Origin of the sequence: Burkholderia sp. 22PA0099 (genome assembly GCF_047497165.1) — a bacterium.
Lineage (GTDB): Bacteria > Pseudomonadota > Gammaproteobacteria > Burkholderiales > Burkholderiaceae > Burkholderia.
The window spans coordinates 3,715,932-3,831,274 of the sequence record NZ_CP163165.1; the positions used below are offsets into that span (position 1 = coordinate 3,715,932).

Consider the following 115,343-nt stretch of genomic DNA (forward strand, 5'->3'; position numbering starts at 1 on the left):
GGCGTGCATCGCCGACAGGTTGTTGATCGTGTCGAGCAGCGATTCGCCCTTGCTGGTGGACGAGGCGTTGATGTTCAGGTTCAGCACGTCGGCCGACAGGCGCGTCGCGGCGATCTCGAAGGTGGTGCGGGTGCGCGTCGAGTTCTCGAAGAACAGGTTGAACACCGATTTGCCGCGCAGCAGCGGCACCTTCTTCACTTCGCGATCGGTCACGCTGACGAACCGCTCGGCCGTGTCGAGGATGTGCGTGACGATCGAGGTGGGCAAGCCCTCGATCGACAGCAGATGCTTGAGCTCGCCGTTTTTCGTGAGCTGCGGGTTGCCCTTCAGGAAGCCGTGGCGAAAGCGTTCGGCAGGTGCGGCCGCGGCGGGTGCGCCGGTGCGGCCGGAAGTGTCGCTCGTCATGATGTGCGTGATTCCAACGTGTTGCGGGCAGCGCCCGCGCGCTCTGGGGCGCGGGCGCCGGGTGAGGCTCGCTCAGTGCGTGCGCGCCTCGAGATCGAAAGTGAACTGCAGGGCGTCGTCGTGCGTGAGCACCAGCGTGGCGTCGGGCGCCACGTCCAGCGTGCCGCCCAGGAAGCGCGCCGCCACCGGCAGCTCGCGGCCGCCGCGGTCGGCCAGCACGGCCAGTTCGACGGCGGCCGGGCGGCCGTAATCGTACAGCTCGTTCAGCGCGGCGCGCACGGTGCGGCCCGTGGACAGCACGTCGTCGACCAGCAGGATCCGGCGGCCGTCCACGTCGAACGGCAGCGAGGTCGGGCTGGCCTGGCTGTGCAGGCCCTTTTTCGCGTAATCGTCGCGGTGCAGCGCGACATTGATCACGCCGAAGCCCGGCGCATTCAGATCGCGCGCGAGACGTTCGGCCAGCCACGCGCCGCCGCTGTGGATGCCGGCGAGCACGGGGCCGTCGGCCGCCGCGAACGCGGCCTCGCCGTAGGCACCGCGGATCTGGTCGAGCAGCGTGAGATAGAGCGCTTCGGCGTCAATGGAACTCATGATGATCGGGCAACTGGTCGAGGTAGTGTTGAAGGATCACGCGCGCGGCTTCGGCGTCGATGGCGTCGGCCTTCGCGCCGCGCGCGCGCAGGCTCGCACGGGCCTCGACCGACGAATAACGCTCGTCGATCCAGCTCACGGGCAGGTTGAAGCGGCCGTTCAGCTGATTGCCGAAGCGCTTCGCCTGCTGCGTCATCTCGTGGGGCGTGCCGTCGGGGTGCAGCGGCAGGCCGACCACGAGCGCGTCCGGCCGCCATTCGGCGAGCAGCTCGCCGACGGCCTGGAAACGATACTCGCGATTCAGGTTGGGAACGATGACAAGCGCACGCGCCGTGCGCGTCAGCGTATTGCCGACGGCCACGCCGATGCGCTTTTCGCCGTAATCGAACGCGAGCAGCGTGGCTTCACGCGCGGACGCACCGCTCATGCGTGGCCCGCCTCGCCCGAGAGCATCGTCGACGACACGCCGAGCAGGCCGAGCGCGGCCTCGAAGCGCTCCTCGGCGGGCGTATCGAACACGATGCGCGGATCGGCGTCCACGGTCAGCCAGCCGTTCTTCGAGATTTCGTCCTCGAGCTGGCCCGCGCCCCAGCCGGCATGGCCGAGCGTGAGCAGGAAACGCTTCGGGCCCTGGCCCGAGGCCACGGCTTCGAGCACGTCCTTCGAGGTGGTCATTTCCAGCCCGCCCTCGACCGACATGGACGAGCTGTAGCTGCTGCCTTCCACCGGCTCGTGCAGCACGAAGCCGCGCTCGGTCTGCACCGGGCCACCGAAATAGACGGGGATATGCAACAGCGGTTCGATTTCCAGCTTGAGGTCGATGCGTTTGAACAGCGCCTCGAGATCGATGTCGGTCGGACGATTGATGACCAGGCCGAGCGCGCCGCGCTCGCTGTGATCGCAAAGATAGACCACCGTGCCAGAGAACGTCGGATCGGACATGCTCGGCATCGCGATCAGGAACTGGTTGGTGAGATTGATGCGATCGGAACTCTTTGGCATGGTTTGAATTTTAGCAAAGACCTTGCCGCGCAACGGGCGCCGCAAGAATCGATATGACAGATCACGTCGCACTCTATCACGCGCGCGAGGCGGACCGGCGGGCGTGGCGTGGCGCGATGCAGGCGCATCGGGCGATCGTTCGCGATGGGCCAACAAACGGCGGCGACGGCGTGCCGGCGCGCGGCGCTGTGCGGCGAATCGGGCAATGGGGCCGGCGTTGCCGCTGCGTTTCCCCCACGCTCGCAACCGCGCACTCACCCGATACCGCAGATGGGGAACGATCGAAAACGCCCTGCCCGGCGCGCACGCTCAGGCCGATTCGAGCGCGGCGGCCAGCGCCTCGCGCGCCGCGAACAGGTCGGGCGGCGCAACCCCGGCGGCGATCTTGTAGAGCGCGGCGCGCAAACCGTCCGAGCCGGCCGACAAGGCCGCGCCGCCATCGGCCGGGGTGTGGCCGTGCATGATGCGGCGCCAGCCGAGCGCGAGCGCATCGGCCATCAGCGCCGTCTGGCCCAGGCCGAGCGCCGCGGCGGCCGCGCCGACGCGAAAGGCGGCGCCTGCTGCCCGCCAGGCCTGCGAGGCGTCGGCCGTGGCCGGCGTGACGGTCAGGTCGGCCATCGACGCGTCGGCCGTCTGCAGGAAATCCTCGTAGGCGTGTCCGTTGACCGTGACCAGGCCGAGTTGGCGAACCGCCGCCGCGTCACGCAGGGCGTCGGCCTCGGCGCGCGCCGCATCGACTTCCCAGAGCATCTCCGATGCCTGTGAGCCGGCCACATGCCAGTCGACCGTCAGCCCGTAATCATTGAGCAACTCGACCTCGGCGGCATCCTCGGCCGCCGCACCGTACAGCGCGAAATCGCGCCAGACGAGCGCCAGCGTTTCGCGCACCTGCGCCGGGCCGGCGACCTCCGCCCCATTCATCTGCTCGCGCAGCAGCAGGTTGCCGCGCGCCAGCCAGCGCCGCAGTACCGGCCCCGGCGCACCGCGCAAGGCGCGCAGGCAGGCACCGGCGAGCCGCCAATAGTCGTAGGCATCAGCGCCGGACAGCGCCGCGAAACAGGTATCGAGCGTATCGAGCGCCGCGGCCGGCGGTGCGTCGGGTTCGCGCAACACCACCAGCAAGGCGGCTTCGTAGCCGGCGCGCAGATGCGCGAGACGGTCGGCCGGGATCGCCGCCAGCCGCGCGGGCGGCACCGGCCGTCCGGCCAGCGCGAGCCAGTCGACCGGCGCGGCCGCAACCGGCGCCGCGCCTTCGACGGCGGCCAGCCGCCGCAAGGCATCGTGATGTGCGTGGAGCGCCGGCGAACAGGCCAGCTCGCGCAGGTTACGGCGGGCGATGGCCCAGCGGAAATCGCGCAAGGCCGACCGGAACCCGTCGTTCGGCAGCCCGCCAGCGGGCGGCGTCGCAACGGGCGCAGCCGCGACCAGCGCATCGGCATAGCGCGCCGCCGCCAGCCAGCCGGCATCGCGCAAGGCAGCCGCCACGGTGCGCAGTGCACGCAGCAGCGCCTCGCCCGAGGCCGTGCTGGCTTCCGCCAGCGTGGCCTCGGCAAGCAGCACCGCGCCGCCGCGGGGGTTCGGCAGCGCATCGGGCATCGGTATTACGGTCGGAGACAGTAGGCTCATGGGGCACGCAACCGTCGACGCTTGGGCTGAAGCGCCACGCGGGCCTGCCGCGCGGCCGGCCCGCGCTGCCGGCGCCGCGTCAGACGCGCCGGCAGTCGGGCCGAGACACCTGCTTCGCGAGATCGGTCAGATCTGGACCATCTCGAAATCTTCCTTGCGCGCGCCGCATTCCGGGCACGTCCAGTTGATCGGCACGTCCTCCCAACGCGTACCCGGGGCAATGCCCTCGTCGGGCAAGCCCGCTTCTTCGTCGTAGATCCAACCGCAGATCAGGCACATCCAGCTTTTGTATTCCATCGTTTGCCGCGCAGGGAAAAAACCAATTTTGGGGAGACGTGATGGTAACGTGCCGACGGCCGCCCTGCCTAGCATCGTGGTTTCCAGACGACCCGCGCCCAACCCGTTGCGCCTCGATCCCGGCACGCTCATCCGGGCAAAATCGTGCAGGCAAGCGCGATTCGCCGCAGCCGACGATATCGCGCGGCACCCATGCGCGCGCAGCCCGCCGCGACCCGAACCGATGCGCGGCAACCCGCCGCAAACGCCCGCCAGATATTGCATTCGGTTAAAAAAACCACGTCTTGCGCAAGTTTCCAACGCATAATGACCGGCAAGGCGCACCCGTGTGGTGCGCCGCCCGATCGTTCTCTCTTTCCCCGATTTTTCATGTCCAGCAACGCCCCTCCGATCGTCCTCACCTTCGGCTTGTTCGATCCCACCGGCGGCTCCGGCCTGCAGGCGGATTTGCTGACGCTGGCGAGCATGGGCTGTCACGGCACGTCGGTGCTGACCGGCTACACGGTCCGCGATTCGGCTTCCTGTGACGAGGTGACCGGCCTCGATCCGGACACCGTCGTCGCGCAGGCCCGGATGCTGCTCGAGGACATGCCCGTCGCCGCGTTCAAGATCGGCGCCACGGCCCGCGCCGAAGTGGTCAGCGCGATCGCCGAGGTCGTGGCCGACTACGACGGCGTGCCGCTCGTGCTGGCGCCCGACTTCACGCTCGACGACGAGCATGTGCTCGCCGCCGACGACCTGCGCGAATCGATTGCCGATCTGCTCGCCCCGCAAACCACGCTGCTGGTGGCCGATCACGCCACGCTGATCGCGCTCGCGCAGCCCGACGGCGACGCGGAAGCGCCGAACCTCGACACGGCGATCGCGCATCTGCTGTCGCAGGGCTGCGAGTACATCCTCGCCACCGAAACCGGCACGCACCGGCTCGTCAACACGTTGTACGGCGAGGAAGGCCAGATCCGGCAGGATCTCTGGGAACGCACGCCGAACCGGCTGATGGGCGTGACCGACACGCTCGCCTCGGCCATCGCGGCGCTGCTGGCCAATGGCCAGGAGCCGCCCGAAGCCGTGCGCGAGGCGCAGGAATACCTGTACCAGGCCGCGCGCGACGCGTTCCGGCCCGGCATGGGCGCCTGGGTGCCCGACCGTTTCTTCTGGGCGCGCAGCAACGAGGACGACACGCCGGCCGCCCCGGCGGCACCGGCCACGCCGCCTTACGGCGCATCGCGTCACTGAATGCATTGAACGCACGCCGGCGGGGCGCAGGCCGCCCCGGCTTTTCCGCGCTGTAAACGACAAAAAACCCGCATCGCTGCGGGTTTTTCGTTTTGCGGGGCGGGACGCGCATCGCTGCGCGCCCGTCGTGCAATCGACCGAAGTCGATTACATGTCCATGCCCATGCCGCCCATGCCGCCCGGCATGCCGCCAGCCATCGGGGCATCTTCCTTCGGCAGTTCGGCAACGGCAGCGTCCGTCGTCAGCAGCAGGCCGGCGACCGATGCTGCGTTTTGCAGCGCCGTACGCGTGACCTTGGTCGGGTCGACCACACCGGCTTCGACCATGTCGACGTATTCGCCCGTTGCGGCGTTGTAGCCGTAGTTGCCCGTACCGGCTGCAACGGCTGCCACCACGACGCTGGCTTCTTCACCACCGTTCGTGACGATCTGACGCAGCGGCTCTTCCATCGCGCGCAGCACGATCTTGATACCGGCGTTTTGATCGGCGTTCAGGCCGGTCAGTGCCGTGATCGCGGTGCGAGCGCGGATCAGCGCGACGCCGCCACCAGCCACGATGCCTTCTTCCACAGCTGCGCGCGTTGCGTGCAGTGCGTCTTCGACACGTGCCTTCTTTTCCTTCATTTCGACTTCGGTCGCAGCGCCGACCTTGATCACTGCCACGCCGCCTGCCAGCTTGGCAACGCGCTCTTGCAGCTTTTCACGGTCGTAGTCCGACGTCGCTTCTTCGATTTGCGCGCGCACTTGCTTCACGCGTGCTTCGATGTTCACGGCTTCGCCTGCGCCGTCGATGATCGTCGTGTTTTCCTTGCCCACTTCGATACGCTTGGCTTGGCCCAGTTCGGCCAGCGTTGCCTTCTCGAGCGTCAGGCCGGTTTCTTCCGCCACCACTTGACCGCCGGTCAGGATCGCGATGTCTTCCAGCATGGCCTTGCGACGGTCGCCGAAGCCCGGAGCCTTGACGGCGACGGTCTTCAGGATGCCGCGGATGTTGTTGACCACCAGCGTGGCGAGTGCTTCGCCTTCGACGTCTTCAGCGATGATCAGCAGCGGACGGCCAGCCTTCGCGACTTGTTCCAGGACCGGCAGCAGGTCACGGATGTTCGACACCTTCTTGTCGTGCAGCAGCACGAACGGGTTGTCGAGGACGGCGACTTGCTTGTCCGGGTTGTTGATGAAGTACGGCGACAGGTAGCCGCGGTCGAATTGCATGCCTTCGACGACGTCCAGCTCGTCGGCCAGCGACTTGCCGTCTTCGACGGTGATGACGCCTTCCTTGCCGACCTTGTCCATCGCTTCAGCGATGCGATCGCCGATCGACGAATCGCTGTTCGCCGAGATCGAGCCGACCTGTGCGATTTCCTTGTTCGTCGTGCAGGGCTTGCTGATCTTCTTCAGCTCTTCCACGGCTGCCGCGACGGCCTTGTCGATGCCGCGCTTCAGGTCCATCGGGTTCATGCCCGATGCGACGTACTTCATGCCTTCGCGAACGATCGATTGCGCGAGGACGGTTGCCGTCGTCGTGCCGTCGCCGGCGTTGTCGCTGGTCTTGGAAGCGACTTCCTTGACCATTTGCGCGCCCATGTTCTGGAGCTTGTCCTTCAGCTCGATTTCCTTGGCGACCGACACGCCGTCCTTCGTGACCGTCGGGCCGCCGAACGAACGCTCGAGCACCACGTTGCGGCCCTTCGGGCCCAGCGTGACCTTGACCGCGTTGGCCAGGATGTTCACGCCTTCAACCATTTTGGAACGGGCGGAATCGCCGAATACGACGTCTTTAGCTGCCATCTTTTACTCCTTGAATTCTCTGGAATGGGATCGCTGAGTAGCGTATTCGCAGGCTTACGCTGCGTTGACCACGGCCATGATGTCTTCTTCGCGCATCACGAGCACTTCCTTGCCGTCGACCTTGACGGCTTGGCCCGCGTACTTGCCGAACAGGACGCGATCGCCGACCTTCACGTCGAGCGCGATCGGAGCGCCCTTGTCGTCGCGCTTGCCCGGGCCGATCGCCAGCACTTCGCCTTGATCCGGCTTTTCAGCCGCTGCTTCGGGGATCACGATGCCCGAGGCCGTCTTGGTTTCTTGATCCAGGCGTTTGACGATCACGCGATCGTGCAAAGGACGAAGGTTCATTTTCACTCCTCTTTGAGAAACTGAAGTAACACTGAGGGATGCCGTCGGGCTGTCGCCCGGCGGCGAAGTTGTTAGCACTCTCGTGCAGCGAGTGCTAATTATATGGACGAGGTTTGACAAATTCAAGGACGGAAGGGAAAGGTTTTTTACCGGCTTCCGTTTACCCTCGATTCGATCTTTTCCTTTTAATTCAATCGCTTGATCGAATTTCCCTAGAAAACGGGTGCATAAAAAACAATCTGCCGTACCGTGCGCCCGCGCTTTTGGCACGCGTTGGCACCCTGGCAGCCGGCTGCGATCCGGCCCGCGACCGGCGATTCGTCGGCCCGGATCGCGCTCGGCGCGACGTGCTGCCCGCAGACGATAGGCCGCGCTCGCGACAGCGGCGTGAACCTCAACGTGACCGCGACGCCAGCATGGAGTCCGGGCGAGCGCCGGGAGTTCCCGGCAACGGTGCGCAACGGGTCACGGCTCAGGCCTCCCCCAGCTGCGCCAACAGGGCCTGCGCCTGGGCCGCCTGATCGGCCTCGTCCGCCATCGGCCGGAACGCGAACGCGGGGGCGCCGGCCAGTTGCCGGAACGAAGCGCGGCTGCTGCGCGCATAGGCGGGGTCGTAGTGCAGGTCGATCAGCGATTCGAACAGCACGTCGCGCGCGCCGGCCTCGGCCAGCGCCTGCCAGTCGCGGATGCGCGCGTGGCCGTGCAGCTCGGTCAGCCGCGCGAGCTGCTGCATGAACGCGGCGGGGTCGTCGAACAGATGGCCGTAATCGCGCAACAGCAGCGCCACGCGCGCGTCGCGCGCCGTTTCGACGGCCACGCAGCGCGCCGCGTGCATGCCGGCCAGCATCGTGTCGGGCAGCGTGATCTGCCCGATCTTGCGGCTCTCCGCCTCGACGAACACCGGCCGCGCCGGATCGAGCGCGCGCAGCGCCAGCACCAGCGCCGTATCGAAACCCTTCTGCGTGGGCTGCGCCGCCCCCGGCAGCGCACCGAGCAGCGAGCCCCGATGCACCGCCAGCCGCTCCAGATCGACGATTTGTGCGCCGGCCCGGCCGAGCGCGCCGAGCAATTGGGTCTTGCCGCTGCCGGTACGGCCCGTCAACACGATGTAGCGGAACCGCGCGGGCAGCACGTCGAGCTCGTCGACGACCCAGCGGCGATAGGTCTTGTAGCCGCCGTCGAGTTGCCGGGCGCGCCAGCCGATCAGGTTGAACCACGACGTCATCGAGCCGGAGCGCTTGCCGCCACGCCAGCAATAGATCAGCGGACGCCAGTTGAGCGGCCGGTCGGCGAAGGTGGTTTCGAGGTGCTCCGCGATGTTGCGCGCGACCCAGGCCGCGCCGAGGCGCGTCGCCTCGTGCGGCGACACCTGCTTGTACATCGTGCCGATCACCACGCGCTGATCGTTGCTGAGTACGGGCGCGTTCAACGCACCGGGGATGTGGTCTTCCGCGTATTCGAGCGGCGTACGCACGTCGATGATCTCGTCGAATTCGTCGACGCGGGACAGCGGAACAAGAAAGGGATTCACGGCAGGCGGGTGCGCGAGGCACAGGCGGGACAGACAGGCGCGGATTATCGCACGCGGGCCGGGGGCGGCCCGGGCAACGGCAAAGTGATCGTCCATCGCAGCGATGCGCTCGATCTCGAGCGGCGCTCGCGGCCCCGCCCGGCTTCGGGCGGGGCGCCGATGCGGCCAGCCGGTCGATTGACGGCGGCCGGCTCAGTCGCGCAGCGCGTCGCGGATCGCGGCCAGCCACAGCGCGACCGCATGCGCGCCCGGATCGGGATGGCCGAGCGCGCGCTCGCCGAGATAGCTCGACCGGCCGCGCCGCGGCATCAGCGTGGCGGTACCGGCCGCGCCTTCGGCGGCTGCAGCGGCCGATGCATCGAGCGCCTGGCGCAGATCGCCGCCGGTCGCGTCGAGCGCGGTACGCAACGCGCGCGCGGCCGGATCGAGCGCATCGATCATGGTGCGCTCGCCAGGCCGCGCGCCGCCGATCTCGCACACCCCGTCGACACCGGCCGCGAACGCCTCGGCCCAGGCCGACGCATCGGGCTTCGCCGCGCCATCGAGCGCCGCCGCCGCGCGCATCAGCATCGCCGCGTAGAGCGGGCCGGAGGTGCCGCCCACGGCGCGCCGGATGGTGGCCGACATCGCGCGCAGCACCGCGGCCGGCCGCGACGCGTCGGGCCAGCCGCCCGCCTCGGCTTCGATCGCCTGCGCGGCGCGCGACAGGCTGATGCCGAGATCGCCATCGCCGACGCGCTGATCCATCTCGGTCAGCGTCGCTTCCGATGCGTGCAGCCTGACGCAAACGGCGTCGATCACGCGCCGCAGCGTGGCGTCGGCGGCGAGCCGCGGGCCGTCGCCGCCGAGGTTGCGGCCCGCGCCGGGCGCGGCCGGCACCGGGCGGCTTTCCTGCGGCGCGACGCGGCCCGCGCGGGCGGGCCAGGCGGCCGCCTCGGTGGGCGCGTCGAGCCAGGCGAGGCGCGCATCGTCGACGCGCAGCAGCGTCAGCGAAATGCCGGCCATGTCGAGCGCGCTGAGGAACGTGCCGGCCCAGGCGCGTTCGGCCACGAGGCCGCGTGCGGCCAGCGCGCGCAGCGCCGCGTCGGCGACGATGTCGAGCTCGCCCGGCGGCGTGCCGCCGAGGTTGTTGACGAGCAGCGCGACGCGCGCGCCGGCGTCGAGCGCGAGATCGTCGGCGATGCGGGCGATCAGGCGCGACGCCACCGCATCGGCCGATTCGAGTTCGGCGCGCTCGACGCCGGCCTCGCCGTGGATGCCGAGCCCCCATTCGATCTCGCGCTCGCCGAGCGTGAAGCCGGGCGTGCCGGCGGCCGGCACCGTGCATGCCGACAAGGCCACGCCCATCGTGCCGAGCGCCTCGGCCGTCTCGCGGGCGTGCCGCGCGACCTCGGCAAGCGGCAGCCCGGCCGCCGCCGCCGCGCCGGCCACGCGGTGAACCAGCACCGTGCCGGCCAGGCCGCGCCGCCCGGCGTGGTCGCCGCGCGCGGCCAGCGCCACGTCGTCGGAGACGATCACCGTCTCGACCTCGATGCCCTCGGCGCGCGCGATCTCGGCGGCCAGCCCGAAGTTGAGCCGGTCGCCCGTGTAGTGCTTGACGATCAACAGCACGCCCGCCGGGCCGCCCACGGCGCGAATCGCATCGAGCACCGCGTCCACCGACGGCGACGTGAACACCTCGCCGGCCACCGCCGCACTGAGCATGCCGGCGCCCACGTAGCCCGCGTGCGCGGGCTCGTGCCCCGCGCCGCCGCCCGACACCAGCGCGACCTCGCCGCGCGACGCGGCCTCGGCCGCATCGGCGCGCACCACGATGGTCCGGCCGGCCAGCAAGGCCAGATGGGGATTCAGCGCGACCAGCCCGTTCAGCAGGTCGGGCACCACGCGTTCGACATCGTTGATCAGTTTTTTCATTCGGCAGGTCCTCTGTCTGGGAGCGGGGCTCCCGGTCGTCTCCGGAATCGGCGGCCGGTGGTCCGGCGCCACGCGTCGCCGGCATGGCGGGGCGCGGGTGGGCTTCACTATAAGACCTGGCCTGGGTGATTGCCTCGGCTGCCGACGTGCCCGTCGTGTACGGGATGCTGCAAGCCGGTTCGACCGCGCGTCGCGGGCGAGTTCCCGCGAGGATTCGATTCGGGGCAAGCGGGCCGGCGAAGGCGGCCGTGCCACAAAAAAAGGCGGTACGACACGAAGGTCGTACCGCCTGCGATCCGGCCCGGTTGGCCGGGGGCGCGGCCAGGCGCGCCGTTGCCGGACAGCCTGACCCGCCGATGCCGCGCGCCGCAGCGCGTCGGCTTACTTGCGCGGCAGCGCCGCGCCGGCCAGCGTCGTGACGAGCGAGGTCACCGGCGAGAGCAGCGTGCCCGCGCTCGCCGACGAGCCGGATGTGCCCGACGCGCCCGACGACGGCGTGATCGCCACACCCGGCAGCGCCGCGCCGACGGCGCCGACCGTCTGCGTCACCACGTTGCCCACCGCACCGACCGTCGTGACGCCGGTCGACGCCACCGTGCCGAGCGCCGTCGCGCCCGAGGTCGCCAGGTTGCCGAGCGTGGCGCCGGTGGTCGACGCGAGCGTCGAGCCGGCCGCGCCCAGCGCCGTGGTGGTGGCCAGGCCCGTCTGGGCAGCCGTCGACAGGCCGCCCGTGAGCGTGTTCGCGACCGTGGTGGCCGCACCCGTCACCGTGGACACCGGCAGCGCGCCCGACAGGTTGCCGACCAGCGACGTGATCGGCGCGATCGGGTTGCCGGCAACCACGCCGGTGACCGCGTTGACGACGCCCGTCACGGCGGCCGGGCCGGTGCTGGCGATCGAACTCGCCACCGTCCCGACGCCGTTGACCGTCGACGACAGGCCCGACGACGCGGCGTTGACCACGCCGGTCACGGCGGCCGTCGGCACCGACGAAAGCGCGCCCGTCAGCGTGCCGGCCGCGTTGCCCAGGCCCGAGGTCGCGGCGTTCAGGACGCCGGTGACCGCCGTGGCCGGATTGATGCTGCCGACCAGGCCCGTGACGGCGGTGGCACCGGTGCCGAGGCCGCTCGCCACGGCCTGCACGCCGCCCGACAGGGCATTCGCGCCCGAGCCGAGCGCGCCCGACAGGGCCGTTGCGCCGGTACCGAGGCCGCCGGCCAACGCGCCGGCTCCGCTCGACAGTGCGCCGGATGCCGTGCCGGCCACCGTCGACAGACCGCCTGCGGCCGAGCTCAAGCCGCCGGCCAGCGCGCCCGCGCCGTTCGACAGTGCGCCCGTGGCTGTGCCGAGGCCGGTCTGCAGGCCGCTTGCGACCGTGCCTGCCACCGTGTTCAAACCACCCGCCGCCGAACCAAGACCACCAGCCAGCGCACCCGCACCGCTCGACAACGCGCCCGAGGCCGCACCGAGGCCGTTCTGCAAACCGCTTGCAACCGTGCTGGCTGCACCGTTCAGGCCACCCGCCACCGAGCCGAGACCACCAGCCACCGAGCCCAGGCCGCCGGCCAGTGCACCCGCACCGCTCGACAGTGCGCCCGTGGCTGCGCCGAGGCCGTTTTGCAGGCCGCTCGCGACCGTGCCAGCCGCGCCGTTCAGGCCGCTCGCCGCCGAGCCGAGACCACCGGCCAGTGCACCCGCACCGCTCGACAATGCGCCCGTGGCTGCGCCGAGGCCGTTTTGCAGGCTGCTCGCGACCGTGCTGGCTGCACCGTTCAGGCCGCTCGCCGCCGAGCCGAGACCACCAGCCACCGAGCCCAGGCCGCCAGCCAGTGCTCCCGCACCGCTCGACAGTGCGCCCGTGGCTGCGCCGAGGCCGTTCTGCAAGCCGCTCGCGACCGTGCCAGCCGCGCCGTTCAGGCCGCCTGCCGCCGCACCGAGGCCGCCTGCCAGCGCACCCGCGCCCGAGGCCAACGCGCCCGACGCCGTGCCGAGGCCGTTCGCCAGGCCACTCGCGACCGTGCCGCCCACGGTGTTCAACCCGCCCGCCGCCGCACCGAGGCCGCCGGCCAATGCACCGGCTCCCGATGACAACGCACCCGACACCGTACCGAGACCACCTGCCAGTGCACCCGCGCCCGAGGCCAATGCACCCGACGCCGTGCCGAGGCCGCTCGATACGCCGCCCGCCAGGGCGCCTGCGCCGTTCGCCAGGCCACTCGCGACCGTGCCGCCCACGGTGTTCAACCCGCCCGCCGCCGCACCAAGGCCGCCGGCCAGCGCGCCCGCACCGTTCGACAACCCACCCGCAACCGTCCCGGCCACCGTATTCAAACCACCCGTCGCCGCACCAAGGCCGCCAGCCAACGCCCCCGCCCCGTTCGACAACCCGCCCGCAACCGTCCCGGCCACCGACTGCAACCCGCCAGCCGCTGCACCAAGCCCACCTGCCAGCGCACCCGCACCCGACGACAACGCACCCGTCGCCGCACCAAGGCCGCCGGCCAGCGCGCCCGCACCGTTCGACAACCCACCCGCGACCGTACCGGCCACCGTATTCAAACCACCCGTCGCCGCACCAAGGCCACCCGCCAACGCCCCTGCCCCGTTCGACAACCCGCCCGCGACCGTCCCTGCCACCGACTTCAGCCCGCCCGTCGCGGTGCCAAGCCCCGTCGACAGCCCCGTCACGACCGTGCCGCCCACCGCCTGCAAGCCGCCCGCCGCCGAGCCAAGTCCACCGGCCAGCACACCAGCGCCCGAAGCCAGCGCCCCCGATGCCTTGCCCAACCCGCTCGACACACCACCGGCCAGCGCACCCGCGCCCGACGACAACGCCCCCGACGCCGCGCCCAGCCCGTTCGACAGCGCACCGGCCGCCGTGCCCGCCGCCGAGTGGATGCCGGTCGCCAACGCGCCCGCGCCGTTGGCCAGCGCCGCGGCGCCGCTCGACAGCGCACCGCTCGCGGTGCCGACGATGCCGGACAACGCACCGGTCGGGTTCTGCAACGCCGTCTGCAAACCCGAGACGACGCCCGATAGCGGCGTGTTCTGCGCCAGCGCGCCGACCGTGCTGGCGAGCCCGCCGAGCGAAGTCTTGAGCGGCCCGACGACATTGCCGAGCGCCAGATCGATCACTTTCGCGCCGTTCGCCGTCACCGTCAGCGCGACGCCGTCGATCGCATTGATCGCCGCGCTCACGCCGAGCGACGAGCCCGCCAGGCTGCCGGTGCCGCCCAGCGTCGCCCCGCTCGCGTTCAGCGAGCTGCCCAGATTCAGATTGGCCCCCAGATCGCTGACGATCGTGCCGGCGTCGGCCATTGCGGGCTGCGCCGCTGCGATACCGAATGCCGTCAGCGCCGAAAGCGCGATGCTCGACAACTTGAAGTGTTGTTTCATTGTTGACCCCATGTCAGTTGGTCTTGCCGTCGGGTATGACGGCTGAGTCCATTGCAGGGTCCGTGCCAGTGCGGCAAGCCAATTGTCAACGGCGCGGTTCGTCGAACAAACATCCGACAAACCCCCGGGAATGGCGGGGTTCGTGCACGACGGCGCCGCAACACGCGATCGTGCGGGCCAGCCAGGAATTCGTCGCGATTCACCGGCGTAACGTAACAGTCGAATGGAACGTTACGCACGATCGCCGTAACGGCGCGAATATCGAATGCCGATCACCCTATTGGAAATGACAGGTCGGCTTTTCACCAATCCGGCGCCGAATCATTACGCAACGATGTCGTGCGATCGCACGCCGGACAAGCCTCCCGACGGGTCGATCGAAATCGCATCGAATTATTTTTTAAACATTTTCGATACGAGCGTTTCAATCGCTCGCGCGATTTTCTTTGCGCGGCAATCCCCGATTCATTCCGATTGCCCGTGCTCGCGCAGCAATCATTTTTCATGGTCTGACGAATGCCCTTGCCGGCCCGCTCGGCGACGTTCCGACGGAGATTCCCACGCCCGGACGCCAGTTTTGCGACAATGCCGGGTTTGGTCCCGCGCACACCCCTTCGAGCCTAGCCGATGTCGTTTCCTCATATCGATCTGCTGTACACCGCTTCCGGCCTGTTCGTCGGCTTCCTCGTAGGCCTGACCGGCGTCGGCGGCGGTTCGCTGATGACGCCGATCCTGGTGCTGCTGTTCAACGTCCACCCGGCCACGGCGGTCGGCACCGACCTGCTCTACGCGGCCGCCACCAAGGCCACCGGCACGCTGGTGCACGGCTCGAAAGGCTCGATCGACTGGCGCATCACGGGCCGCCTCGCGGCGGGCAGCGTGCCGGCCGCGGCGCTCACGCTCTGGCTGCTGCACGCGCACGGCTTCGGCTCGGCCTCCACCAACCGGCTGATCCAGATCGTGCTCGGCGCGGCGCTGCTGCTGACCTCGGTCGCGCTGGTGTTCCGCCCGCAACTGGCCGCGTTCGCCTCGCGCCATGCGTTCGCGCCGAACCCGGTGCGCACCGTCGCGCTGACCGTGCTGACCGGCGTCGTGCTCGGCGTGCTGGTGTCGCTGACCTCGGTCGGCGCGGGCGCGATCGGCGTCACGGTGCTGCTGTTGCTGTATCCCACGCTCTCGACCACGCGCATCGTCGGCTCGGACATCGCGCACGCGGTGCCGCTCACGCTGGTGGCCGGCATGGGCCACTGGCTGCTCGGCTCGGTGGATTGGTCGATGCTGGTGTCGCTGCTGCTCGGCTCGCTGCCGGGCATCGTGGTCGGCAGCCATCTGTCGACGCGCGCGCCGGAGCGCCTGCTGCGCAACGTGCTGGCCGCCACGCTGGTGGCGGTGGGGCTGAAGCTCGTCACCGTCTGAGGACGGACGGGCGGCGGGAAATAAAGGGAAAAACGAGGAAAAACCGGAGGGAAACGCGCGCAACGCGGCGAAACCGCCGCGCCGCGCGCTGCCAGCGCCTTACTGCTGCTGGACGGTCAGCTTGTTGTCGACCGACGTGACGCCCTTCACACCCTTGGCGGCATCGCCGGCCTTGTCGATCTGCGATGCGTCGGGCACCGAGCCCTGCAGCGAGATCGCGCCGCCCTTCGAGCGCACGGTGATGTTCGACACATCGACGCCGCCGGCCTTCGTGATGGCCTTGCGCACCGCGTAGCCGAGCTGGCGGTTCTGCTTGCGAGCCGTCTTGGCGCCAGCCTTCGACGTGCTCTTGGTCGCCGCCGGCGCGTCGGTGCTGGCCGCATCGCTCGCCTGCGCATACACATTGCCGCATACGAGCGCCGCCACTACCGCGCTGCCCAGTGCCTTCCACACGATCGACTTCATGTTTGCTCCTTGTCCTTGTATTGCCGGCGAGGTTCGTTCATTGACGAACCGTGGCCGGTGAACCCCCAGAAAACGGCCGACGGCATGAGCCGCCGGCCGACATTTCCACGAAGCAATCGAGAGGCGCTGCGTCCGCCCGGCAAGCGCTGGGCTGACCGGACTGCCGGGCCTCGTCCGTCTCGCGCCCGATCTGGAAGTGAAGCGCCGGGTCGCGCCGCGACGGACAAGGCGCGGCTGCGTCGCACAATGTAATCCAGCGGCACGCGAAGCGCAAAGCCTTTGCGTTACGGATCGCGAGTGTGGCGCGCAGCCATCCGGACCTTCCCGAATCCCCCGCCCCGCCTGCCTCGCCGCCGTCGAACTCGGTTACCATCGTCGCGATTCAGGATGCCTGAACGTCCTGCGCCGAACCGGCCTGCCCCGCCCCTCCCGCCCCGATGACCGATACGCCCCGCTCCCGTCGCCCGCACCCGATCCTCACCCGCTTCGTGACGGTGTCGTGGCGCGACCTGGCGATGTCGTTCGGCCCGGCGCTGCTGCTCGGCGGCGCGGCGATCTGGCTCGCGATCCGGCTGATCCAGCCCGCGCCGCCCACCCACCTGACGCTGTCGGCCGGGCCGCCGGGCAGCACCAACTGGTCGGCCGCGCAGAAGTACAAGCGCATCCTCGCCAAGAACGGCATCACGCTCGACGTGCTGCCGTCCGAGGGCTCGGCGCAGAACCTGCAGCGCCTGCTCGATCCGCATGCGGAGGTGGACGTCGCGTTCGTGCAGAGCGGGCTCGAACAGAAAACCCCGCCGGATCAACTGGTTTCGCTCGGCAGCGTGGGCTACGTGCCGATCGCGATCCTGTATCGCGGCGCGCCGGTGCAGCGGCTCTCGCAGTTTCGCGGCAAGCGCCTCGCACTCGGCCCGGACGGCAGCGGCTCGCGCGAGCTCGGCCTGGCGCTGCTGAAGCTGAACGGCATCCTGCCGGGCGGCGCCACCCAACTTCTGCCGCTGGCCGGCGAGGACGCCGCCCGCGCGCTGATCGACGGCAAGATCGACGCGGCGTTCCTGTCGGGCGATTCGACCCAGATTCCGGTGATGGCCAAGCTGTTCCGCGCGCCGGGCGTGCGCTTCTACTCGTTCCCGCAAGCCGACGCCTACGCGCGCCGCCTGCCCTACCTGACCGACATCACGCTGCCGATGGGCGTCTACGACCCCGGCACCAATCTGCCGGCCGAAGACATCCACACGCTGTCGCCCACCGTCGAGCTGATCGCGCGCGATTCGCTGCATCCGGCGCTGTCGGACCTGCTGATCGAGGCCGCGCGCGAGGTGCAGGGCCGCGCCACGATCCTGCAGCGCGCGGGCGAATTCCCGTCGCCGGTCACGCACAGCAGCATCGCGCTGTCCGACGACGCGGCGCGCTACTACAAGTCGGGCAAGACCTTCCTCTACCGCCAGTTGCCGTTCTGGGTGGCGAGCCTGGTCGACCGGCTGCTGGTGATCGTGGTGCCGCTGGTGGTGGTGCTGATCCCGGGGCTGCGCTTCGTGCCGCTGCTGTACGGCTGGCGCGTGCGCTCGCGAATCTACCGCTGGTACGGCGCGCTGATCACGCTCGAACGCAGTGCGCTCGGCGAGCTGTCGCCGCGCGAGCGCGCCGCGTTGCTCGACAAGCTCGACGACGTGGAAGACGCCGTCAACCGCATGAAGATGCCGCTTGCCTATGCGGGGCAGTTCTACGTGTTGCGCGAGCACATCGGCTTCGTGCGCGAGCGTTTGCTGACGCAGGACGACGCCACGCGCGGCGCGCGCGACGGGGCGGCGGGCGCCCGGCCTTCCCCGAATCCGGCCCCGCGTGACGCGGCCGATTCCGGCACGCCTGCCGCCGCCCACCCGCTCGCCACCGGCGCGGCGGCGCTGGCCGCGGCCGCTGCGCTCGACACGGCGCTGCCGCCCGCGCCGTCCGGCCCGCACCCCGGCGACGCGTGAACGGCCGATTCGCCGCGATTGCTGCACGCGGCTCCGCCATTGCGTACCATGACGGCTCGCGGGCCGCGCCGCCCCGCGCCATTCCACCGGAGATTCCCAGATGACCGTGGGCCACGACACCAGCCAGCCGCGCTGGTATTACGATTTCCTGTCGCCGTTCACGTACCTGCTGCTCGAGCAGCAAGACAAGTGGCCGAGCATGCCGTTCGAGCCGGTGCCGGTTTCGCTGCCGGTGCTTCAGCATCACTGGGGCCAGCGCCCGATGTACGACGTGCCGGCCAAGCGCGTCTTCACGTACCGCCACGCGCTGTTCCGCGCCGATCAGCTCGGCATCCCGTTCCGCATGCCGCCCGCGCACCCGTTCGATTCGTCGCGGATCATGCGGCTCGCGGTGGCCCTGTCGGCCGATTTCGCGACGGTGCGCGAGATCTTCCGCTTCATCTGGCGCGAAGGGCGTGACCCGACCACCGAGGAAGGCTTCGCGGCGCTGTGCGAGCGCGTCGGCATCGCCGCCGACGATCCGCGCATCGACGCCGACGCCACCCGCGAGCAGTTCGACCGCAACACGCAGGACGCGATCGCGCTCGGCGTGTTCGGCGTGCCGACGTTCTGGATGAACCGTCAGTTGTTCTGGGGCGAGGATGCGCTGTCGATGGTGCTGTATTGCGCACGCACGCCGAACTGGCTCGAATCGAAGGAAGTGAAGCGAATCAGCGCGCTGCCGCCCGGCCGCCGCTGATACCCCGGATAGCGCGCGCCGCGCCGCCTGCGCGACGCGCTCCGGTATCGTAGGCGCGATATGTGCCCGACCGGCTCCCGACCGCCGATGCTCCCCGATCCCACCCACCTCGACGCCACCGACGCCCGCACCGCCTCGCTCGATATCTGGCTGGTGCGGGTGCTGCGCACGCTGCTGCTGGAGCGCAGCGTCACGCAAGCCGCGCTGCGCCTGAACCAGACGCAGCCGGCCATCAGCACCGCGCTGCGGCGGCTGCGCGAAATTCTCAACGATCCGATCCTGGTGCGCGGCAAGTCGGGCATGGTGCCGACCGAATACGGCGCGTCGCTGCTCGATGCCGCACAACGCGCGCTGCGCGACGTCGATTTCATCGCCACGCCGCACGGCGATTTCGATCCGGCCCGCTCGCGCCGCACATTCCGGATCGCCGCGCCCGATTACCTCAACGATTTCTTCATGCCGACGCTGATCGCGCGCTTTCGCGAGGCCGCGCCGCTCGCGCATCTGGAGCTCGATTCGCTGAACCCGGCGCTCGATCACGCCGGCGCGCTCGATTCGGGCCAGCTCGATCTGGTGATCGCGAACTGGCCGAAGCCGGAGCCGCGCTTCACGCGCAGCGAGCTGTTCCGCGATGCGGTGGTGTGCCTGATGCGCGACACGCATCCGCTCGCGCACGCGCCGCTCACGCGCGAAGCCTACGCGGCGGCCGCGCATCTGGCGCCCACGCCGTATACGGGCGCGGCACGCAACGCGATCGAGATCGGCCTGGCGCGCGCCAGACTCGAACGCCGGGTGGTCGCCACGCTGCCGTATTTCGGCGTGGTGCCGCAGGTGCTGCTGCAATCGGACCTGATCTTCACCACCACGCGCCGCTTCGCGACACACTACGCGCAACTGCTGCCGCTCGTGATCGCCGAGCCGCCCGTGCCGTTTCCGCGCATCCTCTGCTACCAGCTTGCCCATCCGCAGCCTGACCGGCCGACCGACATCGCCTGGCTCGGCGCGTTCGTGAAATCGGTGTCCGACGGGCTGACCGGCACGCGAGCACGCAAAAAACGCTAAGGCATCCTGGGCAAGGGCGCGCTTACGCGCCGATCCACGTTTCCTGCAGATGGGTCCAGCGGATCGCGCCGCTCGCCGCCTCGCGTTCGAGCACGGCCGTCGAGCGGCGCGAGCGCAGCGCGCCCGTCGCGTCGTGCTGATGCTCGTCGTAGCCGATCGCCGCCCCGCCCGGGTAGCTCGCGATCGCGCGCATCGCGGAAAACGTGATGCGCAACCCCGGCTTGCCGCCGCCCAGCCGCGCGAACAACGTGCGCAGGCCGGCGTGATCGAACTGCGCGCCGTCGGTGCCGACCATCGTGAAGCACGGCGCGAACTGCGCGAGCAACGCATCGAGCGAGGCTGCATCGGTGGCGGTGCCGGCGAGCCAGGCCTCGATTGCGGCGCAGGTCGAGATGATCGTGTCGAAGTAGGCTTGCACGTCGGCGGTGCCGGTGGTGGTGGAGGTCGAATCGGTCATCGGGAATCCGGAATGAAAACGAACGGCCGCGCGAGGCGGCCGCAATCGTGGGTCAATGAAACGGCGCCAAGCGGCGCCTCGAATCAACGTGGCTGACGTCAGCGCCTCAATGCGCCGCGATCGGGTCGAGCCCGGTCGCTTCCACATCGGCGCGCGCCGCCGGCGAGGCCAGATAGTCGAGCAGCTTGCGCGCCGCTTCGGGATGCGGCGCGTTCACCGGAATGCCGGCCGCATAGCGCGTGATCGATTGCAGCGATTCGGGAATCCGCCCGGCGAACGTGACGCCCTTCACCGGCAGCAGTTCGGCCACCTGCTGGAAGCCGAGCGCATAGCTGCCGTCGGCCACCTTCGACGCCACCGGCACACGCGGCACCTTGGTCGCCTTCGGCTTCAGTTGCGCGCCGATGCCGAGCTTGTCGAACAGCTCGCGCTCGATATACACGCCGCTCGCGCTGTCCGAATAGGCCACCGACGGCGCGGCCAGCAGCGCGGCCTTCAGCGCCTCGGGCGTGCTGACGTCGGGCACCGGCGCGCCGGCCCGCACCACCGCGCCGATCCGCGAATCGGCCAGCTCGACGCGCGAATCGGCGCGCACCTTGCCTTCGGCGATCAGCTTGTCGAGCGCGTAGCCGACCATGATCACGACGTCGGCCGGCTCGCCGCGCGCGAGGCGGTTCGGGATCGCCTGCGGCGTCTCGCCCATCGACGGGCCGTAGATGATGTCGAGCGTGTCGCCCGAGGCGGCGGTGAATTTCGGCGCGAGGCGCTGATAGGCGGCCGTGAAGCCGCCCGAATTCATGACGTGCAGCTCGACGGCGTGGGCGACGGTGGTGAATGCGCCGGCCGCGAGGGCGGCGGCCAGCAGAATGGCGCGAGCGCAGGCGCGGCGCGATGAAGGAAGATGTCTCGGCATTGTTGTCGGTGCCGGCCCGCGAGGGCCGTCTCGTTGGGAAACAGTGCCGGCTATCTTCGCGAAAAGCGCCGCGTTTGAAAAGATCGAATTGCGCGGCGGCGCGCGCCATGTCATTCCACAGGGCCGTTCACGGCGCGAGCGCAGCCTCGGCCGCCGCCTGTTTGCGCCACGCGCACGGCGCGCCGGTGCGGGCCTGCAGCAACTCGGCACACACCGCCACCGCGATCGCGGCCGGCGCCTTGTCGACGATGCCGCCCACGCCGATCGGGCACACCATGTCGGCCAGGTGCGCGGCCGCAACGCCGCGCGCGACGAGCCGCCGCTCGAACCGCACGCGCTTGGTGCGCGAGCCGATCATGCCGAAATACGCGAAATCCTCGCGCCGCAGGATTCGCTCGGCCAGCGCGAAGTCGAGCGCGTGGTTGTGCGTCATGACGAGGAAATACGCACCGGGCGGCGCGGCGTCCACCAGCACGTCGGGCGTGTCGGTCGGCTCGGGCTGCACGTTCGGGGGCACCTCGTCGGGGAAGCATTCGTCGCGCGTATCGACCCACTGCACCACGCAGGGCAGATGCGCGAGCAACGCGACGAGCGCATGGCCGACATGCCCCGCGCCGAACAGCACGACATGCATCGGCGCCGGGCGTGACGCAATGGCCGGCTCGCGCCGGCGCCCGACCTGAATCGACGACGGAATCGGCCGCATCGCGTCATGCCTCCGGAGGTTGAGCCGCTTGCGTGGCTTGCGTGGCTTGCGTGGCTTGCGTGGCTTCAGCGGCTTGCGCCGAAGCGGCCGCCCGCACGGCCTGCACCGCCCGAAGGATCGATTCTCCGGTGGCCGGCGCTTCGAGCGGCGGCTGCACACGGTAGTCGCCCACCGCGGCCACCGCGTCGCGCACCGCGAAGAACACCGAGAACGGCAACAGCAGCGGCGGCTCGCCGACCGCCTTCGAGCGGTGGATGCTGTCTTCCACGTTGCGGTTGCGGAACAGGTTCACGTGGAATTCGGGCGGCGTGTCGTTGACGGTCGGGATCTTGTAGGTGGACGGCGCGTGCGTCATCAGCTTGCCGCCGTCGTTCCACCACAGCTCCTCGGTCGTGAGCCAGCCCATCCCCTGAATGAACGCGCCCTCCACCTGCCCCTTGTCGAGCGCGGGGTTCAGCGACGCACCCACGTCGTGCAGCGCATCGACGCGCAGCACGCGCATCTCGCCCGTCAGCGTATCGATCACCACCTCGCTGACAGCCGCGCCGTACGCGTAGTAGAAAAACGGCCGGCCCTGCAGCTTGGCCTGATCCCAATACAGCTTCGGCGTGGCGTAAAAACCGTCCGACCACAGCTGCACGCGCGCCAGGTATGCCTTCGCGACCACCTCGCCGAACGGCAGCGCCTGAGCGCCGACCCACACGCGATCGTCGGCGAAGCGCACCTCGGCGGCGCTCACGCTGCCCTCGCCGAGCTTCTCGGCCGCGAACGCCGCGAGCCGCTCGCGCAATTGCCGCGCCGCATCCTGCGCGGCCTTGCCGTTCAGGTCGGAGCCGGTGGAGGCCGCGGTGGCCGAGGTATTCGCCACCTTGCTCGTATCGGTGGCCGTCACGCGCACGCGGCCGAACGCGACGCCCAGCTCATGCGCCACCACCTGCGCCACCTTGGTGTTGAGCCCCTGCCCCATCTCGGTTCCGCCGTGGTTCACGAGGATCGAGCCGTCGGTGTAGATGTGCACGAGCGCGCCGGCCTGATTGAAGTGGGCGACGTTGAACGCGATGCCGAACTTGACCGGCGTGATCGCGATGCCCTTCTTCAGCACCGGGTTGGCCGCGTTGAATTCGCGCACGGCGCGGCGGCGCGCGCGGTAGCCGCTGGTCGCCTCCAACTCGCCGAGCAGCGCGTGCAGCACGTTGTCCTCGATGGTCTGGCCGTAGGGCGTGACGTTGTTGTCGTCCTTGCCGTAGAGATTGCGGTAGCGCACGTCGAGCGGGTCGAGCCCGAGCGAGCGCGCCACGTTGTCGACGATGTACTCGATCGCGAACGCGCCCTGCGGCCCGCCAAAGCCGCGAAACGCGGTGTTCGATTGCGTGTGGGTCTTGCCGCAATGGCCCGCGATCGATACGTCGGGCAGCCAGTACGCGTTGTCGAAATGGCAGACGGCACGCGTCATCACCGGGCCGGACAGGTCGGCCGAGAAGCCGCAGCGCGAGGTCATGTCGACCGACACGCCGTCGATCCGGCCGCTCGCGTCGTAGCCGACCTCGTAGCGGTAATGGAAATCGTGGCGCTTGCCGGTGATCATCATGTCGTCGTCGCGATCGGGGCGCAGCTTGACCGGACACAGCAGCTTCCACGCCGCGACAGCCGCGCAGCACGCGAAGATGCCCGACTGCGATTCCTTGCCGCCGAAGCCGCCGCCCATGCGCCGGCACTCGATCAGCACGTTGTGCGAGGCCACGCCGAGCGCGTGCGCCACCAGGTGCTGCATCTCGCTCGGGTGCTGCGTCGAGCAATAGACATGCATGCCGTCGTCGTCCTTCGGCACCGCGTAGGCGATCTGCCCTTCGAGATAGAACTGCTCCTGGCCGCCGAGCGTCATCTCGCCCGCGTCGCGGAACGCGGCGGCGGCGGCCTTGGCCGCCGCATCGCCGCGCGCCAGCCGCATCGGCGGCAGCACGTACGATTCGGCCGCGCGCGCGGCCTGGGCGGTCAGGATCGCGGGCAGCGGCGCGTAGTCGATCTTCGCGAGGCGCGCCGCGCGCCGCGCCGTGTCGTGAGAAGTCGCCACGACGATGAACACCGGCTGGCCGACGAACTGCACGAGGCCGTCGGCCAGGATCGGATCGTCGTGGATGATCGGGCCGCAATCGTTGACGCCGGGAATGTCCTCGGCGGTGAACACCGCGACCACGCCGGGCATGGCGCGCACGGCCTCGAAATCGGTGGCGACGATGCGCGCGTGCGCCTGCGTGCTCAGGCCCAGCGCGGCGTGCAGCGTGCCGGCCATGACCGGGATGTCGTCGGTATAGGTGGCGCGGCCGCTCACATGCAGATGCGCGGATTCGTGCGGCAGCGAGACATGGACCTGACGGAACTCGAGATCCTGGAGGAACGGTTCGGCTTGCTGATTCATGGTGAGGGCTCCGGATTCCAGGGTCAGCGGCCGGCCGATGCCGGCGAAGGTTCGGACGAAGGCGAAGGCGACGCCGCCGCCACGCAGCGCACGTTCAGCGCGGTGCTCGCGAGCGGCGCATCGGTGCGCGTTTCGAGCCAGAACCGGTAGAGCAGGTTGCGCGCGGCATCGAGCCGGTAGGCGCCGGTCGCGCGCATGTCGGACAGCGGCGCGTAATCGCGTTCGAGCGCCTGCATCGCGGCCTGCGCGGTGGCTTCGTGCCAGCGCGCGCCGTCGAGCGCGGCCTCGGTGTGCGCGCCGCGCTTGGGCGTGGCGGCCATGCCGCCGAACGCGATGCGCGGTTCGCGGATCGTGTCGCCGTCGGCGATGAACGAGAACGCCGCGCAAACCGCCGAGATATCCGAATCGAAGCGCTTCGAAAGTTTATAGGTGCGGAATTGCAGGTTCGCGCGCGCGCCGGTGCGCAGCGGCACGCGCAGCGCGGCGACGAATTCGTCGGGCGCCATGTCCTTCTTCTGATAGGCGAGGTAGAGCGCTTCGAGCGGCAGCTCGCGCGTGGCGTCGGGGCCGCGCAGCACCACATGCGCGCCGAGCGCGATCAGCCCCGGCATCGAATCGCCGATCGGCGAACCGTTCGCGACGTTGCCGCCGAGCGTGCCCGCGTTGCGGATCGGCAGCGAGGCGAAGCGCCGCCACATCTCGGTCAGTTCGGGGTAATGCACGGCCAGCGCCGCGTAGGCCCGCTCGACCGTCACGCCCGCGCCGATCTCCAGCCAGCCGTCGGCCTCGGCGATCTCGCGCAGCGCGGCAACCTGGCCCAGATAGATCACGTCGCCGAGGTCGCGCAACTGCTTGGTGACCCACAGGCCGACGTCGGTGCTGCCGGCCAGCAGGCGTGCCTGCGGCTTCGCGGCGCGCAGCGCGGCCAGCGCCTCGATGCTGCGCGGCGCATCGAAGCTGCGGCCGGCGTGTGCGTAGTGGAACGTGTCGTCGCGATGCAGTGCGGCGAGCGTGCGGGCCAGCGCGGCGCGATCGAGCGGCGCGGCCGGCGGCGGCATGCCGAACATCTGCTCGGCCGCATCGACGATCGGCCGGTAGCCGGTGCAGCGACACAGGTTGCCGGTCAGCGCGTCGGCGATCGCCTCGCGCGACGGCGCGGCGGGCGGCGTGCACGGGCCCGACGTACTGCTGTCCGGCACGATCGGAATCATGTTGCGCGCCGCCGTCTCGAAGCCGGCCTTCTCGTACAACGCCCACATCGACATCACGAAACCCGGCGTGCAGAACCCGCACTGCGAGCCGTGGCAATCGACCATCGCCTGCTGCACCGGATGCAGCGCGCCGCCGGGCTGGCGCAGGTCCTCCACGGTGAACAGCGCGCGGCCGTCGAGCGTCGGCAGGAACTGGATGCACGCGTTGACGGCCTTGAACTCGACGCCGCCGGACGGCGTCAGCTCGCCGAGCACCACGGTGCAGGCGCCGCAGTCGCCTTCGGCGCAGCCCTCCTTGGTGCCGGTGCAGTGCGCGTCCTCGCGCAGATACTGAAGAACGGTACGGGTCACGTCGGCGCCGCTGACTTCGCGGATCGCCTGACGGTGATGGAAACGGATCGGCTGGCTCATCGGGTGTCGCTGGTTGAATTCGCGGGGAACCCGGCGGCGCGGGCCTGGCCACAGCATACGGCCGGCCGGCGCTCGGGTCGGGTCGATGATTCGCAAGCTAACACCGCCGAAAATCGCAACCCATAGCCCGAATCGCATGCGGCTCATACTGGCTCGCCCATATCGGGACGCAGCAGACACGCCACAGCATTCGTCGGATGAACTAAACGGTACCTGCACGGAACGGCGTTCCATGCAACAATTCGGGTTTCTACTGACGCGCTGTTCCGTCCCCGCCGATTTCGCCCATGTCCTCCGATTCTGCTTCGACCCCGCGCAGCGGGTTCTCGACGACCCTGCAAATCCTGTCCGTCGTCTCGTTCACCTTTGTCTGTTATCTGACGATTGGCCTGCCGCTCGCGGTATTGCCGGGTTTCGTGCACGAGGAATTGGGGCTGTCGGCCGTGGTGGCCGGCGCGGCGATCAGCGTGCAATACCTGGCGACGCTGGCCTCGCGGCCGCTGGCCGGGCGCTGCGCCGACACGCTCGGCCCGAAGCGCACCGTGCTGCGCGGCTTGCTCGGCTGCGGCGCGAGCGGCGTGCTGCTGCTGGTGGCGCTGCTGTTCGTGCGCTGGCCGGCCGTCAGCCTGGTGCTGCTGCTGGCCAGCCGGCTGGTGCTCGGCGTGGGCGAAAGCCTGTGCGGCACGGGCGCGATCCTCTGGGGGATCGGCCGGGTCGGCGTGACCAACAATGCGCGCGTGATTTCGTGGAACGGCATCGCCACCTACGGCGCGCTGGCGATCGGCGCCCCGCTCGGCGTGGCGATCGCGCACTCGGTCAATGCGGCGCTGCTCGGCGTGCTGATGGTGGCGCTGGCGGCGATCGGCTACTGGTTCGCGCTGCGCCTCGCACCGGTGCCGCTCGTGCACGGTGAACGGATGTCGTACGCCAGCGTGTTCACGCGCGTGCTGCCGCACGGCATCGGCCTCGCGCTCGGCTCGGCCGGGTTCGGCTCGATCTCGACGTTCATCGCGCTCTATTACGCCGCGCGCCACTGGCCGAACGCGGCGCTGTCGCTGACGGTGTTCGGGGTGTTGTTCATCGGCTCGCGCCTGCTGTTCGCGAACACCATCAAGCATTACGGCGGGTTCCGCGTCGCGATCGTCTCGTTCGTGGTGGAGTGCCTGGGCCTGCTGCTGCTGTGGCTCGCGCCGGTACCGCACGTCGCGCTGGCCGGCGCCGCGCTGACCGGCTTCGGCTTCGCGCTGATCTTCCCGGCGCTCGGCGTGGAGGCCGTATCGCTGGTGCCGCCGGCCAGCCGCGGCGCGGCGCTGTCGGCCTATTCGGTGTTCCTGGATCTGTCGCTCGGCATCACCGGCCCGCTGGCCGGCTACGTGGCCGGGGAGTTCGGCTATCCGCAGGTGTTCCTGTTCGCGGCCGTGGCGGCCGCGGCGGGCGTGGTGATCTCGCTGATGCTCTATCAGCGTCAGAACCGCACCGGCGCGCAAACCGGCGCGGCGGCCTGAGGTTCAACTTCGCGCGCGGGCGCCCGCCCGCGCGGCAAGCGGCTGAATGACCTGGGCGGCAGACGCGGCCGCCCCTCCTTCCTACAACCGGTTCGACAGCGCCTGCTCCAGCGCGGCCACCCCGCCCGACAGGTCGACCGGCACCTTCAGATCCACCATCGTGCGGCCGAACGCGTGCAGCGTGCGGAACAAATTGTGTTCCCGGCATTGCTCGCCCATCTGGCCGATCCGCACGATCGGCAGCCCGAACGAACCCGAGATCTCGACCTGGTGATGCTGGGAGATGTGCCCGCAGATGAGGCCGGGCGTCAGCCCTTCCGGCACGCGGATGCCGACCACCGAATTGAGCCGGCATTCTTCCGGCGTATAGAGTTCGAGCCCCATTGCGGCGACGCCGGCCTGCAGCGCCACGGCGCAGCGCTGATGGCGCGCGTAGCGGCTTTCCAGCGTTTCCTGGCACACCAGCCGCAGCGCCTCGTGCAACGCCAGCACGCCCGACACCGGCGCCGTGTAGTGATAACCGGCGTTGTGCCAGAAATTCTCGGCCAGCGACATGTCGAGGCACCAGTGCGCGTTCGGCTCGGGGCGCTGCTTCATGCGCGTCCAGGCGGCGTCCGAGAACGCGATCAGCGACACGCCCGGAATCGACGACAAGCCTTTCTGCCCGCCCGTGATGACCGCATCGATACCCCAGGCATCCATGTCGAGCGGCATGGTGGACAGCGTGCACACGGCATCGACCACCACCAGCGCGCCGGCCGCCTTGGCCAGCGCCGCGATCTCCTTCAGGTGCCGGTTCCAGACCGTGTTCGAGGTTTCGCCGTGCACGATCGTGACGATCTCGGGCTGCTCGCGCGCGATCGCCTCGGCCACGGCTTCCAGGCTGGCGGCCTCGCGATCGGGCACGTCGAGATAACGCACGTCGGCACCGATCCGGATCGCCATCTCGGCCATCCGCGCGCTGAAGAAGCCGTTGCGGATCGACAGCACGCGCGTGCCGCGCCAGGCCAGGTTCGAGATCGCCATTTCCATGGCCGCCGAGCCGGGGCCGGCCACGCCGAGCACCCATTTCGTGCGGGTCTGGAACACATAACGCGCCATCTCCTTCACCTGCTCGATGATCTTCGCCATCGTCGCGCCGAGGTGGTTGATCACGATCGCATTCGCCTTGGCAACCGCGGCCGGGATCGGCACGGGGCCGGCCCCCATCATCAGCAGCGGTTCCTCGGGAAGGATCGCGTCGAGCGGAACCACGACGGGACAGGGGATCGGCGAATAGTCGTTATGGGGCATGGGCGGGCAGGAGCGGGAGCGTTGAGACAGGGTGCGGGCGCACCGGAACCGTCGATCATTCCGCGAACCGGCCCCGCACGCAAGCCCCCTGGCCAATCGGCCATACGGCGCAGCCGGTGCCGCGCGTCGTGCGGGATTAACCGAATGGATCGAAGCCGATTTATTTGCTCACCTGCCGCGCGACCGAGGCGGCAGATGGATCAGGCATTTTTTGTTCCGTGACATTCGGAATTTTCGATTCCGTGAATTCCAAAATACAGACAAAAAAGAAAATTTTTCAGGTCGCCAAAATTGGCCAAATAAAAAATAAAACTCATTGAATTCATCAACTTAACCAATTTATTCGATTGCATAGGTGACGCTTTATCGGCGCCAACCTGTTAAAAATACCGGCAAATTTGTCGAATTAATCGGTTGACTGACTTAACCACTTTATTGAACAATTTACCGAGCCGTGCGTATTAGATAATTCACCCGGGCTGATCCGACAGCGTTTGACGGGCACCACGACACGGCACACACAAGCACAATCATCGAACGGGCCGACAAAGCTATGAACCAGATCCAAACCATGAGGGTGTTCGTCTGCGTCGCCGAGCTACAAAGCTTTCGGCAAGCGGCGCGCAAGCTGGGCGTGTCCAATGCGCTCGTCACGCGTTCGATCGCGATGCTCGAGACGCACCTCGACACTCGGCTGATCCACCGCACCACGCGCAACCTCTCGCTGACCGAGGCCGGCACGCGCTATCTCGACGGCTGCCGCGCGCTGCTCGAGGAATTCGATCATCTCGAGGCATCGGTGGCGCACACCATCCGCGAGCCGGTCGGCACCTTGCGGATCGCCGTGTCCGGTTCGTTGTCGCCGCAACGGCTCACGCCGCTGATCGACGGGTTCCGCCGCCAGTATCCGAAGGTGCGCGTGCAACTGACCATCGCCGAAAGCCCGATCGACGGGCTCGACACGTCGTTCGACGCCGCGATCGTCGCGGGCCGCAAGGTGGACGACGGCGAGGCGCTGATCAGCCACGCCCTGGCGCCCGATCCGTTCATCGCGGTGGCCTCGCCCGGCTACCTCGAACAGCACGGCGAGCCGCACCGCCCCGACGAGCTGGCCCGCCATGCGGCCGTCGCGCTGCCGCTGGCGGCGCACGGCTTCACCTGGCGCTTCCTCGACGCCGGCCGCTTCGCGCACCTGGTCACGCTGCAGCCGGCCTACACGATCAACGACGCCTGGCTGGTGCGCGCCGCCGCGCTGGCCGGCTCGGGCATCGCGATGCTGCCCGAGAGCTTCGTGGCCGACGCGATCTCGCGCGGCGAGCTGGTGCGGCTGCTGGCCGATTACCGGATCGACGACACCGATGCGCAACTGGCCGTGGTCTATCCGAACCGCCAGTTCGTGCCGGCCCGCACGCGCAGCTTCGTCGAGCACGCGCTCTACCACTTCGGCCCGCGCTCGAACGGCCGCTACGGCTACGTCCACGATGCGGTGGATGAACGCGGCGACGTCGTCACCGGCCTGCAGTAAGCCCACGCGCCGCCGCCGGCCCTGCTCGGCCGGCCGGTGGCGCAGCCTTCCGCCCCCTCCCCCGTACGTCGCATTCCCGCCGCGCCCCTTGCGGCGCTGCATTGGCGCGGTATCTGTTATCGTGCCGGCTCCGGCCGCCGCCCCCGGCGGTCCAGCAGCCCCGACAGCCTCCCCATGCGTTTCGACGATTCCTCGATCGCCGCCGTCTACCGCGCGATTTTCGAGCGGCGCGACATGCGCCATTTCACCTCCGAACCCGTCGACCCGGCCGTGCTCGCGCGGCTGATCCGCGCCGCGCATCACGCGCCGAGCGTCGGCTTCATGCAGCCGTGGCGCTTCATCCGCATCACGAGCCGGCCGCTGCGCGAGCGCATCCACGCGCTGGTCGACACCGAACGACGCGCCACCGCCGACGCGCTCGGCGAGCGTCAGGACGAATTCATGCGGCTGAAGGTCGAGGGCATCCGCGAATGCGGCGAGATCCTGGTGGTCGCGCTCGGCGACGACCGCGAGCGCCACGTGTTCGGTCGCCGCACGCTGCCCGAGATGGATCTCGCCTCGGCCGCCTGCGCGATCCAGAACATGTGGCTCGCGGCGCGCGCCGAAGGGCTCGGCATGGGCTGGGTGTCGCTGTTCGACGTCGACGCGCTGCGCGAATTGCTCGGCATGCCCGACGGCGCCAAGCCGATCGCCGTGCTGTGTCTCGGCCATGTCGATGCGTTCTACACGCGGCCGATGCTGGAGGAAGCGCAATGGGCCGAGCGCGTGCCCGTGGAGGATTGCGTGTTCGAAAACGGCTGGGGCAGCGCGCCGGCCGCCTGACAGGCCGAACAGGGGCAGGATCGGCCGGCTCACGCAGCCTCGGCCGCCTTTGCGTCGCGCAGACGCCACAGCATTTCCAGCCCCATTTATCAGGGTTTTTACCAAGCTAGAATCGCGGCTATCCCTGCCCGATCGCCCGCGCGCCGCATCCCGCGACGCCAGAATCCGGCCCGTTAGCCCCGGACCTCTCCATGCCGTTGCCGCTCCTCGCCCTCGCCATCGCCGCGTTTGGAATCGGTACCACCGAATTCGTCATCATGGGCTTGCTGCCCAACGTCGCGCTCGATCTCGGCGTGTCGATCCCGGCCGCCGGCATGCTGGTGTCGGGTTATGCGCTCGGCGTCACGATCGGCGCGCCGATCCTCGCCGTCGTCACCGCGAAAATGCCGCGCCGCCAGGCGCTGCTCGGCCTGATCGGCGTGTTCATCGCCGGCAACCTGCTGTGCGCGATCGCCCCCAACTACGGCCTGCTGATGGCGGCGCGCGTGGTGACGGCGTTCTGCCATGGCGCGTTCTTCGGGATCGGCTCGGTGGTGGCCAGCAGCCTGGTCGCACCGAACCGCCGCGCGCAGGCGATCGCGCTGATGTTCACCGGCCTCACGCTGGCCAACGTGCTCGGCGTGCCGCTCGGCACCGCGCTGGGCCAGGCGTTCGGCTGGCGCTCGACGTTCTGGGCCGTGACGGCGATCGGCGTGGCCGCAGCCGGCGCGCTCGCGCTGTGCCTGCCGCGCCGGCTCGAGATGCCCTCCACCAGCATCGCGCGCGAATTCCGCGTGATGCGCAATCCGCAGGTGCTGATGGTGCTCGGCATCAGCGTGCTCGCCTCGGCCAGCCTGTTCTCGGTGTTCACCTACATCACGCCGATCCTCGAAGACGTCACGCACTTCTCGCCGCACGAAGTCACACTGGTGCTGCTGCTGTTCGGCCTCGGCCTGACGGTGGGCGGCACGATCGGCGGCAAGCTGGCCGACTGGCGCCGGATGCCGTCGCTGATCGTCACGCTCGCGCTGATCGGGCTCGTGCAGGTGGTGTTCGGCAGCACCATGCACCTGCCGATCCCCGCGCTCGTGACGATTTTCCTGTGGGGCGTGCTCGCATTCGCCATCGTGCCGATCGCGCAGATCCTGATCGTCGATCGCGCCAGCGAGGCGCCGAACCTCGCCTCGACGCTGAACCAGGGCGCCTTCAACCTCGGCAACGCCACCGGCGCCTGGCTCGGCGGCATGGCGATCGGCGCGGGCATGCCGCTCACGCAACTGCCCTGGGTGGGCGTAATGATGGCGCTCGGCGCGCTGGCGCTGACGCTTTGGTCGGCCTCGCTCGAACGCCGGCCGTTCGCGGGACCGTCGACGCTGGCCTGAGCAGCGCACCGGCGGCGGCATCCGCCGCACCTCCCCAACCTGCCTCACCTGCCGCTCCGGCCACACAGGCTTCACCGGCCTCACGCTCGCAACGCACCGGCCGACGGTAAGGATGGCGCCGACATCCCGCCCGGCAACGCCGCCGGCACGACCCGCATCATGGCCGTAAAGCCGCGCCCGGTGTAGCATCTCGGCCAATGAAAACCATCCTTACCCGCGATTTCCTGGCACTGATCCTCAGCGTCGCGGTGGTCGGCCTCGGCACCGGCGCGACCTTGCCGCTGACCGCGCTCGCGCTGACCGAATCGGGCCACGGCACCGGCGTGGTCGGCATGCTGACCGCCGCGCAAGCGGGGGGCGGCCTGGCGATCGTGCCGTTCGTCACCTGGCTCACGCGCCGCTTCGGCGCGCGCGAATCGATCGTCGTGTCGGTGCTGACAGTCGCCGCGGCCACCGCCGCGATGCAGGCCACCGCCGATCTCGTCATCTGGGCCGTGCTGCGCGCACTGTGCGGCGCGGCCTTGATGCTGTTGTTCACGATCGGCGAGGCCTGGGTCAACGAACTGGCCAACGACGCCACGCGCGGCCGCGTAGTCGCCATCTACGCCACCAACTTCACGCTGTTCCAGATGGCCGGCCCGGTGCTGGTCAGCCGGATCGCCGATCTCGACAGCACGCGCTTCGCGCTGTGCGGTGCGCTGTTCCTGCTGGCGCTGCCGGCCCTGGCCGCGATCCGCCGCCCGCCCGGCGCGAGCGAGCCGCATCACGGCGAGGCCGAGCACGATCATTGGCGGCGCGTGCTGCCGCTGATGCCGGCGCTGATCGTCGGCACCGCGTTCTTCGCGCTGTTCGACACGCTGGCGCTGTCGCTGCTGCCGATCTACGGGATCGAGCGCGGCGTGGCGAGCGGCGTGGCCGTGCTGCTGGCGTCCATCACACTGCTCGGCGATACCACCATGCAGTTCCCGATCGGCTGGCTGGCCGACAAGCTCGGACGCGCGCGCGTGCATCTCGGCGCGGGCATCGTCGTGACGCTGTTGTTGCCGCTGTTGCCGCTGGTCATCACGAACCCGTGGCTGTGCTGGCCGCTGCTGTTCGTGATCGGCGCGGCGGCGGGCAGCACCTATACGCTGTCGATCGTCGCGTGCGGCGAGCGCTTCCGCGGCGCGGCGCTCGTCACGGCCAGTTCGCTGGTGTCGGCGTCGTGGAGCGCGGCGAGCTTCGGCGGCCCGATCGTGGCCGGCTCGCTGATGAACGCCTGGGGCAGCGATGCACTGGTCGGCGTGATGGTGGCCGCGGCGCTCGCGTTCGTGATGGCCGCGTTGTGGGAGCGGCGGCGCGGCGTCTGAGGACGGCGGCGCTTGAGCCGGACGCCGTTGTCATGCGTCGCGGGCGAGCGCCTCGGCGAAGCTCATCGGCCAGGGCGGCTGGCCGATTGCCCTGCTTCGGGTAAAAGCGAGTGCTTCGCCTTGAACAACGTTCAACGGCGTCAACCCGCACGCCGAACCTCAGCTCGAACAGCGCCAAGCGCTTCGTCTCCAGCAAGCTCCGACAGCATGAATTGCCTGCGGCCAGCACCGGCACAAACGGCACCCGGAGCGCTTCACTTCAAGCCATCTCCAACCGCCTCAAGCCACCTGCCGCGCCTGCGGCCCACGCCCACGCGTGGCAACGCCGAGCCCCAGCACGAACAGCGCCGAGGCCAGCACCGGCAGCGCCGCGGCATGGAACAGCGACGCATTGCTCCAGTTCAGCGCGATCAGTTGCCCGCCGACCAGCGGCCCGAGCACCGAGCCGATCCGACCGATCCCGAGGCTCCAGCCGATGCCGGTCGAACGCAGCGCGGTCGGATAGAACTGCCCGGCCAGCGCATTGACGGCCGGCTGGCCGCCGACCACGCAGAATCCTCCCGCGAACACCACCGCAAGCAGCCACGGCAGCGCGCCCGCCACCGCGCCGATCGCGCCCACCGACACGGCCGCGCCGAGAAAGCAGACGAACAGCACGCGCACGAAGCCGAAGCGCTCGATCAGGCTGCCGAGCAGCAAGGTGCCGACCACACCGCCCGTCTGCAACGCCGTGCCGACGATCACGGCGGTCGACGACGCATAACCGGCGTCGCGCATCACGGTCGGCAGCCAGTTCGACAGGAAGTACAGATCGATCAGGTTCATGAAGCTGATCGCCCACAGCAGCAGCGTGACGGGCAGGCGGCCGGCACGGAACAGCTCGGCGACGGGCGCGCCGTCGGTGGCCGGCTCGCGCACCACCAGGCGCGTTTGCGCGTCGACCGCCAGGCTCGGCGCGAAGCCGGCCAGCCAGGCACGGGCGCGCTCGACACGGCCCTTCAGCACCAGGAACTGCAGCGATTCGGGCAGCCACGCGAGCATGGCCAGCGCCAGCACGAGCGGCACCGCGCCGCCCGTGAAGAACACCGCGCGCCAGCCGAACGCCGGGATCAGCGCGGCGCTGATGAAGCCGCCCAGCGCCGCACCGAGCGTGAAGCCGCACGACACGACCATCATCCGCTTGACGCGGTGCGCGGCCGGGCTGAACTCGCCGACCAGCGCCATCGCGTTCGGCATGATGCAGCCGAGGCCGAGCCCCGTGACGAAGCGCAGCGCGATCAGCGTCGGGATGGTGGAGACGAACGGCGTGGCGAGCATGGTCAGCGCGAAAAACAGCGTCGAGCCGATCAGCACCGGCCGGCGGCCGATCCGGTCGGCCAGCACCGACAGCCCCAGCGCACCGATCAGCATGCCGAACAAACTCGCGCTGAACACCGGGCCCAGCGCGGATTTCGCCCCCCATTCGGCGATCACGCTCGGCGCGACATAGCCCATCGCCTGCGCGTCGAAACCATCGATGACAAGGCAGGCGCCGCACAGCACCAGCAGCAGCGCGTGGAAGCCGGGCCGCCGCGTGTCCTCGATCACGCGATCGACTTCAAGCGTGCGCGCGGCGCTCATCGCGCGGCTCCGGCCAAGACGTGCAGCGATGCCGATATCGATTCAGCGACGGCGATCGTACGAGGCAGGCCACGGCTGGGCAGGGTGACGGGCTGAAATCGGGGCATCGGGCGTCTCCGGTGGTGTCGTCTCTCGGACATGCGGGGCATGCAGGGCATGCGATACGGCACAGGCGGCCACCGCCCGCGCGCAACGTTACGAATGGTAAAACCAATTTCCCATAACGTAACCGCTGTATACCCTGATCCCGCCCTCGCCCGCCGTGCCCGGTCGATATCCATATGACCAAAACGCCGAACTGCACCTTGCCGGCACTGCTACTATCCTTGAGGTACTCGGGCCGCTTCGCTCCGTTTGCCTATCCAATCCCACCATGATCCCGCTCACCATCCCCGAACTGGTCGAACGCGCCGGCGCCCGGCCTTATCTGCGCGAGCATCTCGCGCTGGCCCCGGGCGGCAACGCGGCCATCGCCACGCTGTCCGGCATCACGCTTGGCAGTACCTATCAACCGATCTACGACGTGACGATGCCCGGCGCGCCGCAATCCTCGTCGTTCGCCGATGCGATCGAGCGCTACGGCGACGAGCTCGGATTCCAGGCGGTGCTCAGTTCGGAAAGCGAAATACCGCTCGATCCGTTCGAGGCGATCGGCGAAGACACGCTGCTGGTCGAGTTCGACCGGCTCTCGCGCGCGCTCCACGCGATCAACTTCTTCGGCGCGCAGCGTCACGGCTTGCTGTTCCTGCGGGTGCACGAGCGGCTGCTCAAGAGCGTTAAGTACGATCACGGCAAGCATTTCGGCGCCGTGTTGCGCCAGTTCGGCATCAACCCCGAACGCGTCGTGATCGAGCTGCCGGCCGCCGCCGTCGCGCACAAGACGTTCGTCGGCTATCTGACCAAGAGCTATCAGCATCACGGCTTCAAGGTGGCCGACAAGCTGCCCGATCCGGGGCGCATTCTCGCGGTCGAATCGGAGCTGGCCCGCCCGGACTACATCAAGATGGATGCCACGGTCGCGTTGCGCGACGGCATGGTGAAGGCGCTGGTCGGCTATGCGCAGCGCATGAAGGTGCCGATCATCTTTGATCAGGTATCCGATGAAACGCAGTTCTCGCTGCTGCGCCAGTACGACGTGCGGCTCATGCAGGGGCCGGTGTTCGCGCAGCCCGCGCACGTCTGAGCGCTGCTGAGCGCCGCTTGCGCGCCGTGGCCGTGGCGGCCCGGCGCTTTCCGTTGTTTCGCGCTCAGCCCGGCTCGCCGAGCCGCTGCGCCAGCGCGCGCAGCTTCGGGCCGATGCGCTTGCGAAACACCTCCTCGCCCATCGACGACGCCGGCCCGCTGCAACTGAGGATCAGCCAGCGCCCTTCGCGCGGCTCGCGATACGGCACGGCCGCCGCGTTCACGTCGTCGTGCCAGTCGCGAAACGAATAGCAACACCCGTCGCTCGCGAAATCGGCCAGCGCGCGCTCGGCCGCCGCCACGCGTGACGCGCCCGCGCGCGCCGGCACCACGCCGCGCTTCAACTCCGCCAGCAGCGCCGCGCAGGCATCGGCCGGCTGCACGGCCAGATAGGCCCGCCCCATCGAACTCGTCAGCATCGACAGCCGCGAACCGGCGGCCAGCCCCAACGTGAGCGCCGTCTCGCTGCGGATCGTTTCGAGGTAGATCATGTCGAGGCCGTCGCGGCAGCCGAGCGAGACGGCCGCGCCGATCTCGCGCGCGAGCGCCTGCATGTGCGGACGCGCCACGTCGAGCGCGCTGGCGCCGGACAGCAACGCATAGCCGAGCGACAGCACGCCGGCGTCGAGCGCGTACTTGCCGAGCGCCTCGTCGAAGCGCAGATAGCCGAGCACGCTCAACGTGTAGGCGAGCCGGTTCACGGTCGCTTTCGGCAAACCGGTGCGCTCCACGAAATCGCGATTGCCGAGCATGGTTTCGCCGGGACGGAACGCACGCAGCAGATCGAGGCCGCGCGCAAGCGCCGTGACGAACCTGCGTTCGTCGAGCGGCGGATCAAGACGGGATGAATTCATACGGTGCTACACTGGACGTCAATTTGCAGAACATTGTTCCGCATAGCGGAACTCCAGTCAAGCAAGGAGATGAAACATGGCTGCCGCCACTTTCCATTGGGACGACCCTTTGCTGCTCGACCAGCAGCTCGCCGACGACGAACGGATGATCCGCGACGCCGCCCACGCTTACGCGCAGGGCAAGCTCATGCCGCGCGTGACCGACGCGTTCCGTCACGAAAAAACCGATGCGGCGATCTTCCGCGAGATGGGCGAAATCGGCCTGCTCGGCCCGACGATCCCCGAGGAATACGGCGGCCCCGGCCTGAACGCCGTCAGCTACGGGCTGATCGCGCGCGAGGTGGAGCGCGTCGATTCCGGCTATCGCTCGATGATGTCGGTGCAGTCGTCGCTCGTGATGGTGCCGATCTTCGAATTCGGTTCGGAGGCGCAGAAGCAGAAATATCTGCCGAAGCTCGTGAGCGGCGAATGGATCGGCTGCTTCGGCCTGACCGAGCCGAATCACGGCTCGGACCCGGGCAGCATGATCACGCGCGCGAAGAAGGTGGCGGGCGGCTACGCGCTGTCGGGCGCGAAGATGTGGATCACGAATTCGCCGATCGCCGACGTGTTCGTGGTGTGGGCGCAGCTCGACGAGGACGGCCGCGACACGATCCGCGGCTTCATCCTCGAAAAGGGCTGGAAGGGGCTGTCCGCCCCGGCGATCCACGGCAAGGTGGGCCTGCGCGCGTCGATCACCGGCGAGATCGTGCTCGACGAGGTGTTCGTGCCCGAGGAAAACCTGCTGCCGAACGTCAGTGGCCTGCGCGGCCCGTTCACCTGCCTGAATTCGGCGCGCTATGGCATCGCCTGGGGCGCGCTCGGTGCGGCCGAAGCGTGCTGGCACACGGCGCGCCAGTACGTGCTCGATCGTCATCAGTTCGGCCGCCCGCTGGCCGCCAACCAGTTGATCCAGAAGAAGCTGGCCGACATGCAGACCGAAATCACGCTCGCCCTGCAGGGCGTGCTGCGCCTCGGCCGCATGAAGGACGAAGGCACCGCGGCCGTCGAGATCACCTCGATCATGAAGCGCAATTCGTGCGGCAAGGCGCTCGACATCGCACGGCTCGCGCGCGACATGCTCGGCGGCAACGGTATCTCGGACGAATTCGGCGTGGCGCGCCACCTCGTCAATCTCGAGGTGGTTAATACCTACGAGGGCACGCACGACATCCATGCGCTGATCCTCGGCCGCGCGCAGACCGGCATTCAGGCGTTCTTCTGATCTGATCGACCGAGCGGGAGCGCACCGGCCCCGATCCTCGCACCGATGAAAAACGGGCATCGCAGCGTGGCTTGCGATGCCCGTTTTCAATGCCGTGTCGTGTGGCCGCGCGCGGCGGCCACGGCGATCACTTGTTCGGCTGCGGCGTGAGGCGCAGGTACGGACGCACGGCCTTGTAGCCCTTCGGGAAGCGCTGCTTCAGCTCTTCCTCGTCCTTCAGCGACGGCACGATCACGACATCGTCGCCATCCTTCCAGTTGCCCGGCGTGGCGACCTTGTAGTTGTCGGTCAGTTGCAGCGAATCGATGACGCGCAGCACTTCGTCGAAATTGCGGCCGGTGCTGGCCGGATAGGTGATGGTCAGGCGCACCTTCTTGTTCGGATCGATGACGAACAGCGAACGCACGGTCAGCGTTTCGTTCGCGTTCGGGTGGATCATGTCGTACAGCTGCGAGACCTTGCGGTCGGCATCGGCGAGGATCGGGAAATTGACGACCGTCGATTGCGTTTCGTTGATGTCGCCGATCCAGCCCTTGTGCGACTCGGCGCTGTCGACCGACAGCGCGATCGCCTTCACGTTGCGCTTCTCGAACTCGCCCTTGAGCTTCGCGGTCAGGCCCAGTTCGGTCGTGCACACCGGGGTGTAGTCGGCCGGATGCGAGAACAGAACGCCCCAGCTGTTGCCGAGCCACTCGTGAAACTTGATGTGGCCGAGGCTCGAATCCTGCTCGAAGTCGGGTGCGATATCGCCAAGACGTAGACTCATGTTGCTCCTCCAGGATGAATGAACCGGTGGTTGGCGGCCAGGCGCGGCACGCGCGCGGCCAAAGCTCAAGCTTACGTCAACAGGCTGTTCGGGCAACGATTATTCCGTCAGATCGACATGAGGTTTTGTCATTTTTTCCCGGCACATTGAAAGTTTGGGGAAACTTTTTCGCAAGCGATTCACTCCCTCCTTTTATCGCCAGTCGTTTACCATGGCCCGTCATGCCCCCTGGCGGGCCTCTGCCGCGATCCGGCACCCCTTGCTCGCCAGCGGGCACGGGTTTCGCTAGGATGTGTGCTATGTGGTACCTCTGCACAAAGGGAGTTGCAATGTCGGAAATCAACAAGGAGAAACTGATGTCGGATATCAAAACCGTTCTCGCGGATGCGGAAGACCTGCTGAAACAAGCGGCAGCCAGCACGGGTGATCGCGCGTCGGAACTTCGCGAAAAGGCGCTGTCGCGCCTCAAGCAGGCGAAGGAAAAGGCCGCCGACGTTCAGGTCGTGGTGGTCGAGAAGGGCAAGAAGGCCGCGCGCGCCACCGACGACTACGTTCACGAACATCCGTGGACCTCGATCGGCATTGCCGCAGGCGTGGGCGTGCTGATCGGCCTGCTGATCAACCGCAAGTAAGTTCCACCGCGGCGCCCGCGAGCGGCGCCGTGTCCCGCTGCCGGGCCGGCCGGCGCCCTTCGCGCCGGCCGGCCTCGGCTCGCCGCCTCCTGCACGCGCAAGCGCCTCATCCATGACGACAGATACGCCACCGCTCCATTCAGCACACGGCCCGTTGCGCCGCCTGCTCGGGTCCGTATTCGCGCTCCTGCAAACCCGGCTGGAGCTGGTCGGGATCGAGCTCGCCGAGGAAAAAGAGCGCCTGATCGGCGTGTTGTTCCTCGGCCTCGGCGCGATGATGCTCGCCACGATGGCCCTGATCAGCATGACCGTGCTGGTCGCGATCGCATTTTGGGACACCTACCGCTGGCAGTCGCTGGCCGGCATTACGGCAATCTATGCGATCGGCGCGCTGATCTGCGGGCTTAAGGCCCGCAGCGGCCTCCGCGAAGCGCCGAGCGTCTTCGAGGCCACGCTGCACGAGCTCGAAAAGGACCGCGAACTGTTTCGCGGCAAGCCCTGACCCACTTCACGCCCACGCGCCATGAACTCATCCGCCTCGGACGACCCGTTCCGCCAGCCGCGTTCGCGGCGGCGGCTTAGTCCCACGCAGTACCGTGCGTTGCGCAAGGAATTGCTGATCCTGCGCTCGGACGTCGAACGCCTCGAACTGGCCGAAGCCGGCGCTGAACTGCGCCAGGCCGTGACGCACTTCCGCTGGTTGAAGCTGCTGATGCCCGGCTTTTCGGGCAGCTCGTTCAGCCGCTCGGCGAAAGGCATCAACGCGAGCCTCGGTTCGATCGTCAGCCAATACCCGCTCGTCAGCTCGCTCGCGTCGGCCGTGCTCGCCAAGCCGGTGCGTTCGCTGGTCGCCAAAAGCGCCGTCCCCGCCCTGAAATGGGGATCGGTCGGCTTCGCGGTGTGGGAGGCCTACCAGATCTGGCGCGGCGCCCAACGCGACAAGGCCGCGGCGGAAGCCATCAAGGTTGGCGGCGCCGCCACCGGTGCGCATCGCGTCGCGACGAAAGACAGCGACAGGCCCTGATCCTGCGGGTGCCGGCGTATCGTGCCGGCACCCTTCATCGCATCATCCAGCACGCCGGCCGCGGTTCTTCCGGGCCGGCTTCCGCGCCCGGCATCCGATTCGCTCGCGAACCGTCCGAACGCAGCAGATAGCTGCCGCAGCGATCCTCGGCCATCGGCCCTTGCCGCTCCGGCGTCGCGCTCAACACATAGCCTTCCGAACCCGCCGACTCGACTGTCAGCCGGTATACCGGTGCGCCCTGCTCCGGGATCGTACCCAGTTCGACGGGCTGCTTGCCCGGCTCGCCGCCTCCACGCGCAGCCAGATCGTGCGCGGCGCGATAGAGCGCCGTGACGGTGGCGAGACGATGACCGCGCTCGATCTGCCGCCGATACGACGGCACCGCGAATGCCGCGATCACGGCGGCGACCGCCAAAACGATCGTCAGTTCGATCAGCGTGAAGGCCGACATGCTGTTCGATCGGCACCTGTATGTGCGCAGTCGGATCACGGTGCATTCCCCTCGAACGGGGCCGCCACGACATGACGCCAACGCCGCGCGACCATCACATCGCCCTCGAACGCGACCTGCGCCTGCAGCCAGATGCGCGTGGTGCGCGTCGTGCCGGTTCCGGCCGCAGTCAGCAAATAGGCCTGCCATCGTGGATGCGAAGCGAGCGGCCAGCGTTCGATCAGGCACGCAGGCGGCATCGCGGCGCCGGGCCAGCTCGGGAATGGATGCAGCGCGGCCGGGCCATCGAGGGCGCCAGGTTGCCGCCATCCACTCGGCTCGCCAACCGCGCTCCGCACGCTCGATGTCCGCATCGGCCGCGCGATGAGGGCGACGCGCTCGGCCAGGCTTCGCTCGCATGCGTCCAGCGCGGCCTCGGCGGCGTGGAAGGCGATGCTGCGCGATGCGTAAGCGCCCACCGCGCGCGCATCGGACATCGACATCTCGAAACCTCCCGCGCTGACGACGAGCATCGCGGACAAGATGGCAAGCACGCCCGGCAGGGCCGCACCCGTCATGCGCTCGTGCCGGCGGCGGCCGTGCGATAGCGCGATGAAACGGGCTCGGTTCATCGCGTGGCGCCTTCGGCGGCAATGCCGTTACGCAACGACAGCCATTGCCGTGCGATCCAGCGTGCCCGACCATCCCGGACCCCACGTGCTCGACCATCGCAATCGACATAGCGGTTTGCCCGCGACCCTGGCGTGCCACGCACCTCGACGCAGACTTCGACAGCCACCACGTTCGCCCATGCCGCCCCCGTGATCGTTCCGGCGTCTCGCCATGCCGCCTCGTCGTGCAAGCGGTAACGCATGCGCAACCGTTCGACGCCCTCCACAAGCGGCTGGGCCACACCAGGGCGCCCGCCGCCCTCGCAATAGAGTTCCGGTTCGCCGCTGCGGCTGCCGTTGCGAACGAAGTAGCGATTGACGATCGATGGACGCTCGACCTCCGCACCGACGCCTTGCCCGAGACAGTCGGTCACCTGCCCGCTCGCGGTCGGCCAGGTCGATACCGCGTCGCCGATGTAGCGCACCTGCAGGCCGTCGGAATCGGTCGTCGCGCCGGAGCAGCCGGGTCGCGCCGGATCTCCGGATGGCCGTGCCGACGCGCATCCGAACAGTGGCGCGCTCGCTGCGCCAACCGGCGTATCGAGCGGCACGAAACCGGCCATGCGCACCGATTGCGCGATCAAGGCCAGCGCCGTGGATGCCGCATCGCGCGCCCGCATGCCGTCGAGCGACGCCCCATGCGTGCTGCGTTGCGCTCGGTAGAGCGACACGGCGGCGGCCACGACGAAGGCCGCCAACGCCAGCGCGATCAATGCTTCGATGAGCGTATGCGCCTGCTCGGTATGACGTCGCCTCATCGCTCCCCTCCCGCCGAGAACGCCAACGCCACGCAACCCTGGCTGCAAACCCTATCGTTCGATGCCGGTACATCGCGCCGCCATCGCACTTCGACCTGTGCGAATGCAGCGCGCATCGTGCTGTCGATTTGCATGTCGTTCAAACCTGCCGAGGCGCGCACGAGGTCGATCGTCGAGGTACTTCCGCTGCGCGCAAGCTCCGCCCATGAGTCGGCCATCCGGAACGCCCGCATGCGCGTGGCAGCTTCGGATGCCGCCCGCTGCATCGCGAGTTGCGCGCCGAGCACAGCAATCGTTGCACCCGCAAGCAACAGCATCGCGATCGCCACTTCGAGCAAAGCGCTGCCGGCCATCCTTCGCGCGCACCTCATTGCGTTGCCCCGCAGCGTCCAGCCGTGACGCGCGCGCGGCCGCCTGCGGCAATCCTGAGGCAACGCGCAACGCGTATTGCTCGTGCGCCGTCCACCACGCCGCGCAGCTCCTGCGGTAAAAATTCGAAGCGCCGAAAGCCGCCGATCACCTGCCCCGCAGGCGGCGTAAACACCACACCACCGGCCGCGCCGTCGACTCGCACACCCGACATGGCCGGCACTCGCCGGAGCACTGCCGGCTCATGCCGGTGCGAATCGGGCAACACGATGCTCCATCCGCACGACCACTCACCTTCGATCTTGCAAGTGCCCCCGCTCGTTGCGCATACGGGGTTCTGATCGCCGCGGCAAACCGCGACACGCACGCCTCGCGACACGGCCTCGACGCGTGCGGTGGCCAGCGCCGCCAGCATCGACATTGCACCGGCTTCCACTCGGTCGCGCTGCCGCCAGACAACGAACGATGGCGACGCGTAGGCCGCAACGATCGCAAGCAGCGCGATCGCCAGCATCGATTCCACGAGCGTGACGCCCGCCATCCGTTTCGTGATCCGCATGCCCAACCCCGCTTCGCCAGAACGATGCGAGGACTGTAGCGGGACGAACGCAGGCGCGCCATTGGCCGAACGGCCTAATGGCGCAAACCGTCATCGCCGGCAACAATCGTTGCGACGAGATCGGTTCAGGAGAGCGGGAATGAAGCGGAAGGAAAGGAAATCAGCGCTTGCGGGCCGGGCCCGGCTTGGCCGGCACCGCGCGGCGGAATTCCTCGATCACGTCGGCGAATTCGGAGACATCCTCGAAACGCCGATAGACCGATGCGAAGCGCACGTAAGCGATGGTGTCGAGCTCGCGCAACTCGTTCATGACGAGTTCGCCGAGCTTCTCGCTGCGCACCTCGCGCTCGCCGGTAGCGAGCAGTTGATACTCGATGCGGGCGACCGACGCGTCGATCGCATCCGCCGCAACGGGCCGCTTGCGCAGCGCCAGTTGCATGCTCGCGACGATCTTGCGGCGGTCGAATTCCGTGCGGCTGCCGTCCTTCTTGACGACCGCCGGCAACGCCAGCTCCACGCGCTCGTACGTCGTGAAACGCTTGTCGCAGGCGGAGCAGCGGCGGCGGCGCCGGATCGCGGCGCCATCTTCGGACACGCGGGAATCGACAACCTGCGTGTCCTCATGCCGGCAGAACGGGCAGCGCATCGGCGATCAGCGATAGACCGGGAAACGCTTGGTCAGCTCGCTGACCTGGCCGCGCACGCGTTCGAGCGTAGCCGCATCTTCCGGGTTGTCCAGCACGTCGGCGATCAGGTTGCCGACGATCTCGGCTTCCTTCGTGCCGAAGCCGCGCGTCGTCATCGCCGGCGAGCCCAGGCGAACGCCCGAGGTCACGAACGGCTTTTCCGGGTCATTCGGAATCGCGTTCTTGTTCACCGTGATGTGCGCCAGGCCCAGCGCCGCTTCCGCCGCCTTGCCCGTGATCTTCTTCGCTTGCAGATCCACCAGCATCACATGGCTTTCCGTGCGGCCCGACACGATCCGCAGGCCACGCTTGACCAGCGTTTCCGCCAGCACGCGCGCGTTGTCCACCACTTGCTGCTGATACGTCTTGAATTCCGCCGAACCGGCTTCCTTGAACGCCACCGCCTTCGCCGCGATCACGTGCATCAGCGGGCCACCCTGAATCCCCGGGAAGATCGCCGAGTTGATCTGCTTCTCGAACTCCGCCTTCATCAGGATCACGCCGCCGCGCGGGCCGCGCAGGCTCTTGTGCGTCGTCGTGGTCACGAAATCGGCGTGCGGCACCGGGTTCGGATACAGCCCCGCTGCGATCAAGCCGGCGTAGTGCGCCATGTCGACCATGAAGTACGCGCCGATGTCCTTCGCCACGCGCGAGATCCGCTCGAAATCGATCTTCAGCGAGAACGCCGAGGCGCCCGCGATGATCAGCTTCGGCTTGGTTTCGTGCGCGCGCTTTTCCAGTGCTTCGTAATCGATGTCTTCGTTCGCGTCCAGGCCGTAGCTGACCACGTTGAACCACTTGCCCGACATGTTCAGCGCCATGCCGTGCGTCAGGTGGCCGCCTTCGGCCAGGCTCAGGCCCATGATCGTGTCGCCCGGCTTCAGCACCGCGAAGAACACGCCCTGGTTCGCCTGCGAACCCGAGTTCGGCTGCACGTTCGCCGCTTCCGCGCCGAACAGCGCCTTCACGCGATCGATCGCCAGTTGCTCGACCACGTCCACGTTCTCGCAGCCGCCGTAATAGCGCTTGCCGGGGTAGCCTTCCGCGTACTTGTTGGTCAGTTGCGAACCTTGCGCAGCCATGACTGCCGGGCTGGTGTAGTTCTCGGAAGCGATCAGCTCGATGTGATCTTCCTGGCGCTGGTTTTCGTGCTGGATCGCCTGCCAGAGGTCGGGATCGACGTTCGCGATGGTGCTTTGGGCTCTGTCAAACATACGGTTTCCGTCAAGTGTGTACAGGTTGACCGGGGCGGCCGAGTACATTGCGCAATGCTGGCGGCATGGCCAGCCCGGCGCGACGGAAAAATCCGGTTGACGCAAGGCGGACAGCCACCGGCAATGTACGCAACGGCGCACAACGGCTGCCCAGGCGAACGGCAAAAACGAAGCCCTGCGCTTCACGGTGGGATGCTCCACCTTGAACCCGAGGGTTCTATCGCCAGTCACGCAGGGGCTGATGAGCGCCGTAGTTTATTGGATGCCCGATGAATAGGCAACCGGCCGGCCACCCCGCCGAAGCAATAGGGGCACGAACAAAATCAATCCGACTCCCAAGCCGGACGCGGCTTTCCGAGCGGTCGGCACACGCTTGGCCGGCCCCGCGGCCGGAGCATGTCGCCTTGCCGCAACGCGGCATTCTCAGTAGGCTAACGATCCCCCCTATCGTTTCACCCTACCGACCAGGAGCAGCAATGATCGTGTTCGTCACCGGCGCATCCGCAGGATTCGGCGCCGCCATCGCCCGAGCGTTCGTCAAGGGCGGCCACCGCGTGGTCGCCAGCGCCCGCCGCAAGGACCGCCTCGACGCACTCGCCGCCGAACTGGGCGCAGCCCTGCTGCCCGTCGAGCTCGACGTGCGCGACCGCGGCGCCGTCGAGGCGACGCTGAACGGCTTGCCCACGGAGTTCGCCGATGTCGACGTGCTCGTCAACAACGCCGGCCTCGCGCTCGGCACCGAGCCGGCGCAGCGCGCCAGCCTCGACGAATGGCAGACGATGATCGACACCAATTGCTCGGGCCTCGTCACCGTCACGCACACCTTGCTGCCCGGCATGATCGCGCGCGGTCGCGGCCACGTCTTCAATCTTGGCTCGGTGGCCGGCACCTATCCGTACGCAGGCGGCAACGTGTACGGCGCGACCAAGGCATTCGTCCGACAATTCAGCCTGAACCTGCGCACCGATCTGCTCGGTACGCCGCTGCGCGTGACCGACATCGAGCCGGGCCTGTGCGGCGGCACCGAATTCTCGAACGTGCGCTTTCGCGGCGACGATGAAAAGGCCTCCAATGTCTACGCGAACGTCCAGCCGCTCACGGCGGAGGACATCGCCGACACGATCTACTGGATCGCGACGCGCCCCGCCCACGTCAACATCAATACGGTCGAAATGATGCCGGTCGCGCAAGCGCCGGCCGGCCTCGCAGTGCATCGCGGCTAAATACGCTCCCGGCCTGCTCCCATGCCCCTCGGCGGGGCCGGGCAGGTCGTCGCGCGCGCAACATTCGGTTACCAAACCCGGCCGAAAGCGGCGAAACGTTCCGGTAGAATGCGCTGCCATGACCGACGCCGATCGTAAGCCCGAAGCCGCGTTTGCGTTCCACTGGCCAGTGCGTGTGTATTACGAAGATACCGACGCCGGCGGGATCGTCTTCTACGCCAATTATCTGAAGTATTTCGAGCGCGCCCGCACCGAATGGCTGCGCGCCTGCGGGCTCGATCAGCATCATCTCGCCGCGGAAACCGGCGCGATGTTCGTGGTGCGCGACACGGCGGTCGATTACCGCGCGCCAGCCCGGCTCGACGATCTGCTGACCATCGTCAGCCGAATCGAGCGCTTCGGGCGAGCCTCGCTGATCTTCGTTCAGGAGGCCTGGCACGGCGACGCGCTGCTGGTATCCGGGCGCACCGGCATCGGCTGGGTCGATCGCGCTTCGCTGCGGCCGGTGGGCATCCCGGCTGCCGTTCGCGGTGCACTGGAACGGGGTCCGGCCTCGAATCTGTCAACGGCCGACGCATCAATACCGTTTATCTAAAACCGATGAAACTTGCGGCCCCGATCCGGGATCGATAAGAGCAGCGAACGGAAACGCAGCAACACAGGGCGTCGGCAGACGACCTGCCATAACCGTCCGGAAGCCGGACCCGTAGCGCCAGCCATGCGACAACTCGGCGCGACGGCCAAGAAGGCATGACAACCACACACCTATGAATTCTGCTCAAGACTTGTCGATCGTTTCTCTCGTCCTCAATGCGAGCTTGCTCGCCCAGGCCGTGATGGGGCTGCTGCTGCTGCTGTCGCTGTTCTCCTGGACGATCATCTTCCGCAAGTGGTTCGCGATCCGGCGCGCCCGCATCCAGACCGAACGCTTCGAACGCGAATTCTGGTCGGGCGGCGACCTGCAGGCGTTGTATCAGAGCGCAGCCAACAATCGCCATACGATCGGCTCGCTCGAACGGATCTTCGAATCGGGCATGCGCGAATTCCTGAAAGCCAAGGAAAAGCGCATGACCGATCCATCGCTGATTCTCGAAGGCGCCCGCCGCGCGATGCGCGCCTCGTTCCAGCGCGAGCTCGACATGCTCGAAAACAACCTCGCGTTCCTCGCCTCGGTCGGCTCGGTCAGCCCGTACATCGGCCTGTTCGGCACGGTCTGGGGGATCATGAATTCGTTCCGCGGCCTCGCCAACGTGCAGCAGGCCACGCTCGCCAACGTTGCGCCGGGCATCGCCGAGGCGCTCGTCGCCACCGCGATCGGCCTGTTCGCCGCGATTCCGGCCGTGGTGGCGTACAACCGCTACGCGCACGACATCGATCGTCTGGCCAGCCGCTTCGAAACCTTCGTCGAAGAATTCTCGAACATCCTGCAGCGCCAGGCGCAATAAGGAGCACGCGATGGCCGGCACTCCCTTTCGTTCCAGCATGCGCGGCGGCCGTTCGCGCCGCTCGATGTCCGACATCAACGTCGTTCCCTATATCGACGTGATGCTCGTGCTGCTCGTGATCTTCATGGTCACGGCACCGCTCGTCGCACCGTCGATCGTGAACCTGCCGACGGTCGGCAATGCCGCTCCGCAGGATCAGACGCCGCCCGTGGTGGTCAACATCCAGGCCGACGGCAAGATGAGCGTTCGCTACAAGAGCGAAGCCGGCGCATCGCAGGAAGACGCGATGACGAAGGCCGAACTCGACGACTTCATCGCGTCGCGCCAGGCCGATCATCCCGACCAACCGGTTGTGATCGCAGCCGACAAAACCGTGCAGTACGACAAGGTCATGACCGTCATGTCGGACCTGAAAGCACGCGGCGTCAAGCGCGTGGGCCTCCTCGTCAAATCGAAATGAATCAGCGCAAACAACGCACCGCCTCGCCGTTGAGCCCGCCGCAAGAACGCGGCACGGGGCGCGCGTTCGTGCTGGCCGCGTTGATGCACGTGCTGCTGATCGCCCTGCTCTATCACGGCGTGCAGTGGCAAAACAGCACGCCGGCCGGCGCGGAAGCCGAGCTGTGGACCGAAGTGCCCGATTCACCGGCGCCGCAACCGGTTCAGCCCGCCCCGCCCGTCAAGGTCGCACCCGCGCCGCCGCCGCCGATAAAGGACGATAATGCCGATATTGCGCTGCAGCAAAAACGCCGCCAACAACAGGAAGCGGCGGCACGCGAAGCCCAGCTCGCCGAACAGCGCCAGCAGGCACTGAAAGCCGAGCAGGAAGCGCAGGCCAAGCGCGCCGCCCAACTGGCCGCGCAGCAACTGGCCCAGCAGCAAGCGGCGGACAAGCAGGCCGAGAAGCAAAAACAGGCGGACAAGCTGCGGCAACAACAGCTCGCCGACCAGCAGAAGAAACTCGAACAACAGCAGAAGCTCGACCAGCAACGCAAGCAGGCGCAAGCGCAGGCCGAAGCCGAGAAGAAGGCCGAGGCCGACAAGGCCGCGGCGGCGGCCAAATCGGAAGCCGCCGCCAAGGCGAAGGCCGAAGCCGTCGCGAAAGCCAAGGCCGACGCCGCTTCCAAGGCCAAGCTGGACAAGGAACGCCAAGCTCGCCTCGCCCAGTTGCAGGGCGCGGCCGGTGGTTCGGGCGGCGCCGACGGGCTCGCAAAGAGCGGCACGGGCAGCGGCTCGGGCGGCAACGCCGCCTCGCCGGGCTATGCCGACAAGGTCAAGCGCCGGGTGAAGCCGTTCATCACCTGGGGCGGCTCACGCGAAGGTCTGGAAACGCGCGTGCAGGTTCGCTGCTCGCCGTCGGGCGATGTGCTCGGCGTGACGGTAACGCGGTCGAGCGGCAATTCGGCCTGGGATGACACGGTCGTGAGCGCGGTGCGTAACGCCTCGCCGCTGCCGCCCGATACTAACGGAAGCACCCCGGGCAACATTGCAATTACCTTCCGGGCGGCCGGCGACGCGAATTAAGCATTACACTCGCGCGCAAGCTGTTCGGAACGAATCGACTATTGTCGAGTCTCTGCGCATGCGCAGCTACATACGGGAATCGGTAAGCATGAGTTTGATGACGAAGCTGGGTTTCAGGGCACTCGTGGCCTCGTGTCTGATCGCGGCGGGCAGTGCCGCGAACGCGCAGGTCAACGTTCTCATCACGGGCGTCGGATCGACCCAGATTCCGATCGCCACCGCGAATTTCGTCAACGAAGCGGGCCTGCCGCAATCGGTGACGGCCGTGGTGCGCTCGGATCTGTCCCGCACCGGCAAGTTCTCGAACATCGACGCGGGCAGCACCCCGGTGCCGGAAACGGCGCCGGTGGACTACGCGGCGTGGAAGGGCAAGGGCGCGAACGCGTTCGTCGCCGGCACCGTGGATCGCGAAGGCGGCCAGGTGAAGGTCAACTTCATGCTGTTCGACACGAACAAGCAGCAGAGCCTCGGCGGCCTGTCGCTGACGGCGTCGGGCGATGCCGAAAGCATGCGCAAGACGGGCCACAAGATCGCCGATTTCATCTATCAGAAGCTGCTCGGCGTGCGCGGCGTGTTCAACACGCGGCTCTCGTACGTGACGCGTTCGGGCGGCAAATACCGCCTGCTGATCTCCGATTCGGATGGCGAGAACGCGGTGCCGGCACTGACCAGTTCCGAGCCGATCATCTCGCCGGCGTGGTCGCCGAGCGGAACGAAGGTTGCTTACGTGTCGTTCGAACTGCGCAAGCCGGTGGTGTATATCCACGACCTGCCCACCGGCCGCCGCTACGTGATTTCCAACCAGAAGGGCAACAACAGCGCGCCGGCCTGGGCGCCGGACGGCCAGACGCTGGCAGTCGCGCTGTCGTTGTCGGGCAACACGCAAATCTACTCGGTCAGCGCGACGGGCACGGGCCTGCGCCGGCTCACCCAGAGCAGCTCGATCGATACGGAACCGTTTTATTCTCCTGATGGCCGGTGGATCTACTTCACCAGCGATCGCGGCGGTGCGCCGCAAATCTACCGGATGCCCGCCCAGGGCGAAAGCGCCGGTAGCGCGCAACGCGTGACGTTCACGGGCAACTACAACACCAGCCCGCGCATCAGCCCCGACGGCAAGCTCCTCGCGTACATCTCGCGTACCGGCGGGGGCTTCAAGCTGTATGTCCAGGATCTGCAAACCGGCGCCGCCAACGCGGTCACCAATACGACGCACGACGAATCGCCGAGTTTCGCGGCAAACGGTCAATACGTGCTGTACGCGACCCAAGCCAATGGCCGCAGTGTGCTGGCCGCCGTCCCGTCCGACGGCAGTTCGCCGCCGCAGATTCTGCCCGTCCAGGGCGGCTCGTTCCGCGAGCCGTCGTGGGGGCCGTTCATGCAATGACCAACAGGAGATTCACCATGAAGACCAATAAAGCTCGCCTCGCACTCGCCGTCATGATGTTCGCGGCACTCGCCGCCTGTAAGTCGGGCGTCAAGCTCGACGACAAGGCGAACCAGCAAGGCAACGCGCTGCAAACGCAACCGAACCCGAACGACGTCGCGCAAGTGAACGTCGATCCGCTGAACGATCCGAACAGCCCGCTGGCCAAGCGCAGCGTGTACTTCGACTTCGACAGCTACTCGGTGTCGGATCAGTACCAAGGTCTGCTGGGCCAGCACGCTCAATACCTGAAGAGCCGCCCGGCGCGCCACATCCTGATCCAGGGCAACACCGACGAGCGCGGCACCAGCGAGTACAACCTCGCGCTGGGCCAGAAGCGTGCCGAAGCCGTCCGCCGCGGCCTGTCGCTGCTGGGCGTGCCGGATTCGCAAATGGAATCGGTGAGCCTGGGCAAGGAAAAGCCGCAAGCGACCGGTCATGACGAAGCTTCGTGGGCGCAAAACCGCCGCGCGGACATCGTCTATCAACAATAAGTAAGGGACGAACCGCCGTATGACGCACCGCTTCCCCTGGCTGCGTGCAGCCGCCGCGGCCTGCGTCGCGGGTGTCGCGCTCGGCGCGGCGCCCGCGCACGCGGGCATGTTCGACGACGACGAAGCCCGTCGCGCCGTGCTCGACCTGCGTAGCCGCACCGACAACCTGACCAATCAGGTGTCGGCCGCGCAACGCACGATCCTCGATCAGTCCGCCCGTATCGACCAGCTCAACCAGCAGGTTGCGACGCTGCGCGGCCAGAACGAGGATCTGACCAACCGCCTCACGACGCTTGAGCGTCAGGAGCGCGACGCCTACTCCGATCTCGATACGCGTCTCAAGAAGTTCGAGCCGCAGCAGACCACGGTGGATGGTGTCGAAGGGACGGTCCAGCCCGGGGAAACGGACGCGTTCAACGCGGCCTCCCAGCAGTTCCGCGCCGGCGACTTCAAGGGCGCGGCCGCTTCGTTCCGCGCCTTCATCGCCAAGTACCCGCAAAGCCCGTATCAACCGGTCGCGCAGTACTGGCTCGGCAACGCGCAGTACGCGCTGCGCGACTACAAGGGCTCGACGGCAACCTGGCAGGCGCTCGTGAAGGCCTTCCCGCAGCACCCGCGCGCCGGTGACGCCCTCGTGGCGATCGGCACGAATCAGCTGGAGCAAGGCCAGAAACCGGCCGCGAAACGCACGTTCGAGCAGGTGGTGTCGCAGTTCCAGGGTTCGAGCGCGGCGCAGGCGGCGCAGGCGAAGATCGATTCGATCAAGTAGAAGATGGCAGGATCATGTCGTTAAGGGTCGAGTGCTTGACGATCCCGAAAATTAGCGGCTATAATTTCGCCTCTTTGGGTCGTTAGCTCAGCTGGTAGAGCAGCGGACTTTTAATCCGTTGGTCACAGGTTCGAATCCCGTACGGCCTACCAAAGCATCAAACAGAAAGCCCGGTCGAAAGACCGGGCTTTTTGCTTGATGGCCCGCCAGGTTCCAGCCCGGCTCGGCATGCACGCGGCATCGAACCGGAGTGCTATGCTGCCCGACTTGAACACCGCATCCGGCTTGGGCCCGCACGGCGAGGCGTTCGAACCGACGCACTCGCCAGGCGCTCGCCCCGAGTCTGCCCGACAGGCCTTGCGCCACGTCCCGGCAATGACGGGCCGGCATCCGGCATGCTCGCGGGGCCTACGCCCCCGCCTGTCTCAACACCGCCACGACCCCGACGCCGTGGCCACAGTATTCGAGTCCCCATGTTACGGCTAAGCGAAGTCAAACTCCCCCTCGACCATGCCGAGAGCGATCTCGAAGCCGCGATCCGCGCGCGCCTGGTGGAACTCGGCCTGGGCGCCGATGCGCTGCTCCGCTACAACGTGTTCCGCCGCGCGCACGACGCCCGCAAGCGCGCCGACATCAAGCTGACGTACATCGTCGATATCGAGGTCGAGAACGAAGCCGCGGCGCTCCAGACAATCGCCGGCAAGCCGCATTGCGGCCCGACGCCCGACATGGCCTACCGCTTCGTCGCGAAGGCGCCCGAACACGGCACGTCGCTGCGCCCGGTGGTGATCGGCATGGGGCCGTGCGGCCTGTTCGCCGGGCTGATCCTCGCGCAGATGGGCTTCCGGCCGATCATCCTGGAACGCGGCAAGGCCGTGCGCGAACGCACCAAGGACACCTTCGGGCTGTGGCGCAAGAGCGTGCTGAACCCCGAATCGAACGTGCAGTTCGGCGAAGGCGGCGCCGGCACGTTCTCCGACGGCAAGCTGTACAGCCAGATCAAGGACCCGAACCACTACGGGCGCAAGGTGCTGGAGGAGTTCGTCAAGGCCGGCGCGCCGGAAGACATTCTCTATCTGAGCCGGCCGCACATCGGCACGTTCCGCCTGGTCAGCATGGTGGAGAAGATGCGCGCGACGATCCACGCGCTCGGCGGCGAAGTGCGCTTCGAAACCCGCGTGGACGACATCGAGATCGATCAGGGCAAGGTGCGCGCGCTCACGCTTTCGAACGGCGAAACGCTGCGCTGCGACCACGTGGTGCTGGCCGTGGGCCACAGCGCGCGCGACACGTTCCAGATGCTGCACGACCGCGGCGTGTATATCGAGGCGAAGCCGTTCTCGCTGGGCTTCCGGATCGAGCATCCGCAGGGGCTGATCGATCGCAGCCGCTTCGGCAAGTTCGCCGGGCACAAGCTGCTCGGCGCGGCCGACTACAAGGTGGTGCACCACGCCAACAACGGGCGCGCGGTGTACAGCTTCTGCATGTGCCCGGGCGGCACGGTGGTGGCGGCCACCTCCGAGCCGGGCCGCGTGGTCACGAACGGCATGAGCCAGTATTCGCGCGCCGAGCGCAACGCAAACGCGGGCATCGTGGTGGGCATCACGCCGGAGGATTACCCGGGCGGCCCGATGGCCGGCATCGCGTTCCAGCGCAAATGGGAAGAGCGCGCGTTCGAACTGGGCGGCGGCGATTACCGCGCGCCGGGCCAGTTGGTCGGGGATTTCATCGCCGGCCGGCCGTCGACCTCGCTCGGCTCGGTGGTGCCGTCGTACAAGCCGGGCGTGAACCCCACCGACCTCAGCACCGCCCTGCCCGACTACGTGATCGAGGCGATCCGCGAGGCGCTGCCGCAGATCGACAAGAAGATCTCGGGCTTCGCGATGCACGATGCGGTGCTCACCGGCGTGGAAACGCGCACCTCGTCGCCGATCCGCGTGCGCCGCAAGGACGACTACCAGAGCATGAACGTCGAGGGCCTGTACCCGGCCGGCGAAGGCGCGGGCTACGCGGGCGGCATCTACTCGGCCGCGATCGACGGCATCGAGGTGGCGCAGGCGGTGGCGCTCGACATGACGGCGCCGCGCAAGTAAGCCGGTAAGCCAAGCAAGCCGCATCCGAAAACAACGAAGCCCGGTCGTTCGACCGGGCTTCGTGCGTTTACTTCTCCACCACGCCCAGCAAGGTCTGCTTGCCGCCGACGTAACGGTACAGCGAGATCACGCCATGCTTCAGGTCGCCGTTCGCGTCGAACTGCGTATCGCCGAGCACGCCCTGGTAATGCGTGGCCGGCATCGCGGCCAGGATCCTGGCCGGCTCCGTGGATTGCGCGCGCTTCATGGCGTCGACGATGATGCCCACCGCGTCATAGGCGAACGGCGAGTTCAGCACGGGCGCAAAACCGAAGCGCGCCTTGTAGCGCTCGACGAACGCGGGGCCGCCCGCCATCTTCAGCAGCGGCGCGCCGGCGATAGAACACACCACGTCGTCGGCCGCCTCGCCGGCCAGCTTGGCGAGATCGTCGGCGCACAGGCCGTCACCGGCCAGCACCTTGGTGCGCATGCCGAGCGCGCGCGCCTGCTTGACGAACGGGCCGCCGGTGCCGTCGAGGCCGCCGTACATGATCGCGTCGGGCTTCTCGCCCTTGATCTTGGTGAGGATGGCGCGGAAATCGACGGCCTTGTCGGTGCTCGCGTCGTGCGACAGCACGGCGATGCCGTCGGCCTTCGCGCGCTTCTCGAACTCGACGGCCAGCCCCTGTCCGTAGGCGGTGGAATCGTCGACGATCGCCACCGATTTCACGTGCAGCGTGTGCGCCGCGTAGTCGGCCAGCGTCGGCCCCTGCTGCGCGTCGGTCGCCACCACGCGGTAGGCGGTGTTGAAGCCCTGCTGCGTGTAGGCGGGGTTGGTGGCCGACGGCGAGACCTGCACGATGCCGGCGTCGTGATAGATCTTCGAGGCCGGTATCGTCGAACCGGACTGCATGTGGCCGACCACGGCCACCACCTTGTCGTCGACCAGTTTCTGCGCCACCTGAGTGGCCTGGCGCGGGTCGCCGGCGTCGTCCTGCGCATCGAACGCGAGCGTGACCTTGCGGCCGCCGATCACGAGCCCGGCCTTGTTGATCTCCTCGATCGCGAGCCGGGCGCCGTTCTCGGTGTCCTTGCCGAGATACGAGGCCGGCCCGGTCACGGGCGCCGCCTCGCCGATTTTGACGATGTCGTCGGCATGGGCGGCCGTGGCCGCAAAACTGCCCGTCAAGCCCGCTGCTGCCGCGAGCATGCCGGCCGCGCACGCGCGGCGTCCCGATACGCTGTTCTTGTTCATGCTTCACCCGCCTGATGTGATGGCAATGGACCGGCGCAGGCACTGGAAGCCCGTCGCCGGGGCAGACACGGCCGGCCTCGCGCGCCGGGCGGCTTTCGTCTGACCTGGAAATCCCGCACACCGGAACCGGTGCGCGGTGCTGCGTCGACGGGATCGACTGTAGGCAGCCACAAAGCGGCGGCATTGAATCGTTCTGCCCGGAAATAGAACAAATGCGCCAGGCGCGAGGCGCCGGCCCGCGCACGGCTACAATCGGCGCATGCGGCCTTGGCCGCCCCGCCCCACGCCGCCGAGTTCGCGCATGACCCACGCCGACGCCGTCTCACCGCCCGCCTCACCGCCTCCGTCCTCGCCGGATGTGCCAACCGCGCCGAGCCCATCGAGTGCCCTGCTGGTCGATGCGCTCGACGCGCGCGCCTCGACCCGCGACACGCTGCCGAGCCGCTCGGCCGGCGCGGAACTGAGCGTGGCGATCGTGCTGTGGCCGAAATTCCCGCTGCTGTCGCTCGCCGGGCTGTGCGACGCGCTGCGCCACGCGGCCGATCGCGGCGACCAGAGCCGCCAGTTGCGCTGCCTGTGGACCATCGTCGGCGTCGAGGGCGAGACGATCGAATCGAGCTGCGGCATTCCGGTGCCGGTGCAGACGCCATTCCCCGATCCGTCGCGCTTCGACTATGTGGTGGTGATCGGCGGGCTGCTGCCGCATCTCGATCAGACCGACCCGCGCTACCGCGACTATCTGCTGCGCGCGGCCGAGGCCGGCACACCGCTGATCGGCCTCTGCACGGGCAGCTTCGTGCTGGCGCGCGCGGGCCTCATGGACGATCGCGTGGCCTGCATCCACAGCTTCCATGTGGACGACTATCGCCGCCTGTTCCCGTCGCTGCGCCTGGTCACGCATGCCGATTATCTGATCGACGGCGACCGCGTGACCTGCGCGGGCGGCATCTCGATCGTCGAGCTGGCCGCGCGGCTGATCAGTCTGCACTGCGGGCCGGATCGCGCCTCGAAGGTGATCCACCAGATGACGGTCAGCCGCCAGAGCGGCGCATCGTTCGTGGAGCGGCGCGCGGCGCTGGGTTACCTGTCGGTGGACGACGCGACGGTGCGCCACGCCGTGTTGCTGATGGAAGAAAATCTCGAAGCCCCGCTGACGATCGCCGTGATCGCGCGCATGACGGGCAGCAGCGTGCGCCATCTCGAACGCGCGTTCGCGGCCGAGATGCGCTGCTCGCCGAACGAGTTCTACCGGCGCATGCGGCTGCGCTACGCACGCTGGATGCTGGTCAACACCACGCGGCGCATCACCGATATCGCCTATGAATGCGGCTTCTCCGATTCGGCGCATTTCATCCGCGTGTTTCGCGAGGCTTATGGCGTGACGCCGGGCAAGCTGCGCGGCGCGCGCAAGGCCGGCAGCGGCGGTGAACGCGCCCCGGCCGACGTGCCCGAACCAGCCTGACGCAATTCTTCTATTTTCCGGCAGCGTCATGCAATCCGCGCCGCGCCGTGCGCCCTACAGTGTTCCGCATCGATTGCGAATCAAGCGGGAAGCCTGGAGAACGGCATGCATATCCTGATCGTCGGCGCGGGTGTCATCGGCCTGTCGAGCGCGTACTACCTGCAACGGGCCGGGCATATCGTCACGGTGATCGACCGTCGCGACGACGTCGCCAGCGAAACGAGCGCCGCCAACGGCGCTCAGTTGTCCTACAGCTACGTCGCGCCGCTGGCCGGCCCCGGCGTGATCTCGAAGCTGCCGGGATGGCTCACGCGCCGCGATGCACCGGTGCGCTTCCAGCCGTCGCTGAACCCCGACCAGTGGCGCTGGTGCTTCGCGTTCCTGGCGGCCTGCACGCGCTCGCGCAGCGCGCTGACGACGCGGCACTTGCTGTCGCTGTCGTTCCTGAGCCGTACGCTGATGCACGAGATGATCGCGGCCGAGCCGTCGCTCGATTTCGATTTCGTGCGCTCGGGCAAGCTCGTGCTGCATCGCGATCCGGCTGCCATGCGGCAGGCGGTGGGGCAGCTCGAACTGCAGCGCGCGCTCGGCTGCGAGCAGGCTGCACTCGACATCGCGGAGTGCATCGCGCTCGAACCGTCGCTCGCGCGCTTTCGCGACACATTCGCGGGCGGCATCCACACGCCCAGCGAGGACACCGCCGATTGCCGGCGCTTCTGCCTCGGGCTCGCGGCGCTGCTGCGCGAGCGCGGCGTGACGATCGAAACCGGCACGCCGATCGACGGCCTGCGCGCCGGCCGCGACGGGCGCGTCACCGCCCTGCGCGGCGGCGAGGCGATGCCGGCCGACCAGATCGTGATCGCGGCCGGCGCCGCCTCGGCCGCACTGCTGAAGCCGCTCGGGCTGCGCGTGCCGATCTGGCCGCTGAAGGGCTACAGCCTCACCTACGCGCTGCCGCCCGGCGCCGACGCGCCGCGCGCGAGCCTGACCGATTTCGCGCGCAAGCTTGTTTATGCGCGGCTCGGCAACCGGCTGCGCGCGGCCGGCATCGCCGATATCGACGCGACAGCCGCGCCCGATCCTGCGCGCCTCGCCACGCTCGAAGCCGAAGTGGCCGCGCTGTTCCCCGACATCGCGCGTGCCGTCGAGCCGCAACGCTGGACCGGCCTGCGCCCCGCCACGCCCACCGGCGTGCCGATCATCGGCCCCACCCGCTACCGCAACCTGTGGCTCAACGTCGGCCAGGGCGCGCTCGGCTTCACGCTCGCCACCGGCTCGGCGCTGCTGCTGGCCGACTGGCTCGCCGGCGACGGCCAACATCCGCTGCGCGCGCGCTTCGCGCACTGAGCCGTTCCGGCGCGGCGCCTTCCACCGCTTCCCGCTCCCTATCATTTCGGATAACGATGCAAACTCGTCCCCACCTCGCCGTGATCGGCACCGGCGGCACGATCGCGGGCCAGGGCGCCGCGGCCACCGATACCGCGTCCTACACCTGCTCGGTGCTCGGCATCGACGCGGTGCTCGACGGCGTGCCGCAGGCCGCGCAATTCGCCGAACTGCACACCGAGCAACTGATGCAGACCGGCTCCGAGAATTTCGGCAACGCCGCGCTGCGCGAGATCGCCGAACGCGTGGCGCACTGGCTGGCCGAGCCGCATATCGATGGCGTGGTGCTCGCGCAGGGCACCGACACGATCGAGGAGACCGCCTACTTCCTGCACCTGACGCTGAAGCAGACCAAGCCCGTGGTGGTGGTGGGCGCGATGCGGCCGCCGTCGGCGCTCAGTTCGGACGTGGCGCTGAACCTGTACGCGGCGATCGCGGTGGCCGCCGATCCGCGCTCGCACGGCCTCGGCACGCTGGTGGTGACCAACGACGAGATCCATTCGGCGCGCGACGTGGTCAAGCAGCACAGCTTCAAGCTCGATGCGTTTCGTTCTCCGTACGGTCCGCTCGGGCTCGTGGTGGATGGCACGCCGCGCTATTACCGCCGCCCGGCGCGCGCGCACACCATCAACACGCCATGGTTCGCCGCCGCGCTGCCCGAGCTGCCGCGCGTGGATATCGTGCAAGCCTACGGCGAACTCGACGCCGCCTGGCTCGACACCGCCACCGCGCAGTCGCACGGGCTGATCTTCGCGGGCACCGGCAACGGCAACGTGGCCGCGCATCTGGTCGACACGCTGCGCGCGGCCGCGCGGCGCGGCGTATGGATCGTGCGCGCCTCGCGCACCGGCAACGGCGTGGTCACGCGCAACGGCGCGCAGCCCGACGACGCCTACGGCTGGCTCAGCGTGGACGACCAGATTCCGCAGAAGGCGCGCATCCTGCTGATGCTCGGGCTGACGGTCAGCCGCGATCGCGCCGGGCTGCAGGCGATGTTTTCGAAGTATTGAGGAAGAACGGCGCGCCGGAATGGGCGCGCCGGGAATCGATGTCAGCCGTCCAGCCGCATCCGCACCGATTCGATATTCGCCGGCAGCTTCGGCGACACCGGCTTGCGCCGCGGCACGTCGACGAAGCCGAGCCGGCGATACAGCGCGGCCGCGCGGGTGTTATCGAGCAGCACGTCGAGCACCACCTCGCGGCCGGCGCCCTCGGCGAACGCGCCGGCCTGGCGCGCGTCCTCGAACAGCGCGGTGAACACGCCGGTGCCGCGCCAGCGCGCATCGATCGCGCAGTGGGCAATGTGGGTCTGCATGCGCTTCGGCGCCGGCAGCTCGCCTTCGAGCACCAGCCCGCGCAGCAGGCTGCCCACGGTATGGCCCAGCCCGAAGCCGCGCAGCAGCATCCAGGCGACATGCGGATCGTCGAAGCCGACCGTACGGCCGTCATGCGCGGCCAGCACGCCGGCCACGCTGCCGTCGGGCGCGACGGCCACGCGGTGACGACGCCACGAGAAACGACCGTACGCAGACCGAAACGTCGTGCGCAAAAATGCGACGATCGCCTCGTCGGACGCACCGAGAAAAAAACCGAATTCACGCACGCCCGACGCGAAAATCAGCGGCGCGCAGGCCGCCGCATCGTCGGGCCGCGCGGCGCGGAAGGTCCAGCCGGGTGGAAGCGTGGTCATGGCGGTGGCGGCCCGGTGCGGGTTTGACGCGCTTAACGCGCGAGCCGCGCCAGCGCGGCCACGGTCTGGGTGATCTGCTCGGGCTGATGCGTCGAGCAGATGAAGAAGCGCAGCCGCGCCGCCTTCTCTTCCACGGCCGGATAGAAGATCGGCTGCACGTTGATGCCCTCGTCGAACAGCGCATTGGCCCAGCGCGCCGCCTTCAGCGAGCTGCCGGTGATCACCGGCACCACCGCATAGCCCTCGCTGGTGCCGGTGTTCAGCCCGGCCGCGCGTGCTTCGTCGAGGAACTGCTTGCCGCGCTCGCGCAGTTGCGCGACGCGTTGCGGCTCGCGTTGCAGCGCCTCCAGCGCGGCCAGCGACGCGGCGGCCAGCACCGGCGCGAGACCCACGCTGTAGAGGAACCCGGGCGCCAGGTGGCGCAGCATGTCGACCAGCGGCTGGCAGCCGGCGATGAAGCCGCCGCAACCGGCCAGCGTCTTGGACAGCGTACCCATCCACAGGTCGACGTCGTCGGGGTTCACGCCCGCATGCTCGCGGATGCCGCGCCCGGTCGCGCCGAGCACGCCGAGCGAATGCGCCTCGTCGACCAGCAGGAACGCACCGTGGCGATTGCGGATCTCGACGAACCTCGGCAGGTCCGGCAGATCGCCGTCCATGCTGTACAGCCCCTCGATCGCGATCAGCACGTTGCGATATTCGTGGCGCGCGCGCGCCAGCAGCGCGTCGAGCGCCTGCCAGTCGTTATGCGGAAAGCTCAGGCGCTTCGCGCCGCTCAGTTGCGCGCCCTGCACGATGCTGTTGTGCGCCAGCGAATCGTGCACGATCAAATCGCCCGGCCCGAACAGCGAGCCGATCACGGTGACGTTGGTGGCGTGGCCGCTGACAAACACCACGCAATCGTCCGTTTCGTAGAACGAAGCGAGCGCGTGTTCCAGCTCGCGCTGCACGGGCCGTTCGCCGGCCACCATGCGGCTGGCCGACGCCGAAGTGCCGTACCGGTCGATCGCGGCCTTGGCGCGCGCCGACACGTCGGCATCGCCCGCCAGGCCCAGGTAGTTGTAGTTCGCGTAATTGACGTATTCGCGGCCGTCGATCGTGGTGGTCGCGCCGGCCAGCCCGTCGTGCACGCGGAAGAACGGCGATTCGACGCCGAGCTTCTCGCCCATCTCGCGCATGATGCGCAATTGCTGGTACTGCGTCATCGCCTCGAAGCGGCTGCGCGGCGTTTCATGCGCGGTCGACACGGGCACGGGCGCCGCGGCCGAGCCGCCTTCGGTCACGCGGTCCAATTGACGCTTCAGCGCCTTCGCAGCGAGTTGCTGCCGGAGATGATCTCCCAATCCCATCGATTCGTTCGCCTGTAAAACCTGGATCAAGACCGCCGTGTCATGCGTCGAACTCGGCCCATTCCCATGCATCGGGGGCCGAGAGCAGCGCATCGACGAGGCGGAAGTTCATTTCGTGACTCGGCCGCAACGCCGTCACGCGCGCGAGCAGCGGCGCACCGGCCATCGCCAGGTCGCCGACCAGATCGAGCACGCGGTGCCGCACGAATTCGTCGGGCAGGCGCATGCCGCCCAGCACGCGGCTGCCGACGATCGACGCCGTGCACGACGGCCGCGCGCCGCGCAGGATCGGCACGCCGCGCAGGTAGCCGGCCACGATCGCGGGCACCGCCCATTTGACGCGGCCATAGGAGCGCGACGGCGCGATGTCGGTGGCGAACGTCGCGGGCGTCAGCGCGCCGCTCCAGTGCATCTCGCCGAAGCCCTTCAGATCGTTGCGCACGCTCATTTCGTAGTGCGATGCAGGATCGAGCCGCATCTCGCGGCGCGAACCGCCCTCGCCGTCGGCCACCGTCACCGGCCGCGTCACGCGGATGAAGCGCTTCGGCGCGTTCAGCGCGGTGCGGCCGCAGGCGCGGATCGCATCGATCCACGGCGCGGCGCTGCCGTCGAGAATCGGCACCTCCTCGGCATCGAGTTCGACCACCGCGTGATCGATCTCGCAAGTCAGCAACGCAGCAAGCAGATGCTCGATGGTGCGTACACCGACACCTTCCGGATTCCGAAGCATGGTGCACAGCGGCTGCGCGCGGCGCAGCGCCGGATCGACCGCCAGCACGGCCAGCTCGCGCCCGCCGTCGAGACGGCGAAAGCGGATGCCGCGCGTGGCCGGCGTGTCGCCCGCGGCCGGCAGAATCCGCACCGACACGCGGCGGCCGGTATGCAGGCCGTGCCCGTCGAGCCGCAGCTCGCGCGCGAGCGTGCCCTGGCTGGCGTGCCAGCCGGCCGGCAGCGCGGCTGCAGCGGCCGTCGACATCATTTGACCAGCCCGAGCCGCACCGCGCGATCCTGCTCGGCGGCCACGGCCGGATCGTTGGCGGCCACCTTCAGCACCGCCTTCGCCTCGGCGTCGAGCGCGTGCTTGGCCGCCATCGCGGCCACCGCATCGATTGCACCGGCATCACCGCCCGCATTGGCTTCGGCCGCCGCGATCGAATCGACGATGCGGGCCGCCAGCGACAGCACGCTCGCGCCGTCGGCGATCGCCATCACCGACAGCTTCACCTCGAACACTTCCTCGACCGCGAGGCCGAGTTCCATGCCCATCAGTGAATCCATGCCCATTTCCAGCACCGAGCGGTCGAGCGCGATGCGGTCGGCCGTCATGTGCAGGATTCGCGCGATCTGGGAGCGCAGCGTTTCGGACACGAACGCCACCGCCTCGTCGTGCGGCAGCGCGGCAACCTGCTCGCGCAGCTTGTCGCCGCCATCGCGCGAGGCATCGCTGCCGCCGCGCGTCTGCATCTGCGCATACCGGCGCGCATTGGCGGCCGGCATGCCGCGCGACAGCGCCTGCCAGTCGATCCGTACCACGGCCTCGCCGGCAATGCCGTCGGCCAGCGCCTGTTCGAGCGCGTCGAGTGCTTCGTCGGAGGTGATCGATGCGCCGCCGATGCGCGATTGCAGCGCCTCGCGGGTGGTGTCGTTGCGCGCCAGGAAGCCCACATCCTCCAGCGGCCCCCAGGCCATGAAGGTCGCCGGGCGGCCCGCCGCGCGGCGATGCGCGACCAGCGCTTCGAGGAAGCTGTTGGCCGCCACGTAGCTGCCCTGCCCCGGATTGCCGAGGAAGGTGGTGGCCGACGAATAGACCACGAACCAGTCGAGCGGCGCATCGAGCGTCGCGCGATGCAGGTTCCAGGCCCCCGCCACCTTCGGCGCGAGCACCGCTTCGAAGCGGGCGTCGTCGAGGTTGCGCACCAGGCCGTCGTCGATCTGCATCGCCGAGTGCAGCACGCCCTTGAGCGGCGTGCCGCGCGCGGCGATCCGCGCCACCATCGCCTGCACCGCGGCCGCATCGGTCACGTCGCAGGCCACCGCCTCGACGCTCACGCCGAGCGTGTCGCGCCAGCGATCGGCTTCGGCCCGGGCCGCGTCGGCAAGCTGGCCGCCGCGGCTCGCCAGCGTCAGATGACGCGCGCCGCGCTCGACCAGCCGGCGCGCCGTGGCGAAGCCGAGCCCGCCCGTGCCACCGATAACAAGATAGGCCGACCGAGCATCGAGCGCCAATACCGGTGCATCGGCCAAGCCGCGCGTCGGCGCGGGCGTGCCCGACGGATAGGTGACCAGCACCTTGCCGATCTGGCGCGCCTGCTGCATGTAGCGGAACGCATCCTCGGCCCGCTCGGCCGGGAACGCGCGATACGGCAGCGGATGCAGCACGCCGTTGGCGAACAGCGCCATGACCTCGCCGAACAGGCGCGCGGTCAGCTCGGGCAGCACGCCCATCAACTGGTCGGCGTCGATGCCGAAATAGCTGATGTTGTTGCGGAACGGACGCAGCCCGATATGGCTGTTCTCGTAGAAATCGCGCTTGCCCAGTTCGAGGAAGCGGCCGAACGGACGCAGCGTGTCGATGCTGCGCACCATCGCCTCGCCCGCCAGCGAATTGAGCACGATATCCACACCCTGCCCGCCCGTCAGCACGCGCACCTGATCGGCGAACGCGAGGCTGCGCGAATCGAGCACGTGATCGGCGCCGAGCAGGCGCACGAACTCGCGTTTCTCGTCGCTGCCGGCGGTGGCGAACACCTCCGCGCCGAAGTGACGCGCGATCTGGATCGCCGCGATGCCCACGCCGCCCGCGCCGCCGTGCACCAGCACGCGCTCGCCGCGGCGCAGGCGCGCCAGCTCGACCAGCGCGTACCAGGCCGTGAAGAAGGTGGTGGGGATCGTCGCGGCTTCCTCGAAGCTCAGGCGTTCCGGCTTCGGCGCGATGGCGTCGGCGCGCGTCACCACGCGCGTCGCGAAACAGGCCGGCGCGAAGCCGAGCACCGCATCGCCCGGCGCGAAGCCGCTCACGTCGCGGCCGACGCGCACGATGCGCCCGGCCAGCTCCATGCCGATGGTCGCGCCGGCGAAGCCGTTCTCGACCGCTTCGTCGGACAGCAGGCCCATCGCGTACATCACGTCGCGGAAGTTCAGGCCGGTGGCCACCGGTTCGATTTCGACGTCGAGCGCGGCCAGCGGGCGCTCGACCTGCGCAAACCATTCGAGGTTGCGCAGCGAGCCGGGCGCGTCGAACGCGAGCACGGCCGGCACATTGGCGACAACGGCCGGCTGGCGTGCGGCCGCGCGCTCGAAGCTCAGCATGCGCGGCACGCGACGGCCAGCGGCGCTCAGCAGCACCTCTTCCTCGGCCACGTCCACCAGCAGCTCGCGCGCCAGTTGCGCGATGTCGAAACCGTCGGCCGGATCGACATCGATCAGGCGGCAGCCCAGTTCCGGATGTTCGTTGGCGAGCACACGGCCGAGGCCCCACAACGCGGCCTGGGCCGGCGTGTTCGGCGCGGCGCCCTCGAACGGCGCGCAGCCGCGCGTCACCACCGACAGACGCACGCCTGCCGCGCGGTGCTCGTCGTTGAGCGCGCGCACCAGGCCGGCCAGCGCGATCGCACCCGCCTGCTGCGCCTGCATCAGCGCGTCGGCGTCGGAGCGGTCGCTCAGGCGCGGCGACGGCGCGCAGAACACCAGATGAGTGGCGTCGGCCGCCGGCATGGTGGCGAGGAAACCGGCCGCCTGCCGCATCTCGACCGCTTCGACCACATGGCCGGCACGCGTCAGCGCGTCGGCCAGCACCGTGCCGATCGGCTCGGCGTCGTCGTCGGCGGTGACCACCACCCATTGCTCGGCGCGCTCCAGCGCGTCGAGGCTGTCGTCCTCTTCCTCGGCCGCGCTGTCGTCGGCCAGCGGACGGCGCGCGACAACGAGGCTCGGCGTGCCTTCGAGTTCGAGATCCTGCTCGGCGTGACGCGCGGCCTCCACCAGCCCGACGCGCTCGCAGAGCTGTTCGAGCTCGGCCGGCGTCAGCGATGCGGTGCGGCCGTCGGCGGCCTGCAGGCCGAACACGATGTCGGCGAAGCGGTTGCGGCGCGATTCGGCCAGCACCACCAGGCCGCCCGGCGCGAGCCACGCGCGGATCGACGCGAGCACGTCGGCCGGATCGGTCCGGCCGGCCAGCGCGCGATCGACCAGCACCAGGTCGTACAGTTCGTCCGGATCGGCCTTCAGCGCGAAGCGCTCGCCCGGCAGTTGCGCGACCGTCGAGAGCGCCGGCATCGCATCGGCGTCGAACGCGGCCAGTTGTTCGGCCGTGCCGCAAATGGTGCGTTCGCAACGGTCGGCCGGCAGGCGCACCACCAGCGGGCGCAGCATGTCGCCGCGAGTCGATTCGATTTCGAGCAGACGCAGGCGGCGCGGCGCTTGCCAGCCTTCGACGGCGCTCGCCGCGCAGGCGGCCATCATCGCGTGCAGGTGTTCCCAGGTCGGCGACGCGTCGAAGAACTGCTCGACCAGCGCCTTGCCCGTCGACGACAGCACGCGCGCCGCATCGAGTTCGCCCTTCAGCACGCGCGGCAAGGCCTTGCCGCAATGCGCGAGCAGCGTCAGTTCGGCGCTGTGATGCGGCGATTCGGCCAGCAGGCCGCGCCAGAGCTCGCCGAGCGGCGGCAGCGCCGCGCAGGCTTGCTCGTCGCGCACCAGATGGCCGCCCTCGCGCGTGACCAGGCCGTCTTCCACGAGGATCTCGGCCAGGCGCGCGACCAGCGCGGCTTGCGGATGGGTAGGCAGTATCGGCGAGGCGAACGCATCGATCGCGTCGAGCGCGCGCAGCGCATAGAGGCTCGCGAGCACGTCGAGCAGCGGCAGCATCTCGGTCAGATGCTGGCTGCGGCGCGCGGTGTCCTCGCTCGCCGCGACGCGCTGCGTCGCATCGCGCAGCAGATCGGCCGGCGCGGGCAGGCTGTCGGCGCGGGCGTCGGCCGGCAGCGGACGATGTTCGAGCGTGTAGACGAAACGCGACGGCGCATGATGACGGCGGCCGAGCAGATCGACACGGCGGAACCGGCAACTGCCGAGGCGTGCCGCGACGATGCCGTTCGCATCGATGAAGTCGAACGAGGCCACCACCGAATGCGGGCTGCGGCGCTCGATGCGCACCAGCACGCGGTCGATCGCGTCGCCGTGCAGGTAATCGACGCGGCCGATCTGCACCGGCACGTAGGCCGCGCGGTCGGCCTGGGCGCCTGGCTTGCCGAGGCCGCCGAGCAGCGCGAACAGCGGATGGAAGCCGCTGTCCATCAGCGCCGGATGCAGGTGATAGGCGGCCAGCGCGGCGGCGTCGCCGCACGCGGCGGGGGCGGCCAGCTCGGCCAACGCCGTGTCGCCGGCCACGCGCACGTTGCGCACCCAGCGGAACGCCGGGCCGTAATCGAGGCCGATCACGGCGGTGTTCTCGTACAACACGGCGCCGTCGAGCGTGCCGGCACCGCGCAGCGCGTCGAGCGCGGCGACATCGGCCAGCGACTTCGCGCCGAGCGTATTGCCGCTCGCGAGCAGGCGGCCGGTGACGTTCAGCGTCCACGGCGCGTCGCTCATGCGGTCGCGCGTCTCGATCGTGAAGATCGCCGTTTCGGGCTCGATATGCAGGCGGAACAGCTTGGCCTGCTGCGGCTGGAACACCACCGGCGCGCGAATTTCGAGGTTTTCGAGCGCGGCCGTGCCGGTTTCGAAGTAGACCCGCGCGGCGGCCAGCGCCATTTCCACATAGCCCGCGCCAGGGAACGCCACGCCGCCGTCCACCACGTGGTCGGCCAGCAGCGGCAGCTTGGCCGGGTCGAGCTGGTTTTCCCAGCCGTAGGCGTGTTCGTGCAGGCGGTAGCCGAGCAGCGGGTGATCGCGGTGACGATTGACGAGGTTGTAGGCCTCGACGGTCGGCTCCAGCCAGTAGGATTCGTGCTGCCACGGATAGGTCGGCAGCGCGACCGTGGCCGCGCCCGGCACGGCCGGCGCGAAGCGATCGAGATCGACCGTCGCGCCATGCGCGATCGCCGACAGGATCGACGCGTCGAGCGTCGCGGCGCTGCCCTGCCCGCGCTTGAGCGTCGGCAGCACGGCGCCTTGCGCCTGCGCCGCCGCCAGCGAATGCTTCATGTAGCTGCGCAGGATCGAGTGCGGCGCCACTTCGATGAAGATCCGCACGCCTTCCGCGATCAGGCTCGCGATGCCGTCGCCGAAGCGCACCGGCTCGCGGATGTTGCGCCACCAGTAGCGCGCGTCGAGCGTCTTGCCGTCGAGCAGTGCGCCCGTCACGGTCGACACGAAGCTGCCGTCGCCGGCCTGCGGCGCGAGCCCGTCGAGCTGGTCCAGCACGATCGGCTCGATGCTGTTCATCTGCCGGCTGTGGAACGCGTAATCGAGATCGAGCAACTGGAAGAAGCGGCCGCTTTCGCGCTGTGCCGCCTCGATCGATTGCAGGCCCTGCAGCGAACCGGCCAGCGTGACCGCTTCGGCGCTGTTTACGCCGGCCACTTCGACCAGGCCGGTCAGACCCAGGCGCGCGATCGCCTCGTGCGCGGCGGCCTCGCTGAGGCCCACCGCCGCCATCCGGCCGGTGCCGCGCGTCGTGCCCTGGGCACGGCTGCGGATCTTGATCACGCGCACCGCGTCGGTCAGCGTGAGAATCTTGGCGGCCCACGCGGCGGCCACTTCGCCCACGCTGTGGCCGATCGTGGCTTCGTGACCGACGCCGCGCGCTTCCAGCACGCGCGTGAGGCCCACCTGGATCGCGAACAGCAGCGGCTGCGCGTTTTCAGTGGCGGCGAGCCAGCTTTCGCCCGCGCCCGCGCGCATCACCTCGACCAGCGAGGCGCTGCCGTCGGCGCACCAGAGCGCATCGACTTCGTCGAGCGCCGCACGGAACACCGCATCTTCGTCATAGAGCTGCTGGCCCATGTTGGCCCACTGGCAGCCGTTGCCCGAGTAGACGAACGCCACGCGGCCCGTATCGGGCGGCGCTTCGCCACGCGTCACGCAAGCCGGCGACGCCGATGCGTCCTCCGCCAGCGCCGCGAGCGCCGCGCGGCCCTCGTCGGCCGTGGCCGGCGCGATCACGAGCCGGTGCGTGAACCACTGGCGGCGACGCGCGGCCGAGGCCGCGACGGCCTGCCAGTGCGCGCCGCGTTCGAGCACGGCCAAATAACGCGCCGCCAGCGCGGCGAACGCCTGCGACGAGCGCGCCGTCAGTACCAGCGGCGACAGGCGTTCGGCCGGCGCTTCAACGGCCGCAGCCACAGCGGGTGCCACGGCCGGGGCTTCCATCAGCACGACGTGCGCATTGGTGCCGCCGAAGCCGAACGAGTTGACGCCGACCGTCAACGGTTGATCGTCGCTCGCACAGTGTTCGGCGCCGAGCGGCGTGAAGCGGTCGGCCACGCGCAGGCGGCCACCCGCGAAATCGATCGACGGATTCGGGGTTTCGAAGTGCAGCGAGCGCGGCACCGCGCGGTGCTTCAGGCACATCACGGCCTTCAGCAGCCCGGCCATGCCCGACGCCGTTTCGAGGTGGCCGATGTTGGTCTTGATCGAACCGATCAGCAGCGGCTTGTCGGCCGGACGGCCCGACGACAGCACGTCGATCAGCGCGCGCGCCTCGATCGGATCGCCGACCGCCGTGCCGGTGCCGTGCGCTTCGAGATACGACAGCGATTGCGGATCGACGCCCGCGCGCGCGTAAACGCTGCGCAGCAGCGCGGCCTGCGTGGCCGAGCCCGGCACGCTGATGCCGCCCTGCGTGAAACCATCGGAATTGACGCCCGAGCCGGCGATCACGGCGTGGATCGTGTCGCCGTCCGCGAGCGCGCGCTCGAGCGGCTTGAGCAGCACGAACGCACCGCCTTCGGAGCGCACGTAGCCGTCGCCGGTTGCGTCGAACGCGCGGCAGCGGCCGCGTGGCGACAGCATCGAGGCTTTCGAGAACGTGACGAAGCCGAACGGGTGCATCAGCAGGTTCACGCCGCCGGCCAGCGCCAGCTCGGTTTCGCCCGAGCGCAGCGCCTGCACCGCCTGGTGCAGCGCCACCAGCGACGACGAGCAGGCGGTGTCGATCGACATGCTCGGCCCGCGCAGGTCGAACAGGTAGGACACGCGGTTCGAGGCGATGCTCAACGTGTTGCCGGTGGCCGAATACGGATCGACCGAGTTCAGATCGTCGACGCTGCGGTTGCCGTAATCGGGGCTGGCCACGCCGACGAACACGCCGCAATTGCGGCCGCGCATGTCCTGCGGGCGCACCCCCGCATGCTCGAACGCCTCCCAGGCCAGTTCGAGCAGCAGGCGCTGCTGCGGGTCCATCTGCGCCGCTTCGCGCGGCGACACGCCAAAAAATGCCGCATCGAAGCCGGCGATGTTCTCGAGCACACCGGCCGAGAACGTGTAGCTCTTGCCCGCCTCGCGCTTGGACGGATGCTGATAGAACTCCGTCCCGAAGCGCTCGGCCGGAATCTGCGTGACGGCATCTCGCTCGTCGCGCAGCAGGCTCCAGAGTTCATCGGGATTATTGGCGCCACCGGGGAAGCGGCAGGCGATCCCAACAATTGCAATCTTTCCGTTCATCGTTATGTCGTTTTCTCTGATGCTCGCGACTCGTCCACGCGACTCCGCCCCAGCTGTGTCGCTTGCAGCAACAAGCCGCCCAACTCGGCGGCCCGCACGTCCCGACGTTCGGGAATATCTGGCCCGAAATTTCGCCAGATGAAATAGTCGCTGTGTTCCGGGCTTGCGCCCAGACGGTCGAAAACCCTGGAAAGGGCCGGAACGTGATCGCCGTAGAAACAGACGACCGTCTCTCTGTCGCTCGAACGCAGATGATCCAGCAGGCGGCCGATCATTGCATCTGCATTTTCAATATGTCGCAAATAGGCGGTCAAATCCCGCCATGCGGAACCGTCGCCGAGAGTATGACGTGAAGCGGCTTCGCCAGGCAGAACAGTTTCCAGGTGCAGCGGGCCGTGATTCTCCATCGTCATCGCGAACACGAAACGCGCCCGCTCGTGCGGCAGCGCCAGTTCGTCCAGGATCGCGTCGGCCACGGCCGCGTCCGACACGTACGGGCCGGCGCGTGGCGCCGCGGTGAAGTGGCCGATGTCGAGGAACCGCTCGAAACCCAGCAGCGGGAACACGCGGTTGCGGCCGAAGAAATCCGCGTAATAGGGATGGATCGCGGCCGTGTCGTAGCCGCCACGGCCGAACCAGGCCGCCAGCGAGGCGAGCTTGTGCCTGACGAAAGCATAAGGATAGAAGCGCGCGTAATCGAGCGAGGCCGATTCGGTGCCGGTGAGCACCGCAAATTCCGTGCGCATCGTATTCGCGCCCCATGCCGGCACCGCCATCTCGCCGTACCAGACCGCTTCGCGGCGCGCTGCGTCGAAATGCGGCAGCAGGCCCGGTTCGATCTCGTCGCCCAGGCGCCGTGCGTCGAAGAACGATTCGCTCTGGATCACGATCACGTCGGGGCGCCGCGCCGGCTCGCCGGCCGCGAACGGCGCACGCGCCATGACCTCGCGGAAGCGCCGGAACGTGGCCGGCCGCAGACCGTTCAGCAAATAGGCGACGAACACCGCGAAGAAGCCGTGGCGGCGCTGGTCGGCGTTCGGGTCGAGCGTGAGCGGCAGGCGCGCGGCGATCCCCAGCGCCAGCGCGAAAGGCAGCGCCACCGCGAGCCAGGCGAGCGCCGCCGAGCCGTGCGCCGCCGGCGGCTCGGCGATGAAGCCCGCGATCACGAGCACGATGCCCACCCCGATCGCGATGACCTTGCCGACGCTGAGAAACGGCAAATACAGCCGTGGGTGCGAGAACAACTGGCTGAACAGGCTGAGATCGGTGAAGACGAACGGCTCGCGCAGCGATTCATACTTCGCATTGCTGACGGCCGCCACCAGGCCGACGAGCGCCAGCGCCACGAACGCCGAGAAAATCGGCCGCGAAGTCAGCGCGAGCGCCAGGTCGGCGAGAAAGAGTACGGAAAGAATGTGAAGCGCCAAAGACAGCGGCGGCCGGCGCAGCGGCGCGCGCGGCACGGCGATCGCGTCGAGCGCGAACGACAGCGCCATGGCCGCCGCCAGCGTCGGGATCAGGTGGCCGCTCACCGTGGAGCGTCCTCGGCGGGCAGGTACGACAGGCGATCGAGGATCGCATCGGCCAGCGCGACCGGCAGCAGCGGCAGCAGGCGCATGCCGAGCGTCAGCAGCGCCGGGAACGCGATCTCGCTGCGGCCCGCGTCGAGCCGGCGGCGGATATAGGCCGCCGCTCGCTCCGCGCTCCAGAGGAACGGCTTCTCGCCGGGGAACACGTCGCTCATGGCCGTTTTCACGAAGCCGGGCAGGATCACCGTGACGCGCACGCCGTCGCGCTTGAGCAACGGGCGCACCGAATCGGCGTAGGCCTTGACCGCCGCCTTGCTCGCGCAATAAGCCGGCGAGATCGCCATGCCGCGCAGCGCCGCGATCGAGCTGACCATCGCGATGCGGCCGCGCTTGCGCACGCGCATGCGGTCGATCACGGGCAGCACCGTGTGCAGGGCGCCGTAGAGGTTGGTGTCGATCACGCGGGCGGTGCGCGCCAGATCTTCCCAGTCGCTCGCGTGCGCGATCGTGCTGGCCACGCCTGCGTTGGCGATCAGCAGGTCGATCGGGTGTTGTTCGTCGAAGGCGGTCAGCCAGGCGGCGGTGGCGGCTGCGTCGCGCACGTCGAGGATGCCGGTTTCGACCGTGGCGCCGCGTGCGCGGCAGGCAGCGGCCGTGGATTCGAGTTCGGCGGGATTGCGGCCCACGATGCCGAGCATCATGCCCGGCGCGGCGTAATCGAGCGCGAGCGCGCGGCCCAGGCCCGCGCTCGCGCCGGTGATCGCGACGTGACGGACCAACGGCTCAGGCATCCGCGCGGTCCAGACGGTCGACCGCGCCCGCCACCGCCATTGCGATGCCGGTGCGCGTGTAGAAATCGCCGTTGATCTGCGTGTGGTGCATCACGTAGTCGAGAAACGCGTGGTAGAGGGTCATGTTGGGCACGTCACCGTTGAGCCAGAAGTCGTCAAGAGAGCCCTGCCAAGTCAGGCCGCGCATATTATAAATTGCCGCCCCGAGCGCCATCAGGGGGCGCTCGTGATGAAGCGCCGACAGGCCAACCGTGCTGTTCACCACCACCACGGCACGCGCATGTTCGAGCAGCGTCGGCAGATGGCCCGAATTGATGAAGCGCAGCCGGCCTTCCATACCGGCCGCACGCGCGATCGACTCCGCAAAGCGGCGATACTCGATGGCGCCGGTGTCGAGCGGGTGATTCTTGATCAGCAGCACCGCGTCGGACGGCGCATGCCGCGCGAACGAGTGGATCACGTAATCAATGGCGTCACGCACGCCCTCGAACGGCGAATGCACGACGATCTGGGCATCCGAATTCAGTTGCAGCGGAAACAGGTAGTACTGACGATTGCCGTCGATCAGCTCGCGCGTGACGGCCTCCGCTTGCCGGCGGTGCCGTCCTTGCAGCAAGGCGCGAAACGCGAGGCCGCCGTATTCCACCATGCCGTTGCGCGGGCGATGGCTGCGGTAGCGTGGGAAGCGCCAGGCGAACACCGCGTTGGCGACGCGGTAGCTGATGTCGTGGAAAACGCGTTCGTAGAGGTTGTAGCCGGTGGGCTGGCCGGGCTTGGCAGGCGGCGTCGCCTCGCGTGCCGCGATAAAGGCTTGCGGGTCCAACGGCATCAGCGAGCGGCCGTTGACGCCATGGTGCTCGAGCGTGATCCAGTGCGGACGGATATAGCCTTCCTCGAACACGTGGACGCGCAGGCTGCGCGCCTGCGCGATTGCGTGAATCGGGCGATGGATTTCGCGGCAGTCGCCGAACATGAGGATGTCGGTAATGCGTTCGCGTTCAATCAAGTCGGCGTACCACGCCGAAAGATCGGAGGATTTGCCGTTGTAGTTCAACGGCCGATTTGTACGGCCATAGAACCAGTCTCCACCGCAAAAATTTACTCGGTAAACCGCGTGGCCGCGCGACGCGATTGCGTCAGCGAGACGGCTGAAGAACAGTGAAGCCGTGCCTTGCAGCACTAGAAATGAGCGAGGCATCGAATGAGTGAAATCGACCGCATGCACCGGCAGGCGCGGAACAAGCACCGCAGCAATTCGGTGGGACCGAAGCAACTGCAGACAGGTAATTCCGCGCACCGCACCCCGGCACGACGGACCGAGGAATATAGCATCACCTTTAAATCAGATACAACCAGACCGACTATTTAGCATCAAATTGTGACAAATGTAACCATAAAAATATTCCTGACATGCCGTTGGCAAATCTTACTCACAACGCATAAAATCGCGCGCTCGAAGCGCGCCGGGCTGCGGTCAGAGAACGAATGGGCATGTCAGGCATTCAGCCGCGCATCGCCATCGATAGCCCGTTAATCCACCCGAGCCGGGCTGGCCCATTCACGTGATCCATTGAAATCGACGAGATTGTGATAAAGCCCAAGACAAGGCATATTGTCGCCTGCCCATGCTGGATGGGCATCATGCATGGCGCCATCGCGACCTGCGACCTGCGACCGCGCCGCGGCGGCGGTTCGGCGAGGCGTCGAGCGTGCATACTGACGATTTGCGTGCATCCTGGGCCTCGCAGCGCGATCGAGGCTCTGCCCGCCGTCGGTTCATGATCGGGGCAAGCCCCGCCCGCCAAGGAAAAATCCCATGCCCGAAGGTCGAAGGTTCGCATCAGTTGCTCGACGCCGCAGCGCAAAAAGACGCGCTCGGATCGCGAATCGACTTCGTGCAACGTGCCATCCGCATTGCAGCAACGACCCTCAAAAATTCGCGTGGTAGGCGACCGGACATTCGTTGCGATAACGATCGCCCGTCATGCAACAGGGCTATGGTTTCGACCCATCGTCGCTGCGCCGCCTCTCGCAGTCCGGTGCGAGCCTTGGACGCGGAGATCGCGATCGTCGCGCTGCTTGCACACGAACTGCCGACCACTTCGCTTCGGAACCAGATATCGCTTCGATACGGACCAGCGTGATACTTGAAATGCTCTCGCTGCCATCCTGCACTAGATAAGGATTTTTCAACATGTTGAGAAAAACAGCCGTTGTAGTCTTCGACGGCAACAACGTCGGTACCGATTCCGGCCCCTTTCAGGACGGCAAATTTGCAGGGCATCTTGCTCAGGATTTGTCTTTCCAGGTTGAATTCGCCACCGTTGCAGGGTTCGAGCGAACCCTCGCCGATTGCCTCGGCGATTACGACAAGTCCGTTGCCCCTCTCAGAAACTACAACGCCCCTTTGAGCGTCGTCGTAATCAATGCCGGCAGCGACGAACTCCTCCACGGAAAGAGTGCCGCCGATACTTACGAAGAATTCACCCAATACGTAACTAAAGCCCACACGCAGGGATGGAAAGTTGTTGCCTTGGAGCTGCAGGCAGCATCGATTTACTCGGATGCAATTCGGAGCGAAATCGCCAAATACAATGCGCTTCTCGTCGGAAACACGGCCGGTGTCGACGGAATTATCTCTCCCGATAGCAAACACGAACAAAGTGCCGGCGGTGCGAAAAGCGATGGCGGATCGTCGGCACGGGATGAATATGCCAATCTGGCAAAACTGCTTGGCGAATCGGTGGCGCGGCTCTGGGATAACAAGGAAGAGCGAGAGAACGTCATATTGTTCGGCGAAGTGCAGATTTTGGCGATCTACCGCCATCTGCTCGATGTCTTTCAAGAAACTCAATCGGACCGTTATGCGCTCGAATTCGTCGACAGCAACGACGACTACGCTCCGCAGATCGTCAGCGACCTTCTGAAACGCCCTGGCCGGGTAGTCCTGCAAATCAACCCCGATCGTTCGGTTCCGCATCGGCGCATTTTGGAGACCATGCAGGAAATTGGCGCCACTCAGGCGCTCAAGGTTCCAATGCTGCAATGCCGGAGCCTGTGGCCTTTCGATCGTTACGATCACGAGATCCACGAGTTCAATTCGTTCGCATCCGGAACGCAGGGCGACGACACGCTGCGGAAGCTCGTCAAGCAGAAAAACAGCGCGAAAATTGCCGCCACCGAATATAGCAATACCGATATCGGCACGCTCGTCGATCTGAAGGCGATTTTCCAGGACGACGTCAGCCAATGGAAGGCGCTTGAAAAAGAAAGCGACGTCGTTTTCTCGGATTATCTCGTTAACAAGTTCACTTCGCAAAAATTCTTCAACTCGCATAAGCTTCCATCGAATCCCGCGATCAAGATCGTGATCGATCGGATTCGCAAGTTTCTCGACTTCGACGAAGAGCAGATTCGCGTGTCGAATGACCTTCTCAATGAAACCGATCTGTTGCAGCCGGACACGCCGATTCACCCCAGCATCACCAACCACCTCAACTTGGGCTGGCTGAAAAAGAACACGCTCTATAGCATTTTCGGGAAAAAAACCGATTACCAGCGCTGGGCGTTTGAATACGCGAAATTCTATGAATTCCTGCAGGATCGGTCCGGATATACCGACGACGATGTGGACGTTCATGGCGACGCCCAAGCGGAACTGCGCGCAAGCCTGTCGCGCACGAGAAGCGCGCCGAAATCCTCCATCAATGCGAATTCATCGAGCGCCTCGAAAATGTCCAGCTTTGCTTCGTTCTTTTCAAACATCCCTGCGCGAATCCGGCGCATGGAACCGCTGCTCCTGATTTGCGTCGCGATTCCCACGTTGCTGTCCGCAATCTATTTCACGATTTTCGCGTCCGACGTTTATGTTTCTCAGTCGACGTTCCTCGTGCGCAGCCCGAACAAGAACAATCAGTCAGGCAGTTTCGTGGGAGCGTTGCTGCAGAGCACCGGCATCTCGCGCGCATCGGACGACACCTATGCGGTCAATGACTATCTGATTTCCCGCGACGCGTTGATGGCGCTGAACAAGAATAACGCTTACTCCGACGCTTACGGCCAGGGCCAGGGTGATCTGTTCAGTCGTTTCGGTTCCTTCGGTTACCTCCGAACGTTCGAAGACATGTTCCGCTACTTCCAGCACCACGTCGACGCGCAATACGATACCGACACCGGCATCACGACCCTCGAAGTCAATGCGTTTTCGGCGGCGGACGCGCGCAGGTTCAACGAGAAATTGCTTGAACTGGGCGAGCAGCGCGTGAATGAAATGAACAATCGCGCAAAGCAGGATCTGATCGTCTACGCACGGAATGAAGTTGAATCCGCCGAGGCGAATCTGAAGAAGTCTGCCGCAGCGCTGTCGAGCTATCGCAACAAGCAGGCGATTTTTGATCCGGAGCGCCAGTCCGCGCTCGCATTGCAAAATGTCATCAAAATTCAAAATGAATTGGTCGCGGCCAAGATTCAACTGGCGCAACTTAAATCAGTGTCGCCGGCGAATCCGCAGATTCCGGCCTTGAATGTAAAAATTGCAACGCTGCAAGCCACGGTCGACAAGGCCAGCAGTGAGGTCACCGGCGGCCAGGGCTCGCTCGCGTTCAAGAGCTCCGCTTATGAACGGCTCGAACTCGATCGTCAGTTTGCAGACCGTCAGCTGACTGCATCACTTGCCTCGCTGGAAACAGCACGAAACGACGCTCAGCGCCAGCAACTCTATCTCGAGCGGATTTCGCAACCGAACGAGCCGGACAAGGCACTGCTGCCGCATCGGCTCCGCAACATCATTGCAACGTTCATCATCGGGCTGGTGGTGTGGGGTACGTTGAAGTTGCTGGTCGCAAGCGTCAAGGAACACCATGATTAAATCTCCGTCTGAATCCGGACGGCAGTCCAGTTTCTCCCGATCGATGGAGATTCAAGGGCGTGTCGTCCATGCGCTGCTGATGCGGGAAATCATTACCCGCTACGGACGCCACAACATTGGTTTTGCGTGGTTGTTTGCCGAGCCCATGTTGTTCTCGCTCGGCGTCATCGTGCTCTGGAATTTGTTCCATGACGTCGGCTCGGCCCACCATATCAGTGCCATCGCCTATTCCTTGACCGGATACTCGACGATCCTGGTTTGGCGAAACACGATCGGCAGATGCACATTGGCCGTCGAACCCAATGCGTCGCTCCTTTATCACCGCAATGTCAGGGTGATCGATTTCTTCTGGGCGCGTATCGCATTGGAGTTGATCGGTACAACGCTCTCGATGATCGTGCTTATCGGCCTGTTTGTGGCGGTGAACGTCATCCCGGTACCGGTCGACATCATGAGCATGGTGATCGCGTGGGCACTGCTGTGCTGGTATGCGGCTGCGATGGGCCTGCTGATCGGCGGGCTGACCGAATTCAACGAACTGACGGAACGCCTGTGGCATCCGATCGCGTATTTCCAGTTGCCGGTTTCAGGCGCACTGGTGATGGCGGCGTGGCTGCCCGAATACGTGCGAAAGCTGGTTCTGCTCTTCCCGGTTGCCAACTGCGTCGAACTCTTTCGTTACGGCTACTTTGGCAATGAGGTGAAGACGTACTACAGCATTTCGTACGTTGTCCTTGTCAATCTGGTCCTGTCATGGCTTGGGCTGCTGGTTGTTTCCGCTGCGGCACGTCGAGTGGAGCCCGAATGATTAAGTTAAGCAACATTAGCAAGCAATATGAGACGCGGCAGGGAAAGCGCCTCATCCTCGATGAGGTCAACCTGACGATCGAGCCGGGCGAACGAATCGGCATTCTCGGCCGTAATGGCGCGGGCAAATCGACCATGATCCGCCTGATCAGCGGCTCCGAATTGCCCACTACCGGGAGCGTTTCGCGCACGATGAGCGTGTCCTGGCCGCTCGCGTTCAGCGGAGGCTTTCAGGGTAGCCTGACTGGCCTGGACAACCTGAGATTCGTTTGCCGGATCTACAAGACTTCATACGACAATGCGTTGCCATTCGTCGAAGAATTCTCCGAGCTCGGCGCCTACTTGCGCGAACCGGTCAAGAAATATTCGAGCGGCATGCGCGCTCGACTGGCGTTCGCCATTTCCATGGCGATCGAATTCGACTGTTTTCTGATCGACGAAGTGATTGCGGTCGGCGATACTCGATTCCACGAAAAATGCAATGTCGAGCTCTTCGAAAAGCGGCGCGATCGCGCGATGATCATCGTGTCGCACGATGCCGGACGGATCAAGGATTACTGCACCAGAGCTTGCGTCCTCGAGAACACGCATCTTTACCATTTCGACGACATTAACGAAGCGTACGACTACTACAATTACACGCAAATGCAGTAACCAATAAAAAGCCGTTGCCAGCATTCGCTGACAACGGCTATTTACTGCCAATGTCTCTGCCGGAGAGCTCGCGTTTCGCACGAACTCCCCGGACCGACGATCACCAGCTGGTGTCGTACTCGATATAACGGACCATGAATTCCTTGAAGGTCCACCAGTTGCCGTAGATATTGAATACCGCCTTGTCGCCCTGGCAATATTCAAGCTTGTGCCATTTCGCGACGTCCGGATGAATCGGCATCCAGAAATCGGAAATCGAGGTCGGAAGAGAGAACAGCTGATTAACGCGCTCCGCCGGCGGCGAGCCAAGACGATCGTGGCTCAAACGCAGCAACTGAGAACCGATTTCCATGATCGATTGGCCGGATACGTGCCCCCATGTATAAAACATCGGGTGTTTCCGGTAATTGGCGAGAACGTAATCGGCCATTTTCACATCGGATGCATCGTCGCGCTTCCGGAGCGTACCCATATCGCGATCGAATTGGGCTTGCAGGTTGCCGAGGCGCCCACGTGCGAGATCCATGTAGCGTTGATAGGCGCGTTCGCCACGTAGTCCTTCTTTCGCCACGTCCTGACCGACGACATCCCCGTCGTATGGATATCGCCCATGCGGGAAGCGCGGCTCCGCATGGCTTCGCGTATCGGGCCAATTGAACGGCCAGAGCGAAAACATGCTGATCGACGGAAACACCAGCTTCAGCGCAGTCGATGGGATGAGCGCACGCAGGCGGTCGCGCATGGGCACATCGGCACGTTCGTCGTATTGCTCCCAATACACGGCAGCGTTGCGAATTCGAGGATCCGTCAGCTTCGCCGCATCTTCGGCAACGTGACCAAGAATCGTAACGATATCGAATTCCGGATAAAGCACTTCGAGGCGCGTCAACAACCCATCGAGCACCGCAGCCTGGCAGTTGCCGTATATCACCAAGGAGTGCCGAGCGCTCTTGCCAAGATGGAATGCGGCTTGTCGTGCAATGGCAATCGTCTGCGGCGTGCCCCGCGCGGTATTGAGCAACTTGACAGCGCCGTCGTACGCGGCTTTCCAATCGTTATTGAGCGTTGCCACCCAGTTCTGATATTCGCTGACGATCGCGGCGCTCGGGAACCGCTTCGCGCTGTTGTTGATCACCTTCCGGGCCGCACCGACGTCGCCGGCGTTGGCCAACGCGATGGCGCGACGAATGCCCAACTCGGGACGATCGTCGATCCGCTCGTCGAGAACACGCAAGAACTCGGCCGAATCACGCCAATTGCCGCGCTGGCCCTTGATATCGGCAAGCAACAGCCCCGAAGGAATGTACGTCGGGAACTGACGGTCATTGGCTGCAAGCAAATCCTCTGCATGCACCAATCTGCCCTGCTTCCAAGCCGCCTCGGCCATGCCGTATCGAGGCTCGGCGAAGGTGGGGAACCGTTCCAGGGCATCCGCCCAGCGTCGATACGCTTCCTGCCAGTCCTGGCGCGCAACGGAGTTGGTCGCGAACTGAAAATGCAGACCCGCATCGTGCACGCCGAGCAGTTCGCGTGCATGCGCATCCGCGTCGTCGACCCGTCCCAAATCCCGGAGGACCTGGATCAGCCTGACATGCGCGTAGTTGTTTTCGGGCTCTCGCCGAACCACCTCTTGCCACAGCAAGGCGGCCTGCGCGAGTGTTTGTCCATGTGATTCCGCTTCGGCACGCGCCAACAAATCCTTGGTGGACTGCCCGTCGAAACTTGGAGCCTTGGGCGGCTCGACTTTTTCAGCCGCGGGAGACGGAGCGACTTGCACTGGAGCGGTCGCAGCAGGCCGAGCGCTCACCGCTTCGGCAGCCTTTCTGACGGCAGGCGCAGGTGCTGCAGCCGGCTCGCTGCTCGACGTATCGATGAAGGTCTTGGGACGCGTTTCGGCCGAAACCGCCGCTACATCGAATTCCCAAGTGCTGCCATCAGATGCAACTTTCTCGAAGCCCAGCCGCCCATACAGTTCGGCCACAACTCCGTTTTTCTTCGTCGGCGTATAGAACCCGACAATCTTCTTGACGCCGCGCCCCTCGATCTGTTCGAGCAACTGCCCGAAGATGAATTCTTCCGACGTGCGCGAGAAAACCCGGCAGCTCATCAGCCAGCTATCGATCTGGAGGGTGTTGCCTTCGATCGTCCCGACCAGCGAGGACACGAGACCGTGATCGGCGTGACGATCGCGCAATTCAAACGCCATCGTAAGCATGTCGCCGCGAGACATGAAGCTGCGCAGATCGTCTTCGCTGTAGCGGCGCGTCGTCATGTTGAACTGATTCGTCTTTTGCTCCATCTGCGCCAGACGAACCAGGTCCGAATCGGTAGCGGCGTACAACCGCCCGACCATGTTGAGACCACGCAAGTAGCTGTCGATGTCGCCGGCGCTTTGGCGGTCCGCCTCGGCAGCCGCTCTGGCCTGATAGGCTTCGGCCCGCGAAAAATCTTCCTTGCTGTATGCCGGCAGGTCGAACCAACGCCCTGCCTCCAACAGCGCAATGAACTGGCTCGGATCGGTCCCGAGCTCGACGACGCCCACTTCCGGAAGCTGCTCGCGAATCAGCTCGCATTCGAACGGATTGTCATCGGCAAATACGAACGAATCGATGCCGACATTGAGTTCCGCCGCCAGACGACGCAGCCCGGTTGCCTTGTCGTCCCATGAAATCTGTGCAGCGGCAAAATCGTCACGCTTGAGAACGGCCTGCGGGTGATTGAGCCCGTCGGCGGCCAGATCCGGATTATTCTTCGAGCAGATCGCGAGAATGACGCCGCGCGCAGCCAACTCTCTCACATGGTGGCCCCAATCGGCGAACGCTTCGCCATCGGGGCTTCCCGTGCCGAGCTTGATGCCTTCCTGACCGTCGTCCCCGATGATGCCGCCCCAGACGGTATTGTCGAGATCGAGTGCCAACACCTTCTTTGCCTTGGCGTTGGCGGTACGCCAAGCGGCTCGGAAATAGGCCAGATAATCGGGCAGGAATTGAGGCGCAAACGGCATGCGCGACGTGAAATAGTAGCGCGCGCCCGAGAATTCGACGCGGCCTTTCGCATCGGCCAACTGATCGAGTTCGACCCAGCTAACCTTCGCGCCGGCGGCTTCAAACAACAATTCGTTCAATCGCTTGACTTGCGCCGCGGCCGACGTCGCGAGGTTACGCTCTGCCTGTCCACGCAAATTTGCCAGCGGGGGCACCATCACGTGCTGGACGAGCTTGCAGCGCAGGTTGGCGGCCAGTTGATCCCACAGACCACGGAATTGGCGAACGCAATCCTGCAGCTTTTTCTCAACCGCCTCGCTGGACTCGTTTGCGGGAACCGCGCTGACCCAGTCGCGCCAATCGGGCGCCAGCACCACCACGTCGGGCTTGGCCGAATAGAGCCCCGATGCGGGATTCAGCGCTTCCTGCACCATCGAACCAAACGGCGCCTCGTAAAACGTCGGCAGGACGCCTTCCTGGAACACCGCGCACGCAATGGCAGACACGACGAAATCGATCGTCAATGAACCAACGACTGCAATTTTTGCGGTCGCCCCAGTCCAATTGTCTCGATCCGGCGAATGACGAATCACATCCGCCGCTTCGTAGATGTCGTTCAACGCCAGAGAACGGTTCAGCCGGACACGCAGGTCAGCGAGCGTGGTGTCGGCGGCGATCTGGGCGTTTTGCGACACCGAAGCCTTGACTACCGCGCCGGACGCCGCCGCAGACGCAGATTTATCGGCGAGCAACTCTCGAATCGATTTGACCGAAACGATTCGTGCCATCTCCTGATTGGTCAGTTGAATCTGGTAGACCTGTTCGAGCGAGTTGGCGATGATGATCTGCCGCAGACTGTCCCAGCGCTCGACATCCTGGTAGGTCGTCTCCTCGGAAATCGTCCCCTCCGGAACACCCAGGATCTGCGCCAATGTCGTCAACAGCGCATCGTCGTGCGCGGAATTAGCATCTGACATGTACTTTCCTCAAATCTCACATCGAAATCGAGAATCCGGCAACGTGCGGAGTCTCGACAATGAAAACTCAAAAACTTGCCGCGAGCACCATTTTTTCGGTATCCGTTCGGCAATCTTCTTGTATATCAGGAAAAAATTACTTTCTGCCATTTCCTACTTGAAACGAATCTGCAACAGACCGCCAACAATCAGGCAATGGCGCAAGCGTGCCGCAACGATATTACAGCAGCTCGTTTTGGCTGTACGCTACGCGCCGGCTTCGTGAGTTCTCCCAATCGGTTTGAAAAGTCAAATGCCCGAATGCCGAGCCAGCCGTTCAAGCATCACGCTCAGCTTCGCGGCACTTTGCTCCCATGTCAGCCTCGGCATCGCACCGCTTTTTGTCGCTTCGCCGGCACGCAATCGGTCCAACCACGATTGCAGTTGGGTCGCCAGTTCATCGCCGGAATCTGCTCGAAAGTAAGTGGCATGATCGCCCGCTACCTCGCGAAACACCGCGAGATCGTTGGCGAAGATTGGAATTCCCCATTGAGCCGCCTCGACCAGCGGCAGCCCGAAACCTTCCGCTTCCGACGCCATGATTACGCCGTCGGCACCAGCATAAAGCGTGCATAGGTCATCGTCGCTTGCCGAGTTCAGCCAGACAAGATTGGCCTGTTTGTCGTGGAGCGCCGCGAGGCGCGCCAGCAATGCCTCCACACGCCATCCGGCTCGCCCCGCAATGACCAGCGTCGCATCGTCGCCGTCGGACCAGATTTTTTCGAAAGCATCGAGAATCCGGGCATGGCCCTTGCGCGGCTCGACGGTTCCCACCATCAGGATCACGGGCCCGGAGCGGCTGCCGATCACGACGTCGATCGAACGATTCCTGGCACTGACGACATCGGCAGCCAACGGAATATCGGCGCCGAGATGAAACCAGTCGATCGACACGTCGGATGGGGACAGTTGATAGTGCGTGCCAAACCAGTGTTCAACGTCGTTCGCCACGGACTGCGAAATACAGAACAACGCATCGGCGTGGATCGCAAGCGTCTCCAGCCAGCGGTGAAATGCCTTGCCGGCAATCGGGGTGAACCAGGCCGGATACATGATCGGCAGCAAGTCGTACACGACGAACGCGCATCGCACACCGCGCTGGCGCCATTGACGCAACTGAGGTTGTCGCAACGGCAACGGCCTGTTGGTCAGGTCGAGACCGAGGAAGATATCGCCGGGCTCGACGTCCACGATCGTATCGTCTGCTGTCGGCTCCCGCCCCATCAACTTCGCCGTGTAATGATTGGCATAGCGATAGGGCCGCTTGCGCGTGGCATGGACCAGCTTGACGGTCATGCCTGCCGGGGGGGTTTTCAGGAGATTAAGCGTGATGGATCGGACGACTCGCTGAATCCCGGTGCCCGCATCGCTGACGGCGATGATTGATACGTCGAGCAGAAGATGCCGCTCGCGCGACGACTGCCGGACCGTCTCCGCAGAGCCCGGACGATGCGTCGCCGCGCGCATCCGGCGGATCCCACCCGGTATCCACCAGATGTCCAGCCAACGCAGAGCCTGTTGGTGTATGAAACGAAGCATTTCCGACTGAAGTCAGCGCATTAAAAAACGCATCGCGCACGCCGAGAGCACGGCGCGATGCGCTCGAGGAGGCGATTGCGGGCTCATCGCCGCGTCCTCAGCCCATGCGCGCCGATGAAATGTTTTGCCGGAACCATTCGTAGGTTTCGCGGATGCCATCGCGCAGGTTGACGCCGGGCTCGAACCCGGTCGCTTTCAATCTCTCGACATCGACCGAACGTCGGGGAATACCCACCGGTTTGTCCGAAAGCCAGTTGATCGGCATCGAGATGCCCGCGGCCTGGCACACGGCCTGCGCCAGATCCTCCATCCGCACTTCCACGCCAGAGGCGATATTGACCACGCCGGATCCATGTTCAAGCAGATGGATCGCTGCACGAGCGGCATCGTCGACGTACATGAAATCGCGCGTGGTGTCGGGGCGTCCCCACACTTCCAGCGCGGAACCGCTGGAGGCTGCCAATTCGGCCTTGCGAATCAGCGACGGGATGACGTGCCCGTTCTCGACGTCGAACTTGTCGTTCGGACCGTACATGTTGGTGAAAACGCCGTAGACGTAGTCGATATCGTTGTACTTCTTCAGCAGTTCCAAATAATGGAACGCGTGAATTTTGGAATTTGCATACCCGTATTCACCGAAATGCGGCAATCCCTTGAACATATCTTCTTCACGAAGCGGAATATTGATGTAAGGGAAAGGGTACGACGCCACCGTGCCGGCCAGAAACACCTTCGTGACAGAACTTCCCGCCAGACCGCCCAAAAGGTTTTCATTGATGCGCGTATTGAGGGAAAGCGACGAAAGTTGATTTCGCAAATTTCCCTGCAGGCCAAAGACTTGCGAGGCCAGGTGGATCAGATGAGTGGGGGTTTCAGTCGCGATAAATTCTGCGACGGCATCACGATCGAGCAAATCCAACTCGGCACGACGCGGCGCAACGTAGGTTGCACCCGATGCTTCGAGCTGCTGACGAATCGCTGAACCGACGAGGCCGTAGCCTCCCGTTACGAAATACTTGCTCATAGATGTTCCTAAATAGCCTTTTTCTTCCACAACCACTGAATCGGTTTGGAGATAAATTTAGGGATTTTCACCGAGTCGTAGAGCTTCACGAGCAGCGCGCGAGCAGCTGCCGTATCCACCTGCTTCACGAACGCCATCGGCTCCACGAACTGGCCATGCAAGATAGGCGCTGCGCGAAGCTTATCGTCCACGTAGTCAACACCCAACACGTCGGTCATCAGTTCGTACTCCCGCATCAGCTGAGCATGATCCGAGATGCGATGGTGCACAACATAGTATTCGTGGTCCACGACTGCAGCGACCTGTACCGCAGACAGCCCTTTCTCGAATCGCTGGTAGGCGATCGACAACAGACGCTGCCAAAAATACGGCGTGTAGGCGAACGTCGAGAATACTTCGCTCATCGACTCGGTGCGGCGATACAGCGTTGACGCGCACGAGAAATAAGCGTTTGCATCCATCATGGAGGTCAGCAGGGTGAACCGCTTGAACGTGGCGCGACCTTCATGAGGTTTGCTCGTGTTCTCCAGGACGGTGAAACCACCCGCGATGTATCCTTTTTCGGGTGCAGCATCGAGTTCGGCCCACATTGCCTCGACCGTCGACCAGACCGGACGCTCCCATGCCGGGACAATCTGAAAGATGGCGTTGATCGGCAGGCTCTGAATCACGGCGAGCGCTTTCTGCACGATTTCGTTCGTAGTGCCGATGTAATCCGCAGCACTGCGCTTGAAACGCACGACTTCGATACCAGGGCAAGCTTGCCGGATATCGTCCTCGCGCGCAGCCGAGCTGGCTTCGGGAATCAGCGCATAAGCCTTGATGTTCGCCTTGCCGTTCATCCGCAGCGAAAATGCGCGGACCTTAGAAGTGAAGGACGGGTTGCATTCGTCGGCAAGGAACAACGTGCAGAGCGAATTCTCTACCGAGCTTTCGGCGACCTGTCCCTTGTGCGGACCATCAGCGAGAATGCGTTTGAAGTTTTCGACCAGGCTGAAGCGCTGTTTGTAGATCTCCTGGGCGCGAGCCGCCCTTTCAAGCGCCAGTTCCGGATTTTCACGGATCCAGTTAACGTGCTCCTCGACCTTTTTCGCCACTGCCGTTACCGGCTCGGTCGTATCGATATAAAAGAGCAGATCGCCGAAGTTGTCGCGAGCGAATCGATTCTGATCGCAAATGATCGGCACGCCGGCAGACAGGCACTCGAACAGTCGACTCGACATCAGCCCCGATTTGATATGCGCCTCGGACGACAGTACCAGGCCAATGCCCGACTGAGAAACACGCGAGATCAGCGTCTTGCCGTCAAACGGGATCGATCCCTGATACGAGTCGTAGCCTTCCCAAACGCGGACATTCTGAAAAATTTCCGGACCATAGATGTCGAGCATCTTCTTCTGATCCAGCAGTTTCATCAACTCGTGATGACGGCCGCCGCTCCCGCTCAGCGCTTCCCAGTTGATCCCGCAATAGAACATCTTGCCGCGACCGAGCGCCGGAGCAATTACCGGCTCATGGATCGCGTGATAGAGCGTCAGGAAAGGCGTTGTCGCAGCCCGACCCGCGCCCTTCAGCAAGCGCCGCGCATGATCGTCGGCAACTGCGGAACCGCAAGAAAGGAACGCGTCGTTGGACAGCACATTTTCCGATTTTTCGCGATAGCTCCACTGAAAATAAAAATCCAGAGGATTCCATAATGCGTAATACGTGTAAGCGCTCCACGCCTTTGCCGAATCGAAATGCAGCGCCAAAACAAATTCGACCTTCAGCTCGTCAACGTGGGTAAGAGCATCATCGACCAGATAACCATGCCGATTGATTGAGAGCGTCTCGTAGCCGAGTTCCTGCAGAGCCGATTTGATTCGTAGAATACATTCGGTTTCCGCATTTTCGATGGTGGGCCAATAATCTACGACCGCAACGATTTTTTTTTCTTCAACGAGAGACATTTTTCACATTACCCACATTAGCCGCACCAGCCGAATAATAAAAACGCCGCTTGCAATGCAACGGCGTCAACCGCTCAATCATGCCCGCCAGAGTGCTTCGTGCCCAGCCGCCAAGCAAACCTGCATCCTGCTTCAACCGGTGGCGAGCTCGCCCTGTTGACGGGCGAGCGCATTCCACCGATTCAAAACGAAAAACCGATCTTGTTACGACGCAAATCGGCTTCCACCATCATCTGGCACAGCTCCTCGAGCGCGGTCTTCGGCTCCCAGCCAAGTTCATCCTTGGCTTTCTTCGGATCGCCGATCAACAGGTCGACTTCGGCCGCGCGGTAGAACTTCGGATTGACTCGAACGATGGTTTTGCCCGACTTACGATCCATTGCCACTTCGTTCTCGTTCTTGCCGCTCCATTCGAGATCGAACTCGCATGCCTTGGCAGCCAGCGTGACGAAATCACGAACCGCCGTCGTCCGGTTGGTCGCGAGCACATAGCTGTCTGCCTTGTCGACCTGGAGCATGCGCCACATCCCGTCGACGTACTCTTTTGCGAAACCCCAGTCGCGAAGGGCATCCATATTACCGAGCTCGAGCACTTCCGCCTTCCCGAGGCTGATTTTGGCCAGCGTATCGGTGATCTTTCGAGTTACGAATTCCTGTCCGCGCAGCGGCGATTCGTGGTTGAAGAGAATGCCGCTTGCACCGAAAATATCGTAGCTTTCGCGATAGTTGATCGTCATCCAGTGCGCATAAAGCTTTGCGACACCGTACGGGCTACGCGGATAAAATGGCGTCGCTTCCGTTTGCGGAACCGACTGCACTTTGCCGAACATCTCCGAAGTGCTGGCTTGATAAAAGCGAATCTTCGGGTTGACGATCCGAATGGCTTCGAGCAGATTCAATGCGCCGAGCCCGGTGATGTTGGCAGTCGTAAACGGTTGATCGAAGGAAACGCCAACAAAACTCAGCGCCGCGAGGTTATAAACTTCGGTCGCTTCGGTAGTTTGCAGGAGACGAATGCTGGATCCCAAATCAGTCAGATCATATTCGACCAAACTGAGATTCGGATGATTCAGAATACCAAGCTCTTCAATACGCCAGAAATTGACCGAACTGTTCCGACGATACGAACCATAGACGCGATAGCCTTTTTCCAGCAAAAATTCCGCCAGGTATGCACCATCTTGCCCAGTGATGCCGGTAATAAGAGCCGTCTTCATATATTCCTTTAAATCACGTAGTTAATTCGCCAACTTGTGTTCACGTTACGAACGAGCACGTCTAGGCACCATCCCTGCCCGCTCCAAAATCATTCAGGAACACCGAGACGGACAGATCGAAATTATCTCAAAAAGATACTTTCAAATCCATCCGCTTAATGTCTTGGCGCACCTTACACACTTTGTTACTTGAACGACTGAACCCCGGTCACCACTGGATAGGCAATGGTAAACACAAGGTTAAGCACCTTCTGAATTTCGGTAATCGGCGCATTGGAAACGTACAGCACATCCTTGTTGTCCATCATGAAGCTCTGGACGGCGAAAAAGGCATTCGGATCATGAAGGTTGACGCGGTAAATAACGGGCACCTTTCCTTCAGCCGTCGTTCGCACCGGCTGCTCGGGCCAGTTGAGCGCCTTGGCGTCTTCGAGGCGGAAGATGAACACGCCTTGCGCGTCCGATCGTGCATCCTGCAAACCACCCGAGCGGGCGAGCGCCTGCGCAAGCGTGATGCCTTGCGCTTCGAAATTCACTTCCTCGTTCTTTCCGGTCGCACCCAGCGCCAGGAAACTATACGGTTGATACAAGGCCGTCACGACGTCGCCCGCACGCAGCGGGACGTTTTGACGCGGATCTCGAATGATGGACTGCAGCGGCAACGACGCGACAGCATTGCCGCGCGTTATCTGGATGGTGATCTTGTCAACGGACTGGCGCACTCCGCCGGCCGTGGCCAGCGCATCGAGCAGTCGCTCTCCACGCGCGCTCAAGGGCATCCTGGTGCTGCTCCCGACGTCCCCGACAACCGTAATGTAGGACGTTTCGTTGCGCGCGAGACGGACCAGAACCTGCGGATCGTGCGCCAGATTCTTCAGACGCGATGCGATGTAGCGCTGGAGTTGCGAAGGCGTCTGACCGGACGCCTTGACCGCACCGACGAACGGGACATTGATGTTCCCGTCGCCATCGACAACCTGCACCGGCAAGGTCGTCACGCGGGAACCGCTCGGAGCGCTGCTCCCGCTGCTGTCGGACACGCCGCTGCCAAACAGCGTCGCGGGAGGCGCCTCCCAAATGGAGACTTCAACAGAATCGCCGACGCCCAATTGCTGGCGAAATGATGGATCGTCCCCCAATTGCGTCGCGAAATCGGAACGTGTTCGTTCGGAATACAGCTGACGTGCGACGGCGTCCGTCACGTCGACAATCTGAATCCCCTGCGGATTGCCTCTCGCACCGGCTGAATCGACTTGCGACCGGCTCGGCCCGGACGTAGGAATGGCCGAACAAGCCCCCACCCCGATCATCGCCACGACTGCTGCCATTCTCCGCATACCGCGTTTTACACTTGCCATTTATACAATCCGGTCATTCAGGGGTGGAACCGGCAGCGATTGTCGCACGACGCAGAATAAATTTGCGTATAGTTGTTGCAAATTCCCTCGACCATTTCTTTCCGCGCCAATCGATAACAGATTGCGTGCCGGATGAACATTGCACACGTGTTAAATATATGTCTGGATGTATCTCGACTGCTGTCCCGCCGCTCGGCAGGACTGCTGCCCACCGGCGTGGATCGGGTCGGCCTCGCCTATCTCGACCATTACCGGGAAAACGCGCGCGCAGTGATCAGCCACGGGGGCTACTCGAGCGTTCTGACCAAACAGGCGTCGTCTCGGGCCTTTGATCTGATTGCCCGCAACGATGCCAGCCGCCTCGCCATCCGACGCTCGATTTTCCAGGCGTATCTGACTCCTCACAATCCGAATTTCGGACGAGCCGTCCTGCTCCATACCAGCCACAATGGCATGGAGCATGTCCGCTACTACGAGGCAATGCGTCGTCGCAACATACGCAGCGTTTTCATGGTTCACGACCTGATCCCGCTGACTCATTCGGAGTACTGTCGTCCGGGTGTCGATGAAAGCCATCGCAAGCGTATCCATACCGCGCTACGGCATGCGGACGGCCTCATCGCGAACTCGGAAGATACGCATGCGATGATCGAGCGAGAAGCCCGGCAAGCTGGCTTGCCGGTCCCGCCTTGTGTCGTAGCGCCGCTCGCCGCGGGCTACCGCTCCTCGGAAGTGACGCGCCCCCCGACGGATCGACCCTACTTCGTGATGCTTGGCACGATCGAACCGCGGAAGAATCATTGGTTCATGCTGCATGTTTGGCGGCGCCTGGTCGAACAACTCGGCAGCGCCGCCCCCAAGCTCGTCATCATAGGACGGCGAGGTTGGGAGTGCGAAAACGTCATCGATATGCTGGAGCGCTGCGCGGCAATCCAGGATGCCGTGATTGAAGTGCCCGACTGTGACGACGCGCAACTCCACGCCTGGCTTCAGCACTGTCGGGCGCTCTTGTTTCCTTCATTTGTCGAAGGCTACGGAATGCCGCTGGTCGAAGCACTGGGCATGAAGGTTCCCGTCATTGCCAGCGATCTCGCGGTGTTCCGAGAGATCGCGTCCGACATTCCCGACTATCTGGATTCGCTCGACGGTCCGGCCTGGATGCGGCTGATCCAGGCCTATGCCGATCCCGACAACACGCATCGCAGCGACCAGATCGAAAGAATCGCTCGCTTTCGTGCGCCGACATGGGCCGGACATTTCGACCGCGTGGATCGCTTCATCGAGACGCTGGCGCAATGACACCGATTCGAAGCCGCCGAAGAGCGGTGTTGCGCGATCTGGCGCCGGTCGATCAGCAGCAACTTCATGCCGGACCGATCCTCGCAACTCACGGTCCGCAGGAATCAGCGATGTCCTGGTTCGCGACCCGGGGTCATGGGCCGCGTGGATCAAGCCTGCGAGCAGTGATCCAATCCGCTCTGCAGGACCTTGAACGGTCCGGAGGATCAAACGGAATCCCGGCACTGATGCGCCGGGTCCTCGAGTCGGACGCTTTACATGTCCGACGTACCATTCTTCCGTTACCGGATGCTTGGCAAGCGCCGTCTGCCCGGGCCCGCGTGGTTCTTATCGACGAGCGCACCGCCTCGGATCAGGACGCGCATGCCACGCGACGCCAGCGCCGCACCGCCTTCGATGCAATGCTGCGCACCGCGTTCTCGCTGTATGCGAACGCCGACTTCTGGCTGTATCCAACGGCCGACGATGGTCGCGGCAAATGGCTTTCCGCTTCGGCGCCCCTGTCTACCGACGTACGCCGATTGCAGGCCGAACACTCTCTGCACGAAATACTACGCACGCCGAACGTTATCGTATTTGTCGTCGCGGCTTCGGAAGGCATGGGCGCCTTGCTGGCGGGCGTACCGGTTCACATCTTCGGCAGCCCTTACTATTCAGGCTGGGGACTGACGCAGGATCACGACTCGAACCTGTCCACCTCGCGCATTCAGTCTCTTGAAACACTGTTCGAGGCAGTCTTCCTCAAAACCGCGATCTACCGCGATCCCGTCACGAATACGCCAGGCAGCCTGATTGCCGCGCTCGACTTCGTTGATATCCAACATGCGGTCGCGCGTCGTTACGCGGATTTGCAGTCGGTCGCCGGCGTGGCGTTTCAGTGGTGGAAACGCCCCTTTGCCACGCCCTACCTGTTGTCGGGCGGTGGCAGGCTCCGATGGGTTCGTGGTGCGCCCGACGTCCAGACGCGCGAGTGCGCCGCGATCTGGGGAGGGCGATCGGCAGCCGGCTTGCAACCGGGCGTGGCTCATTTCCGGATAGAGGACGGCTTTCTTCATTCAACCGGGCTCGGGTCGGACATGATTGCCCCATTCAGTCAGGTCATCGATCGACTCGGCATCTACTTCGATTCGAGCCGTCCGAATGAATTGACAGAAATCCTAAACAATGCAAATTTCGAGGCGGCTGAACTGCGACGTGCTGCCGCATTGCGCAAGATGATCGTGCAGTACGGCCTGACCAAATACAACCTCGGACGCCGCCGCCCAGAATGGGCGCCACCAAGCGGCAAGCGCGTGATTCTCGTGTCCGGGCAAGTCGCGGACGACGCTTCCATTCGTCTCGGCACACAAGGAATAGCGACATCCGAGGCGTTGATTGACACCGTACGCACGCAGAATCCGAATGCGTTCATTGTCTACAAGCCACATCCGGACGTCTTATCTGGCAATCGCCTCGGCCACATCGGCACCGCATCTGTGGCCGACATCGTCGATCGAACATCGGATCTGATCTCCTTGATCGAGATCGCCGACGAAGTTCACACGCTCTCGTCACTTTCGGGGTTCGAGGCGTTGCTGCGCGGCAAGACCGTCCATACCTACGGCCTGCCGTTTTATGCCGGCTGGGGATTGACGCACGACGCGCTGCCGCAGCGGTGGCGCAAGCGCGAATTGACAATCGACATGTTGGTGGCCGGAGTGCTGATACGATATCCGGTCTATTGGGATTGGAGCCTGCGTCGGTACACGTCGGTCGAAGCCATCGTGCACAAGCTGGCGGCACCGGCTGCACGACCGCTCCGAACCATTGCATCCCGCCAGCTTCGCTTTCTGATCAAAGCGATGCGATGGGCACGTAATGCGTTGCTGCATGTTGTCTGGAGAATGCGCGCCGCGTGACGATTTAAAAAAATCCGATTTCGTCGAATCATTAAAAATAGCCGTTTCGATTGAAAATCGAGCGGCCTATACATTCCTATTGTGGAGCAGCCAATGATTTTTCCAGTAATTCTGTGTGGCGGCAGCGGTACTCGTCTTTGGCCCATGTCGCGCGGCGGGTACCCCAAACAGTATCTGAAACTCACGGGCGACGAGACACTGGTGCAGCAAACCGCATTGCGCGCCGTTCATATTCCCGATGTCGCCAATCCCATCGTGGTCACGAACAACGAGCAACGCTTTCTCGTTGCGGAGCAATTCCGCCAGGTCGGCGTGACGCCCTCGACCGTCGTGCTCGAACCGGTCGGCCGCAACACCGCGCCCGCAATCGCGATCGCCGCGCTGCTTGCCTTGCGCGAGTCGCCGGACGCCATGCTGCTGGTACTGCCCTCGGATCAGATCATCCAGAACGAGGAGGCCTTCATTCAAGCGACGCTCGAAGCGGCCTCCGTCGCGGCCGACAACCATCTCGTGACCTTCGGGATCGCCCCGACCGAGGCCCACACCGGTTACGGCTACATTCGCCGCGGCACGCCGGTGGTTGATGGAAAGGCTGTTTATCACGTCGACGCGTTCGTCGAGAAACCCGATTCGGAAACCGCCACTCGCTTCCTCGCGGATGGCCGCTATTACTGGAACAGCGGGATGTTCATGCTGAAAGCCTCGACATATATCGAGGAGCTCGAACGTCACGCGCCGGAAATCGCACTGAATGCACAGCGCTCGCTAGAAGCCGCTCAGAAGGATGCGGATTTCGTCCGCCTCGATAGCGAAGTGTTCGGTGCCTGCCCGAACATCTCCATCGACTATGCCGTCATGGAAAAAACCGACCGTGCCGCCGTCGTAGAAGCAGCGGACCTGGGTTGGAACGACATCGGCTCCTGGAGCGCACTGGCCGATATCGCCGAACGCGACGCCGCGCTCAATACGCAAATCGGCGACGTGTTTTCTCACGACACGACGAACACCTACGTCCGCGCCGAACACCGCATGGTCGCCGCCATCGGCGTCGACAACCTCGTGATCGTCGAAACCGCCGATGCCGTCCTCGTCGCCCACCGCGACAAGACCCAGGACGTCAAGAAAATCGTCGAATGGCTCAACGCCTCCGGCCGCCACGAATCGATCACGCATCGCCGCGTGATTCGCCCGTGGGGCGACTACGAAGGCATCGACCAGGGCGAGCGATTCCAGGTGAAGCGGATCGTCGTGAAACCCGGCGCGCAACTGAGTCTTCAGATGCACCACCACCGCGCCGAACACTGGATCGTCGTGAAGGGCACCGCGCTGGTCACCAACGGCGACAAGGAAATCATGTTGACGGAAAACCAGTCGACCTACATTCCGCTCGGCGCCACGCACCGTCTCAGCAACCCGGGCAAGATCCCGCTCGAACTGATCGAAGTGCAATCGGGTTCGTACCTGGGCGAGGACGACATCGTCCGCTTCGAGGACACCTACGGCCGCGCACCGAAGTAAGCATCGCGCCCTGCACGCGCCGCATTCGTGGCGCGTGCGGCCGTGCTGCACAACCCGGGGCAGCACGGACGCCCTTCCCCGCCCCTGCGCCACGTTTTCCGCTATCCTCGCCAGCATCCCGTCCGGCTTCGGCGTGACGTTCCCGCGCGCGCCCGCCCATTCGCTGCAGGAGGCTCCCCCCATGTGCCGCTGGCTCGCCTACACCGGCAACCCCATCCAGCTCGAAACCGTCCTGTTCCGGGCTCGCCATTCCCTGATCGACCAAAGCCTGCACTCGCGCCTGGGTGCGACCACCACCAACGGCGACGGGTTCGGCATCGGCTGGTACGGCGGTCGCGACGAAATCCCGTTCCGCTACCGCTCGGTCCACCCGGCCTGGAACGATCGCAACCTGCGCGAAGCGGCGCGCGCGATCCACTCGCCGCACTTCGTCGCGCACATTCGCGCGGCCACCGATACGCCGATCCAGGAAACCAACTGTCACCCGTTCCGGCACGGCCGCTGGCTGTTCGTCCATAACGGGCTGATCCGCCGCTATCACAAGCTGCGCCATGACCTGATGATGCGCATCGATCCGGCGCTGTTCCACTCGGTCGAAGGTTCGACGGACTCCGAAGTGATGTTCCACCTAGCGCTGACGTTCGGCCTCGAACACACGCCGCTGCCGGCGCTGGAGCGGATGGTCGGCGCGATCGAGGAAGCGGCCGCGCGACACCGCGTCGAGAACCCGATCAACATGACGGTGTGCGCCACCGACGGCGAACGCATCGTCGCGGTGCGCTATTCGAGCGAGCGCCAGTCGCGCACGCTGTTCCACAGCACCTCGTTCCGCCATCTGCACGAACTGTATCCCGACGATCCGCGCATCGCGGCGGTAGGCGACGACGCGTTCCTGGTGCTGTCGGAGCCGCTCGTCGATCTGCCGAACGCCTGGGAGGAGATCCCCGAAAGCACGGCGATCGTCGCGCACCAGGGCACCGTCGAACAGGTGCCGTTCACGCCGCGCACCCCGCACAACGGCGCGCATCGCTGACTCCATCACGATCGATCTCGGCCGGTTGCTCCTGCCGGCTCGCGCAGGTATAACTGCGCAGCCGGGCGCATGTCGCGCCCCGATTTCATCGTTCAGGAGAACGTATGGTGGATCTCGCAAACGCGCAGCAATTCCTGTTGACGCGCGGCATGGATTTCGGCCTCAAGGTGATCGCGGCGATCGCGCTGTGGATCGTCGGCCGCTGGCTGATCCGGCTCGCCACGCGCCTGCTTGGCCGGCTCGTGCAGCGCAGCGGCAAGGTCGACACGACCCTCGCGTTTTACCTGTCCTCGGTGGTCAGCGTGCTGCTGACGGTCGTCCTGATCCTCGCGATCCTGCAAGTGTTCGGCGTCCAGACGACCTCGTTCGCCGCGCTGCTGGCGGGCATCGGCCTCGCGGTCGGCACGGCCTGGGGCGGCCTGCTGGCGCATTTCGCGGCAGGCGTGTTCCTGCAGGTGCTGCGCCCGTTCAAGGTGGGCGATTCGATCTCGGCGGCGGGCGTCAGCGGCACCGTCAAGGAACTGGGCCTGTTCAGCACGACGATGCTGACGGGCGACAACGTCGTCACGATCGTCGGCAACAACAAGATCTTCTCGGACACCATCTCGAACTACAGTGCGACGACGCACCGTCGCGTGGATCTGACCGCGAAGATCGCGAACGGCGTCGATGCCGTGGAAGCGATCGCCAAGCTGCGCGAGGCGATCCTGAAGATTCCGAACGTGATGACGGCGCCCGCGCCCGACATCGGCATCCTGCAGTTCACGCCGGAAGGCCCGCTGCTGTTCGTGCGCCCGAGCACGCCGCCGGGCACCTACTGGCAGGTCTATTGCGACGGCCAGCACGCGATCCTCGATACGCTGCGCGACGCAGGCTATCCGACGCCCGAAACGCCAACGATCCAGCGCTCGGCGGACTGACGCCGGCGGCTCCGCTTAAACAAGCGCACATAAAAAACGCCCGCTCGATCCGAGCGGGCGTTGTCGTTTGCGCGGCCCACATCACGCGATGCGGGCGACCGTCAGCCGCGCCCCTGCTCGCCCGTGCGCGGCGCATTCGAGCGGCCGCGAAACAGCTTCCACAGCGCGCCGATCACCACCGGCACGGCAGCCGCGCCGATCCCGACCAGCACGATCACGTTCAGGTAGTGGCGAATGAACGGGATGTTGCCGAAGAAATAGCCGAGCAGCGTCAGCAGCAGCACCCACAGCAACGCGCCGGCGATATTGAAGAACTGGAAGCGCGCGAAACCCATCTGCGACACGCCGGCCACGAACGGCGCGAAGGTCCGCACCACCGGAATGAAGCGCGCGGCCACCAGCGTCTTGCCGCCATGGCGCTCGTAGAAGTTGTGCGTCTTTTGCAGCGCGGCGCGGTCGAGAAAGCGCTCGAGCACCGGCACCCGCGTGTCGAACACCTTCGGGCCGATCGCGCGGCCGATCAGGTAGTTGACGGTATTGCCGAGCGTGGCCGCCACCAGCAGCAGCACGATCAGGCCCGCCAGGCTCATCTCGCCCGAGGCGGCGAACGCGCCGGCGATGAACAGCAGCGAATCGCCCGGCAGGAAGGGCAGGATCACCAGCCCGGTCTCGCAGAACACGATCAGGAACAGCACGAGGTACACCCAGGCGCCGTACTGCCGGATGAACTGGCCGAGGAACGCATCGATGTGCAGGACGAGACCGAAAAAATGGAGCAGCGTATCCAAATGCGTTTCCCTCAAATTCGAGACAGTGCAGGAGCGGCAGCGCCTGGAGGCCAGGCGCTGCCGCGGGAATGATACCGAAAGAAGCTTAAGGGTCCGTGAAAAATCGCCGCGAGATAAGGATGCAAGCGGATGGATGCAAGCGGATGCAAGGGGCCGGATGCGCCGTCGGTGAGCCAGCCGCGGCGTCGTTATAATTCCGCCATGTCCGAATTCACCGATTCCGCCGCCGACGACGCCGCCACCGCCTCCCCGGCCGTGCCTGCGCCCGGCCCGCGCCCGCTGCGCGCGATCCAGCCGCTGCCCGACCAGCTGATCAGCCAGATCGCGGCTGGCGAGGTGGTCGAGCGTCCCGCATCCGTCGTCAAGGAACTGCTCGAAAACGCACTCGACGCCGGGGCATCGAGCCTGCGCATCGTGCTCGACGAAGGCGGGGTCAAGCGCATCTCGATCACCGACGACGGCTGCGGCATCCCCGAAAACGAACTGCCGCTCGCGCTGATGCGCCATGCGACCAGCAAGATCCGCTCGCTCGACGAACTCGAATCGGTCGCCACGCTGGGCTTTCGCGGCGAGGCGCTGGCCTCGATCGCGTCGGTGGCCGACGTGTCGATCACGAGCCGCACCGAGCAGGCGTCGCACGCCACGCGCATCGACGCCGACACCGGCGCGCTGTCGCCGGCGGCCGGCACGCGCGGCACGACGATCGAAGTGCGCGAGCTTTACTTCAACACGCCGGCGCGCCGAAAGTTCCTAAAGAGCGAGCAGACCGAGTTCGGCCATTGCCTCGAAATGATCCGCCGCGCGGCGCTGGCGCGGCCCGATGTGGCGATCTCGGTGCTGCACAACGGCAAGGCCGTCGAGCACTGGAACGCAAGCGAACCGCCGGTGCGCGTCTCGAAGATCCTCGGCGACAGCTTCGCCACTGCCCATCTGCCGCTCGACGAACGGGCCGGGCCGCTGGCCGTCTACGGCTGCGCGGGCCTGCCCACGGCCAGCCGCGGGCGCGCCGATCAGCAGTATTTCTATGTCAACGGCCGCTTCGTGCGCGACAAGCTGCTCACGCACGCGGTGCGCGCGGCCTACGAGGACGTGCTGCACGGCGACCGCTATCCGTCCTACGTGCTGTTCCTCGATTTGCCGCCGGAAGCGGTCGACGTCAACGTCCATCCGTCGAAAATCGAGGTGCGGTTCCGCGATTCGCGCTCGATCCACCAATACGTGTTCCACGCCGTGCAGCGCGCGCTGGCGCGCCACGCGGGCGCTTCGCCGGAAACCACGGCGGGCGGCCATGCCGCGCATCTGACGCCGTCGGGCGCGCCGGCCGTGTTCGAGCGCCCGGCGCTCGCGCTGGGCGCGGGGGCTGGCGACAGCACGGCGGGCAATGCGGCTGGCGGCGCCGGCGGCATCGGCAATCTGGCCGAGAGCCGCCTTGGCGGTGGCTTCGGCGGCGGCGGCGCTGCCGGCAACCACGCCGGCAGCAACTGGATGCGCCAATCGCGCATGACCCAGGGCACGCTGCCGGTCGCGCAACCGCTCGCGCTCTACGACGCCCTGTACGGCCGCAAGGACGCCACCGGCACGTCGTCGGCCGGCAACGCCTTGGCCGCCGAACCGTCGCCCACCCCGTTCGGCGCGACGCCCGGCACGCTGCTGGCGCATGCCGCGCACGACGACCAGCCGCTCGGCTTCGCGCTCGGCCAGGTGCACGGCATCTACGTGCTGGCGCAGAACGCGCAGGGGCTCGTGATCGTCGACATGCACGCGGCACACGAACGGATTCTCTACGAGCAGTTCAAGAACGCGCTGACCGACAAGGCGATCGCCGTGCAGCCGCTGCTGCTGCCGGTATCGATGGCGGCCACGCCGGTGGAAATCGGCGTGGTGGAAGAGGAACGCGAGACGCTCGACGCGCTCGGCTTCGATCTGGCCGTGCTGTCGCCCACCACGCTCGCGATCCGCGCGGTGCCGGCGCTGCTCAAGGATGCCGACCTGCAGACGCTCGCGCGCGCCGTGCTGGCCGATCTGCACGAATTCGGCGGCTCGCGCGTGCTGACCGAGCGCCAGCACGAACTGCTGGGCACGCTGGCCTGCCACCACGCGGTGCGCGCCAACCGCCGCCTCACGCTCGACGAAATGAACGCGCTGCTGCGCCAGATGGAAGCCACCGAACGCGCCGACCAATGCAATCACGGCCGCCCGACCTGGTATCAACTGACGCTCGGCGATCTCGACCGCCTGTTCATGCGCGGTCAATGAGCGCGCCGCACCGCACCGACGACCGCGCGCGCCTGACGGTCGCCTGCCTGCTCGGCCCGACCGCCTCGGGCAAGACCGCCGCCGCGCTCGCGCTGGCCGCGCGCCATCCGGTCGAGATCGTCAGCGTCGATTCGGCGCTGGTCTATCGCGGCATGGATATCGGCACGGCCAAGCCGAGCCGCGAGGAGCGCGAACGCGTGCCGCATCACCTGATCGACATCATCGATCCCGCCGACGCCTATTCCGCTGCCGATTTCCGCACCGACACGCTGCGGCTGGTCGGCGAGATCGTCGCGCGCGGGCGGCTGCCGCTGCTCGCGGGCGGCACGATGCTCTACTACAAGGCGTTGACGCAGGGCCTCAACGATCTGCCCGCCGCCGACCCGGCCGTGCGCGCGCAGCTCGACGAGGACGCCGCGCGCGACGGCTGGCCCGCGCTGCATGCGCGGCTGGCCGACATCGACCCGGCCACCGCCGCGCGGCTCGCGCCGAACGACGCGCAGCGCATCCAGCGCGCGCTCGAGGTGTTCATGCTGAGCGGCCAGCCGATGTCGGCGTTGCTCGCCGCGCCGCCGCGCGAGGACGATGCCGCGCGGCGCTACCGCTTCGTGCCGGTCGCGCTCGAACCGTCGGACCGCTCGGTCCTGCATGCGCGCATCGCCACGCGCTTCGACGCGATGCTCGACGCGGGTTTCATCGACGAGGTCGAACGGCTGCGCCGCCGCGAGGATCTGCATCTGGGGCTGCCGTCGATGCGCTGCGTCGGCTACCGGCAGGCCTGGGAATATCTGGACGGTGAAACCGATTACACGACGATGCGCGACAAGGGCGTGTTCGCCACGCGCCAGCTCTGCAAGCGTCAATTGACCTGGCTGCGCTCGATGCCCGAGCGAATCGTGGTGGATTGCTGCGCCGAGGATGCGCCGGCGCGCGCGGTGGATGCGGTGGAACGCGTGCTCGCCGCGAACGGCTGAAGAAGCGCCGGACGATTCCGGAGGGATGCCGGCAAATAGCCGACAAACGACCGGCAAACAAGAAGGGCCGCGATTCGCATCGCGGCCCTTCTTCATTTCATGCAGCCATCACACCGGCATGCGTCAGACCACCACCGTCTGCGCCTCGCCTTCGCGCGTCGCACGCACCTTGCCGATCTTCCAGACCTGCTCGCCGGCGGCGCTCAGGTCGGCCACGGCCGCATCGGCATCCGCTGCCGACACGATCACGGCCATGCCGATGCCGCAGTTGAACACGCGATGCATTTCCGCGTCGGCCACGCCGCCGTGCTGCTGCAGCCACTGGAACAGCGGCGGCAGCGTCCATGCGTTCTGGTCGAGCTCGGCCGTCAGGCCTTCGCGCAGCACGCGCGGGATGTTCTCGACCAAACCGCCACCGGTGATGTGGGCCATGCCCTTGACCGGCAGCTTCGCCATCAGCGCGAGCAGCGGCTTGACGTAGATGCGCGTGGGCGCGATCAGCGCATCGGCCAGCGTGCGGCCGTCGAATTCGGCGTTCAGATCGGGATTCGCGCGCTCGATGATCTTACGCACCAGCGAGAAGCCGTTCGAGTGGATACCGCTCGACGCCAGGCCCAGCACCACGTCGCCCTCGGCGATCGTGCTGCCGTCGATGATCTTGCTCTTTTCGACCGCGCCGACGGCAAAGCCGGCCAGATCGTATTCGCCGTCCGGGTACATGCCCGGCATTTCCGCGGTTTCGCCGCCGATCAGCGCGCAGCCCGACAGTTCGCAGCCCTTCGCGATGCCCTTGATCACGTCGGCGGCCGTGTCGACGTCGAGCTTGCCGCACGCGAAGTAATCGAGGAAGAACAGCGGCTCGGCGCCTTGCACGAGGATGTCGTTGACGCTCATCGCGACCAGATCCTGGCCGACCGTGTCGTGGCGGTTCAGGTGGAACGCCAGCTTCAGCTTGGTGCCGACGCCGTCGGTGCCCGACACGAGCACCGGCTCCTTGTAACGCTTGGGCACTTCGAACAGTGCGCCGAATCCGCCGATCCCGCCGAGCACGCCTTCGCGCAGCGTTTTCTTCGCAAAGGGCTTGATCTTGTCGATGAGCGCGTCGCCCGCGTCGATGTCGACGCCCGCATCACGGTAGGAAAGACCTTGGGCGTCGGGAGCGGATTTCGGAGAAGTCATGGGGGAATGCGAGAAGGTCGGTAAAATGCGATTTTACCCGAAGCCGGACGCCCGGCCGAATTACCGCGCCGATCTTTCGACGGAAACCATCGTGTCCGAATCGTCCCCGATTTCATCGCAGGCCATCGTGCCCGCCGCGCCGCGCCATGCGCCGCCGCGCGGGCCGCGCCGTTCAGGGCCTGCGCGCCCTGGCGGCACGCCGCGTGCGGCTGCCTGCGCCGTGGCGTTTGCGCATCGGCGCGGCGGCTCCGGCACGGCCGCCGGCGCATGGCGCGCGCCCGACCTCGACCGATCCGCATCGTGACCGCCACCCGTCAACTGACGCTCGACCTCGGTACCCCGCCGCCCCGGACCTTCGAGAATTTCACCATCGGCGCGAACCACGAACTCGTGTCGCGGCTGCGCCGGCTCGATCTCGCGCTCGCGGCCGGCCCGGTGGCCGACCGTTCGTTCTACGTATGGGGCGAAGCCGGCAGCGGCCGCAGCCATCTGCTGCAAGCGCTCGTCTACGACACCTCCTACGGCAGCGCGCGCTACCTGACGCCGCAAAGCCCGCTCGGCGCGATCGCGTTCGACCCGCGCGTCTCGCTGTATGCGGTCGACGACATCGACGCGATGAGCGACACCCAGCAGATCGCCCTGTTCAATCTGTTCAACGAGGTGCGCGCCCATCCGTCGAGCGCGTTCGTCGGCGCGGGGCCGGCCGCGCCGCTCGCGCTCGACGTGCGCGAGGACCTGCGCACGCGGCTCGGCTGGGGCCTGGTGTTCCATCTGGCGCCGCTGTCGGACGCCGACAAGGCCGCCGTCTTCAAGCGGGCCGCCAAGGATCGCGGCATCGCGATCGCCGACGACGTGCCCGCCTACCTGCTCACCCATTACCGGCGCGACATGCCGAGCCTGATGGCCCTCCTCGATGCACTCGATCGCTTCTCGCTCGAACAGAAACGCGCCGTGACGCTGCCGCTGCTGCGTACGCTGCTGGCCACGCTGGAGCGCGAAGCGGCCGTCGCGGCCGGCGCTTCCGGCCGGATCAAGTAGCTTCAAGTAAAATGCCCCTCCATGACAAATCTGGCACTCTTTGACCTCGATCACACGCTGATCCCCACCGACAGCGACCACGAATGGGGTCGCTTCATGATCAAGCTCGGCCTCGTCGATGCGGAGCGCTTCCGCGCGCAAAACGACCGTTTCTACGCCGACTACAAGGCCGGCACGCTCGACATCCACGCCTATCTGGCCGCCGCGCTCGCACCGCTCGCGCAGCATCCGCGCGCCCAGCTCGACGCCTGGCACGAGCAGTACATGCACGAGGTGATCCGCCCGGCCATGCTGCCGGCCGCCGTCGATCTGGTCCGCCAGCACCGTGAAGCCGGCGATCTGTGCTGCATCGTCACGGCCACCAATGCTTTCGTCACGCGGCCGATCGCCACGGCCTTCGGCGTCGAAACGCTGATCGCCTGCGAAGTCGAAACCGTCGACGGCCATCCGGCCTCCGACCTGACCGGCCGCGCTACCGGCCTGCCGAGCTTTCGCGAAGGCAAGATCGCGCGCACCGAAGCGTGGCTCGCCTCGCTCGGCAAATCGCTGGCCGATTTCGAACACAGCTATTTCTACAGCGATTCGCACAACGATATTCCGCTGCTCGCGAAAGTCACCGACCCGATCGCCACCAACCCCGACGACACGCTGCGCGCCCATGCCCGCGAGCAAGGCTGGCGCATCCTCGAACTCTTCCAAGCCTCGTGATCAAAAAATTCATCCGCAAGCTGCTCGGGCAGGACGACACCGCCGCCCACGACGACGCCCCGCATTCCGGCGTCCCCGATTCCTCGCCTGAGGCCATCGCCGCGGCGAAAAAGCAGGCCGCACGCGACGCCGCCAAGGTCGCCGCGAGTCGCACCGATCCCACCATCGTGCCGGCCGCCGTGCATGGCATCGATCCCTCGCTGATCTCGCGCAACGCCGTGCGCGTGACCGACACGCTGCAGCAGGCCGGGTTCCGCGCCTTCATCGTAGGCGGCGCGGTACGCGACCTGCTGTTCGGCATCGCACCAAAGGATTTCGACGTCGCCACCGACGCCACGCCCACCGAGGTGCAGCGCCTGTTCCGCCGCGCCCGCGTGATCGGCCGCCGGTTCCAGATCGTCCACGTGCAGTTCGGCCAGGAGCTGATCGAGGTGTCGACGTTTCGCGCGCTCGTCGATGCGCCGGCCGACGCCCCCGCCCCGGCCCCCGCGGCCGCCGACGATGCGGCCCCGCCGCGCCGCCTGAAGCGCGACGAACTCGACCGCCGCACCCACGCGGTCGACGCGAGCGGACGCGTGCTGCGCGACAACGTCTGGGGCGAGCAGCACGAAGACGCGGCCCGCCGCGACTTCACGATCAACGCAATGTATTACGACCCCGCGACGCAAACGGTGCTCGATTACCACGACGGCATGGCCGACATGCGCGCACGACTCTTGCGCATGATCGGCGATCCGGCCACGCGCTATCGTGAAGATCCGGTGCGGATGCTGCGCGTGGCGCGCTTCGCGGCCAAGCTCGGTTTCGACATCGAACCCCACACGCGCGACCCGATCAAGCCGCTGGCGGACCTGATCGGCAACGTCCCGGCCGCGCGCCTGTTCGACGAAATGCTGAAGCTGCTGCTGTCGGGCCACGCGCTGGCCTGCCTCAAGCAACTGCGCAGCGAGGGCCTGCATCACGGCCTGCTGCCGCTGCTCGACGTGGTGCTCGAACAGCCGCAGGGCGAGAAGTTCATCACGCTCGCGCTGAACAACACCGATGCGCGAGTGCGCGCCGGCAAGTCGGTTTCGCCAGGCTTCCTGTTTGCCACGCTGCTCTGGCACGACATGCGCCAGCGCTGGAACCAGAACGTCGCGAACGGCGAGTTCCCGGTGCCCGCACTGCAACGCGCGATGGACGACGTGCTCGAAATGCAGACCGAGAAGCTCGCGATCCACAAGCGCTACTCGGCCGACATGCGTGAAATCTGGGGCCTGCAACTGCGCCTCGAGAAGCGCTCGGGCCGCGGCGCGATCCGGCTGCTGGAACACCAAAGATTTAGAGCGGGGTATGATTTCCTCCTGCTGCGCTGCGAGTCCGGCGAACTGGACGAATCGGTGGCGCAGTGGTGGACGGATTTCATGGACGGCGATGTCGCCGCTCGCGAAGCGCTGCTGACCTCGGGCACGCCGCGCGACCCCGCCGCGGCCGCCCCGCGCAAGCGCCGCCGCCGCGGCGGCGTGCGTAACCGGCGGCCCGACGACGGCACCGCACCGGCAACGGATACGCCGGCAGCGGACGCGGACGACTGAGCCGCCGGACGACGCAGGAAGTGGATGCCATGACGGTTGCTTATCTCGGGCTCGGCGCGAATCTCGGCGATGCGCGCCAGGCATTGAAGGATGCGGTGGTCTGCCTCGCGCAACAGTGCGGCGCGGTCGTCGTGCTCGGCAAATCGAGCCTCTATCGTACGGCCCCGATCGACGCGGGCGGCGACGATTACTACAACTGCGCGGTCAAGATCGAGACGCGGCTGCCGGCGCGCGAATTGCTGAAGCTGTGTCAGCAGATCGAGCACCACTTCGGCCGCGAGCGGCCGTTCCACAACGCGCCGCGCACGCTCGACATCGACATCCTGCTGTACGGCGAACACACCATCGACGAACCCGATCTGGTGGTGCCCCATCCGCGCCTCACGGGCCGCGCCTTCGTGCTGGTGCCGCTGATCGAGCTCGATCCGGCGCTGGCGATCCCGATCCACGGCAGCGCGCAGGCGTTTCTGACGGCGGTGTCGGACCAGCGCATCGAGAAGGTCCAAACCTGCCAGTGCCTGATGGCGATGAAGGCCGCGAACGACAAAAGCCGCTGCCCATGAACGCCACGCCGTTGACTGCCGCACCGCTGACCGTCACACCGCCCGATTCGCGCCCGCCCTATCGCCATATCGCGATCGAGGGGCCGATCGGCGTCGGCAAGACCACGCTCGCGCAGCTGATCGCCGAACGCTGGGCGATGCGCACGCTGCTCGAACGCCCGCAGGACAACCCGTTTCTCGAACGCTTCTACCGCGAAGGCGCACGTCATGCGCTGCCGGCGCAGTTGTCGTTCGCATTGCAGCGCGCGCAGCAGGCGCAGGAGCTGGCTGCGGCTCAAGCCGCCGGCCTCGCGCTGGTGGCCGATTTCATGCCGCAGAAGAACGACATCTTCGCGCGGCTCACGCTCGGCGACGACGAATGGCAGCTGTATCGCACGCTCGCCGAACGGATCGACGTGCCGGCCCCGGCGCCCGATCTGGTCGTGTATCTGCAGGCCAGCCCCGAGGTGCTCTACGCGCGTATCCAGAAGCGCGGCATCCCGATGGAGCTGCAGATCGGCGACGCCTACCTGCGCTCGCTGTGCGACGCCTACAACGAATTCTTCTACCACTACGACCGCACGCCGGTCCTCACCGTCGCGGCGGAACACCTGAATCCGCTCGACTCGCCCGACGACCTTGCACTGCTGATGACCCGCATCGAAACCATGCGCGGCCGCAAGGAATCCTTCGTCAAGGGTGGCGCCGACCGCTGAAACGCGTCGGTGGCCGCCTGTGTTTTCTCACGAACCGGATCTCCCCATGACCTATCTCCAGGAATCGAGCCGACCGGCCGTTACCGTGCCGAAGCTGCAGCAGATGCGCGAGGCCGGCGACAGGATCGCGATGCTGACCTGCTACGACGCCAGCTTCGCGGCGCTGCTCGACCGCGCCGGCGTCGACGCGCTGCTGATCGGCGATTCGCTCGGCAACGTGCTGCAAGGCCAGGCCACCACGCTGCCGGTCACGCTCGACGAGATCGCGTATCACACGGCCTGCGTGGCGCGCGCCCAGCCGCGCGCGCTGATCGTGGCCGACCTGCCGTTCGGCACCTACGGCACGCCGGCCCAGGCGTTCGACAGCTCGGTGAAGCTGATGCGCGCGGGCGCGCAGATGGTCAAGCTCGAAGGCGGCGAATGGCTGGCCGAGACGGTGCGCTTCCTGGTGGAGCGCGCGATTCCGGTGTGTCCGCACCTTGGGCTCACGCCGCAATCGGTGCACGCGTTCGGCGGCTTCAAGGTGCAAGGCAAGACCGAGGCCGGCGCGGCGCAACTGCTGCGCGACGCGAAGGCGCTGGAGCAGGCCGGCGGCCAGTTGATGGTGCTCGAAGCGGTGCCCACGCTGCTCGCCTCGGAACTGACGCAATCCATCACCACGCCGACCATCGGCATCGGCGCCGGCGCGAGCTGCTCGGGCCAGGTGCTGGTGCTGCACGACATGCTGGGCGTGTTTCCCGGCAAGCGCCCGCGCTTCGTCAAGGATTTCATGCACGGCCAGCCGAGCATTTTCGCGGCGGTCGAAGCCTATGTGCGCGCCGTCAAGGACGGCAGCTTCCCCGGCCCCGAGCATTCGTTCTGAGTGATCGCGGCGGCGGCAGCCGCTGCGGATACCGATACGAATAAAAAAGCGCGGCACCCTGAACCGGGTGCCGCGCTTTTTTCATGGGGCCGCGATCCGGGTTCAAATGCGCCGCAACGTCGCCTCCACCGCACCACGCAACGCGTTGCAGATCAGCAGGCCATCGGCACGCGCCAGATCGTCGGGCGTCAGCACCCGCTCGCTGGCGCCGAACCCGGCATCGTCGAGCAACGCCGCGCGCATCACGCCCGGCAGCAGGCCGCTGGCCAGCGGCGGCGTGAACCAGCGGCCGTCGAGCCGCACGAACACGTTGCTGCGCCCCCCTTCGGTCAGCTCGCCGCGCTCGTTGACGAACAGCATGTCGAACGCGCCCGCCGCCTCGGCTTCGCGCCACGCGCGATCGTATTCGGCGCGACGCGTGGTCTTGTGCGCGAGCAGCAGATCCGACGCGTGTATCGGCGCGAAGCCGTGCTCGGCGGCCAGCAGCACCGCGACGGTGGGCGAAGCCAGCGGTGCGAGCGCCGCGCCCGTCAGGGCCAGCGTGCCGTCCTTGGACAGCGCCGCACGCAGGCGATACGCATCGTCACCCTCGATCCCGCCCACATGCGCCGCGATCCGCGCCTGCACGGCCGTCGCGTCGAACGCGAAGCCGAGCGCCTCGGCGCTGGCGCCAAGCCGCGCGAGATGGCGATCGAGATGGCGCACGCCGCCGGCGCGCGTCGCCTGCATCGTTTCGAACAACTGGAAGCCGGGGTCGGCATCGGTCAGGAATTTCGCTTTCAATTCGCACTCCGCATATTCGTCGGCCGCCGCGCTGTCGAGCACGATGCCCGCGCCGACGCCCATCATGCCGGGCCGGTAACCGTCGGCACGCGGCGCATCGAGCGACAGCGTGCGGATCGTCACCGACAGACAGAAATCGCCGCACGCGCTGCCGGCCGGCGCGGCGTCGAGCCAGCCGAGCGCGCCGGTGTACAGCCCGCGCGGCGTCGATTCGATCGCATCGATCAGCGCCATCGTAGCGTGCTTGGGCGCGCCGGTGATCGAGCCGCACGGAAACAGCGCGCGCAGCATGTCGGCGAAGCCGGCGTCGGGCCGCGCCTCGGCCTCGACGGTCGAGGTCATCTGCCACACCGACGCATACGGCTCGACCGTAAACAGCGCCGGCACGCGCACCGAACCCGTGACCGCGACGCGCGACACGTCGTTGCGCAGCAGGTCGACGATCATCAAGTTCTCGGCGCGGTTCTTTGCGTCGTTGGCGAGAAAGCTGGCTGCGCGTGCGTCGGCGGCCGCATCGGCCGAACGCGGCGCGGTGCCCTTCATCGGCCGCGTGCGCAGCCGCACGCCCGTCTTCTCGACAAACAGTTCGGGCGAGCACGAGACAATCCAGCGCGCGTCGGGCAACGCGATCAGCGCGCCGTAACGCACCGCCTGCCGCGCACGCAGCCGCCGATACAGCGCGAGCGGCGAGCCGTAGGCGTCGAAGCCGAGCCGGTAGGTGTAGTTGACCTGATAGGAATCGCCGGCGCGCAGCGCGGCATGGATCGCGTCGATCGACACATCGAAAGCTTCGCGCGTGACGCTCTTTTGCAAGCGCGCCACGCCGGCCGCCGACGGCTCGGCTGCATCCTGCCCTGCGTGTCCTGCGTGCTCATCATGCGCGGCGAGCCACGCATCGGCCTCGTCGCGCGAGAGCCGTTGCAGCCCGGCAAACAGCAGGAAGCGCAGCGGTGCGCTGCCCGCCACGCCGCGCTGCAGGTTGCGGCCGAACGCATAATCGCCGAGCACCAGCGCATGCAGCCCGCCGTCGAGATCGGCTGCCACGGCCGCGCACACCGCATCGAGCTGCGCCGGGTCGGTACACGTCCGTTCGTGCACATAGCCCGTGTACAAACGACTCGACCGCGCGGACGCGGTCGAATCGCAATCGTCGAGGAGCGCGAACGGCGCGCCCGCTTCGTCGTGAGTCATGTGGCGAGAATCATGATGCCGGCCGCGCTTCGATCACTCGAAGAAGCTCTTCACGCGGTCGAACCAGCTCTTGCCTTGCGGGCTGTGACGGCCACCGCCTTCAGCCAGCGACTTCTCGAACTGCTTGAGCAGATCGCGCTGCGAATCGGTCAGCTTGACCGGCGTTTCGATCTGCACGTGCACGTAGAGATCGCCGGCAATGCTCGAACGCAGGCCCTTGATGCCCTTGCCGCGCAGGCGGAACGTCTTGCCCGACTGCGTGCCTTCCGGCACCGGGAACGATGCGCGGCCGGCCAGCGTCGGCACCTCGATATCGCCACCCAGCGCGGCCGTGGTGAACGCGATCGGCATCTGGCAGTGCAGATCGTCGCCGTCGCGCTCGAACACCGAGTGCGACTTGATGTGGATTTCCACATACAGATCGCCCGATGGCCCGCCGTTGATGCCCGGCTCGCCGTTGCCGGCCGAGCGAATCCGCATGCCGTCGTCGATGCCGGCCGGGATCTTCACTTCCAGCGTCTTGGTTTCCTTCACCTTGCCCGAGCCGTGGCAATGCGCGCACGGATCGGGGATGTAGGTGCCGGTGCCATGGCACTTCGGGCAGGTCTGCTGGATGCTGAAGAAGCCCTGCGACATGCGCACCGAGCCCTGGCCATGACAGGTCGGGCAGGTGTCGGGCTTGGTGCCCGGCTTCGCGCCGCTGCCGTGACAGACTTCGCACGATACCCAGCTCGGCACGCGGATCTGTGTCTCGTAGCCGTGCGCGGCCTGTTCGAGCGTGATCTCCATGCTGTAGCGCAGGTCGGCGCCGCGATACACCTGCGGGCCGCCACGGCCGCCGCGCGAAGCGCCGCCCGCGGCCTGGCCGAAGATGTCGCCGAAGATGTCGCCGAATGCGTCGGCAAAGCCGCCGAAGCCCTGTGCGCCGGCACCGCCCATGTTCGGATCGACGCCCGCGTGGCCGTACTGATCGTACGCGGCACGCTTCTGTTCGTCCGAGAGCATTTCATAGGCTTCCTTCCCCTCCTTGAAACGCTCTTCCGCATCCTTGCTGTCCGGATTGCGGTCGGGGTGGTACTTCATCGCGAGCTTGCGATATGCCTTCTTGATTTCGTCGTCGCTCGCGTTCTTCGCAACGCCCAGAACCTCGTAGTAATCCCGTTTCGCCATATCGGTAATGCCGCCACACGCGATGCGCGAGCGGCTCCTCTCGCTTCCAGTAAAGTCTTGCGACCTGTAGAACGGCGCTCGCGCACCGTCCCGCCATAAAACAAATGTGCCCGGAGGGCCGTGAGGCCCGCCAGGCGCAAGGTGATCCGGACCGTCCGGCAGTGACGGATCGAATCGGTGGCGGCCGTGCCGCGCGGCACGGCCGCGGCCCGACTTAGTCCTTCTTCACTTCCTTGAAGTCGGCATCGACGACATCGTCGGCCGCGTTCGCGGCACCCGCGTGGGCACCTTCCGCACCGGCCGCACCGCCGGCTGCCGCGGCGCCTGCCTGCTGCGCCTGCATGTCGGCGTACATCTTCTCGCCGAGCTTCTGCGAGGCCGTCGACAGCGCTTCGACCTTCGCGTCGATCACGTCCTTCTCGGCCGCGTGATCCTTCAGCACGTCTTCCAGTTCCTTCAGTGCCGCTTCGATCTTGTCCTTCTCGCCCGCGTCGAGCTTGTCGCCGTATTCCGCGACCGCCTTCTTCGTGCTGTGGACCAGCGCGTCACCCTGGTTACGGGCATCGGCGCGCTCGCGCAGCTTCTGGTCTTCGGCCGCGTTCGCTTCGGCGTCCTTGATCATCTGATCGATTTCGGCATCGGACAGGCCCGAGTTCGCCTTGATCGTGATCTTGTTTTCCTTGCCGGTCGCCTTGTCCTTCGCGCCGACGTGCAGGATGCCGTTCGCGTCGATGTCGAACGTCACTTCGATCTGCGGCACGCCGCGCGGTGCCGGCGGGATGCCTTCCAGGTTGAACTCGCCGAGCGCCTTGTTGCTGATGGCCATCTCGCGTTCGCCCTGGTACACCTTGATCGTCACGGCGCCCTGGTTGTCGTCGGCCGTCGAGTAGACCTGAGCGTGCTTGGTCGGGATCGTGGTGTTCTTGTTGATCATCTTCGTCATCACGCCGCCGAGCGTTTCGATGCCGAGCGACAGCGGGGTCACGTCGAGCAGCAGCACGTCCTTGCGGTCGCCCGACAGCACCTGGCCCTGGATCGCCGCGCCAACCGCGACGGCTTCGTCCGGGTTCACGTCACGGCGCGGGTCCTTGCCGAAGAATTCCTTCACCTTCTCCTGCACCTTCGGCATGCGCGTCTGACCGCCGACCATGATCACGTCGTCGATGTCCGACACCTTGACGCCGGCATCCTTGATCGCGGTGCGGCACGGCTCGATGGTGCGCTCGACCAGATCCTCGACCAGCGCTTCCAGCTTGGCGCGCGTGATCTTCAGGTTCAAGTGCTTCGGACCCGATGCGTCGGCCGTGATGTACGGCAGGTTGATTTCGGTCTGCTGGCTCGACGACAGCTCGATCTTGGCCTTTTCAGCGGCTTCCTTCAGGCGTTGCAGCGCGAGCACGTCCTTCGACAGGTCGACGCCCTGCTCCTTCTTGAACTCGCCGATGATGTAATCGATGATGCGCTGGTCGAAATCCTCGCCGCCGAGGAACGTGTCGCCGTTGGTCGACAGCACTTCGAACTGCATTTCGCCGTCGACGTCGGCGATTTCGATGATCGAGACGTCGAACGTGCCGCCGCCCAGGTCATACACGGCGATCTTGCGGTCGCCCTTTTCGGCTTTATCCAGGCCGAACGCGAGCGCGGCCGCGGTCGGCTCGTTGATGATGCGCTTCACTTCGAGGCCGGCGATGCGGCCGGCATCCTTGGTGGCCTGGCGCTGGCTGTCGTTGAAGTACGCCGGCACCGTGATCACGGCTTCCGTGACGGTTTCGCCGAGGTAATCTTCGGCCGTCTTCTTCATCTTGCGCAGCACTTCGGCCGACACCTGCGGCGGCGCCAGCTTTTCGCCGTGCGCTTCGACCCAGGCGTCGCCGTTGTCGGCCTTGACGATGGCGTACGGCATCAGGCCGATGTCCTTCTGGACTTCCTTCTCTTCGAAGCGACGGCCGATCAGGCGCTTGACCGCGAACAGGGTGTTACGGGGGTTGGTCACCGATTGACGCTTGGCGGGCGCACCGACCAGCACTTCGTTGTCGTCCATGTAAGCGATGATCGACGGCGTGGTGCGGGTGCCTTCCGAATTCTCGATGACCTTGACCTGATTGCCTTCCATCACGGCCACGCACGAGTTCGTGGTGCCGAGGTCAATACCGATGATCTTTCCCATTTTTCGTAATCTCCAGAAACGCTGTTTGCTGCGGCTTTTCGGGGCTTTTTCCCGGTTTTGCCGCGCCGAATTCAACTCTGCACACGAAATAGGTGCGACCGCGCCGTTTTCAAGACCCCGAACACGATGCGGCTATTCAATTTTTTCAATCGCCGGCGGCACGCGGCCGAACGGCGATCGGGGCCGAAACAATCCGACCCCGAAAAACGACAACGGGCAAGCGAGGAAACGACGCGCGGGGCGATCCATGCCGGGCCAGCCGGCGGCATCGCCTTGCGATTCGCCGAAGGCGAACCGGCTTCATCGCGGCGCGGATCAGGACCCACGCGCCGCCGGCCGGCTTTCCCGCCGGCCTCCCCAACCTGAGGGGCGCGCTCGGGGCGCGCCGCCTTCCTTTTTGCTTACTTCGGCTGCGCGACCGTCACGAGCGCCGGGCGCAGCACGCGGTCGGCAATCGTATAGCCCTTTTGCAACACGTTGACGACGGTGTTGGCTTCCTGCTCGGCCGGCACCATCGAGATCGCCTGATGCTGATGCGGATCAAATTTCGCGCCCACCGGGTTGATCACGTTCACGCGGCCCTTTTCGAGCGCGTTGTTGAGCTGGCGCAAGGTCAATTCGACGCCTTCGCGAATCTTCGCGACGTCGTCCGACGTGTCGCCCACGGCCGCTTCGAGGCTGTCGATCACCGGCAGCAGGTGCTCGGCGAAGCTTTCGATGGCGAACTTGTGCGCCTTGGCGACGTCTTCCTGTGCACGGCGGCGCGCGTTTTCGGTTTCGGCCTTCGCGCGCAGGAAGTGCTCCTGCAGCTCGGCAACCTTGGCTTGCGCTTCGGCCAGCGCGGCGTCGGCTTCGGCGGCCTGCGGCACGTCGGCCTGGGCCGGCTGAGCAGCCTGTGCGTCGCGGCCGGTTTCGTCGGCCGGTTGAGCAGCCGGATTCTCTTGCGTGTTTTCCATGTCGCTGAAATCGATTGGGTGAATGAAAGCCAGCCCGGCGGCACGCTGCGGACAAGGCCCGTGGCCTGCCTGCCGAGCAACAGAAACCCACATAGGGCCGAAAACAACAATTTCAAGAGGGTCTTTCGGCGGTTCGCGTCCGATCGGCAGGATCGACCCGCAACCGGCCGTAACAACCGTTACCACCACCCCACTGGATCGGCCCCGGACGCTGCACTACACTGCGTCTGAGGCTGCCCGGACCCACCCCGACGCGGCCCGATTCGTCGGATCATTTCGAACGACGCACAGCGCGCGCGCACCACTCACCGGCCGCCGCCTTCCGATTGCGGACCCGTTCCGCTGGCCGTCCCAAGGGGAGTACCGTGAAATTGACCTTTGTCATTTCGGTGGTCGCGCTGGTACTCGTGGCCGGCACCACCACCATCTGCATGTCGGGCGCCGTCACCGATCGCACCACCGAATACGGCAGCGCGCGGGCGACGTTCGAGCCCACCTTCAGCGCCCATTCGAAAGTTTGTCGATGATCCGGCGGTCGCGCTTGGTCGGGCGGCCGTGCATCTCGGCGGCCGGCTCGCGATAATGCCGTCGCCGATCGAGTTCGGCAAGCCGTTTCGCCCGCCCTTCCGCGGTTTCCGAATACAAGGTCTGAGCGATGCTAGCCGGGCCGCGCAGGTCGCAGATCCCGAGCACTTCCACTTGCCAGACCACCGTTTCGATGGTGATTTCCACACGATCGCCCACCCGCACGTCCTTCGACGGCTTGACGGCCGCGCCGCCGATCCGCACCCGGCCCTTCTCGACGGCGTCGGTGGCCAGCGAGCGCGTCTTGAAGAAGCGCGCCGCCCATAGCCATTTGTCGATCCGCAGCTTGGCGCCCGGTTCGGTCGAAATCCGGTAGTTCATCGGCTTGATTCCGCTTCGTGACGGTGAATGAGGCTCGGGCCGCCCCGGTTCAGGCGGCCGTCTCGGCCGGCACCGCCACGCGCGCCGGCCAGCCCTGCAGGTTTTCCGCGACGATCTGGCCCAGCGCGTCGATCCAGGCCGGCGACGCATTCAGGCACGGAATGCGGTGGAACGCGCCACCGCCGGCATGCAGGAATTCGTCGCGCACTTCCATGCCGATTTCCTCGATGGTTTCGAGGCAATCGGACGTGAAGCCGGGGCAGAACACGTCGGCGCGCTTGACGCCGGCCGCGCCGAGTTCGCGCAGCGTCGGCGCCGTGTACGGCTGCAGCCATTCGGCCTTGCCGAAGCGCGACTGGAACGTGACGAGGCATTCGAGCGAGCCGAGGCCGAGCGTGGCGATCAGCAGCGCCGCCGTTTGCTGGCACTGGTCATGGTACGGATCGCCGAGGTCGAGCGTGCGCTTCGGCACGCCGTGGAAACTGAGCACCAGCTTGTCGCCGGCCGCGAAATCGGGGCGACCGTGCTCGGCCCAGTAATGCAGCACCTGCTCGGCCAGCGCATGAATATAGGCGGGATGGTCGGCGTAGTGGCGCACCGTGCGCACTTCGAGCTGGTTGCGCATGCGCCCCAGCGCG

The 115,343-nt window shown here is 66.4% G+C and carries 94 protein-coding genes, 1 tRNA gene and 1 riboswitch (2 of these 96 cut by a window edge); of the genes, 45 read left to right on the plus strand and 50 right to left on the minus strand.

Features of this window, described 5'->3' with window-relative positions:
• The 6 genes from AB4851_RS31890 to AB4851_RS31915 form a co-directional block, all read right to left on the minus strand.
• A protein-coding gene (locus tag AB4851_RS31890; RefSeq protein WP_414444080.1) for an aspartate carbamoyltransferase catalytic subunit crosses the window boundary here: on the minus strand, positions 1 to 405 show its start. 627 nt of this gene lie to the left of the window's left edge; 405 of the gene's 1,032 nt are visible here — the first part of the coding sequence; its start codon is at positions 403 to 405; the stop codon falls past the left edge of the window.
• A 72-nt stretch (positions 406 to 477) separates the two neighbouring features.
• Positions 478 to 996: a bifunctional pyr operon transcriptional regulator/uracil phosphoribosyltransferase PyrR gene (gene pyrR / locus AB4851_RS31895; RefSeq protein ID WP_414450244.1), complete on the minus strand. Its 519-nt coding sequence runs from the start codon at positions 994 to 996 to the stop codon at positions 478 to 480.
• On the minus strand, positions 983 to 1,423 hold the full coding sequence (gene ruvX / locus AB4851_RS31900; protein WP_414444078.1) for a Holliday junction resolvase RuvX: 441 nt from the start codon (positions 1,421 to 1,423) through the stop codon (positions 983 to 985). Before ruvX ends, pyrR begins: the two co-directional genes overlap by 14 nt.
• A complete protein-coding gene (locus tag AB4851_RS31905) occupies positions 1,420 to 1,998 on the minus strand; it encodes a YqgE/AlgH family protein (protein ID WP_414444077.1) in 579 nt (192 codons plus the stop codon). Before AB4851_RS31905 ends, ruvX begins: the two co-directional genes overlap by 4 nt.
• A 309-nt stretch (positions 1,999 to 2,307) precedes the next feature.
• Positions 2,308 to 3,624 (minus strand): hypothetical protein, encoded by a 1,317-nt coding sequence (locus AB4851_RS31910; protein WP_414450245.1) that lies wholly within the window; start codon positions 3,622 to 3,624, stop codon positions 2,308 to 2,310.
• Between the two features lie 126 nt (positions 3,625 to 3,750).
• Entirely contained in the window at positions 3,751 to 3,921 is a 171-nt protein-coding gene (locus AB4851_RS31915) for a rubredoxin (protein ID WP_006400971.1), read from the minus strand.
• A 369-nt stretch (positions 3,922 to 4,290) separates the two neighbouring features.
• Here AB4851_RS31915 and thiD point away from each other — a divergent pair, with 369 nt between their 5' ends.
• Positions 4,291 to 5,157, plus strand: coding sequence for a bifunctional hydroxymethylpyrimidine kinase/phosphomethylpyrimidine kinase (thiD, locus tag AB4851_RS31920; protein WP_414450246.1), 867 nt, complete (start codon positions 4,291 to 4,293; stop codon positions 5,155 to 5,157).
• Positions 5,158 to 5,304: 147 nt separating this feature from the next.
• On the opposite strand, the gene groL is transcribed toward thiD, so the two are convergent.
• From groL to AB4851_RS31945, 5 genes are all read right to left on the minus strand, one after another.
• Positions 5,305 to 6,945, minus strand: a complete 1,641-nt coding sequence (groL, locus tag AB4851_RS31925) for a chaperonin GroEL (RefSeq protein ID WP_414444074.1) — start codon at positions 6,943 to 6,945, stop codon at positions 5,305 to 5,307.
• 54 nt (positions 6,946 to 6,999) lie between these two features.
• Positions 7,000 to 7,293 (minus strand): co-chaperone GroES, encoded by a 294-nt coding sequence (locus AB4851_RS31930; RefSeq protein WP_414444073.1) that lies wholly within the window; start codon positions 7,291 to 7,293, stop codon positions 7,000 to 7,002.
• Positions 7,294 to 7,765: 472 nt separating this feature from the next.
• Positions 7,766 to 8,824, minus strand: a complete 1,059-nt coding sequence (gene mnmH / locus AB4851_RS31935; RefSeq protein ID WP_414450247.1) for a tRNA 2-selenouridine(34) synthase MnmH — start codon at positions 8,822 to 8,824, stop codon at positions 7,766 to 7,768.
• Between the two features lie 192 nt (positions 8,825 to 9,016).
• Positions 9,017 to 10,738: a dihydroxyacetone kinase subunit DhaL gene (gene dhaL / locus AB4851_RS31940; protein ID WP_414450248.1), complete on the minus strand. Its 1,722-nt coding sequence runs from the start codon at positions 10,736 to 10,738 to the stop codon at positions 9,017 to 9,019.
• 381 nt (positions 10,739 to 11,119) lie between these two features.
• Positions 11,120 to 14,134 (minus strand): beta strand repeat-containing protein, encoded by a 3,015-nt coding sequence (locus tag AB4851_RS31945; RefSeq protein WP_414450249.1) that lies wholly within the window; start codon positions 14,132 to 14,134, stop codon positions 11,120 to 11,122.
• Positions 14,135 to 14,761: 627 nt separating this feature from the next.
• Between AB4851_RS31945 and AB4851_RS31950 the strand changes: the two genes are divergently transcribed.
• Positions 14,762 to 15,550, plus strand: coding sequence for a sulfite exporter TauE/SafE family protein (locus tag AB4851_RS31950; protein ID WP_414444069.1), 789 nt, complete (start codon positions 14,762 to 14,764; stop codon positions 15,548 to 15,550).
• A gap of 99 nt (positions 15,551 to 15,649) precedes the next feature.
• Here AB4851_RS31950 and AB4851_RS31955 read toward each other — a convergent pair whose 3' ends face one another.
• On the minus strand, positions 15,650 to 16,015 hold the full coding sequence (locus AB4851_RS31955) for a BON domain-containing protein (RefSeq protein WP_414450250.1): 366 nt from the start codon (positions 16,013 to 16,015) through the stop codon (positions 15,650 to 15,652).
• Between the two features lie 437 nt (positions 16,016 to 16,452).
• Here AB4851_RS31955 and AB4851_RS31960 point away from each other — a divergent pair, with 437 nt between their 5' ends.
• The 3 genes from AB4851_RS31960 to AB4851_RS31970 all read left to right on the plus strand — a co-directional run bounded on the left by AB4851_RS31960 (position 16,453) and on the right by AB4851_RS31970 (position 19,792).
• Positions 16,453 to 17,991 carry a TAXI family TRAP transporter solute-binding subunit gene (locus tag AB4851_RS31960; RefSeq protein ID WP_414450251.1) on the plus strand — a complete coding sequence of 513 codons (1,539 nt, stop codon included), beginning with the start codon at positions 16,453 to 16,455 and terminating at the stop codon, positions 17,989 to 17,991.
• A 100-nt stretch (positions 17,992 to 18,091) separates the two neighbouring features.
• Positions 18,092 to 18,730 carry a 2-hydroxychromene-2-carboxylate isomerase gene (locus tag AB4851_RS31965; protein ID WP_414450252.1) on the plus strand — a complete coding sequence of 213 codons (639 nt, stop codon included), beginning with the start codon at positions 18,092 to 18,094 and terminating at the stop codon, positions 18,728 to 18,730.
• Between the two features lie 87 nt (positions 18,731 to 18,817).
• On the plus strand, positions 18,818 to 19,792 hold the full coding sequence (locus tag AB4851_RS31970) for a LysR family transcriptional regulator (protein ID WP_414450253.1): 975 nt from the start codon (positions 18,818 to 18,820) through the stop codon (positions 19,790 to 19,792).
• A gap of 22 nt (positions 19,793 to 19,814) precedes the next feature.
• Here the strand turns inward: AB4851_RS31970 and AB4851_RS31975 are convergent, their stop codons facing one another.
• The 5 genes from AB4851_RS31975 to xdhA all read right to left on the minus strand — a co-directional run bounded on the left by AB4851_RS31975 (position 19,815) and on the right by xdhA (position 26,140).
• Positions 19,815 to 20,249, minus strand: a complete 435-nt coding sequence (locus AB4851_RS31975) for a polyketide cyclase (protein ID WP_414450254.1) — start codon at positions 20,247 to 20,249, stop codon at positions 19,815 to 19,817.
• 106 nt (positions 20,250 to 20,355) lie between these two features.
• Entirely contained in the window at positions 20,356 to 21,162 is an 807-nt protein-coding gene (locus AB4851_RS31980; RefSeq protein ID WP_414450255.1) for a substrate-binding domain-containing protein, read from the minus strand.
• Between the two features lie 127 nt (positions 21,163 to 21,289).
• Positions 21,290 to 21,868 carry a xanthine dehydrogenase accessory protein XdhC gene (gene xdhC / locus AB4851_RS31985; RefSeq protein ID WP_414444062.1) on the minus strand — a complete coding sequence of 193 codons (579 nt, stop codon included), beginning with the start codon at positions 21,866 to 21,868 and terminating at the stop codon, positions 21,290 to 21,292.
• 4 nt (positions 21,869 to 21,872) lie between these two features.
• Positions 21,873 to 24,284, minus strand: a complete 2,412-nt coding sequence (gene xdhB / locus AB4851_RS31990) for a xanthine dehydrogenase molybdopterin binding subunit (protein ID WP_414450256.1) — start codon at positions 24,282 to 24,284, stop codon at positions 21,873 to 21,875.
• A gap of 23 nt (positions 24,285 to 24,307) precedes the next feature.
• Positions 24,308 to 26,140, minus strand: coding sequence for a xanthine dehydrogenase small subunit (xdhA, locus tag AB4851_RS31995; RefSeq protein ID WP_414450257.1), 1,833 nt, complete (start codon positions 26,138 to 26,140; stop codon positions 24,308 to 24,310).
• Between the two features lie 53 nt (positions 26,141 to 26,193).
• Between xdhA and AB4851_RS32000 the strand changes: the two genes are divergently transcribed.
• On the plus strand, positions 26,194 to 27,411 hold the full coding sequence (locus tag AB4851_RS32000) for an MFS transporter (protein ID WP_414450258.1): 1,218 nt from the start codon (positions 26,194 to 26,196) through the stop codon (positions 27,409 to 27,411).
• 81 nt (positions 27,412 to 27,492) lie between these two features.
• Here AB4851_RS32000 and AB4851_RS32005 read toward each other — a convergent pair whose 3' ends face one another.
• Entirely contained in the window at positions 27,493 to 28,704 is a 1,212-nt protein-coding gene (locus AB4851_RS32005; protein ID WP_414450259.1) for a pyridoxal-phosphate-dependent aminotransferase family protein, read from the minus strand.
• Between the two features lie 553 nt (positions 28,705 to 29,257).
• On the opposite strand from AB4851_RS32005, the gene AB4851_RS32010 reads away from it, so the two are divergent.
• From AB4851_RS32010 to AB4851_RS32025, 4 genes are all read left to right on the plus strand, one after another.
• Positions 29,258 to 30,229: a LysR family transcriptional regulator gene (locus AB4851_RS32010; protein ID WP_414450260.1), complete on the plus strand. Its 972-nt coding sequence runs from the start codon at positions 29,258 to 29,260 to the stop codon at positions 30,227 to 30,229.
• 174 nt (positions 30,230 to 30,403) lie between these two features.
• On the plus strand, positions 30,404 to 31,051 hold the full coding sequence (bluB, locus tag AB4851_RS32015) for a 5,6-dimethylbenzimidazole synthase (RefSeq protein WP_414450261.1): 648 nt from the start codon (positions 30,404 to 30,406) through the stop codon (positions 31,049 to 31,051).
• 191 nt (positions 31,052 to 31,242) lie between these two features.
• Complete coding sequence (locus AB4851_RS32020) at positions 31,243 to 32,412, plus strand: MFS transporter (protein WP_414450262.1); 1,170 nt, start codon at positions 31,243 to 31,245, stop codon at positions 32,410 to 32,412.
• 197 nt (positions 32,413 to 32,609) lie between these two features.
• On the plus strand, positions 32,610 to 33,761 hold the full coding sequence (locus AB4851_RS32025; RefSeq protein WP_414450263.1) for an MFS transporter: 1,152 nt from the start codon (positions 32,610 to 32,612) through the stop codon (positions 33,759 to 33,761).
• 279 nt (positions 33,762 to 34,040) lie between these two features.
• On the opposite strand, the gene AB4851_RS32030 is transcribed toward AB4851_RS32025, so the two are convergent.
• Positions 34,041 to 35,381, minus strand: coding sequence for an MFS transporter (locus AB4851_RS32030; RefSeq protein ID WP_414450264.1), 1,341 nt, complete (start codon positions 35,379 to 35,381; stop codon positions 34,041 to 34,043).
• Between the two features lie 373 nt (positions 35,382 to 35,754).
• Between AB4851_RS32030 and AB4851_RS32035 the strand changes: the two genes are divergently transcribed.
• Positions 35,755 to 36,564, plus strand: a complete 810-nt coding sequence (locus AB4851_RS32035) for an EAL domain-containing protein (RefSeq protein ID WP_414450265.1) — start codon at positions 35,755 to 35,757, stop codon at positions 36,562 to 36,564.
• Between the two features lie 64 nt (positions 36,565 to 36,628).
• On the opposite strand, the gene AB4851_RS32040 is transcribed toward AB4851_RS32035, so the two are convergent.
• Positions 36,629 to 37,417: an IclR family transcriptional regulator gene (locus AB4851_RS32040; protein WP_414450266.1), complete on the minus strand. Its 789-nt coding sequence runs from the start codon at positions 37,415 to 37,417 to the stop codon at positions 36,629 to 36,631.
• A 76-nt stretch (positions 37,418 to 37,493) separates the two neighbouring features.
• On the opposite strand from AB4851_RS32040, the gene AB4851_RS32045 reads away from it, so the two are divergent.
• Positions 37,494 to 38,681, plus strand: a complete 1,188-nt coding sequence (locus tag AB4851_RS32045) for an acyl-CoA dehydrogenase (protein WP_414450267.1) — start codon at positions 37,494 to 37,496, stop codon at positions 38,679 to 38,681.
• A 127-nt stretch (positions 38,682 to 38,808) separates the two neighbouring features.
• Here AB4851_RS32045 and AB4851_RS32050 read toward each other — a convergent pair whose 3' ends face one another.
• Complete coding sequence (locus AB4851_RS32050) at positions 38,809 to 39,447, minus strand: peroxiredoxin (protein WP_414450268.1); 639 nt, start codon at positions 39,445 to 39,447, stop codon at positions 38,809 to 38,811.
• A gap of 329 nt (positions 39,448 to 39,776) precedes the next feature.
• Here AB4851_RS32050 and AB4851_RS32055 point away from each other — a divergent pair, with 329 nt between their 5' ends.
• The 3 genes from AB4851_RS32055 to AB4851_RS32065 all read left to right on the plus strand — a co-directional run bounded on the left by AB4851_RS32055 (position 39,777) and on the right by AB4851_RS32065 (position 41,103).
• Complete coding sequence (locus AB4851_RS32055; protein WP_414445529.1) at positions 39,777 to 40,079, plus strand: DUF883 family protein; 303 nt, start codon at positions 39,777 to 39,779, stop codon at positions 40,077 to 40,079.
• A 112-nt stretch (positions 40,080 to 40,191) separates the two neighbouring features.
• Positions 40,192 to 40,581, plus strand: a complete 390-nt coding sequence (locus AB4851_RS32060) for a phage holin family protein (RefSeq protein WP_414450269.1) — start codon at positions 40,192 to 40,194, stop codon at positions 40,579 to 40,581.
• A gap of 21 nt (positions 40,582 to 40,602) precedes the next feature.
• Positions 40,603 to 41,103 (plus strand): DUF3318 domain-containing protein, encoded by a 501-nt coding sequence (locus AB4851_RS32065; RefSeq protein WP_414450270.1) that lies wholly within the window; start codon positions 40,603 to 40,605, stop codon positions 41,101 to 41,103.
• A 34-nt stretch (positions 41,104 to 41,137) separates the two neighbouring features.
• On the opposite strand, the gene AB4851_RS32070 is transcribed toward AB4851_RS32065, so the two are convergent.
• From AB4851_RS32070 to glyA, 7 genes are all read right to left on the minus strand, one after another.
• The gene (locus AB4851_RS32070; RefSeq protein WP_414450271.1) at positions 41,138 to 41,554 is read right to left on the minus strand and encodes a type IV pilin protein; all 417 of its coding nucleotides are present in this window, start codon (positions 41,552 to 41,554) and stop codon (positions 41,138 to 41,140) included.
• A 35-nt stretch (positions 41,555 to 41,589) separates the two neighbouring features.
• Complete coding sequence (locus tag AB4851_RS32075) at positions 41,590 to 42,030, minus strand: hypothetical protein (RefSeq protein ID WP_414450272.1); 441 nt, start codon at positions 42,028 to 42,030, stop codon at positions 41,590 to 41,592.
• Between the two features lie 131 nt (positions 42,031 to 42,161).
• Positions 42,162 to 42,962 carry a PilW family protein gene (locus tag AB4851_RS32080; RefSeq protein WP_414450273.1) on the minus strand — a complete coding sequence of 267 codons (801 nt, stop codon included), beginning with the start codon at positions 42,960 to 42,962 and terminating at the stop codon, positions 42,162 to 42,164.
• Positions 42,959 to 43,315, minus strand: coding sequence for a type IV pilus modification PilV family protein (locus AB4851_RS32085; protein ID WP_414450274.1), 357 nt, complete (start codon positions 43,313 to 43,315; stop codon positions 42,959 to 42,961). The genes AB4851_RS32080 and AB4851_RS32085 overlap by 4 nt, the downstream gene beginning before the upstream one ends.
• 14 nt (positions 43,316 to 43,329) lie before the next feature.
• Positions 43,330 to 43,890 carry a GspH/FimT family pseudopilin gene (locus AB4851_RS32090; RefSeq protein ID WP_414450275.1) on the minus strand — a complete coding sequence of 187 codons (561 nt, stop codon included), beginning with the start codon at positions 43,888 to 43,890 and terminating at the stop codon, positions 43,330 to 43,332.
• A gap of 160 nt (positions 43,891 to 44,050) precedes the next feature.
• The gene (gene nrdR / locus AB4851_RS32095; RefSeq protein ID WP_414450276.1) at positions 44,051 to 44,536 is read right to left on the minus strand and encodes a transcriptional regulator NrdR; all 486 of its coding nucleotides are present in this window, start codon (positions 44,534 to 44,536) and stop codon (positions 44,051 to 44,053) included.
• A gap of 6 nt (positions 44,537 to 44,542) precedes the next feature.
• Positions 44,543 to 45,790, minus strand: a complete 1,248-nt coding sequence (gene glyA / locus AB4851_RS32100; RefSeq protein ID WP_414450277.1) for a serine hydroxymethyltransferase — start codon at positions 45,788 to 45,790, stop codon at positions 44,543 to 44,545.
• Positions 45,791 to 45,931: 141 nt separating this feature from the next.
• Positions 45,932 to 46,031, minus strand: a riboswitch (ZMP/ZTP riboswitch).
• A 235-nt stretch (positions 46,032 to 46,266) separates the two neighbouring features.
• Between glyA and AB4851_RS32105 the strand changes: the two genes are divergently transcribed.
• The 10 genes from AB4851_RS32105 to AB4851_RS32150 all read left to right on the plus strand — a co-directional run bounded on the left by AB4851_RS32105 (position 46,267) and on the right by AB4851_RS32150 (position 54,764).
• The gene (locus AB4851_RS32105) at positions 46,267 to 47,013 is read left to right on the plus strand and encodes an SDR family oxidoreductase (protein WP_414450278.1); all 747 of its coding nucleotides are present in this window, start codon (positions 46,267 to 46,269) and stop codon (positions 47,011 to 47,013) included.
• A gap of 118 nt (positions 47,014 to 47,131) precedes the next feature.
• Complete coding sequence (gene ybgC, locus AB4851_RS32110; protein ID WP_414450279.1) at positions 47,132 to 47,608, plus strand: tol-pal system-associated acyl-CoA thioesterase; 477 nt, start codon at positions 47,132 to 47,134, stop codon at positions 47,606 to 47,608.
• Positions 47,609 to 47,780: 172 nt separating this feature from the next.
• Positions 47,781 to 48,458 carry a protein TolQ gene (gene tolQ, locus AB4851_RS32115; protein WP_414450280.1) on the plus strand — a complete coding sequence of 226 codons (678 nt, stop codon included), beginning with the start codon at positions 47,781 to 47,783 and terminating at the stop codon, positions 48,456 to 48,458.
• Positions 48,459 to 48,468: 10 nt separating this feature from the next.
• Positions 48,469 to 48,918 (plus strand): protein TolR, encoded by a 450-nt coding sequence (gene tolR / locus AB4851_RS32120; RefSeq protein ID WP_414444036.1) that lies wholly within the window; start codon positions 48,469 to 48,471, stop codon positions 48,916 to 48,918.
• Complete coding sequence (gene tolA / locus AB4851_RS32125) at positions 48,915 to 49,982, plus strand: cell envelope integrity protein TolA (protein ID WP_414450281.1); 1,068 nt, start codon at positions 48,915 to 48,917, stop codon at positions 49,980 to 49,982. The genes tolR and tolA overlap by 4 nt, the downstream gene beginning before the upstream one ends.
• A gap of 88 nt (positions 49,983 to 50,070) precedes the next feature.
• Complete coding sequence (tolB, locus tag AB4851_RS32130) at positions 50,071 to 51,369, plus strand: Tol-Pal system beta propeller repeat protein TolB (RefSeq protein ID WP_414450282.1); 1,299 nt, start codon at positions 50,071 to 50,073, stop codon at positions 51,367 to 51,369.
• Between the two features lie 17 nt (positions 51,370 to 51,386).
• Positions 51,387 to 51,902: a peptidoglycan-associated lipoprotein Pal gene (gene pal, locus AB4851_RS32135; RefSeq protein WP_414444033.1), complete on the plus strand. Its 516-nt coding sequence runs from the start codon at positions 51,387 to 51,389 to the stop codon at positions 51,900 to 51,902.
• A gap of 19 nt (positions 51,903 to 51,921) precedes the next feature.
• Positions 51,922 to 52,671: a tol-pal system protein YbgF gene (ybgF, locus tag AB4851_RS32140; RefSeq protein ID WP_414444032.1), complete on the plus strand. Its 750-nt coding sequence runs from the start codon at positions 51,922 to 51,924 to the stop codon at positions 52,669 to 52,671.
• A 76-nt stretch (positions 52,672 to 52,747) separates the two neighbouring features.
• Positions 52,748 to 52,823: transfer RNA gene (locus AB4851_RS32145), tRNA-Lys, on the plus strand.
• Between the two features lie 321 nt (positions 52,824 to 53,144).
• A complete protein-coding gene (locus AB4851_RS32150) occupies positions 53,145 to 54,764 on the plus strand; it encodes an NAD(P)/FAD-dependent oxidoreductase (RefSeq protein WP_414450283.1) in 1,620 nt (539 codons plus the stop codon).
• A 67-nt stretch (positions 54,765 to 54,831) separates the two neighbouring features.
• Here the strand turns inward: AB4851_RS32150 and AB4851_RS32155 are convergent, their stop codons facing one another.
• Positions 54,832 to 55,953: a branched-chain amino acid ABC transporter substrate-binding protein gene (locus tag AB4851_RS32155; RefSeq protein ID WP_414451994.1), complete on the minus strand. Its 1,122-nt coding sequence runs from the start codon at positions 55,951 to 55,953 to the stop codon at positions 54,832 to 54,834.
• A gap of 346 nt (positions 55,954 to 56,299) precedes the next feature.
• Here AB4851_RS32155 and AB4851_RS32160 point away from each other — a divergent pair, with 346 nt between their 5' ends.
• From AB4851_RS32160 to AB4851_RS32170, 3 genes are all read left to right on the plus strand, one after another.
• Positions 56,300 to 57,460: a GlxA family transcriptional regulator gene (locus AB4851_RS32160; RefSeq protein WP_414450284.1), complete on the plus strand. Its 1,161-nt coding sequence runs from the start codon at positions 56,300 to 56,302 to the stop codon at positions 57,458 to 57,460.
• Positions 57,461 to 57,565: 105 nt separating this feature from the next.
• Entirely contained in the window at positions 57,566 to 58,807 is a 1,242-nt protein-coding gene (locus tag AB4851_RS32165; RefSeq protein WP_414450285.1) for a D-amino acid dehydrogenase, read from the plus strand.
• The gene (locus AB4851_RS32170; RefSeq protein WP_414451995.1) at positions 58,756 to 59,856 is read left to right on the plus strand and encodes an asparaginase; all 1,101 of its coding nucleotides are present in this window, start codon (positions 58,756 to 58,758) and stop codon (positions 59,854 to 59,856) included. The genes AB4851_RS32165 and AB4851_RS32170 overlap by 52 nt, the downstream gene beginning before the upstream one ends.
• A 41-nt stretch (positions 59,857 to 59,897) precedes the next feature.
• Here AB4851_RS32170 and AB4851_RS32175 read toward each other — a convergent pair whose 3' ends face one another.
• The 7 genes from AB4851_RS32175 to AB4851_RS32205 are packed head-to-tail and all read right to left on the minus strand — an operon-like array spanning position 59,898 to position 74,010.
• Positions 59,898 to 60,536 carry a GNAT family N-acetyltransferase gene (locus AB4851_RS32175; protein WP_414450286.1) on the minus strand — a complete coding sequence of 213 codons (639 nt, stop codon included), beginning with the start codon at positions 60,534 to 60,536 and terminating at the stop codon, positions 59,898 to 59,900.
• Positions 60,537 to 60,568: 32 nt separating this feature from the next.
• A complete protein-coding gene (locus AB4851_RS32180) occupies positions 60,569 to 61,885 on the minus strand; it encodes an aminotransferase class I/II-fold pyridoxal phosphate-dependent enzyme (protein WP_414450287.1) in 1,317 nt (438 codons plus the stop codon).
• Between the two features lie 40 nt (positions 61,886 to 61,925).
• A complete protein-coding gene (locus AB4851_RS32185) occupies positions 61,926 to 62,861 on the minus strand; it encodes a UDP-3-O-acyl N-acetylglycosamine deacetylase (protein WP_414451996.1) in 936 nt (311 codons plus the stop codon).
• Positions 62,861 to 70,492, minus strand: coding sequence for an SDR family NAD(P)-dependent oxidoreductase (locus AB4851_RS32190; protein WP_414450288.1), 7,632 nt, complete (start codon positions 70,490 to 70,492; stop codon positions 62,861 to 62,863). Before AB4851_RS32190 ends, AB4851_RS32185 begins: the two co-directional genes overlap by 1 nt.
• 2 nt (positions 70,493 to 70,494) lie before the next feature.
• A complete protein-coding gene (locus AB4851_RS32195) occupies positions 70,495 to 71,988 on the minus strand; it encodes an LTA synthase family protein (RefSeq protein ID WP_414450289.1) in 1,494 nt (497 codons plus the stop codon).
• Positions 71,989 to 72,020: 32 nt separating this feature from the next.
• Positions 72,021 to 72,812 (minus strand): SDR family NAD(P)-dependent oxidoreductase, encoded by a 792-nt coding sequence (locus AB4851_RS32200; protein WP_414450290.1) that lies wholly within the window; start codon positions 72,810 to 72,812, stop codon positions 72,021 to 72,023.
• Positions 72,805 to 74,010: a capsule biosynthesis protein gene (locus AB4851_RS32205; RefSeq protein ID WP_414444020.1), complete on the minus strand. Its 1,206-nt coding sequence runs from the start codon at positions 74,008 to 74,010 to the stop codon at positions 72,805 to 72,807. Before AB4851_RS32205 ends, AB4851_RS32200 begins: the two co-directional genes overlap by 8 nt.
• Positions 74,011 to 75,006: 996 nt before the next feature.
• Between AB4851_RS32205 and AB4851_RS32210 the strand changes: the two genes are divergently transcribed.
• The 3 genes from AB4851_RS32210 to AB4851_RS32220 are packed head-to-tail and all read left to right on the plus strand — an operon-like array spanning position 75,007 to position 79,140.
• A complete protein-coding gene (locus AB4851_RS32210; RefSeq protein ID WP_414450291.1) occupies positions 75,007 to 77,679 on the plus strand; it encodes a hypothetical protein in 2,673 nt (890 codons plus the stop codon).
• A complete protein-coding gene (locus tag AB4851_RS32215) occupies positions 77,672 to 78,487 on the plus strand; it encodes an ABC transporter permease (RefSeq protein ID WP_414444018.1) in 816 nt (271 codons plus the stop codon). The genes AB4851_RS32210 and AB4851_RS32215 overlap by 8 nt, the downstream gene beginning before the upstream one ends.
• On the plus strand, positions 78,484 to 79,140 hold the full coding sequence (locus AB4851_RS32220) for an ABC transporter ATP-binding protein (protein WP_414444017.1): 657 nt from the start codon (positions 78,484 to 78,486) through the stop codon (positions 79,138 to 79,140). Before AB4851_RS32215 ends, AB4851_RS32220 begins: the two co-directional genes overlap by 4 nt.
• A gap of 100 nt (positions 79,141 to 79,240) precedes the next feature.
• Here AB4851_RS32220 and AB4851_RS32225 read toward each other — a convergent pair whose 3' ends face one another.
• From AB4851_RS32225 to AB4851_RS32250, 6 genes are all read right to left on the minus strand, one after another.
• Positions 79,241 to 83,101 (minus strand): WcbI family polysaccharide biosynthesis putative acetyltransferase, encoded by a 3,861-nt coding sequence (locus AB4851_RS32225; protein WP_414450292.1) that lies wholly within the window; start codon positions 83,099 to 83,101, stop codon positions 79,241 to 79,243.
• Positions 83,102 to 83,389: 288 nt separating this feature from the next.
• Entirely contained in the window at positions 83,390 to 84,679 is a 1,290-nt protein-coding gene (locus AB4851_RS32230; protein ID WP_414450293.1) for a glycosyltransferase family 4 protein, read from the minus strand.
• Positions 84,680 to 84,776: 97 nt separating this feature from the next.
• A complete protein-coding gene (locus AB4851_RS32235; protein WP_414444014.1) occupies positions 84,777 to 85,703 on the minus strand; it encodes an NAD-dependent epimerase/dehydratase family protein in 927 nt (308 codons plus the stop codon).
• A gap of 8 nt (positions 85,704 to 85,711) precedes the next feature.
• A complete protein-coding gene (locus AB4851_RS32240) occupies positions 85,712 to 87,652 on the minus strand; it encodes a hypothetical protein (protein WP_414450294.1) in 1,941 nt (646 codons plus the stop codon).
• 182 nt (positions 87,653 to 87,834) lie between these two features.
• Positions 87,835 to 88,869 carry a GDP-mannose 4,6-dehydratase gene (gene gmd / locus AB4851_RS32245; protein ID WP_414450295.1) on the minus strand — a complete coding sequence of 345 codons (1,035 nt, stop codon included), beginning with the start codon at positions 88,867 to 88,869 and terminating at the stop codon, positions 87,835 to 87,837.
• Positions 88,870 to 89,054: 185 nt separating this feature from the next.
• On the minus strand, positions 89,055 to 90,206 hold the full coding sequence (locus tag AB4851_RS32250) for a polysaccharide biosynthesis/export family protein (RefSeq protein ID WP_414445528.1): 1,152 nt from the start codon (positions 90,204 to 90,206) through the stop codon (positions 89,055 to 89,057).
• Positions 90,207 to 90,359: 153 nt separating this feature from the next.
• Here AB4851_RS32250 and AB4851_RS32255 point away from each other — a divergent pair, with 153 nt between their 5' ends.
• The 5 genes from AB4851_RS32255 to AB4851_RS32275 all read left to right on the plus strand — a co-directional run bounded on the left by AB4851_RS32255 (position 90,360) and on the right by AB4851_RS32275 (position 96,895).
• The gene (locus tag AB4851_RS32255) at positions 90,360 to 91,526 is read left to right on the plus strand and encodes a glycosyltransferase family 4 protein (protein WP_414450296.1); all 1,167 of its coding nucleotides are present in this window, start codon (positions 90,360 to 90,362) and stop codon (positions 91,524 to 91,526) included.
• 320 nt (positions 91,527 to 91,846) lie between these two features.
• Complete coding sequence (locus AB4851_RS32260; RefSeq protein WP_414450297.1) at positions 91,847 to 93,424, plus strand: capsular biosynthesis protein; 1,578 nt, start codon at positions 91,847 to 91,849, stop codon at positions 93,422 to 93,424.
• A 93-nt stretch (positions 93,425 to 93,517) separates the two neighbouring features.
• On the plus strand, positions 93,518 to 94,942 hold the full coding sequence (locus AB4851_RS32265; protein WP_414451997.1) for a mannose-1-phosphate guanylyltransferase/mannose-6-phosphate isomerase: 1,425 nt from the start codon (positions 93,518 to 93,520) through the stop codon (positions 94,940 to 94,942).
• Positions 94,943 to 95,123: 181 nt separating this feature from the next.
• Positions 95,124 to 95,975, plus strand: a complete 852-nt coding sequence (locus tag AB4851_RS32270; RefSeq protein ID WP_414444008.1) for a class II glutamine amidotransferase — start codon at positions 95,124 to 95,126, stop codon at positions 95,973 to 95,975.
• A 104-nt stretch (positions 95,976 to 96,079) separates the two neighbouring features.
• Positions 96,080 to 96,895 (plus strand): mechanosensitive ion channel family protein, encoded by an 816-nt coding sequence (locus AB4851_RS32275; protein ID WP_414444007.1) that lies wholly within the window; start codon positions 96,080 to 96,082, stop codon positions 96,893 to 96,895.
• Positions 96,896 to 96,996: 101 nt separating this feature from the next.
• Here the strand turns inward: AB4851_RS32275 and AB4851_RS32280 are convergent, their stop codons facing one another.
• Entirely contained in the window at positions 96,997 to 97,683 is a 687-nt protein-coding gene (locus AB4851_RS32280; protein ID WP_414444006.1) for a VTT domain-containing protein, read from the minus strand.
• A 201-nt stretch (positions 97,684 to 97,884) separates the two neighbouring features.
• On the opposite strand from AB4851_RS32280, the gene mutL reads away from it, so the two are divergent.
• Positions 97,885 to 99,939, plus strand: a complete 2,055-nt coding sequence (mutL, locus tag AB4851_RS32285) for a DNA mismatch repair endonuclease MutL (protein WP_414450298.1) — start codon at positions 97,885 to 97,887, stop codon at positions 99,937 to 99,939.
• Entirely contained in the window at positions 99,936 to 100,913 is a 978-nt protein-coding gene (gene miaA, locus AB4851_RS32290; RefSeq protein WP_414450299.1) for a tRNA (adenosine(37)-N6)-dimethylallyltransferase MiaA, read from the plus strand. The genes mutL and miaA overlap by 4 nt, the downstream gene beginning before the upstream one ends.
• Before the next feature lie 123 nt (positions 100,914 to 101,036).
• Here the strand turns inward: miaA and purM are convergent, their stop codons facing one another.
• On the minus strand, positions 101,037 to 102,092 hold the full coding sequence (gene purM, locus AB4851_RS32295; RefSeq protein ID WP_414444003.1) for a phosphoribosylformylglycinamidine cyclo-ligase: 1,056 nt from the start codon (positions 102,090 to 102,092) through the stop codon (positions 101,037 to 101,039).
• A gap of 300 nt (positions 102,093 to 102,392) precedes the next feature.
• On the opposite strand from purM, the gene hda reads away from it, so the two are divergent.
• From hda to panB, 6 genes are read left to right on the plus strand one after another with little or no spacing between them, the layout of a single operon-like run.
• Complete coding sequence (hda, locus tag AB4851_RS32300; RefSeq protein ID WP_414444002.1) at positions 102,393 to 103,130, plus strand: DnaA regulatory inactivator Hda; 738 nt, start codon at positions 102,393 to 102,395, stop codon at positions 103,128 to 103,130.
• Between the two features lie 21 nt (positions 103,131 to 103,151).
• Positions 103,152 to 103,838: an HAD family hydrolase gene (locus AB4851_RS32305; RefSeq protein WP_414450300.1), complete on the plus strand. Its 687-nt coding sequence runs from the start codon at positions 103,152 to 103,154 to the stop codon at positions 103,836 to 103,838.
• Positions 103,835 to 105,412: a polynucleotide adenylyltransferase PcnB gene (gene pcnB / locus AB4851_RS32310; RefSeq protein ID WP_414450301.1), complete on the plus strand. Its 1,578-nt coding sequence runs from the start codon at positions 103,835 to 103,837 to the stop codon at positions 105,410 to 105,412. The genes AB4851_RS32305 and pcnB overlap by 4 nt, the downstream gene beginning before the upstream one ends.
• A 29-nt stretch (positions 105,413 to 105,441) precedes the next feature.
• Positions 105,442 to 105,975, plus strand: coding sequence for a 2-amino-4-hydroxy-6-hydroxymethyldihydropteridine diphosphokinase (folK, locus tag AB4851_RS32315; RefSeq protein ID WP_414443999.1), 534 nt, complete (start codon positions 105,442 to 105,444; stop codon positions 105,973 to 105,975).
• 11 nt (positions 105,976 to 105,986) lie between these two features.
• On the plus strand, positions 105,987 to 106,670 hold the full coding sequence (locus AB4851_RS32320) for a deoxynucleoside kinase (protein ID WP_414451998.1): 684 nt from the start codon (positions 105,987 to 105,989) through the stop codon (positions 106,668 to 106,670).
• A gap of 46 nt (positions 106,671 to 106,716) precedes the next feature.
• The gene (gene panB, locus AB4851_RS32325) at positions 106,717 to 107,532 is read left to right on the plus strand and encodes a 3-methyl-2-oxobutanoate hydroxymethyltransferase (protein WP_414443997.1); all 816 of its coding nucleotides are present in this window, start codon (positions 106,717 to 106,719) and stop codon (positions 107,530 to 107,532) included.
• 102 nt (positions 107,533 to 107,634) lie between these two features.
• Here the strand turns inward: panB and pabB are convergent, their stop codons facing one another.
• From pabB to grpE, 4 genes are all read right to left on the minus strand, one after another.
• Positions 107,635 to 109,506: an aminodeoxychorismate synthase component I gene (gene pabB / locus AB4851_RS32330; protein WP_414450302.1), complete on the minus strand. Its 1,872-nt coding sequence runs from the start codon at positions 109,504 to 109,506 to the stop codon at positions 107,635 to 107,637.
• A 33-nt stretch (positions 109,507 to 109,539) separates the two neighbouring features.
• The gene (dnaJ, locus tag AB4851_RS32335; protein WP_414443995.1) at positions 109,540 to 110,676 is read right to left on the minus strand and encodes a molecular chaperone DnaJ; all 1,137 of its coding nucleotides are present in this window, start codon (positions 110,674 to 110,676) and stop codon (positions 109,540 to 109,542) included.
• A gap of 214 nt (positions 110,677 to 110,890) precedes the next feature.
• The gene (gene dnaK, locus AB4851_RS32340) at positions 110,891 to 112,843 is read right to left on the minus strand and encodes a molecular chaperone DnaK (protein WP_414443994.1); all 1,953 of its coding nucleotides are present in this window, start codon (positions 112,841 to 112,843) and stop codon (positions 110,891 to 110,893) included.
• A gap of 401 nt (positions 112,844 to 113,244) precedes the next feature.
• The gene (grpE, locus tag AB4851_RS32345; RefSeq protein WP_414443993.1) at positions 113,245 to 113,799 is read right to left on the minus strand and encodes a nucleotide exchange factor GrpE; all 555 of its coding nucleotides are present in this window, start codon (positions 113,797 to 113,799) and stop codon (positions 113,245 to 113,247) included.
• A 365-nt stretch (positions 113,800 to 114,164) separates the two neighbouring features.
• Here grpE and AB4851_RS32350 point away from each other — a divergent pair, with 365 nt between their 5' ends.
• Positions 114,165 to 114,326 carry a hypothetical protein gene (locus AB4851_RS32350; protein WP_414443992.1) on the plus strand — a complete coding sequence of 54 codons (162 nt, stop codon included), beginning with the start codon at positions 114,165 to 114,167 and terminating at the stop codon, positions 114,324 to 114,326.
• Here the strand turns inward: AB4851_RS32350 and AB4851_RS32355 are convergent.
• Positions 114,298 to 114,705: an RNA-binding S4 domain-containing protein gene (locus AB4851_RS32355; RefSeq protein ID WP_414443991.1), complete on the minus strand. Its 408-nt coding sequence runs from the start codon at positions 114,703 to 114,705 to the stop codon at positions 114,298 to 114,300. The two genes, AB4851_RS32350 and AB4851_RS32355, sit on opposite strands and share 29 nt — an antisense overlap.
• Positions 114,706 to 114,754: 49 nt before the next feature.
• Positions 114,755 to 115,343 carry the 3' portion of a ferrochelatase gene (hemH, locus tag AB4851_RS32360; RefSeq protein WP_414450303.1) on the minus strand. The gene runs 479 nt beyond the window's last position, so the window shows 589 of its 1,068 coding nt (coding positions 480-1,068); its start codon lies off the right edge, out of view — the gene reads right to left on this strand; the stop codon is at positions 114,755 to 114,757.

What these genes read in the sequence shown, in the direction of transcription:
- ybgF (WP_414444032.1), top strand. Translation starts at nt 51,922, where the DNA reads ATGACGCACCGCTTCCCCTGGCTGCGTGCAGCCGCCGCGGCCTGCGTC.
- AB4851_RS31945 (WP_414450249.1), bottom strand. Translation starts at nt 14,134, where the DNA reads ATGAAACAACACTTCAAGTTGTCGAGCATCGCGCTTTCGGCGCTGACG.
- pabB (WP_414450302.1), bottom strand. Translation starts at nt 109,506, where the DNA reads ATGACTCACGACGAAGCGGGCGCGCCGTTCGCGCTCCTCGACGATTGC.
- AB4851_RS31950 (WP_414444069.1), top strand. Translation starts at nt 14,762, where the DNA reads ATGTCGTTTCCTCATATCGATCTGCTGTACACCGCTTCCGGCCTGTTC.
- AB4851_RS31975 (WP_414450254.1), bottom strand. Translation starts at nt 20,249, where the DNA reads ATGACCGATTCGACCTCCACCACCACCGGCACCGCCGACGTGCAAGCC.
- xdhA (WP_414450257.1), bottom strand. Translation starts at nt 26,140, where the DNA reads ATGGAACGCCGTTCCGTGCAGGTACCGTTTAGTTCATCCGACGAATGC.
- AB4851_RS32200 (WP_414450290.1), bottom strand. Translation starts at nt 72,812, where the DNA reads ATGCCTGAGCCGTTGGTCCGTCACGTCGCGATCACCGGCGCGAGCGCG.
- AB4851_RS32160 (WP_414450284.1), top strand. Translation starts at nt 56,300, where the DNA reads ATGACCCACGCCGACGCCGTCTCACCGCCCGCCTCACCGCCTCCGTCC.
- AB4851_RS32180 (WP_414450287.1), bottom strand. Translation starts at nt 61,885, where the DNA reads ATGGGATTGGGAGATCATCTCCGGCAGCAACTCGCTGCGAAGGCGCTG.
- tolR (WP_414444036.1), top strand. Translation starts at nt 48,469, where the DNA reads ATGGCCGGCACTCCCTTTCGTTCCAGCATGCGCGGCGGCCGTTCGCGC.
- purM (WP_414444003.1), bottom strand. Translation starts at nt 102,092, where the DNA reads ATGACTTCTCCGAAATCCGCTCCCGACGCCCAAGGTCTTTCCTACCGT.
- AB4851_RS32060 (WP_414450269.1), top strand. Translation starts at nt 40,192, where the DNA reads ATGACGACAGATACGCCACCGCTCCATTCAGCACACGGCCCGTTGCGC.
- tolB (WP_414450282.1), top strand. Translation starts at nt 50,071, where the DNA reads ATGAGTTTGATGACGAAGCTGGGTTTCAGGGCACTCGTGGCCTCGTGT.
- AB4851_RS32250 (WP_414445528.1), bottom strand. Translation starts at nt 90,206, where the DNA reads ATGCGGAGAATGGCAGCAGTCGTGGCGATGATCGGGGTGGGGGCTTGT.
- gmd (WP_414450295.1), bottom strand. Translation starts at nt 88,869, where the DNA reads ATGAAGACGGCTCTTATTACCGGCATCACTGGGCAAGATGGTGCATAC.
- AB4851_RS32230 (WP_414450293.1), bottom strand. Translation starts at nt 84,679, where the DNA reads ATGCTTCGTTTCATACACCAACAGGCTCTGCGTTGGCTGGACATCTGG.
- xdhC (WP_414444062.1), bottom strand. Translation starts at nt 21,868, where the DNA reads ATGCGGCCGATTCCGTCGTCGATTCAGGTCGGGCGCCGGCGCGAGCCG.
- AB4851_RS32010 (WP_414450260.1), top strand. Translation starts at nt 29,258, where the DNA reads ATGAACCAGATCCAAACCATGAGGGTGTTCGTCTGCGTCGCCGAGCTA.
- AB4851_RS32265 (WP_414451997.1), top strand. Translation starts at nt 93,518, where the DNA reads ATGATTTTTCCAGTAATTCTGTGTGGCGGCAGCGGTACTCGTCTTTGG.
- mutL (WP_414450298.1), top strand. Translation starts at nt 97,885, where the DNA reads ATGTCCGAATTCACCGATTCCGCCGCCGACGACGCCGCCACCGCCTCC.
- AB4851_RS32055 (WP_414445529.1), top strand. Translation starts at nt 39,777, where the DNA reads ATGTCGGAAATCAACAAGGAGAAACTGATGTCGGATATCAAAACCGTT.
- AB4851_RS32150 (WP_414450283.1), top strand. Translation starts at nt 53,145, where the DNA reads ATGTTACGGCTAAGCGAAGTCAAACTCCCCCTCGACCATGCCGAGAGC.
- AB4851_RS32240 (WP_414450294.1), bottom strand. Translation starts at nt 87,652, where the DNA reads ATGTCTCTCGTTGAAGAAAAAAAAATCGTTGCGGTCGTAGATTATTGG.
- AB4851_RS32355 (WP_414443991.1), bottom strand. Translation starts at nt 114,705, where the DNA reads ATGAACTACCGGATTTCGACCGAACCGGGCGCCAAGCTGCGGATCGAC.
- AB4851_RS32215 (WP_414444018.1), top strand. Translation starts at nt 77,672, where the DNA reads ATGATTAAATCTCCGTCTGAATCCGGACGGCAGTCCAGTTTCTCCCGA.
- AB4851_RS32275 (WP_414444007.1), top strand. Translation starts at nt 96,080, where the DNA reads ATGGTGGATCTCGCAAACGCGCAGCAATTCCTGTTGACGCGCGGCATG.
- AB4851_RS32020 (WP_414450262.1), top strand. Translation starts at nt 31,243, where the DNA reads ATGCCGTTGCCGCTCCTCGCCCTCGCCATCGCCGCGTTTGGAATCGGT.
- thiD (WP_414450246.1), top strand. Translation starts at nt 4,291, where the DNA reads ATGTCCAGCAACGCCCCTCCGATCGTCCTCACCTTCGGCTTGTTCGAT.
- xdhB (WP_414450256.1), bottom strand. Translation starts at nt 24,284, where the DNA reads ATGAATCAGCAAGCCGAACCGTTCCTCCAGGATCTCGAGTTCCGTCAG.
- AB4851_RS32045 (WP_414450267.1), top strand. Translation starts at nt 37,494, where the DNA reads ATGGCTGCCGCCACTTTCCATTGGGACGACCCTTTGCTGCTCGACCAG.
- AB4851_RS31980 (WP_414450255.1), bottom strand. Translation starts at nt 21,162, where the DNA reads ATGCCGAGACATCTTCCTTCATCGCGCCGCGCCTGCGCTCGCGCCATT.
- AB4851_RS32040 (WP_414450266.1), bottom strand. Translation starts at nt 37,417, where the DNA reads ATGAATTCATCCCGTCTTGATCCGCCGCTCGACGAACGCAGGTTCGTC.
- AB4851_RS32195 (WP_414450289.1), bottom strand. Translation starts at nt 71,988, where the DNA reads ATGGCGCTGTCGTTCGCGCTCGACGCGATCGCCGTGCCGCGCGCGCCG.
- ruvX (WP_414444078.1), bottom strand. Translation starts at nt 1,423, where the DNA reads ATGAGCGGTGCGTCCGCGCGTGAAGCCACGCTGCTCGCGTTCGATTAC.
- dnaJ (WP_414443995.1), bottom strand. Translation starts at nt 110,676, where the DNA reads ATGGCGAAACGGGATTACTACGAGGTTCTGGGCGTTGCGAAGAACGCG.
- AB4851_RS32255 (WP_414450296.1), top strand. Translation starts at nt 90,360, where the DNA reads ATGAACATTGCACACGTGTTAAATATATGTCTGGATGTATCTCGACTG.
- AB4851_RS31905 (WP_414444077.1), bottom strand. Translation starts at nt 1,998, where the DNA reads ATGCCAAAGAGTTCCGATCGCATCAATCTCACCAACCAGTTCCTGATC.
- AB4851_RS32080 (WP_414450273.1), bottom strand. Translation starts at nt 42,962, where the DNA reads ATGAGGCGACGTCATACCGAGCAGGCGCATACGCTCATCGAAGCATTG.
- AB4851_RS32235 (WP_414444014.1), bottom strand. Translation starts at nt 85,703, where the DNA reads ATGAGCAAGTATTTCGTAACGGGAGGCTACGGCCTCGTCGGTTCAGCG.
- AB4851_RS32210 (WP_414450291.1), top strand. Translation starts at nt 75,007, where the DNA reads ATGTTGAGAAAAACAGCCGTTGTAGTCTTCGACGGCAACAACGTCGGT.
- dnaK (WP_414443994.1), bottom strand. Translation starts at nt 112,843, where the DNA reads ATGGGAAAGATCATCGGTATTGACCTCGGCACCACGAACTCGTGCGTG.
- AB4851_RS31930 (WP_414444073.1), bottom strand. Translation starts at nt 7,293, where the DNA reads ATGAACCTTCGTCCTTTGCACGATCGCGTGATCGTCAAACGCCTGGAT.
- AB4851_RS32035 (WP_414450265.1), top strand. Translation starts at nt 35,755, where the DNA reads ATGATCCCGCTCACCATCCCCGAACTGGTCGAACGCGCCGGCGCCCGG.
- AB4851_RS32165 (WP_414450285.1), top strand. Translation starts at nt 57,566, where the DNA reads ATGCATATCCTGATCGTCGGCGCGGGTGTCATCGGCCTGTCGAGCGCG.
- AB4851_RS32220 (WP_414444017.1), top strand. Translation starts at nt 78,484, where the DNA reads ATGATTAAGTTAAGCAACATTAGCAAGCAATATGAGACGCGGCAGGGA.
- groL (WP_414444074.1), bottom strand. Translation starts at nt 6,945, where the DNA reads ATGGCAGCTAAAGACGTCGTATTCGGCGATTCCGCCCGTTCCAAAATG.
- AB4851_RS31970 (WP_414450253.1), top strand. Translation starts at nt 18,818, where the DNA reads ATGCTCCCCGATCCCACCCACCTCGACGCCACCGACGCCCGCACCGCC.
- ybgC (WP_414450279.1), top strand. Translation starts at nt 47,132, where the DNA reads ATGACCGACGCCGATCGTAAGCCCGAAGCCGCGTTTGCGTTCCACTGG.
- AB4851_RS32305 (WP_414450300.1), top strand. Translation starts at nt 103,152, where the DNA reads ATGACAAATCTGGCACTCTTTGACCTCGATCACACGCTGATCCCCACC.
- pyrR (WP_414450244.1), bottom strand. Translation starts at nt 996, where the DNA reads ATGAGTTCCATTGACGCCGAAGCGCTCTATCTCACGCTGCTCGACCAG.
- panB (WP_414443997.1), top strand. Translation starts at nt 106,717, where the DNA reads ATGACCTATCTCCAGGAATCGAGCCGACCGGCCGTTACCGTGCCGAAG.
- glyA (WP_414450277.1), bottom strand. Translation starts at nt 45,790, where the DNA reads ATGTTTGACAGAGCCCAAAGCACCATCGCGAACGTCGATCCCGACCTC.
- AB4851_RS32005 (WP_414450259.1), bottom strand. Translation starts at nt 28,704, where the DNA reads ATGCCCCATAACGACTATTCGCCGATCCCCTGTCCCGTCGTGGTTCCG.
- AB4851_RS32090 (WP_414450275.1), bottom strand. Translation starts at nt 43,890, where the DNA reads ATGCGGATCACGAAACGGATGGCGGGCGTCACGCTCGTGGAATCGATG.
- AB4851_RS32000 (WP_414450258.1), top strand. Translation starts at nt 26,194, where the DNA reads ATGTCCTCCGATTCTGCTTCGACCCCGCGCAGCGGGTTCTCGACGACC.
- AB4851_RS32070 (WP_414450271.1), bottom strand. Translation starts at nt 41,554, where the DNA reads ATGTCGGCCTTCACGCTGATCGAACTGACGATCGTTTTGGCGGTCGCC.
- grpE (WP_414443993.1), bottom strand. Translation starts at nt 113,799, where the DNA reads ATGGAAAACACGCAAGAGAATCCGGCTGCTCAACCGGCCGACGAAACC.
- AB4851_RS32075 (WP_414450272.1), bottom strand. Translation starts at nt 42,030, where the DNA reads ATGTCCGATGCGCGCGCGGTGGGCGCTTACGCATCGCGCAGCATCGCC.
- AB4851_RS31955 (WP_414450250.1), bottom strand. Translation starts at nt 16,015, where the DNA reads ATGAAGTCGATCGTGTGGAAGGCACTGGGCAGCGCGGTAGTGGCGGCG.
- AB4851_RS32175 (WP_414450286.1), bottom strand. Translation starts at nt 60,536, where the DNA reads ATGACCACGCTTCCACCCGGCTGGACCTTCCGCGCCGCGCGGCCCGAC.
- AB4851_RS32185 (WP_414451996.1), bottom strand. Translation starts at nt 62,861, where the DNA reads ATGTCGACGGCCGCTGCAGCCGCGCTGCCGGCCGGCTGGCACGCCAGC.
- tolQ (WP_414450280.1), top strand. Translation starts at nt 47,781, where the DNA reads ATGAATTCTGCTCAAGACTTGTCGATCGTTTCTCTCGTCCTCAATGCG.
- AB4851_RS31915 (WP_006400971.1), bottom strand. Translation starts at nt 3,921, where the DNA reads ATGGAATACAAAAGCTGGATGTGCCTGATCTGCGGTTGGATCTACGAC.
- AB4851_RS32085 (WP_414450274.1), bottom strand. Translation starts at nt 43,315, where the DNA reads ATGGCCGGCAGCGCTTTGCTCGAAGTGGCGATCGCGATGCTGTTGCTT.
- AB4851_RS31965 (WP_414450252.1), top strand. Translation starts at nt 18,092, where the DNA reads ATGACCGTGGGCCACGACACCAGCCAGCCGCGCTGGTATTACGATTTC.
- AB4851_RS31960 (WP_414450251.1), top strand. Translation starts at nt 16,453, where the DNA reads ATGACCGATACGCCCCGCTCCCGTCGCCCGCACCCGATCCTCACCCGC.
- AB4851_RS32065 (WP_414450270.1), top strand. Translation starts at nt 40,603, where the DNA reads ATGAACTCATCCGCCTCGGACGACCCGTTCCGCCAGCCGCGTTCGCGG.
- AB4851_RS32270 (WP_414444008.1), top strand. Translation starts at nt 95,124, where the DNA reads ATGTGCCGCTGGCTCGCCTACACCGGCAACCCCATCCAGCTCGAAACC.
- AB4851_RS32030 (WP_414450264.1), bottom strand. Translation starts at nt 35,381, where the DNA reads ATGAGCGCCGCGCGCACGCTTGAAGTCGATCGCGTGATCGAGGACACG.
- AB4851_RS32155 (WP_414451994.1), bottom strand. Translation starts at nt 55,953, where the DNA reads ATGCTCGCGGCAGCAGCGGGCTTGACGGGCAGTTTTGCGGCCACGGCC.
- AB4851_RS32205 (WP_414444020.1), bottom strand. Translation starts at nt 74,010, where the DNA reads ATGCCTCGCTCATTTCTAGTGCTGCAAGGCACGGCTTCACTGTTCTTC.
- AB4851_RS32190 (WP_414450288.1), bottom strand. Translation starts at nt 70,492, where the DNA reads ATGAACGGAAAGATTGCAATTGTTGGGATCGCCTGCCGCTTCCCCGGT.
- nrdR (WP_414450276.1), bottom strand. Translation starts at nt 44,536, where the DNA reads ATGCGCTGCCCGTTCTGCCGGCATGAGGACACGCAGGTTGTCGATTCC.
- AB4851_RS31910 (WP_414450245.1), bottom strand. Translation starts at nt 3,624, where the DNA reads ATGAGCCTACTGTCTCCGACCGTAATACCGATGCCCGATGCGCTGCCG.
- folK (WP_414443999.1), top strand. Translation starts at nt 105,442, where the DNA reads ATGACGGTTGCTTATCTCGGGCTCGGCGCGAATCTCGGCGATGCGCGC.
- AB4851_RS32105 (WP_414450278.1), top strand. Translation starts at nt 46,267, where the DNA reads ATGATCGTGTTCGTCACCGGCGCATCCGCAGGATTCGGCGCCGCCATC.
- miaA (WP_414450299.1), top strand. Translation starts at nt 99,936, where the DNA reads ATGAGCGCGCCGCACCGCACCGACGACCGCGCGCGCCTGACGGTCGCC.
- pal (WP_414444033.1), top strand. Translation starts at nt 51,387, where the DNA reads ATGAAGACCAATAAAGCTCGCCTCGCACTCGCCGTCATGATGTTCGCG.
- bluB (WP_414450261.1), top strand. Translation starts at nt 30,404, where the DNA reads ATGCGTTTCGACGATTCCTCGATCGCCGCCGTCTACCGCGCGATTTTC.
- tolA (WP_414450281.1), top strand. Translation starts at nt 48,915, where the DNA reads ATGAATCAGCGCAAACAACGCACCGCCTCGCCGTTGAGCCCGCCGCAA.
- AB4851_RS32025 (WP_414450263.1), top strand. Translation starts at nt 32,610, where the DNA reads ATGAAAACCATCCTTACCCGCGATTTCCTGGCACTGATCCTCAGCGTC.
- dhaL (WP_414450248.1), bottom strand. Translation starts at nt 10,738, where the DNA reads ATGAAAAAACTGATCAACGATGTCGAACGCGTGGTGCCCGACCTGCTG.
- AB4851_RS32050 (WP_414450268.1), bottom strand. Translation starts at nt 39,447, where the DNA reads ATGAGTCTACGTCTTGGCGATATCGCACCCGACTTCGAGCAGGATTCG.
- AB4851_RS32225 (WP_414450292.1), bottom strand. Translation starts at nt 83,101, where the DNA reads ATGTCAGATGCTAATTCCGCGCACGACGATGCGCTGTTGACGACATTG.